The following is a 115,343-nucleotide window of genomic DNA, read 5'->3' as shown; positions in this document are numbered from 1 at the left end:
GAATGAATGCTTCGACAAGAGGATGGACCAAATACCGCGAGCGGCGAAGAAGTTCATTTACAAAGAAAGAGGTGCCCGACAACTGAAACAGTTGTCGGACACCTCTTTTTTGAGGGAATGATTATTTTTTATTTACACGTTTCGCAATGATCGGCAAGATCAAGCCAATCAAAAGAAAGGCGATTGGCGTAATGATATTTAAGGCCAATTGGAAGAACCAAGCTTGCGGATCTGCCGCATAATCAAGCTTAGGAACCATCCCTAAAATGCAGGCAAAGGCGGTGAACAAGAAGCACCATAAGCCGATCCCAAAGCCAACCTTGGTGTTTTTCACGAATTTATAATCGGAAGTAAAGCGATTGGCATGTTTGTTGACTAGCATAAAGGCTAAGAAGACCCATAAGTAACGCAATGGCATGACGACTGAATTCAAGTTCAACAACCAACGATACAGTTCGGTCATATTGCCGATTCCTAGTGCTGGAATGATGATCAAAATGCTGACTAGGATACCAGTCATAATATACCCATTCACTGGTGTTCCTTTTTTGTTTAGTTTTGCTAAGCCATTTGGTACAAATTCTGAATCAGCATCAGACAATAATATTTTCAATGGGGCATCAATTGAAAAGGCCAACGCAGAAATTTGCGCCAACGCATTGGCGATGGAATAAAGAATGACAAAGAAATTGCCGATTCCGTAGAAGTTTCCTAGTCGTTGAAAGGCTTCATAAGCGCCGTTGACCATCAAATCTTCTGGAATATGGTTGGCATCAAAAAGCATCCCCATAGCAATCGAGCCGAGCAAGGCACATAATGCCACCATACCGGCTAAAAAAATCATGCCTTTTGGAAATTCTTTGGCAGGATTTTTTGTGTTATTTACGTAAGGCGAGATTTTTTCACAGCCACCTACCGCAAATACCAGCATCGAGATCGTGGTTAAATAAGTAAAGTCAAATTTAGGGATATAGGTTGAAACAGATGACATGTTTGGTGTAGCAATTTCAGCACCAGTCATTGCTGGAGCAGTCACTGCTAAAAGGATAAAAAGAATCGACATCACGAACATGGCTGTTCCGGCGATGTTCCCAATCATTTTTAAGGTCGTCAATCCTTTAGAGGCAATCCATAAAAAGAATAGAAAAATAGCTAAACAAATCAACGAGACTTCCATGGAACCCATCGTCGATACAAATGTACCATTTCCTTTAAATAACCAACTCAATGATACTAAGATTCCTTGGGGTTTTTGTGCCAAATAAGGCACGTGAACGACCCAATAAGTCCAAGCAGCAAAGAAAGCCAACCGCTTTGTTGAAGTTTCTTTGATCCATGAGGAGACCCCACCACTGGACTCTTTGAAGGTCGATCCTAACTGACCAACACTTAATGCATAGGGTACAAAATAAAGAGCCATAATTAATAGCCACGAAACAACAACAGTCAATCCTTGTTGAGCGTAGTTGTTTACAACATTTCCCAGTCCCCAAACAGAGACGAACGCCATCAGCGCAATATTATACCAGCGTAATTGTTTCTCATTCATCGCTTTCTCCTTCTTAAAAAATAATTTTCTGACTGGTTAAAATAGAGCGTTTTTTGAAATTTAGTGAGAAAAAAAGTTTCTTTCCATAAGCGCTTGATCACTATCAAGTTTCTTATGCACTTTTTCACAAATGTCAAAGGTCAAATTGAATAAAAAATTTCACTTGCTTCTTTTTTATCCAGTCGTCGATTTTCCATAGTTAGGATAAACCTCTGAATTATTTTGGTCAAGAAAAATTAAATTGTTATTTAAAAAAAATAATAAATTTCTGATGATAGCAAAAGCAAACATCATCATTCATTAATAATCTGAAAGAAATCCAACTACATTCGGTCAAGGGCATGGATGAAAGAGGGAGTGTTTCATTTAAATGAATGGATGCATAAAGATGGAAGAAACCCTTTCGAAAGGCTTTTCACTGGTACTTTTGGGTAGATTTTTAAGTGAAGGAAGCAGGAGAGTAGTCGTAGTTTTTTTGTTTTTCTAAGAAAAATTTTACGCGAACATTCTTTCAAAGAAACACGAAAACAAAGATAGCCGAATGCTTCGTTCCATCGAAATCACTCGGTTTTTTTCGCCAATTTATAGGAGGTTGGTGTTATTCGCTCAAACACTGGCCATAAAAGCAGATAAAAGACGAAGTTTCCACTGGCATGGAAGACATCGAACAGTAGTCCTTGAAGGTAATAGGCAAGAAACGAAGGAAACTGATAAAGCCAAACCTCCATCAACGAAACGATCAAGCCATAAAGAAGTCCGCAAAGTAAGGCAAAAAAAGCTTGCAAGAAGCGGTTTTTCTTGATGATCGGTACTTTTCCAAGCTGATGAAAAAGAACGATGGTGACAGTAAGTGCAGCCAATTGACTGATCGTCCAGGGACCCATACCTAGATAGATATTTGTTCCGAGCAAACTTAGCAAGGCAATCATCAATGCATCGGTTAAGCAGTAAGAAAAAGCCACTAAAAATAAAAGGGCACTCATAGGCTGAACGTTAGGGATAAAGACAAAAACCAACCGTCCAACGATACACGCTGTAGTGAGCAGTGCTAAATGAGAAATTCTTTGAACGGAGAATACCTTGGATTGGGGAGGAAGCATGAAAATCGCCGTCTTTCTAATTGATAATCATTCTCATTATACATGAGAAATAATAAAATTCAAGATTGAAATACACATTATATAGTACGATAATGAAAAACGAGCACAATATGTTGTGTTTTAGAAGGCGAGGGAAAGAAATGGACTACAAAAAACAAACGATTGAGAAATTGAACGAGGATATCAAGTTGTTCCAAGAAGTTTCGGCGATCACACCAGAAATGACCCAAACATTTGAGGGAATCGCTCGTTTGATTATGCTGGATCGTTATTCATACAAGGATCAAACCCATCAAACATTGTGTAAGGATGATTTGGTGATTTTGACAACGAAAGCTGATCCTAAATATCCTGCGCGAGGAATCGGTGTTGTGAAAGCAATCGATGGGGAACTAGTCTCTATCGAAGTGGAAGAGGCCTATCGCTCAGCGTTAGAAGATATTGATGAACAAGCCAATGGACTTGTTAAAAGAAGAAAAAGTGACATTGAAAAACCGTTAGAACTCTTTTTTGAGCAAGTGGCGCATCGTGTAGCCAAAGGGATTTCTGCCAACGAGTCCCATGACCAGGAGCGCTTCTTCGAGGCGTTTTACCAACAAATCGTGGCGCAAAACCTAATTCCCGCAGGCAGAGTACTTTATGGAGCAGGAACAAATTCTCAAGTTACCTACTTCAATTGCTTTGTGATGCCTTTCATCCATGATTCCCGAAAAGGGATTGCTGTTCATCGACAAGAAGTTATGGAGATCATGAGTCGAGGTGGCGGGGTTGGAACCAATGGGTCGACCTTGCGACCAAAATCAAGTGTGGTCCACGGCGTCAGTGGTCGATCTTCTGGAGCAGTTTCTTGGTTGAACGATTTGGCGAACTTGACGAACCTTGTCGAACAAGGTGGTAGTCGCCGCGGAGCGCAGATGATTATGATGGCAGATTGGCATCCAGATATTTTTGCGTTTATTCTTTCTAAAATTCAAAATCCTGCTGTATTGCTTCACCTGAAAAAAACAGTCACGAATACAGCAATCAAACAACTAATCAATGAAAAACTGCAATTTGACCCTTTGACAAAAATGGAAGAAAGAATGTTCACTTATCTAGCGCAACTGCCTGAATCGTCAGATAAGGAACATAATGACATGATCCAAAAGGCCAAAGAAAAATTGCGAATAGGTGGCAGCTATGCGGTAAAAGAAAGTGATTTCTTAACTGGCGCGAATATTTCAGTCTGCTTGACAGAAGAATTCATGGAAGCAGTGAAGACAGATGGATGGTATGAGCTGCGCTTTCCAGATATTGACAATTATTCGGAAGCAGAGATGGCGCAATATGATGCAAAATGGGCGGAAGTTGGTGATGTGCGAGAATGGGGAGATGCTGGTCATAAAGTCAAAACCTATCAAAGGATCAAAGCTCGTGAGTTATGGGATTTGATTACTTTTTGTGCAACGTATTCTGCTGAACCTGGTATTTTCTTTATCGATAATGCCAACAAGATGACGAATGCTACAGCATACGGACAAAAAGTCGTGGCAACCAATCCGTGCGGTGAACAGCCCCTAACCCCTTATGCCGTCTGTAACTTGGCAGCCATCAATCTCGCAAACATGGCGGATCGTCAAAAAGGAACCGTCGATTTTGCCAAACTAAAAGAAACCGTGAAGACAGCGGTTCGTTTCCAAGACAATGTTATTGACGCAACGCCTTACTTTTTTGACAAAAATGAGCAGCAGGCGAAAGGGGAAAGACGTGTTGGGTTAGGGATTATGGGCTTGGCAGATTTGCTGATCTACTGTGGGAAAAAATACGGATCAGCAGCAGGAAATCAATTCGTTGATCAAATTTTCGAGGCAATGGCAGTCACGGCCTATGAGGCATCCATTGAATTGGCGAAAGAAAAAGGCAGCTTTCCCTTCCTGATTGGAAAAAATAACCAAGAGACGCAAGCGTTGCGGAAGAAATTTATCGATACAGGATACATGAAAAAAATGCCAGCGCACAGCCGCGAAGGCGTGCTGCGATTCGGTATTCGCAACTCTCATCTTTTGACCGTTGCGCCCACAGGATCGACAGGCACCATGACGGGAGTTTCAACTGGTTTAGAACCTTACTACTCCTTTTCTTATTTTCGAAGCGGTCGACTAGGTAAGTTTATTGAAATCAATGCAGAGATCGTTGACGAATACCTGATGGATCATCCTGAAAGCACCAAAGCGGAGTTGCCGGCATGGTTCATTTCCGCTATGGAGTTGACGCCCGAAGAGCATGTCGGTGTGCAATGCACCATACAACGCTGGGTGGATAGCTCCATTTCAAAAACGGTCAATGCACCAAAAGGATATACAGTAAGCCAAGTAGCCAAGGTTTATCGAGATCTTTATGAAGGAGGAGCCAAAGGAGGGACCGTCTATGTAGACGGCAGCCGAGATTCACAAGTACTTACCTTAGAAGCGGTTGAAAATGAGCTGACCGCACAAGTTGAACCGCTGTCTGTCGTTCAAGTAGATGAACCCGTCGCCTCTGGTGAAATCTGTCCCATCTGCCACGAGGGAACCATTGAGGAAATCGGCGGCTGCAGTACCTGCACAAACTGTAAAATCCAATTAAAATGCGGGCTCTAAGAAAAAACGAGATCGATAAAATAACTCTTATCCGCATACTGGATAGAAAAACGATTAGTATTTTGACTATTGGAGAGGAAGAAATAGATGAAAAAAGTATTTGTCGTATTCATGCTAGTGAGCACACTACTTGTCGCTACAGGATGCCAACAGGCAAGTGTAACGCCAGAAAGCACGCAGCAAAGTTCCTTGAAGCAAGAACAAGGAACAGCAACGATCGTCATCCAAAATCAAGAAGCTGTGACCTCAAAAGAAGTAACATTCCGAGAAAATGAGTCGCTGCTGGAAGTAATGAAAGAAAACTTTGCGATCAAAGAAAAAGATGGCTTTATCACCTCTATCGACGGCATCAGTCAAGATCAAAAAGCCAATCTATTTTGGGTCTATACCGTCAATGACGAAATGACCGATAAAGGGGCACAAGCGTTGTTTTTAAAGAACAATGACACTATCACATTTGATTTGAAAGCATTCTGATTTGTTTGATTCTAAGGATCTTTACTGGTACAAAAGAATTTGCCCATAAAGAGCTTTATCTATAAAGATAGACCCTTGCGTTGATTTTGGAGGCAGTTTTGCATTCAAGTTCTACTCAAGAGTCTATTCTTGTTTTTCTATCAGGGGTTGGGGTGGTCACTTAGTTTATTTTAAAATTGGAATAATAGAAGTAAAGATACCATTACATACATAAGTTTTAACGATGATGCTTCTTTCGTATTTTGGCTTGCGTTCCTATTTTTGTAGAAAATAATTTTTTATAGAAGAGTGGAAATGGACAAAAATTTGATTTATCCGTTAGCTTAAGTGGCTAACGCTTCTATTCTCTAATATATGGTTTTACTTACTATTTTTCTTGAGATTGTTTCCCAATCTGCTTGTTGTTCATAAAAACAATGTTATCATTGTATCATCAGATGTAGGTGGCAAACAGTGGTCTAAAACATGAGCGTTGATTACAAATAAGGTTTTTTCGTTCTCTTTGTTTATTGATCAGAAAAGGTAGGAGGAGAATAATGGTTGAGGTACTTTTGATGTGTGGCGTTAGTGGTGCAGGCAAAACCACTTACTCAAAACAAAAAGAGCAAGAAGGCTATGTAAGATTAGCAATAGATGAATTGATTTGGGAAGACTATGGCGTTTATGGTGTTGATTACCCTTCGGAGAAATATGCAAAAGTTTCTTCATTATCTTCAGTTAAATTGAAAGAGCTTACAGTAAAGGCTGTTCAAGAAGGAAAAAACGTAGTTGTCGATTCTAGTTTTTGGGCTAAAAGTCACCGAGACGCTTATAGAGAACTACTGGCAGCATATGATGTGACGATTAAAGTAATCTATCTAAAAGCTGATTATGATACTTTACGAAAACGATTAGCGATCAGAAATAAAGTCCAAACTGCAAATTCCGCTTTTCCTATTACAGAAGAAATCCTTCAACGGTTTTTTTCAGGATTCGAAGAACCGGTAAATGAAGATGAGGTAGTGATCGAGCAAAAGAATATATGAAGTAGCATCAAAACGTTTTTTACTCTTTTTCAATACAGTTAGTCTTATTACTGTGCAGGACACGAAGGACAGTCATGCTAGAAGCAAAATAGTGATTGGCAATTTCTTTTCTTGTTGCATTCTTCGATAGAAGAAAAAATTTAGCGGTGACCACCCCAAATGAAGAATAAGAGCAGCTATTACGAAATTTGTATCCAATTGCTGATGAGAGGAATTAGATCAGCCAAAATTGTAAAAGAGGGTAAGAAATAGGAGAACTATTTTAAAAAGACGATCGTCCCCTCAGAACCTTCAGAATGCAAATAGAATAAAATCAATTGATTGTATGGGTGAGTTATGAAAGTTCAGTATAAACTAATTTTTCTTTTTATATTATTTAATTTGATAGGGTTAGTTATAATTGGAGATCCTACAGATATTTTTTATATAGTGTTAAATTTTTCTCTTCCTGTGTTATTTATAGTTTTAAGATTGTTTTTTTCTGATGTGAAAAACAGGAAATTGTTTTGGCAAAAAAGGTCGCCATACTTTGGAGAGCAAAGAAGAAAAATAAATAAAAACATTTTAAATCTATTTTTTATAATAGGATTAGTATGGTTTATGTATTTAGTTTATCAATACCTGAATTAAAAAAACAAGGGACATGACATAGGTTAACTAGTTATGCTCCTTGTTTTATGGTGTTACGATAATTAGTGTTAGCGTAATATCCATGGATTTTTTGAAGAATATATGGAGATAATATAAGTAGGGGTTCGCGCCACGATTTACCTGTTCATTGGGTGTCAAACCCACTGACTAAAAGTTAGGTAATTTGAAGAAGTAAGATTTCTTATGCGAAAATTAAATTTATTTATGAGTATAGTAAGTGAAAATAGCGTTCAAATAGAGTGTAATATGAGTATGAAAAACTCTTTTGGAGGGGTGCGTTATGAAGAAGGAAAAAGAAAGAATTCAGATTGCGGTTGAAAAAGATCTAAAAATGGAAGCAGAAGATATTTTACATGATTTAGGAATGAATCCCACTACGGCAATTACTATTTTTTATAAACAAGTCATAGAAAAAGGGGGATTACCCTTTGAGGTAAAACTTTCTGAACAAACAAAGCAAGCTAGGCGAATTGCTAAGTTAGCGAAAAAATCTACTAATGTGACGAGGATAGATGATAATAAGGCTTTCGAGGCTTGGTTGGATGAAGATCAATAAAATAGTTTCAATTTACGTGTCTTAAGTTGGTAAGCAACAATGAAAAAGACGACCAGTTTTGATTATTGAGAATAGTGAAAATGAAGTTCTTTTTTATGCGATTACAAGCAAGTTTGAACACAAATCAGAGCGCATAAAAAAGCTTTATTTTCATATCAATGATTGGCAAGATTCAAATTTAAAAAAAGAGTCTTGGATTGACACAGGAACGTTATTCGTTCTTTCCAAAGAAAAAATAGATTTTAAATATAAAGATATAGCGGAACTATCTCAGAAAGATTTGAATCGTTTAGAAGAGTTTCTTAAGGATCGCTTTTAGAAGAATGAACAGCATTAAAAATACACTACCTTTTCATTTGGACTAGGTAGTGATTTTTTTGATTTCATATCTAATTTGTAGTGGTAATAGTGAGAAAAAAATTACTGTAAAGGTTTTTGAATTAGCGAAGCACTCACTGAATTTATACAGAAGCTATTACTTCCACAAATTATCTGACTCAGTTAATTTATGGAAAAACGAAGCATTTCACGTGCAAAGAGTTCAGTCATCTCGTAGAAAAAAACTTTTCGAAAAGCATAGCTCTTACATACATCATTTAATAAGAAACTTTTTGACAGCAAGGCATTTCTTCTTATTCACTTGGCAATAAATTAATTATAAACAAAAAAATGGAACAGCATAAATGTTTTCGAAATGCTTTCGCACCAACATTTACCTGTTCCGTGGGTTTGGCACCCAATGGGCCGTGAGGGGCTCGAACCCGCGACCCGCTGATTAAGAGTCAGCTGCTCTACCAACTGAGCTAACGGCCCGTACCAAAAGTACTTCATTATCTTAGCACTCCATTGTTGAAAAATCAATCATTCTTTTGAAAAAAATATGTGCTTTTTTCAGTTGAGAAACTGGCGTTATCTTAATAAAACACCATTTGTTTCCCAAATTCAAATGATAGGAAATTCTTAAAAGATTGATCAGATTGCTTTAAAAACTCAGAAAACCGTGATAAAATGTATCTAGTTATCAAAACTAGATGATTAGTTTGTGATAATCTAACCTTCTGTTCGTCAAAATGGAGGATGACATGGAAAAATTACAAGCAGACATGAAAAATTGGGGCAATTCATTGCTGAAATTCCATCTGCCGAGATGGGAAGAATTGCCAACACTGGAACTGTATATGGATCAGGTGATCACGTTGATCGATCAATATTTATCACCGGTGATCCAAACGGAAAAGCATCCGCTATTGACCTCTTCCATGGTCAATAATTATGTCAAAAAAGGGATGATTCCAGCACCAGAGAAGAAACGTTACAATCAAAAGCATCTCGCATTTTTGATTGCGATCACGATGCTCAAGCAAGTGCTGACGATTCCTGAAATAAAGACGGGGATCCTTTTTCAAGGGAAAGTTGTCGGCATCAGAAATGCCTACAATGTATTTTGTGAAGAACAAGAAAAAGCGATCCACCTTGTCGGCAAAGAAGCGATGGGAGAACCCGAACAAATGACGTCGGAACCGATCCCAATTGAATTAGTAGCCATGAAAGGTGCGACGCGTTCCTTTGCCAACAAACTATTGGCAGAAAAAACGATTGAATTAGAAGTCATTTATTTAGAAACACATAAAGGAGAAGCCCATGAATAAAGAGAAAATTGCCCTATTAGTTGATTCAGGTACCGATGTTCCCGCACAGATCATGGAGCAATACGGCATGTATATGCTGCCATTGCAAATAATCTACAAGGATCGGACCTATACCGATAAAGTTGATATTACTGCGGAAGAAATCTACGAGCGCTTGCCGCAAGAGATCCCTAGTACCTCGTTACCTGACGGTGCTGCGATCGGGGAAATCTTTGATCGGATCAAAGCCGATGGGTATGAGAAAGTCTTTGCCGTAACCATCTCCAGCGGATTGAGCGGAACGTTTAACGTCGTTCGCCTGTTAGGTGAACAACGGACGGATCTTGAGGTTTTCGTACTTGATACGAAAAATATCGGAATCGGTGCAGGGCTGCAAGCGATTCGTGCAGCAGAACTCTTAGAAAAAGGCGTGACTTGGGAAGAACTGCGGGCACAATTAACGAATGAAGTGCCGAAAAACAAAGTCTTTTTCAACGTAGCTACCTTAGAGTATTTACAAAAAGGCGGCCGGATCGGTCTGGTTGCATCTATCTTAGGCAATGCCTTGAAATTGAATCCAATTATCTCTTGTAATGAAGAAGGGATCTACTATACGGTCGCAAAATCTCGTGGACGGAAGAAAAGCTTGGACAAAACCGTTGACTTGATCAAGCAATTCATCGGTGATCATCGCCATGTGCGTTTAGCCGTGGCGCAAGGTGATGCACTGCAAGAAGCCAAAGAGATGAAAGCACGATTAGAAGCCGAATTTCCTAAGGTCAAAGAAATCTTATTTGGACAAATCTCTCCCGCATTAGTCGTCCACACGGGACCTGGGTTGCTAGGGATCGGTATCCAGCTTTTAGAAGAGTAAAAAAGAAAGGCCCCGTGCCTTTCTTTTTTGTGCTTTCCTTAAGAATAAGGCCGCGGTTTTTGGGAAAGATGAAAAGCCCGTTTAAATAATGTATAATAAGTAAGAAACCAAAAAAAATTGAGGTGACATTTTTGAAAAAGATCCTAGTCGTGGACGATGAGAAACCAATTTCTGATATCGTCAAATTTAATTTAACCAAAGAAGGATATGAAGTATATACCGCCTATGATGGAGAAGAGGCATTAGAAAAAGTAGCCGAGGTCGATCCTGATCTGATTTTGCTTGATTTGATGCTGCCAAAAATGGATGGGTTGGAAGTTGCACGGGAAGTGCGCAAAACCCATGACATGCCGATCATCATGGTCACAGCCAAAGATTCTGAAATCGATAAAGTACTAGGCCTCGAGCTTGGTGCGGACGATTATGTAACCAAACCATTTTCAAACCGGGAATTGGTGGCCCGTGTCAAAGCCAATCTGCGTCGCGGCTCGGCAGCTGCGAAGGAAGCAGACGATAACGCCAACAGCGAATTAACGATTGGTGATTTAACGATTCATCCTGATGCGTACATGGTCACTAAAAATGGTGCAGCCATCGAATTGACGCACCGAGAGTTTGAATTGATGCACTACTTGGCAAAACATCTTGGTCAAGTGATGACCCGGGAGCATTTATTGCAAACGGTTTGGGGCTATGACTACTTTGGTGATGTTCGGACCGTTGACGTGACGGTGCGTCGTTTACGTGAAAAAATCGAAGACAGCCCGAGCCATCCAAATTATTTGGTTACTCGTCGCGGAGTGGGCTATTACTTGCGGAACCCAGAACAGGAATAAGCTATGAAAAATAAAGTTCGCTTTTTTCAATCGGTGAACTTCAAAATCGCCCTGACTTTTATCTTGATCTTATTGATTGCGATCCAGATTATCGGGGCGTATTTTATTCGCGAATTGGAAAGAACAACGGTCGATGCCTTCAAACGCGACATGGAGGCACGTGCCAGCACGTTAGTGGTAACATTAGGCTCTGAATTGAGTCGAATGGATAATGATGACGGTTTAGATTGGGATTCCATGAATGCTTCCTTGAATCGAATCTTAACGAGTACCAACTCATCGGAAATTTTGGAGATGCGGGTGGTGGATGAGCAAGGGATCATTCGTGCAACCACCAATATCAATGATCGTGGCTCGGTGGGAGAAAAAAATGATTACCGTGATTACGATACGAACCGCAGTGAAGTCCTCTATGATGAATCCAGCGGCCAGCGGGTGTTCAATATCGTGCAGTCGATCCAATCACCGACAGGGGATACCGTTTTAGGAACCCTTTATTTACGGAGCAATCTTGAGTCAAAATACAATGAAGTCAGTACGACTGCTGTCATTTTTGTGACAGCCTCACTGATTGCGGCAGTGATTTCGATCATTGTGGCACTATTGGTCTCTCGTTCCATCACCCAACCGATCGGAGAGATGCGCGAACAAGCGATTCGCATCGCCAAAGGAGATTATAGCCGCAAGGTCGCGATTCATGGGAAAGATGAATTGGGACAACTGGCGGAGACCTTTAATCAACTAGGGGAACGAATCGAAGAGACTCAAGAGGCGATGGAATCCGAGCGAAACCGCTTGGACAGCGTCTTGTCTCACATGACCGACGGCGTTGTTGCCACCGACCGACGAGGCAAAGTCATTACCATCAATGAGATGGCGATGTCCTTGTTAAATGTCAGCAACGAAGAAGCGATCGGGCAGTCGATTTTGACGTTATTGGAAATCGATGAAGAATACACGTTACGAAAGCTTTTGGAAAATCCTGAAGACATGCTGTTGGAGCGTCCTAGCAATGATTTGACGGGAACAAATCTGATCTTGCGCATCGATTTCTCCATGATTCGTCGGGAGTCTGGCTTTATTTCTGGGTTAGTTGCGGTAATGCACGATGTCACGGAACAAGAAAAAAATGAGCAGGAACGGCGAGAATTCGTTTCCAACGTTTCTCATGAGTTACGGACACCATTAACGAGTATGCGCAGCTACATCGAAGCGCTGAGTGAGGGTGCTTGGAAAGACCCAGAAATTGCGCCGAACTTTTTGAAAGTGACGTTGGATGAGACGGATCGAATGATTCGCATGATCAATGATCTGTTGAGTCTGTCGCGGATGGATAGTGGCAATTCGCAACTGCAGTTGGAATATATCAACTTCAATGAAATGGTCAATTTCGTGTTGGATCGTTTTGACATGATGGTGACGAATGAAAGCAAAAAATACTTGATTCGTCGGGAGTTCACTAAACGAGAATTGTGGGTGGAAGTCGACACGGACAAAATGATCCAAGTGATCGACAACATCATGAATAATGCCATCAAATATTCGCCAGATGGTGGGATCATTACGGTGAAATTGATGGAGACCCATAACAACATCGTACTTAGCATCAATGACCAAGGACTAGGGATTCCGAAAAAAGATCTCACGAAGATCTTTGATCGTTTTTACCGAGTCGACAAAGCTCGTGCCCGTCAGCAAGGAGGTACTGGCTTAGGATTGGCGATCTCACGAGAAGTCATCAAAGCTCATGGCGGTGCGATTTGGGCGGAAAGTCGAGAAAATCGCGGGTCAACATTTTATATCATGTTGCCGTATGAACCGTATGAGGAGGATTGGTGGGTATGAGAATCTCAGAAAAAATCATTCGTGTAGGCTTGATCGTGATGATCGCCTTGAGTTTTTATTTCTCCTATATGATTTGGCTGAATCCGACTGGGTTTAACAATGCCAGCACGGAAACAGATACCGGCGTCAATCCTTCGGTTCAAACCTACAAACAAAAAAGCGATTTGTTTTTGCCCCTGTATTTGACTTGGAATGACGAGGACGCGATCAAAGAAACTAACTCTGAAGCAGTGATTCGTGAGATCCAAGAGGCGATCAATGAGGCAACGATCAGTGATTTGACGCTGCGAACCTATGGCGAGGAACAAGCTTTTTCAAAAGCCCAAGAAGTCAATCAAGGGGTGTCCTTAAACTACTATACAACGTTTTACTTGAAAGATTATGAGAAAACCTTTGAAAAAGAGCTGTCCTTAGAGGACGAAAGTGAAACAGAGGATTTTCCGTTTTCCCGCATCCAGTTTGACCTTGAAGAAAACACGATCCAATTTGTTGATTTTACCCATCAACGAGTGGTGCGAGGCAAAATCGACTGGGACAAAAGCCAAGTAAAACACTTACTAGCAGACAACCCTCGGGAATGGACGACAATGGTGGCAGATGAAGAACGATCCAGCAAGCAATATTATACGCAGGATTCGATCAAGCTGAAAAAATACAGCTACTATTCTTCGACCCAATCTCAGAGCTTATTTCGAGAAGCCTTTTTCAGCAATCCTAAAAACGTCAAGATCAATGATGAAAGTGTCGATACCTACTATTATGAAGGTGGGCAAAACATGACGGTCTTGCAAGATCAGCAGCAAGTCAAGTTTGAAACTACCACAGATAGTTCCGATGAAACGGATCTGGCGATGTTGAGTGCGGATTATATTATTCGTTTAGGCAACAATTTTGGGACGATCCGCTATTTTGATCAACAAGACAAGCACTTGGATTATCGGGTTTTCGTTGAAGGCTATCCCGTCTTTAGTACTGGTGGTCAAGGGGTGATCAGTGTGGCTTTTTCAGAAAGTGGTCAGACCGGCAGTCGGGAAATGACGATTTCTGCCAGTTTGAACGCGATTCAAGTGCCGATTCCTTCTGAAACCGAGATTGAATTACCCTCTAGTTTGTCGGTCAAAAATGATCTGATTGCGGCAGGGGCTGATCCTGAATTATTGCAACAGATCATCGTTGGCTATCAATGGGGGGAGATCAAAGATGCACCACTCGTTGATTTGACGCCTGCTTGGTATGTCAATTATGACTCGTCTTGGATCAGTTATGATGCATTAATGACAAAATTAGCAGAAACGGAGGAGAATTAATTGGATTTTAAACGAATCGAATGGATTTTTTTCCTCGCTTTTCTTGGTCTGAACGTCTTTTTATTCAATGTTTACAGTGAGGCTCGCAGCGAGCATCAGATGGTTTCACAATCAAACCAAACGATTCCTATCGAACAACGCCTCGAGTCTGAGGACATTCGGTATTCTGGCGAATTATCAGATGAGGTCTTGAGTGGCTATTATTTGAGCGGTGAACAGACGGATTTTGATGTGGAGCTACGAAATCCGCAACTCAATACGCAGTTCAAAAGAGGGTCGACGGTCAAAGGTCAGCAGTTGATCCATGTCTCAACCAATGGCTTTTACATCAGTGATGATTCCCAAACGGAAGAAACCGTCAATGGTTTTTTGCAACGAAAAGATCAAGTCCTGTTTGGGGATGAATATGACTATTTGGAAAACCTCTCTGTCTTGAACGCCAATCATCCGACCGTGGTGGCGGTTCAATCCTATGAAGGCATTCCTTTCAATGACAGCTCAAGTCGGATCGATATCACCTTAGAACAAACGGATGATCTACTGCAGATTGCCCGTTACACGCAAACACATATCTCCAATATTACGTCTCTAAGGGAAAAGATGACGGTCTATTCAGAAAAAGAAGCAGTAAATACGCTTTATTTAAACAACAAGCTGCCGAGTCACTCGAAAATTCTCTGGACGGAATTAGCCTATACGATGATTTTGAAGGTTAGGGAAAAAAATGTGTATATTCCTGCATGGTTTATTGCGTTCCAATTAGATGGCGATGACACCATCCAAATCGAAACGGTCAATGCCTTTAGCAATCGGATCATCACGAATAATGCCGTTCAAAAGGTAGAAAATCCATAAAAAAGCGGGTATAATGGAACTCGTTGAAACAACCAGAGAGGAAGTCACGTAAACCATGATGAAGGAAAATGCCTTTCAAGTAAGTATTCTAGCCAGCGGAAGCTCAGGAAATTCGCTCTATATCGAAAGCAATAAAAAGCGGATCTTAGTGGATGCCGGTTTGAGTGGCAAGAAAATCACTTCATTATTGGATGAAGTAGGGCGGAAACCAGAAGACTTGGACGCCATTCTTGTGACCCACGAACATCGAGATCATATCCACGGTGTCGGAGTACTGGCGCGAAAATACAAACTTGATGTCTATGCGAATACAAAAACATGGCAAGCGATGGATCCAATGATCGGTAACGTCGCTGTCGAACAAAAACATATCTTTGAAATGGGAAAAGTGCTGACCTTGGGTGACTTGGACATTGAAAGCTTTGGCGTCTCTCACGATGCTGCAGCGCCGCAATTTTATCGTTTCCATAAAGACGGCAAATCATTCGTGATGTTGACGGATACCGGTTATTGCAGCGATCATGTGCGAGGCATTATCAAGGGCGCCGATGCGTACCTTGTGGAAAGCAACCATGACCTAGAAATGCTGCGAATGGGGCCTTACCCATGGAGCCTCAAACAGCGAATTCTTGGAGACCGTGGTCACTTATCGAATGAAGATGGCGCTCTGGTCATGACGGATATCTTGACCGACAATACCAAACGGGTCTATCTTGGTCATTTAAGTAAAGAAAACAACTTGAAAGAGTTGGCGCACTTAACGATGGTCAACACCATGAAAGAACATGATCTAGGTGTTGGAGAAACATTTGAAGTCTATGATACCGATCCTGACAAAGCGACGGAGTTATTTGCAATCTAATCGATCAACAAAGGATAAAATTGTCGGGTGGAGGCAGCAGGTATGTTTGATGAAGAAAAAATCAAGCGTCTGAACGAGCTTGAAATGGCTGTTTATAAGTACATTGTCCAGCATTTTGAAGAGATCGATCAACTGACGATCCGCGAATTGTCAGCTGCATGCCATGTCTCGACCTCGACGATTTTACGATGTATCACGAAATTAGGCTATCGCGGGTATTCAGAGTTAAAGTATGCGATCTGTCAAAAAAAGGAACAAGATGCACGAGCGTTTGATCTTTTCTATGATGCAACGATCCAAGTCAATACATTCTTAAAAAAAGTCAATAATGAAGATTACCGTAAGTTTATCCAGCCAGCGGTAGAACTGATTCTTTCCGCACGCCATGTGGCGTTTTCAGGTATCGGCACAAGTGGCATTCTTGGCACCTATGGCAGCCGCTATTTTGCTAATTTAGGCATCAATGCCTATAGCATCGTCGATCCCTTTTTGCCAGTACCGCCTCGTGGGATGGAAAATACGTTAGCGATCATTTTATCAGTTTCGGGGGAAACCATTCAAATGATCAAGCAAACGGAGGACTTCAAACGGTATGGGGCAAAAGTACTCAGTATCACCAATGATGAAAAATCGACGATCGCCCAAATGGCAGATTACAATATTTCCTACTATATGCCCGTCGTCAGTGGGGGAAAAGAAGTCGATTTGAACCTGACGACGCAAGTCCCGGTGATTACACTGATCGAACTTTTAGCCCATCAAGTCTACAAGCAAATCTAAGTGATCGTAAAAAAACAGCTTCGGCTGTTTTTTTTGTTGGAACATGTTTCATAACGTAGAAAAGCTATAGGCAAGGGGAATATTATCCATTAAGATTTATTTGTAAGCGAATTCACTGTCCGGTGGATAGAATTTTATTTTAGGAGTGATGTGAGATGAACGAATGGATCAATGAGAAATTATTACCCCCAATATTAAAATTTGTCAATACGAAAGCAATCACTGCATTAAGAAACGGTATGCTCTATACGATGCCCTTTTCAATCGTAGGATCGATTTTCCTACTATTAGCAAACTTTCCCGTCCAGTCGATTGCGGATTGGGTAACGAATAGCGGCTTAGGTGAATACTTCAACCAAGCCTATGGCGCCTCTTTTGCAATTATGGCCTTTTTCGCCGTAATGGGCATCGCCTATTCATATGTAAAAGCAGAAGGTTACGAAGGACTCCCTGCAGGAATGATTGGTTTAGTTATTTTCTTATTAACTATGGAGTCAAGTGTGACGGATGCTGAAGCAAATGTAACCATCGCAAATGTCATTGATAAAACATGGACCGGTGGACAAGGCATGATCAGTGCCATCTTAGTGGGACTTTTTGTGGGCTGGGGCTATACTTGGTTCTTAAAACGCGACATCCGGATCAAACTGCCAGAACAAGTACCCACCAATGTCGCAAACTCATTTACAGCGTTGATTCCGGCCGCTGTTTTGACGACCATCGCATTAGGCATTTATGTTTTCTTTGATAAGGTCTTTCAGACAACCGTGGTCGAATGGATCTACACCGTGATTCAAAGTCCGATGCAAGGTGTGACGGATTCCCTTGGCGGTGCCTTGATGCTAGGCTTCTTAGTGCCATTCTTGTGGTTCTTCGGGGTTCATGGTTCGACGATCGTGGGCGGTATCATGGGGCCGATTTTACAAGCCAATTCATTAGCCAATACGGCTATTCTTGAATCTGGTAAAGCATTGACATTAGAAAATGGCGGACACATCGTGACCCAGCAGTTTTTGGATCAATTTATGACGGTAACCGGCGCAGGAATGACGATTGGGATCGTGCTATACATGGTGGCTTTTGCCCGTTCGGCGCAGTTCAAACAATTAGGACGTCTTTCCTTGATCCCGGCATTCTTTAATATCAATGAACCAATTATTTTTGCGACACCGATCGTCATGAACCCAATCATGGTATTACCATTTATTTTGACACCGATGGTTTCAGGCGTGATCACGTATTTTGCACTTTATACCGGTATCGTACCGCTATTTACTGCTGTGCAAGTTCCCTGGACGACCCCGCCGATCATTTCAGGTTTTCTAGTAGGTGGCATTCGGACCGCTATCTTACAATTTGTTGTTTTAGCAATCGGCTTCTTTATTTACTATCCTTTCATTCGTAAGGTCGATAGTTTGAACTATAAACAAGAAACAGAGATTGTTTAATACCAAGGAAGCAGGTTGAATAGAAATGAATAAACTAAGAAGCGATTTTTTATGGGGTGGCGCAGTCGCTGCTCACCAATTGGAAGGCGGCTATCGTGCGGGTGGAAAAGGCGTGAGTGTCGCTGATGTCATGACTGTCGGAGGCAACGGAATTCCTCGCCGAATCACGGAAGGTATCCAACCGGGCGAAAGCTATCCCAATCATGAAGCGATCGATTTTTATCATCGGTATCCTGAAGACATCAAGCTTTTTGCCGAATTAGGGTTGAAGTGCTTCCGAACATCGATTGCCTGGACCCGTATTTTTCCAAAGGGGGATGAGCGCGAGCCGAATGAGGAAGGCCTGGCCTTTTATGATCAATTATTCGATGAGTGTTTACGCTATGGCATTGAGCCAGTCATTACCCTGTCTCACTTTGAAATGCCTTATCATTTAGTTACCGAATACGGAGGTTGGCGTAACCGTAAATTGATCGATTTGTTTGTCCGCTTTGCAGAAGTTTGTTTTACGCGCTATCAAAAGAAAGTGAAGTATTGGATGACCTTCAATGAAATCAATAATCAAGCAAACTATAAAGAAGATTTTGCGCCATTTACCAATTCTGGTCTGTTCTTTACGGAAGGAGAAGACCGAGAAAAAGTCATGTACCAAGCAGCTCATTACGAGCTCGTTGCCAGTGCAAAAGCGGTGGCGCTAGGACATGCGATCAATCCTACGTTTCAAATCGGATCGATGATTGCGATGTGCCCAATCTATCCGTATTCTTGCGATCCCAAAGACATGATGGCAGCCACGGTGGCCATGCAACGGCGCTATTGGTTTTCAGATGTTCATGCCCGTGGGCACTATCCGAGTTATATGCGCAGCTATTTTGAAAGAAAACAATTTGATTTAGATATCACCCCTGAAGATGAAGCAGCTTTGGCGAAAGGTTGTGTTGACTACATTGGTTTTAGCTACTATATGTCTTTTGCGATCAAAGGCAAGGAGAATGATCCAACCTATGACTATGATGAGAGCCAAGATCTGGTGGACAATCCTTATGTCGATGCTTCTGAATGGGGCTGGCAGATTGATCCCGTAGGCCTGCGCTATGCCATGAACTGGTTTAACGAACGCTACGAATTGCCACTTTTCATTGTAGAAAATGGCTTTGGTGCGGTGGATACGGTGGAAGAGGATGGACAGATCCACGATGACTACCGTATTGACTACCTGAAAGCCCATATCGAAATGATGAAAGAAGCAGTAGCTTATGATGGCGTCGACTTATTAGGTTATACACCGTGGGGCATCATTGACTTGGTTTCTGCGGGGACAGGGGAAATGAAGAAACGCTATGGTGTGATCTATGTGGACAAAGACAATGAAGGAAATGGAACCCTTGCTCGTCAGAAGAAAGATTCATTTGCATGGTATCAGCAAGTGATTGCGTCCAATGGCACGAAGGTCTAAAGAAAAAAACGTTACGCAAAATTTCTGCGTAGCGTTTTTTCTTTAGGGCATTTGGATATAGCCGTAATGAAGCAATAACTGAATAATAATAACTAAAGTGTTCATTCCCACATGGGTGATCATGGAAGTCCAAATACTGCCGGTCAAAGCATAAAGCCCAGAAAAGAACAGTCCTAAGAAAATATAGACTAAGAGATGATTGTCATTGTGGGCAAAGGCAAAGGCTACGGCGCTGACCACTACACCAACCCAAACATTGCTGTATTTCCCAATGATGCCAACTAAGGCTCTGCGGAAGACAAATTCCTCCATAATTGGCCCACCGACCATTGCTGCGAGAGCAAAGAGTGGGTTTTGCACCACGATGGCAATAATGTTTTCGGTATTTTGTGAAGCGCTGACTTCTCCGAAAAAGGATTCGACAAAGATGGCTAGATTTTGCAACAAAATCGCTGCGACAATGCCGGTTAGCCCGTAAATAAGAATCGCTGAGACTTTGGTTTTTTTGTGTTCAAACGATAGCGGTTCTGTTTGTTTGAAATACAAGAAAAACATGATCGCTGCACCAGCTAAGTAACCGATCGTTGTTGCTGCTACTTGATGTCCGCTAGGGACGAAGGCGATCGGTAGAAAAAAGACGATGCCGTAAGTAAGAATCGTGGACAAAGAATATTTTGATAAAGACATAGTTGTTTCCTCACACTCCTTTGCTTCATTATAGACTAGGTTGCTTCTAGAAACAAAAAATCCTACTATATTTATCAATCAATTAGAAATGCAAAAAAAATTTAGCAAAAGGCTTGCAAAAATTTGGGAAAATGAGTAATATTGAAACTGTAAGTTAGCACTCGATACAAGAGAGTGCTAATGCTAAATTCTATAACATTCATTGGAGGGATTTATCGTGTTAAGACCATTAGGTGATCGTGTGATTATCGAAGTCGCAAAAGAAGAAGAAAAAACTGTAGGCGGAATCGTGCTTGCATCAGCAGCAAAAGAAAAACCACAAACGGGTACCGTTATTGCAGTCGGCGAAGGACGCACGCTCGAAAACGGTGAAAAAGCTCCTGTTGCTGTCAACGTTGGCGAACAAGTAATGTTCGAAAAATACGCTGGCACAGAAGTGAAATATGAAGGAACAGAATATTTGATCGTTGCTGCAAAAGATATCATTGCAGTAGTAGAATAAGAAAAATAAAAAATACTTGAGGTGATGAAATCATGGCAAAAGAAATCAAATTTGCAGAAGACGCACGCGCAGCAATGCTTCGTGGGGTAGATAAATTAGCAGATACAGTAAAAGTAACCTTAGGCCCTAAAGGTCGTAACGTGGTTTTAGAAAAATCTTACGGTTCACCATTGATCACAAATGACGGTGTAACGATCGCTAAAGAAATCGAATTAGAAGATCATTTTGAAAACATGGGCGCAAAACTTGTTTCTGAAGTCGCTTCAAAAACAAACGATATCGCTGGTGACGGAACAACGACTGCTACGTTATTGACACAAGCAATCGTTCGTGAAGGATTGAAAAATGTCACCGCTGGTGCGAACCCATTAGGTATTCGTCGTGGGATCGAAATGGCAACAAAAGTGGCTGTAGAAGAGCTACACAACATTTCATCAATCGTTGATTCAAAAGAAGCAATCGCACAAGTTGGTGCTGTTTCTTCTGGTAGTGAAAAAGTTGGTCAATACATCGCTGATGCAATGGAAAAAGTCGGCAATGACGGTGTTATCACTATTGAAGAATCAAAAGGGATCGAAACAGAATTAGATGTTGTGGAAGGAATGCAATTTGATCGTGGTTACTTATCACAATACATGGTAACTGACAACGATAAAATGGAAGCAGCGTTAGAAAATCCATACATCTTGATCACTGACAAAAAAATCTCTAACATCCAAGATATCTTGCCATTGTTAGAACAAATCTTACAACAATCAAAACCATTATTGATCATCGCTGATGACGTTGATGGCGAAGCATTACCAACACTTGTATTGAACAAAATCCGTGGAACATTCAATGTTGTTGCAGTGAAAGCACCAGGATTTGGTGACCGTCGTAAAGCAATGCTAGAAGACATTGCGATCTTAACTGGTGGTACAGTGATCACTGAAGACTTAGGTCTTGAGCTGAAAGATGCAACCATCGATAACTTAGGTCAAGCAAGCAAAGTGGTTGTGGATAAAGACAACACAACAATCGTTGAAGGTGCTGGTGAAAAAGAAGCAATTGACGCACGCGTTCAATTGATTAAAAACCAAATCGCTGATACAACTTCTGACTTTGACCGTGAAAAACTACAAGAACGCTTAGCAAAACTTGCTGGTGGGGTTGCTGTGATCAAAGTTGGGGCACCAACTGAAACTGAATTGAAAGAATTGAAATTACGTATTGAAGATGCATTGAATGCAACACGTGCCGCTGTTGAAGAAGGCATGGTCTCAGGTGGGGGAACTGCCTTAGTCAATGTCATCAACAAAGTTGCAGAAATCGAAACAGATGGCGATGCAGCAACAGGTGTCAAAATCGTTTTACGTGCCTTAGAAGAACCAGTTCGTCAAATTGCTGAAAATGCAGGCTACGAAGGTTCAGTCATCATCGACAAATTGAAAAACGCTGACTTAGGCGTTGGTTTCAATGCAGCAACTGGCGAATGGGTAAACATGCTAGAAGCTGGGATCGTTGACCCAACAAAAGTGACGCGTTCTGCATTACAAAACGCAGCTTCTGTTGCCGCATTATTGTTAACGACTGAAGCAGTCGTTGCCGACAAACCAGAACCAGCAGCGCCAGCAGCTCCTGCAATGGACCCATCAATGGGTATGGGCGGCATGATGTAAGCAAGCCTTGAGAACTCCTCTTTTGAGGGGTTCTTTTTTTGTGCAATCAAAAAATACTTCAACACAGAAAAAGACAAAAAACCTTTCTTCTTAGTATTCTAAGCACCAAAGAATTGGTTCATTGCTTGAATAAAAGGAGAAAGGATTGGTAGATATAAGCTATCTATTTGTCTTGTAAAGGCAGCGAGTTTTGTAAGGAACGTCAATTACAACCGTTCCCAAAGTCCCTGCGCAAACCCAGAAATAAATTCGTAGAGAACCGGCAGTATCACCGAAACACATAAGACGACAAAGACCATTTTCTGAGCATCTGTTAATTGTTTGAGGAAATGGTTTTTTGTGAATAATAAATACGCGATACAGATAACGGCAAGCAGCTGCAAGAGATCAAATAAAATGGACAAGAAAATCACCTTTTCTGATTAGATTGAATGGACGATAGAATGATGGATTCTCTCAACATAGAGCAAAGAGTTGAATGATATGGTTCTGAGAAAACGTGAAGATCAACGTTTATAAAGAAACGGTATTTCGACGCCAAAGAATGCGAAGATCCCGCTTAAAAGAAAGTAAGTCAATAAGCCTAGATAAAAAAGGACTTTCCAATTCAATTTCTTTTTCATTCGATCCACTCCTTTTGTGTATCATAGCATAAAAAAACGATAATATAAATAAATAATCTAAAGATGCAAATTTGCATTTTTTAGCAAGTGTAAGCTCTCTCAAGCTACATTTTCGCTATCTTGAAAAACCTGAGCTAAAATAGAAAGAGGAACAAAATCATGGCTCACTTTGATTTTTAAATGAACAACGAGTCGAAAGAAGGAGACATTTCTTTGAAAAAACCATGGATAAAACGCAAAAAGAAGCAAAACGAAAATGAATTATTAACGGAACAGTCCGTTCAAGTCGAGCAAAGTCAAACGAGAGAAGAGCTGCAAGAAGAAGCGGAGTTTACTTCTTTTTTTGCGGATGTCATGAAGCGAATGCCGAAAAAATCGGCTGCCTTTGTGATGAAAGGCTATGACGGATCAAAAGCCCAGGCGGAAAAAGTGTTAGCGAAAAGTAAGGATCAATTTGATCAGGTGTTTGAGGAGTTTTTGGTGGGAGTAGATGATGAAACGCGAAAAAAAGCCCACCGCACGATCCATGCGGCTTCTTTGACGGCGGCGATCATCGGCTGTTCACCGATTCCCTTTTCAGACGCAGTGTTACTTGTACCGGTTCAAATGACGATGATGGCACGTTTGTATCTTATTTTTGGGCGAACATGGCGTGAAGGGTTAGCGAAAAGTATTTCGAAAGAGCTAGTCGTTGTGAGTTTTGGTCGCAGTGCCGTTGGCAATATCTTGAAATTTGTCCCAGCAGTCGGCACCGTTGCTGGAGCTGCGATCAATGCCAGTGTGGCTAGTGGTATCACCGAAGCATTAGGCTGGGTGACGGTCAAGATGCTGAATGATGGGGAAGATGTGTTTGAGCAAGTGATGTCCTTTAAAGGCCAATTTCACACGCTGTTCAATGCGTTGAAAGTTGGCAAGAAATCCAAGTGAGACAAACAGAAGAAGAACGAAGCAGGTCCAGAGGACTTGCTTTTGTTGCTTCTTTTTCTTCACAGCTGGTCATTCTTTTTCTGGCTTTCATCTGCCTTGTTTGTCTTCTATCTGATCTATTATGGTGCAACTAGGAATTACGAACGGATCTATCATATGTTTACGATGGCCTTTCTCTTCGTTTGTTTCGAGATGATTGCGGGGGTGATGCAGCTATTTACCAGCCTCCTGGCGGATGATAACCGCAGCAAGCTGAAGTATTTCCGTTTTGCCCCTTTTTACATGCTGTTTTACTGGATGATCAATGCCATAACGATCGTCACTACCTTTATTCCAGCCGTCAAAACCATCCTTGGCTACGGCAGCGGCGTTTGGGTCAGCCCTGAGCGAACGGCGAAAAAAACCGAAGAATCTTAATGAATTCACCTTCCCTGGACAATAAAAACAAGTCTGAGTTTTCTTCAGACTTGTTTTTTTGCCTTTAAGGTTCAGAAAGATAGTAAATCTCACGATTTTGGTATGGATAACGAGTTTGCGAAAATTCGAAGGGCCGTCCGTCGGAGAGACGAGCAACTTGTTCTAATTCTAAGATCGGATCATTGGGATCGACTTCTAAATATTTGATATCATAGGAATCCGCTTTGTCGGCACGGATTTTACGTATGGCGGGACCTATTTTGAGATGTAAGGAATCAGTGATATATCGATAGATCGAGTGTTCAAGGATCGCCATATCAATATCGGGAATGGTTTTGATGGGCATGATCGTGTACTCCAATTCAAAGGGTTCGTTATCAACATAGCGCAGTCGTACGATATCATAAACAGGTTCGTTTTCTCGCAAAGACAAGTAATCCATTTCGTTGGCTTCTGGAAACCGTACATTGAAACTAATGATTTTACTTTGCACTTTATGCCGCCCGCCATATCGGTTGACTAGACCGATATACTCATTGATCTGTCCTTGGTAGGTCGCTGAATTGACATAGGTGCCATGACCTCTTTTGGTGGAAATCAGGCCTTCTTGCTTCAGTTGATTTAGCGCTTTTTGGATCGTCATTCGCGAGGTTTGAAATCGTTTGGCTAACGCCGTTTGTTCCGGTAGTTTTGATAAAGCTGGAAAAACACCTTCATAAATATTCGTCCGCAACTGATCAACGATCTCTTTGTATTTTGTCATAGTCATCACTCCTTATGTAAAGAAATTCATGGACTTGAGTTTTGTTTGAAGGGGATAAAAACAAACTCTATCACCAAAGAATCAACTGCAATTCACATGTACAGAAAAAACTTTACATGTGTTTTCGAAAAATTTACATGCCGATTTCACCTAATTATAATAGGTTTTGTAAGCGAATACAAATAATGGAGGAATCAATATGACAACTTTTTACTGGGGGAACAGTGTCAGCAGTATGCAAACAGAAGGTGGTTGGAATGAAGGTGGTAAAAGCTTATCCGTTTATGATATACGGGAAGCTTCGGAACAGGCTAGCGATTGGCATGTAGCAAATGATAACTATCATGCGTATACAGAAGACTTTGATTATATGCAAGATTTGGGGATGAACATGTATCGTTTCCAAATTTCTTGGTCAAGGGTCGTTCACGATGGAGATGGTGCCTTTAATGAAGAAGGGATCGCCTATTACGATCGTTTTATTGATGATCTGTTAGCTCGAGGAATCGAGCCCATGATTTGTTTGTATCATTTTGATATGCCCCTGCATCTGGCGAAAACCTATAACGGGTTCATCAGCAAAGAAGTGAAGGACGCATTCATTCGCTTTGGAAAAGAAATGGTGGATCGTTTTGCGGATAAAGTCCATTATTGGTTAACCTTTAACGAACAAAATCTTTTCCACCAAGACCATGGTTTTAAGATCAGCGGCTATTTAGAAGGGGAAGAAACGACAGAAGAATTGTATCAGATTTTCCACAATGTCATGGTTTGCCATGCAGAACTCTGTAATTATCTTCATGAAACAACAAATGCGAAGATCGGCGGCATGCTGGCGTATTCTGAGGCGTATCCAGCGACTTGTCGTCCACAAGACATCAAAGCAGCAAGAGAGTTTGATGAATTTGCGAACTTTACTTTATTAGATTGCTATGCGCACGGCAAGTATTCGGCAGCACAAGACCGATACGTGAAAAATCATCAACTCAATATGAATATTTTACCTGGGGAATTAGAAGCGATCGCAGCGCAGAAAAATGATTACATTGCCTTTAGCTATTATGCTTCTTCTACCTTGAATGCTGAAAAAATTCCTGAAGGAACGCCGCCGAATCGGTACATGACTTTTGGAAAACAAGACAATCCGTATATCGAAACGACGGAATGGAATTGGCAAATTGATCCGCTCGGCTTCCGTGATGTCTTAAATAAAGTCTATCAGCGGTACCGCTTGCCAGTGTTTCCGATTGAAAACGGGATTGGTGTCAGAGAGCATTGGGATGGCAAAGAACCGATTCAAGATGATTACCGTATTGCCTATCATCAAGAGCATATTCGAGCGATGTTTGAAGCGATGGTGGAAGATGGAGTGGTCTGTCTTGGGTATCTTGGTTGGGGGCTGATCGACATTTTGAGCTCGCAAGGTGATATGGAGAAACGATACGGACTCGTGTATGTCAATCGTGGCAACCATGAGTTGCGAGATATGAAACGTGTACCGAAAAAATCGTATGAATGGTTCAAAGAAGTGATCAAAACGAATGGTAGTACGATCTATACAAACCCATATACAGAATAGGAGGAACAAAAATGGCAGCAGAAAAGCGCACGTTTTTAGATAAATTTACAGAGTTTTCGGTCCGTCTCGGCAATCAGGTTCATCTCAAAAGTCTTCGTGATGCGTTTGCGACCTTAATGCCTGCCTTTATTATCGCAGGGATCGCTGTGTTGTTTAATAATGTCTTCTTTCCATGGTTTTTAGAAGGGGCTGCCTTGGCGCGAATGCAAGTGTTTGGCAATTCCATCACCAATGGAACATTGAATATCGCCGGTCTGCTGATCGCCCCGATGATCGCTTATTTTCTTTGCCGCAACAAAAACAATCCGAGCGCCATCAATGCAACCTTTGTGGCAACGACTTGCTTAGTGGTCATGTTGGCGATGGTTCATGCCGTGATGCCAGAAGGCGCTCAAGCAGAAGTGACCATCAGTGGTGTGATGCTATTTGACGATGTCGGGACCAAAGGGATGTTTTCTGGAATCATTTGTGGGTTAGTTGCCACGGAATTATTTATTCGACTGTCAGAAAACAAGCACTTAAAAATCAATTTAGGGGATCAAGTTCCTCCTGCCGTCAGCAAATCCTTCAGCACGTTGATCCCTGCTATTTTGGTGATTTCCTTCTTTGCCGTAGTTGCGACCGTGCTAGCAGCCTTTGATACCGACCTGATTCAAATCATTTCAACAGTGATCCAAGAACCACTGCGTTTGTTGAACACATCGATTTTTGGGTTCTTGATCATCTATTCAACGGGCAATTTTCTGTTTACTTTAGGCATTCACCAAACCGTCATCAATGGCGCCTTGTTAGATCCATTGCTGTTAGTCAATATGAATGAAAACATGCAAGCCGTGCAAGAAGGCGCTACGCCACCCAATATCTTAAATTCAGCATTCGTGACGGTTTTCGCACAACTAGGCGGGACTGGATTTACGATCAGCTTGATCATTGCAGTGCTCTTATTCGTCCGCAATTACCAACCTTTTCGGGATGTCGTCAATCTATCCCTAGCTCCGGGTATTTTTAATATCAACGAGCCAATCATCTTTGGTTTACCGATCGTCTTCAATTTACCCATGATCATTCCCTTCGTTGCAAGTCCAATTGTTGCGACGTTGATTGGCTACTTTGCTACCGCAGTAGGATTCATTGAGCCGCTTTCTGTGATGGTTCCTTGGACGACACCACCAATTCTTAGTGCATTGTTGGCATCAAAAGGGGATTTTAAAGTTGTTTTGGTTCAAGTGATCATCATCGTCGTTTGTGTAGCAATCTATTTTCCATTTTTAAAAATCGCTCAACGGGTTGCAATCAAATCTGCTGAATTGGAGCGGGCAGAATAAACAAAACAGGATGAATCCTATACTAGAGTGACCTACAAAAGTTAGAACAAAATTCTAACGTTTTGAGGGTCACTATTTTTTGAGGTGATTTTTTTACTAAGTTTCTATTTTGAACTTTAATTAAATGGTATACTATCCCAAAAGGAGCGACTATGAAACTTTCAGAAATGCAAAAAGCGATTTATCAAAACAAAATCGATCACCAATTCAATGTCACAAATATTGAAAAAGAGTTTTTGGCTTTATATGGTGAAGTAGGGGAAGCCTTTGACGCGTATCGGAAGCAACAAGAGGTAGGAGAAGAATTGGCGGATGTGGCGATTTATCTTCTTGGGTTAGCGGAAATCCTTTCCATCGATCTTGAAGCAGAGATTCATAAAAAAATGGCCGTCAACCAAAAGCGTCGTTATTCGAGTTATGGCAATGGCTATGCCAAACGAATCGATAATTGATACACGCACAAAAACTAGTGGATTCCTCGAGTATAGGCCCTTACCGAAATAGAAATGGAAGCAGGAGATAGGATGGAAAAGAATGTAAGCATGCGTGAATTAACCACGGCGGATTTAGCAGAAGTCGTGGACCACTATATTGCCGTATTTTCAGCAGAACCATGGAATGACCAATTGACAGTGCCGCAAATCACCGACTATGTATCATCAATGATGGCAATGAATACTTTTATTGGTTATCGACTAACAGACCGAGCATCGAATGAATTGATTGGTCTTTCATTAGGCTTTATCAAGCCCTGGTATCAAGGAAAAGAGTATGTGATCGATACTTTTTTAATTACTGGCACGCACCAAGGAAAAGGCCTTGGTTCCACTTTTTTAGAAAGGATCAAAGAGGATCTGCTCAAGAAAGAGATTCCAACGATCCTGTTAGATACCGAAGAAAGTATGCCAGCAGCGGATTTTTACAAAAAGAATGGCTTTAAACCGCTACCAGATAATGTGAGCTATTATTTATCTCTAGAATAATAATAGCTTGTCAATAAATAAAAAAGTCTGCGAAAAAATCGCAGGCTTTATAGTTATGCACAGTTTCAACAGGTTTATCCACAATATGTTGTAGGAACATGTTTTCGCCTACTAAATATTGGGTGTGTGGTTTTTAGAAAAGGATTTCAAAGAGATTCTTATGGACCAATGAGCGTAAAAGTGAAAAAAGTACTGAACCGCTTATAGAATATAGCAAAATTTATCTAGATGAGAGGCTCTGTTGGTACCGATCAGCTAATTTCTATCATCTTCGCGATAGGTCTTGCGATACTGTAGCGGCGTTAAACCAAATTTACGCTGAAATCTTTTGCTAAAGTAGCTCAAGTGATTGAAGCCAACGTGGTAGCAGATGGTTGAGATCGGCTCATCCGTTTCGATCAATAGGTTTTTGGCTTGAGACAATCGATAATCAATCAGATAGTTGATTGGGGTCAATGTCGTGTATTGCCGAAAAAGGGCGGTACAAGTACGTGTATTGATGGCAGCAGCTTTAGCGATCGCAGGAACCGTTAATGGTTCTTGATAATGCTCATGGACAAATGCCAGCATTAAGTAGATAGTTTCTTTCTTTGGTGAAGCAGGTCTTGCAGCCATTAGCTGTGAAAGGGCAGCTAAAAACAATTCATAGAGAGTAAATCGTTGTTCAATAAGCAGAGGCAGACGCACGGTTTGAACAAATGCTTGATGTTGGGCGGTTAAGGTTAAGCGCCGATAGCTGCGGGTGCGATCGTGGACTAATTGTTCGATCGCTTCTTTAAAAACAGGGTCAGCAATAAAGCCTGAAGAAAAATCAAAGCAGCAATATCGGACGTTTTCTGAAGCTAAAACAGCACCATGGAGTACACGGCTATTAATAATGATCGCCTCATTCTTGCTTAGCAAAATTTGCTCGTCGTCTATCGTATACACGAAGCTACCTTCTTCGACCCATACAATTTGCAGCTCGTCGTGCCAATGCAGAGGCAATTTGTCGCCACGCTTTTGTTGCAAGCAACGTTGATAAATTGCGAAGGAGCGATTTGTAGATGTATGTTTGGTCGTTTCTTCGTTTTCTTCTGTGCGTTCAAAGTACATACCGCACCACCTTTTTACAGAATAGTGTTAAAAACAATCAGGATATTGACAAAAGTTCACTATCTGATTCGGTATAATACTAACAAAGTAAAGTGAAAGACAAAAGGAGTTTTTATGAAAAAAACAGTTGGGATTGTTTATGCTTGTTCAGCAGCAGCTTTGTGGGCAGTTTCTGGCATCGCTGGACAAATTTTATTTGCGAAATATAGTATTTCAGCAAATTGGCTCGTTTCAACACGATTGGTTCTTTCAGGGTGTTTGTTGCTAAGTATTGGGTTAAAGGATCGCGCCCGATTGATTTCCCCATTTCGTGAGAAAAAGGACTTCATTCAGCTGCTCTTGTTTTCTTTCTTAGGTATGTTTCTCGTTCAATTTACTTACTTTAAAACGATTGAGCAAAGCAATGCTTCATTTGCAACAATTATTCAATATACAGGACCTTTCTTTGTTTTACTCTATGCTGCGATAGCCAAAAGGCAGATCCCCTCTTTAAAGACATTTTTCTGGTTATTGGTAACCTTACTTGGCGTGACGGCTGTGGCATCAAAAGGACAGATTGAGCAATTAGCGACTTCCCAATCTGCGCTAGGCTGGGGGATAGCATCAGCGATATCACTAGCTTTTTATTCTATCCAGCCGCGTAAACTTTTGCAAAAATATGGGAGTTTACCAATTGTCGGCTGGGGGATGTTGATTGGTGGAGGCTTGGCGAATGTGGTTCATCCAATGTGGCAGATCGATAGTCAACTGAACGTTCAAGTGATTCTTTATTTGTTGGTGGTCATTTTATTTGGAACAGCACTAGCGTATTTGATTTTTTTAACAAGTTTACGCTATTTATCCTCAACACTTGCAACAGTTTTAACAGCAGTTGAGCCACTGCTGGCTGCTTTCTTATCGATCATTGTTTTTCATGATCACTTCACAGTGGTGGAGCTAGTAGGATTTATGGCAGTCATAGGGAGCATCATATGTTTACAAAAAAAATTGTGAAAAAAGACGAGATTCGCCAAAATCGGCGACGTCTCGTCTTTTTAATAAATCAACAGAAAAAGAAAACGCAGGAGTCTACGCTTTCTTTTTCTGTTCTTCTTTTTTCTTGTCTGTGGTCTGTACGGAATCTAGGGCTTTTTTGAAAATCTCTTCTTTTTTCGTTTTATAGTTATGTTGTCGTTCAGCATAAACTTTTTCTTTCGTCTTTGTTTTCATACTCGGTCACCTCTTCCTTTTTTTTAAGTATAGCATAATTTCACAAACTTATGCAAACGCTTGGTTTTATCCTTGGTATTATAATCTTTTTAATAAAATACATTGTGAAAATGTTTCTTTCGACAGAGATGAGTGACTTTTCTATCTAAAATTCGTATCCGATTGGAAGCGATTAGCTAGAAGATCGTGATCGTAACGTTAACACAAAGAAAAGAATTGTTCTTTTTGAAAAAACTTTTTACAGAGTTCCTCGTGTAAAAAAAGTGATTAATGGTTTGTATTGATAGCAATTTTCGAAGAATGGGATAAGAAAAGAAATGCTATTCAAATAACAGACCTGTTTTTCAAAAAGTGGGTTTATCTGCAAAAAAATTCCTGTTTTTATTCGCGAATTAAAATAACGTTGAATGAAATAGCGTTTTTCTGTAGTTTATAGAAATCTTTGTAAATAGAGTACCATTGAGCAACACCAAAGAGAAAGTGATCAAAAAGAATAACGCAGGAAAATAAATGACACGTTTTATTAAACGTAAATTAAAAAAATACAAAACGAAAACAATATCAAAAAATATTAATTTTTGTTAAAATGGGGTACAGGGGGTGTTTTATTGGAATCTCGGAAAATCAAACGTAAGCGTTTAGTGAAACAAAAACGGTCCCTTTTCGTACAAAAAGGATTGGGTATCACAGCAGCGTTAGCATCGACTTCAGGTGTCTTTACGTCTCTTGCTCATGCGACCGAAACGACAAACGCTTCGTCATCAACCATCACAACTGCTACTCTTGCCAGATCGTCAGCTGAAACGGCGATCAATCGACAATTTAAAACAACAGCTTCACTGAATGTTCGTTCAAATGCTTCAACAAGTGCCTCTATCGTAAGTGGCGTAGGAGCAAATACAACAATCACTGCGGTGGCTCAAAAGAACGGTACCTCAGTGAATGGCAATACAACATGGTATAAGCTATCAACAGGCGGCTGGATCTCAGGTGCTTATGTGAAAAGCACCTCAGGCTCTTCTTCTGCCAATACTGGCTCGTCCAATTCGTCGTCGTCTTCATCGGAAAAAGCAATTTCGAAATCAGTGAAAACGACCACTGCATTGAACGTCCGTTCAAATGCAACGACTAGTTCTAGTGTCGTACGTGGACTAAGCAGCAATGCGACGGTGAAAGTTGTTGCACAAAAGAGTGGAACGTCGGTGAATGGCACGACCACTTGGTACAAATTGTCCACAGGCGGTTGGATCACGGCAGCCTATGTCAAAGATGTTTCCAGCAGTTCGACAGGAAATAGTTCTTCTGGCGGCAACACAAGTGTTTCTGCAGAAACGGCTATCAACAAGAACGTGAAAACAACAGCGGCATTGAATGTCCGTTCGAGTGCCTCAACAAGTGGTAGTGTCGTTGGCAGCCTAAGCAACAGCACGACGGTGAAGGTCGTTGCCCAGAAAAATGGCACATCCGTTGGCGGCACCAATGTTTGGTACAAAGTATCGACTGGTGGCTGGATCACAGCGGCATATGTACGTGACGTCACGTCTAGTTCTGGAAATACAAGTAATAACAATAATTCAAACACAGGTTCAAGCAACACTGGTTCATCAAACGGCTCAAGCAATGCGAGTGAGCAAGCCATCAATAAAACGTTCCAAACAACCACTGGTATGAATGTCCGCTCAAATGCATCGACTTCTGCAAGTGTAGTCAGCAGTTTGGGCAGCAATGCGACCTTCAAAGCAGTCGCTCAAAAACAAGGTACGTCAGTCAATGGCAACGCCACTTGGTATAAGTTATCAACGGGTGGCTGGGTATCTGCAGCGTATGTGAAGGAAGTCAGTGCAACGACTCCTGGCAACAATAACAACGCAGGCAATTCCAATGTTCCGATGAGCGTGAACGGAGCAGCGATCGTTTCAGAAGCTAGAAAACATATTGGCACTCCTTATCAATGGGGAGGCAAAGGACCAGATGTCTTCGACTGTTCTGGGTTTACACGTTATGTCTTCTTAAAAGTGACGGGCAAAAACATCGGTGATTGGACAGTCCCACAAGAAAGCGCAGGGACGATCATTCCTGTCTCGCAAGCACAAGCTGGCGACTTGCTGTTCTGGGGTCAAAAAGGGAATACCTACCACGTAGCGATCGCTACCAGTAATACAAGCTATATCCATGCGCCAAGCACGGGTTATACAGTCACCGAAGCACAATCAGGCTTTTCGACTGCTAGCTTCGCTCTACGAGTGAAATAAATGTTTCATTGAATAGGCAAAGGGTTTGTCCTTTGTTAGAAACGCCCCTAAGAAAGCTGCCATCAGTTTTCTTAGGGGCGCTTTTTGGGTTGGGCGCAGATCTTTTTAAAAGGTGGGGCTTTGCCCTGTTTTTTTGACAAAAAGGCCGATTTGTCAAAATCACTTGTTTTTACTAGTACAAATTTTTGTCAAAAAAAATAGTTACTGATACCATAAAAACGTACCAATATTAGGAGGGATCTACATGAGATATACGAACGGAAATTACGAAGCTTTTGCAAGAAGCAGAAAACCGAAAGATGTCGAAAAGAAAGAAGCCTATATTGTTGGTGGGGGATTAGCAGGACTTGCTGCGGCAGTCTTCTTGATCCGTGACGGCCATATGGCGGGTGAGAAAATCCACGTCCTTGAAGAACTTTCTTTATCAGGCGGTTCATTAGACGGAAAATTCATTCCCCATGATGGATTTGTGACCCGCGGCGGTCGAGAAATGGAAAATCATTTTGAGTGTCTGTGGGATCTATTTCGCTCGATTCCATCTTTGGAGGTGGAAGATGCTTCGGTGCTAGATGAGTTTTACTGGTTGGACCACGATGATCCAAATTCGTCTAACTGTCGGATCATCCACAATCGCGGCCAACGAGCAGCAGATGATGGAGAATTTACCTTGTCTGCGACAGCACAAAAAGAATTAACCCAATTATTTATGACTTCAGAAGATCAATTGATCGGGAAAAAAATCGAAGATGTTTTTGGCGAAGAATTCTTTGAATCTAATTTTTGGCTATACTGGTGTACGATGTTCGCCTTTGAAAAATGGCATTCGGCGATTGAAATGCGCCGCTATGTGTTGCGTTTTGTGCACCATATCGATGGCTTGCCTGATTTTACTGCGTTAAAATTTACCCGTTACAACCAATATGAGTCATTGGTCAAACCACTACTTGCTTATTTGGAAGAACAAGGAGTTGACTTCCAATATGAATGCACCGTCAGCAATATCGATGTTCGGATCGTGGGCGAGGACAAAGTTGCTCAAAAACTTGTGCTAGAAAAAGCGGGGGTAATCGAAGAAATTCCTTTATCAGAAGATGACTTGGTCTTTGTTACCAACGGATCGATCACTGAAAGTTCCACGCAAGGGGACCATTATACTCCAGCGCCTATCTCAAAAGCACCTGGTGGCAGCTGGCGTTTATGGAAAAACTTGGCGGCGCAATCGCCTGAGTTTGGTCATCCAGAAGTCTTTTATGAAAACTTACCTGAAGAAAGCTGGTTTGTTTCGGCAACCGTGACTTGGCAGAATTTTGATGTGGAACCTTATTTAGAAAAATTGACCCATCGCAAGTTACGAACAGGCAGAATCGTCACTGGCGGGATCATCACCATCAAAGATTCCAATTGGATGATGAGCTTTGCGACCCATCGCCAACCGCACTTTAAAGAACAAAAAGACCAACAAACGATCACATGGGTGTATGGCTTGTTGTCAAATACACCAGGAAACTACATCAAAAAACCAATTGAACAATGTTCTGGACAAGAAATCGTGCAAGAACTGCTTTACCATTTAGGCGTGCCGGAAGCAGAAATCCAACGCATTTCAAAAGAATCAAGTGTGGCAGTTCCAGTCTACATGCCGTTTATCACTTCTTACTTCATGCTGCGTGAACCAGGAGATCGGCCATTGGTTATTCCAAATGGCTCCAAAAACTTAGCTTTTATCGGTAATTTCGCAGAGACTGAACGAGACACTGTATTTACAACAGAATATTCCGTTCGGACCGCCATGGAGGCTGTTTATCAGCTATTAGATGTGGAACGCGGGGTACCAGAAGTGTTTGCTTCCGCTTATGATCTACGTACTTTGGCCAAAGCTGTCTATTATCTGACCGATAAGAAAAAAATCACGGAAATGGAGCTGCCGTTTATCGAACGGAAACTCTTGGAAGGCTTCGTTAAGAAAACCGAACATACTTACATTGGCGATCTGTTGAAAGAAAACCATTTGATTTAAATAAAGTGCAACGACAACGAGGCGAAAGAAACTGCTCGTTGTCGTTGCGTCTTTTATTTACTTTTCCAACGCTGTTTGAACGATCCTTATTCCTCAGATAAAATCCGTACTTGGATCTCTGTCAAATAAGCTTGCTCGTTGCTAAGGGTCGTTTCGTGGATCGATCGTTCATAGAAGTAGTCATCGATTTGCCATTGGTGCGTCGCAATCAGCTGCTTGAGTTTTTGATAGAACTGCTTCAATCCTTCGTCATCCCCCTGATAAATGGCGGTTAAGTAGCAACCTGCCGGTTTCACGAAGGAAGCTCGTTGTGGTTCTTCTTGCCGCACATAAACGTAGTCGATGTCTTGCGTATCGTCTTTGTTCGTCCGAATCATAAAACCATACTCGTTATTCGAGAAAAGATAAGGCTGTGCCATCAAAAGGTCGTAGGCTTGAGTGATCATCTCTGGGATGGAGCTACCGTTTAATCTAGGACTAAGGGAGAAATATTCCTCTGGCTGTTCCTTCAAGGTGAAGGGGGAATTTTTTTCTGCAGCCAGGCGCAAATCCGCCGCTTTTCGTTCGATGATTTTTTTGATGTTGGTCAACTGCTGAATTTTTTCATCAATGGTTTGCCGCTTGGCTTCCAATAAGTTTCTCATGGTCTCGGCATCCCCCTGCAACGCTGTTTGGATCTCTTTTAAGGGCATCGATAATTCTTTCAATGACAGGATCAATCCGAGATCCAAAAGTTGATCAAGGGAATAATACCGATACCCGTTCTCGTCTTTGCTGTTTGGTTGAAATAGCCCAATCTCGTCATAATAGTGGAGTGTCCGAGGATTGATCCGCGCTAAGCGTGCCATTTCCGATACTTTTAATTTGGTTTTCATGGCGTTCCTCCTTGACTTTACAGTTACTGTAAACTTTATACTAAGGATAGTCAACTACTGGGAGGAAGATAGAATGAATAAACAAGTAACATATCGACCATTTAAACGAGAAGATCTGTCTGCGCTTGTGCAAGTAATTATTGATAGCTGGAACTACGACAAGCAATTTGACAAGATGACCGCCAAGCACTTTGCTCATGTCTTTTTGTGTTATGAACTTGCCCGTGCGACCTATTCACGTGTGGCTCTTTTAAATGGTGAAGCTGTCGGTATCTTATTAGCAGACAGTAAAAGAGGGAAGAAGCTTCATCCAATGCACTATTGGGGGAAAACGATTTGGCATGCTGGCTGCTTACTGCTTACGAAAGAAGGGAGAAATACGCTGTTGCATTATGCCAAAGAGGTGGCTGAGTTAAATCAAGCGATGTTGAAAGATTTACAAACTCCTTTTCAGACCGAAGTTGGTTTGTTTGCCGTTAGTCCCAAAACACAAGGATTGGGTGTAGGCAAGCAGCTCTTTACTTCCTTTTTAGCGATGGTCCAGCAGGAAAAAACGGCTCCGTTTTTCCTTTATACCGATACCACCTGTAATTACGGTTTTTATGAGCATATGGGCTTGAAGCGGGCAGCTGCCGTGAAACGCTGGATCAAAAAACCGATTAAGAAGGAAATCGAGTTTTATATCTATACTTCCTAAGAGTGCAGCGATGCACTCTTTTTTCATTGGCTAGTATGGTAAACTGGAAGCAAAGAAGGTCAAGGAAGCTGTTTTCGTTTTATGGAAACGGCGCTTATTTTGGTCGAAAGCGATGGCTCGATCCGCTTTCGTAAAAAGGATGGGGAATGGGAAAGGATGGTTTATTTGGAAAAAAAGCAGATAGGGTTTATTTTAAGTGATATTGATGGGACGATCTTGGATCATAAGCATCAAATCGATCTGGATTTGATTGAAGAAATCAAACGATTGAAGCAGCAAGCGGTTCCTTTTGTTTTGGCTTCCGCTCGCTCCCCGAAAGGAATGCTACCGATAGCTCAAGAGTTAGGGATAGAAGACTGGCCCTTGGCTTGTTACAACGGTGCCCTGATTGGACGATACGATCAACAGGGCACACTGGTACCGATTTTCAGTCATGAGGTCAAAAAAGCAGAAGCAAAAACTTTGGTCGCGCGCATCAAAGCTGATTTTCCTGGTGTTTCCATCAATGCCTACTCTGGTGATCAGTGGTATTGCGAAAGAGTGGACCAATGGGCACGAGCAGAAGCGGCAATCACCAAAGAGACTCCTGTGGAAACTTCATTAGAACAACTGTTGGCACAAGAAGCTTTTGAGGTTCATAAGTTTCTTTTGATCGGCACAACGGCAGAAATCCAAGCGCTTCATGCTGCCTGCCAGAACGCTGGATTTTTAGAAAGCGCCTTTTACTTATCCAAAGAGAATTATTTGGAAGTCACTCATCAAGCTGTGGGAAAAGGTAAGGCGCTAAATGAATTGGCGGCCTATTTTCAAGTGCCGCTGGCGCAAACCTTAGCGATCGGCGATAATTTTAACGACCTGCCAATGATTGCTTCAGCTGGTATTGGTGTTGCGATGGAGAATGCGCCCGAATTGGTCAAAGCAAAAGCTGATTTTGTGACGACTAGCAATACAGACCATGGGGTTGCTGATGCGTTGCGGCGATTTGTCACAGAATAGATAAAAAAACTAGGTTTTTTGAACAAATTGATTGACTTTCATTTCTACTCTCCTTAAACTTTTAGCTATACCTAAAAAGGTAAGTGTTTGTTGGAAAGAAGGAGAAAAATGAATAAGAAGATCGAGAAGACATTGACCAAATTTGCCGAGCCGTTGGGGCTCTCAGTTGATACTTCCACCGGGGTGATTTATGGAACGTATCATAGTTATAAACTTTTTTTAGTTCAAGAGAATAACAATAGTTATTCGCTAGTGGCCCATTTTTCACTTAGCAAAGATGGCGAACTTCCCAACCAAGAAGAAGTCAAAGAAGTTTTAAGTGAGTCAAAAGAGATCATCGACTGTGTGATCCAAGGATATCAAGTTGCCTATACATTACGCGGAGCGATGACTGCAGGGAAAACCGTGGACAAGTTACGTACTGCGTTGGACCAGTTGATGAATTTTTTGAAGACCAAAGGTTTCCAAAATGCTTGTACCTTCTGCGGCGCGGTCACTGAGCCGGTTTCGCTGTATGCGATTGGCGGCGCTCCCGTCATTGCCTGTGAAGCTTGCTTTAAGAAACAACAAGAAGCAGTCCTTGCGCAAGAACGGGAAAAAGGGCAGAAAAAAGAAAATTGGTTAGCTGGAACCGTGGGTGCGTTTCTTGGCTCACTGATTGGTGCTGGCGCAATTATTTTATTAGGACAACTGGGGTATGTTGCTGCATTGTCTGGGATCGCGATGGCGATCTGTGCCATCAAAGGGTATGAATTACTAGGTGGAAAACTCAGCACAAAAGGTATTATTAGTAGTATTATCGTCATGATCATCATGGTCTATGTCGGGAATCGTATTGACTGGTCGATCAGTGTAGCGAATTATTACACGGACGTTGATGTCTTCTATGCTTTCCGTATTTTACCTGATTTGATTCGTGAAGGGTATTTGGAAGCGAGTCAATATTACGGGAACTTAGGTCTGGTCTATCTCTTTACGGCGATTGGGGCGGTGCCAACTATTATCGCTGCGGTACGAGAGGGTAAAGTGACGCGTCAAAGCTACAAAATGGAGTAATCCACTTTTCTATCCAAAGATAAAAAAACACAATGCGAGATCTCTTTCGCTTTGTGTTTTTTGTTTTTGTGTCATAAATAATAACATGTAGTGTTAATGTTTATTAAAATCTTATTTACATTCAGAGTTTTGTAATAATTCTGAAAATTTTGGATTTTCATAAGGGGTAGGTAAGATGAAGAAAAAATGGGGATATGGTGTCGTCGCTGTTTGTGGAATCGTATTAGCAGGTTGCTCAACAGGAGGGACATCAAGTACAGGTGAAAGTTCAAGTGGTAGTGGGACAGCAGCTGCCGAACAAATTTTTAATGTTGTGGTTCAACAAGAAATGCCGAGTGCCGATCTATCCTTAGCCACCGATACGATCAGTTTCAGTGCTTTAAATAATGTGTATGAAGGGTTGTACCGCTTAGATGCTGATAGTAAGCCCGAACCAGCAGGTGCCGCCGAATTAGCGGAAGTCAGTGAAGATGGTCTGACCTATAAATTGAAACTACGAGAAGATGCCAAATGGTCAAATGGAGAACCAGTAACAGCAGCGGATTATGTCTTTGGCTGGCAACGCACCGTAAGTGCGGAAACAGGTTCTGAATATGCGTACTTATTTGCGCCCGTAACCAATGCCGAAGCGATAACAGCAGGTGAAAAAGATGCCTCAGAATTGGGGATCAAAGCAGTCGGTGACTATGAATTAGAAATCACGCTGACGACTCCTACACCATACTTCCAATACTTATTAGCATTCCCATCCTTCTTCCCACAAAGCCAAGCAGTCGTAGAAGACAATGGCGATCAATATGCTTCAACAAGCGACAATGCTGTTTACAATGGACCCTTTGTGTTAGCTGGCTTTGATGGTCCAGGAACCGATACAGAATGGTCATATGAAAAGAACGACCAATATTGGGATAAAGAGACGGTGAAACTTGATACGATCAATGTCAGTGTCGTAAAAGAATCATCGACCTCCTTGAATCTATTCCAGGATGGGCAAGCGGACGACGTCATCTTAACAGGAGAATTGGCACAGCAAATGGCCAATGATGAAGCATTTGTGTCAGAACCATTAGCCCGTACTTCCTATATTGAGTTGAATCAGCGAGAAGAAGATTCGCCATTCCGCAATGAGGATCTACGTAAAGCAATCTCTTATGCCATAGATCGTGATGCATTAGTGACATCGATTTTAGGTGATGGTTCATTGGCTTCCACAGGATTGATACCAAAAGGAATGACCTTTAACCCAACTGATAATACTGATTTTGTCGATGAAGCGGAAAGTGTCATTGAATACGATCAAGAAAAAGCCAAAGAACATTGGGAAAAAGCCAAAGAGGCTTTGGGAATCGATTCCTTGAGCTTTGAAATTTTGGCTTCTGATACAGATTCAACCAAAAAGGCCATTGAGTATATTCAAAGTGCGATTCAAGACACGCTGGATGGGGTGAAAGTTAGCCTAAGTCCTGTTCCTTTCTCCGTTCGTTTAGATCGTTCAAACTCAGGTGACTTTGATGTCGTCATGGGTGGTTGGGGAGCTGACTATGCTGATGCTAGTAGCTTTACTGATTTGTTTGTTACCGACAATTCCTACAACCGCGGTCGTTGGACAAGTGAGGAGTACGATGCAGCAGTGAAATCGTCTGCCACGACAAACGCTGGCAATCCAGATGCTCGCTGGCAAGATTTGTTAGATGCAGAGAAAATCATTATGGATCAACAAGGGGTCATCCCTGTGTACCAAAACGTTGAAGCTCATTTACGTGCACCAAAAGTAAAAGGGGTCGTATCACACGGTGCTGGTGCGCAATATGACTACAAGTGGGCAGTTATTGAAGAATAAGCGCCTAAAGAAGAAACTGGTTTTGCGTAAGCAAGCCAGTTTTTTTCTTGGGCTTTGTTCTTACTTACACAATGTTAGTAATGAGAGCGGATGCAATTGTTTATAAAAAAACAAAAAAAGTTGGCAAGGGATCAACGATCGACTTGCCAACCTCGTTTTTTGTTCATCTATTTCACAGAAATCCAGTGAAAGATTATTCGCTAACTGTTACGTCACCTGTTACAGAAGCGCCATCTTCGTCAAGTGTTGCTGAATCTTGGAATTCTTTTGAAGTGAATGTTACGTTACCTTCAACTTTTGCACCGTTCAATACAAAGCCGTTAGCATTCACTTCAACGTCACCTTTGATTACACCGTGAACGATGTTGAAGTTTTCTGAGTTAACGATCAATTTAGGAACAGTTACTGTGTATTCAGCTGTTACGTTGCGGTCTTCATCTTGTGAGTACAATGCAAATTTACGGTAGATATCAGCAGAGTCGTCACCTTTGTCGTGGAATTCGCCATCAACGGTTACATCGTTATCAAATGTCATGTCAGCAGTTACAGCAACGATCCAGTTACCATCTGCGCTCAATGCTTTTTCGATCACTGAAGTTTGGTCACTGATAGAAGCAGTTGAAACAACGTCATCTGATGATTCAGTTGATGCAGCAGTTGAAGCTGCTGTTGATGATGATGAGCTTGCAGCTGTATCGTTATCTGAACTACATGCAGCTAAAAGAGTGCCTCCCATAAGCAATGATGCAGCGATTAAAGTGATTTTAGTTTTTTTCATGTTTCCTTCTCCTTTGTATTCCCATAGTTTTCTTAAAAACAAAATGATTATACCATACCGAAGTGAAGTTTGTGAAACAAAAAACATAAATGAGGAGAAATTTAATAAATAGCAGTCTAGGATTAAAAAATTTTCAAAGAAACTAAGAATAAATGAATGAGACATCTCATTCACAAAGAACCCTCCATTATGGAAGAAATGCACTTCTTCTATAATGGAGGGTCATTATTACATGCGCTTTCGATCCGTCAACTGCTTGAACTTCGATACGATCAAATCCATGATGAACTGATACATAAAGGCATGTGTTTGGAAATGGGTTTGATGAGGGAAGATGATTGCTTCTTGGACAAAAGGAAGTTCCGAGATCTGTGGGTTGGCGGTGATCACGATGACTTTGGCTTTGGTTCGATCAAAGAAATCTTTTCGAGGCGTTCCATTTCGAATTTGCTGTTTCGTTAGGTAGTCACCGGAATTGGTAAAAATAATAAAAAGCGATTCTTCATCGGCAGATTTGATGATTTCTTCCTGTACGAGATCGTCTTGGAAGGTCCGAATGAACTTGCCGTTGTATGCTAGTTTGATCTGGAAATCAATAGCAGCCGATTCTGAGAATAAAATTCCAAAAGCAAAGACATTTTTATGCGAAACAATTGCTTGTGCGACCCGTTCGATGGCTGGCAGATCAAGATGATGCCGCAGATAATCGATGTCTTGTATCACTGCGTCAAAATAGGAGTCTACGCCTTCTTGCTCCAAAGCAGACAAAATATTCGAGCGATAATTTAGCGGATTGTTGAAGCGGTTCTCGATGAAAGCTGCGTTGTCTTTTAAATCACCATAGTCATCAAAGCCTAAGGTACGGGCGAATTTTGAAACGGTTGACTTTGACACATGGCAAAGAGCGGCGAATTCACCAATACTTAGAGTTTGGATCTGATCATAATGGTTGATCATGGTCAAACCGATATAGTAGTTGGTGGAATCAGTGGGTGCATTATTTAAAAGATTCAATAAACGAATGATTAAAAGGCCCATTTTCTTTCCTTTCTTGTAAGCAGTTTCCAAATTGCGAACTTTCGCAGGTGAGAGAGAAAAAACTGCTATAGTAACGCCATAAAGCGCTTTATAAATCAAACACGGGAGTGAGTCATTTGGCAAAAGATTATTCAAAACTTGCTAGTGAAATTATAGCACAGGTCGGTGGGGAACAAAATATCGTTAGCCTGTATCATTGCATCACTAGATTGCGTTTTAAGTTGAAAGATGTCGAGTTGGCACGAAAAAATAAGGATAAGATTCAGCAGCTTGATGGGGTATTGTCTGTCATTGAAGGAAATGGCCAGTTTCAAGTCGTGATCGGTAATCATGTGGCAGATGTTTTTCAAACGATCATGAGCAAGTATACGATCCAAAACGCTTTGGAAAGTGATGGAGATGCCGAAGAATCGACAGAAAAACAAGGCAATGTATTAATCAGATTCTTCAATGTATTGTCTGCGATCTTTAATCCAATCATTGTTGCGCTTGCAGGGGCAGGGATGTTGAAAGCTTTACTAGTTGTTTTTACAACCTATCATTTGATGGACGCAGAAGGAAGCACCTATAAAATATTAGCTGCTGCTGGCAATAGTGTCTTTTATTTCTTGCCTTTATTTTTAGCGATCAGTGCAGCGCGGATTTTCAAAGTCAATATGTTTATTGCTTTAGCAATCGTTGGGGCGTTGCTGGAGCCGAATTTTACAGCAATGGTGACGGAAAACGGTGTGACGGTTGATTTCTTTGGCATCCCAGCTGTGCTGATGGGGTATTCGGGTACCGTGATTCCAGCGATTGTTTCGATTTATATCTACTCGCACTTGGAACGCCTACTCAAACGGATCATTCCTAAGAGTATCGAGATTTTTGCTCTATCACTAGTAGCTCTTTTGATCATGGTGCCTTTGACTGTTTTGATCATTGGACCGGTCGGTGTAATGCTTGGGGACGGTTTAGGCAATGCCATGAACTTTATCAGCGATAAGAGTGGGCTTTTGGCTGGCTTGTTGATCGGTGGCGGTTGGACATTCTTAGTAATGATCGGGATCCATTGGGGAGTTGTACCGATCATGGTCAATAACCTAGCGGTATATGGCTATGATACGCTGCGCCCGATGATCGCAGCAGCAACATTTGCGAGTGCTGGGGTTGCATTAGGTGTATTTTTACGCTCTCGCAGAAAAGAAACCAAAGGCCTGGCGCTATCTTCCTTGCTTCCAGCATTGCTTGGAGGAATTACAGAGCCCATCGTCTATGGACTTTCGGTAAAATTTAAAAAGCCGTTGATTGCTCAAACCATCGTTGGTGCCATTGCTGGTGCGTTTATGGGCATGATGCAAACCAAGGCCATCGTCTATGTTTTTCCAGCATTGACGACATTGCCAGCTTTCTTTGGGGACACCTTTGTGTACTATTTGATCGGCATTGCCTTTGCGTTCTTCGGTACTGCTATTTTGACCTATGTATTAGGATTTGAAGAAACGCTAGAACCTGTTTTAGAAGAAGGTGCAGGGCTGCAAGTGATGACACCAGTTGCTGGTGAAGCGATCACGCTTGATGATGTCAAAGATGACGTATTTTCTTCTCGAGCAATGGGGGATGGATTAGCCGTTTATCCATCAGCCGGCGATATTTATGCGCCACTTACTGGTACGGTTGTGACAGTGTTTCCAACTGGACATGCTTTTGGGATCCAATCAGCTGCTGGGACGGAAGTGTTGGTTCATATCGGCTTAGACACGGTTGATTTAGCAAAAGGCGTGTTTGAGATTTCGGTGAAACAAGGGGATCAAGTCGTGAAGGGGCAAAAAATTGGCACCTTTGACTTAGCAAAAATTATTGAAAAAGGATATGATCCGACAACCATGTTGGTCTTTACCAGTGTGATCAAAGAAGATGCATTGACAGTTGTGGATCAAGCGAAAAAAGACGTTACCGCATTGGTAGCAAATGATTTATTAAAAGGAGCGATTTCATGAGTGTATTTCCAAAAAATTTCCTATGGGGCGGCGCAATCGCCGCAAATCAAGCCGAAGGAGCTTATTTGGAAGGAGGAAAAGGATTAAGCGTAGCAGATATTTTACCAGTTGGTGAAAAACGTATTGAGCAAGTTTCACTGCAGCTTGAGGAGGACAACTTTTATCCGAGCCATGAAGCCATCGACTTTTATCATCGGTACCCAGAAGACATTGAACTGTTTGCGGAAATGGGCTTGAAGTGTCTGCGTACCTCAATTGGTTGGAGTCGCATTTTTCCGAATGGGGATGAAACGGAACCCAATGAAGCAGGTTTACAATTTTATGATGATTTATTTGATGCCTTGAATGAAAAAGGAATCCAACCAGTTGTTACGTTAGCTCACTTTGAGACACCACTGCATTTGGTAACGAAATATGGTGGTTGGCAAAATCGTGCACTGATCGATTTTTTTGATCGGTATACAAAAGTGGTTTTCACACGCTACAAAGGGAAAGTAAAATATTGGATGACTTTCAATGAAATCAACCATACCCATACGATCCCGTTACTCGCAGCAGGTATCGATGTGTTTTCTTTCGAGACTGAAGAAGAAAAATTACAGGCACTTTATCAAGCGAGTCATAATATGTTTGTTGCAAGTGCCAAAGCAGTTCTGAATGGGAAGGCAGTAGATGAAAACAATCAGATTGGCTGTATGCTGTCACTGAGTCCGATTTACCCTGCAACGTGCAACCCGCAAGATGTTTTTGAATCGTATCAACTGCGCCGTCGTTCCTTGTTCTATAGTGATGTGCAATTGCGAGGAGCGTATCCGGAATACTTCGACCGCATCGTGAAGGATAATCATCTGTTGCTGGACATTACAGAAGAAGATCTAGCGATCATTAAAGCGGGGACCTGCGATTATTTAGGCTTTAGTTTTTACCGCAGCTCATTGCATGAAGCAGGCATGAAAATTTTAGGCAATACTGGCGGATTACTAGGGAAAAAGAATCCTTACCTAAAAGAAACTGCTTGGGGATGGCCGATCGATCCGCTGGCATTACGCTATGTTTGCAGCGAATTGACTGATCGCTATCAAAAACCATTATTTATCGTTGAAAATGGAATTGGTTTAAAGGATGTTGTCAATGAAGATGGATCGATCGTCGATGAAGAACGGATGGCCTATTTGAAAGACCATGTAGAAGCAATGGCGGAATCGATCAAAGATGGCGCAACGATTCTAGGCTATACATGGTGGGGACCGATCGATATCGTTTCTGCGGGGACAGGAGAGATGGAAAAACGATACGGCTTTATCTATGTCGATAAGCAAAATGATGGTAGCGGAGATCTTTCCCGCAAGAAAAAAGCTAGTTTTGCGTATTATCAGCAAGTGATCGCCACGAATGGGGAAGCGTTGGCGTACGAATCATTTTTGAAAGGCGGCAAGTAAAATGAAAAGTTATTTTCCAAAAGATTTCCTCTGGGGAGGAGCAACAGCTGCCAACCAAGTTGAAGGAGGTTCTGGAATCGATGGAAAAGGCTTGTCGGTTTCTGATGTCTATCTATTCGATTCCTCAATGCCGAAAGAACGATGGACGGACCAATGGCATATGATGACTCATCAGCAAGTTGCAGAAGCACAGGAACCAAACAGCACGAAATACTATCCGAAAAGACAGGGAATCGATTTTTATCATCACTTTAAAGAAGATATTCGTTTATTTGCTGAGATGGGCTTCAAAGCCTATCGGATGTCAATTGCCTGGACACGGATCTTTCCAAAGGGGGATGAGGTAGAGCCAAACGAAGCTGGATTGGCATTTTACGACGTAGTCTTTGATGAGTGTTTGAAGTATGGGATCGAACCAGTGGTATCACTATCCCATTATGAGATGCCTTTGTATTTAGTGACTGAGTATGGAGGATGGCCAAACCGGCAAGTGATCGACTTTTATGTCCGTTTTGCCAAGACGGTGATTGAGCGATACCAAAAGAAAGTCAAATACTGGGTGACTTTTAATGAAATCAATTGTGTCAAACACCATCCATATGTTAGTGTCGGGATCATTGAAGAAGGTCATCCTAATATTGAACAAGACAAGTACCAAGGGGCGCACCATCAATTTGTCGCCAGCGCAATCGTGACTGACTATTGCCATCGATTGATTCCGGATGCCAAGGTCGGCTGTATGATCAGCTATCAATTATTAACGCCGTACAGCTGTGATCCAGACGATGTTCAAAAAACAGTCGAAAGTCAACGAACCTCACTCTTTTTCAGTGATGTGCAGGCAAGAGGCTATTATCCAGCATATGCCAACCGCATGTTTGAAGAAAAAGGAGTGGAATTGGTGATCGAACCAGGAGATTTAGAAGTCATCCGGGAAAACCCTGTGGATTTTGTTTCCTTTAGTTACTATATGTCCAGTGCAGTCAGCGCGCATCCAGAACGCTTGGAAAGTGCTGTCGGGAATTTGATTACTGGTGGGATCAAAAACCCCTATTTGCCAAGCAGTAAATGGGGCTGGCAGATCGATCCCAAAGGGTTGCGAACCGCATTGAATCAACTCTATGACCGCTACCAAAAACCTTTGTTTATTGCCGAAAACGGTTTGGGAGCAGAGGATGTCGTAAACGAAGATGGTAAGATCGATGATTTTTATCGAATCGACTATCTGCGTCAGCATATTGAACAAATCAATGAAGCCTTGCATGATGGCATCGAGGTCTTTGGCTATACGGCATGGGGGTGCATCGATATCATCAGTGCTTCGACCTCACAAATGTCGAAACGCTATGGTTTTATCTATGTCGACCAAGACGATGAAGGCAATGGCACTAAGAAACGCATCAAGAAAGCGTCATTTGATTGGTACAAAAAAGTAATTGCTTCAAACGGCGCAACTCTTTGATTTTTGATTCTTCCAGATAAAGCAATTGCTAGGCTTAATCATAAGGTTTCTTAACAATTTCGCTTTTTATCAAGAAAAAAGCCCAACTTTATTTGCTATTTTATTTTAACCGTGCTATGATGAAAAGGTAAAGTTCTGATATGTTAATACTTGTTTATCTTTTCTATTGATACACACTTCAATTACACATCATTTTCTATTACAAACAAATAAACACAGTCGATGTGTAATATGGAGGTATACGTTTATGAATAACGGTACAGTAAAATGGTTTAATGCAGATAAAGGTTTTGGATTTATTACAGGTGAAGACGGCAATGATGTATTTGCTCACTTCTCAGCTATCCAAGGCGACGGCTTCAAAACTTTAGAAGAAGGTCAAGCAGTGACTTTCGACGTTGAAGAAGGCCAACGTGGCTTACAAGCAACAAACATCGTTAAAGGTTAATTGACGTTAACAAGCGAGAATCCATTGGGTTCTCGCTTTTTTTTTGTTTTATTTTATATAAATATTGAAATGGATCGGGTTTTGATTACCTGCTACAAGAGAATAGTTGCAGGTTTTGAGTACCTGACATGGTAAATAGTACATCTTTGATTTCACTATTCAACTAGCCCTAAGCGTTGCGTTAATCTTACCCATGATTTCTCATTCGATGATAAGCGTATAAAAAGAAAGAGGGGCTGTATACCGTATTCGATAAATAAATGCCGTTCAAAGTAAATGAAAAAGTGAGTGAACAGGTTTAGTAACATCGCTATCAATAAAAGCAATGATCGCTCGTGATTCAAATGGCATGTCTCATTTGAATGGAATAAAGAAACAGGTACAATGGAAAATGCCACGATTCAATATATGGTCCCCCGTACTTATACAAGAGTAATTGATGTGAAAGATCGATCATTCTTATTCGTTTCATCGATATTGTCTTGAATCAATTGTAAAAGTAGAATATATTGATACAAATTAGCTGCTTTTTTATTGCAGATGGGAACAAAGATGATTACCTATCGAGGGGGGGATTTATATGAAGCCAAAAGAAATACTTTGCCAATGGGTTGATGCGTTTAATCAGGCAGATGTAGAAAGTATTTCAGAATTATATGATGACAATGCAATCAATCATCAGGTTGCCAATGAGCCAGTTATTGGGAAAGAAGCGATAAAGCAGATGTTTGAGCAAGATTTTTCTAACGCAAAAATGGTTTGTATCGTGGAGAATATTTTCGAAGATGGACAATGGGCAATTTTAGAGTGGCGTGACCCTTTAGGTTTGAGAGGCTGCGGTTTTTTTCAAATAATAAATGATAAAATTTTATTTCAAAGAGGCTACTGGGATAAATTATCTTTTTTAAAACAGCACGACTTACCTATTGAATAAAAGGAATTCCTTTATACGAATGGTTAGCAGATATGCATGACAGGAAGGTTAATCGCTTCACGTAAAATTCTTAAAGGGCAACACTGTATGAAAACAAAGCTTTTTGTTTAAGTAATGTTTAAGAATAAGTACGTTTTCTTCCATTTGCACTCTGTCTCATGGTATAGTTATTGATAAGCGACAAATATTTTTGTACCACACGTTACTTGTTTTGAAGAAATTTATTCAAACCTGGCGTAACTTCAGAGTTACAAGGATACAATAGAGGTTAGGGATTGTATCGTTTAAATGAGAAATAAATAATAGTAGTAATAGTATGCTGCACTTTCAAAGAATAAATATTGACTCGTCAGATAGCCTTCTCGTTTACCCAAACGAGAGGGCTATCGTTCATTAGAAAAGAAAAAGTGTCTTTTTCCTAAAAGAAAGGAAGAAGACACTTTTTGGCTTTATTCTGCTGTGAGGGGGATCGTCAGCTTGCGATCATCGGTTTGATCGTCCAGCATTGAATCGACATATTGCTTCAAAAAGTAAGAATAGGTCGCTAACCACTGATACTCCTCGGAATCTTTGATGGCAGCTATTTTCTCGGCTGAGTAAGTATCATTGCCAGTAAAAAGGGCAGTGTTCAGCTTCGTGACAAACGTGCAAAGTTGTGTGATCTGGGCATCTGACAGTTCAGACACGGCGGACAATTGGTCGCGAACCAGTTGGTCGGTATCATTTTCAAAAACACTCTTCTGGTAGTTTTGATAGTCCAGCAACTGTTCATCAGTTTGCTTCGTTTCAGCCGCCCAAGCATCGAGATCAATTTGACGAGCTTCATAGTCGATTTCCTTTTCAGAAAGAGAAAGGACGCCGTAGCCTAATTCTGCTGTTGAATAAGACCCAGTGACTGCTTCATAAAGCGAACCATTCCCTTCGTTAATGTCTTGAATGTGGATATGACCAGAGAAAACGGCTGGCACGTTGAAACGGTCCAACAAAGCGACAGTTTCGGAGGCATTATCGAGAACATAACCGTCTTGTAACAATTTATTATGACCAAACAAGTTATGGTGTAAAAAGACCAGTGGTACTTGCTCTGCTTCTTTTGTCAGGGTTAATTGCTCCTCCAACCAAGTTAGAGTAGCTGGTTTCAACTCACCATTCGTTGTAGGATCATCCCAATTAACCTCAGAATCGTAGATACATGAATCTAGTAAAAAGAGGCGATACTTGTCATTTAACTGAATGCTGTAGCTAAGGGAAGACTTGTCGATACTGTTGGCTTTTTCGTAACCTTCAGCAAAAATCGTTTGAAAATCCTCAGGACTGATTTGATCGGCATAGTATTCCTTTTCACCTTGAAATGCTCGCGCCCAACCATTGTAAATCTCGTGGTTACCAGGTAATGCGAAAACCATAATGTCAGCTTCTTGCAATGGTGCAAGCAATCTTGCCAACTCTTGAGCACTTGCTTTCTCGCCATTGAGCGTCATATCACCAGTCAAAATAATTCCCGTGGGTTTCTCTTTTAAGGCTTGAGCGGTGAAGGCCTCGATTGATTGTTCTTGATACGTCATCTCTTTGCCAGCAGCTCCTTTTGTGAAGGTCTGAAAGGCTTCGCCATTATCATGGAGCGTGGAGGAAAGAAAATGAATATCACTTAAGAGCCAAAACTCACTGTTGCTTGCCTGTTGCAATGGAGTATCGGCTTCATGCACCTTACGAAATTGAAAGAATAACAGGAAACAGGTGACTAAAAGTGTAAGAAGTGCCAATGGCCAAAACCATTTTTTGTGTGTACGAATCGCGATTCCCTCCTCGCTTGTTTTATTTATTATAGAAAGGAATAGGGATCTTGTCACATAAATGGTCTTTTTTTGAATGATTTCTTGTTTTCATAGTTTTTCTTATCAAAAAAAGTGTGATCGAGCTTTAAACCTTGATGAATTAGTCTTTTTTTGAATAAAGATAACATGAATTGATTTTATTTCAGATGATGAAAATGAAAAGAAAATCCGATTATTTATTCAGAAACATTGATTTAAAGGTCTTTAATTGTCCTGTTATTTATCGCTGAGATAAAGGGAGTGTTAGATTGAAACATTTTTGTAACATTTCCTTTATCTGTGTGTCATATCATTATGGTAGAATTCATTTGTCGTTAAATCGAACATTAAACTTTCTTAGACAAAATTAAGTTTTTATAAAGGCAGTTCATCTGTCAAATCAACCAGCTAGTCGGAGGAAAAACGAGTGAAGAATAGTTTGTTATCAGCATTAATGGTGTGTTCACTAACATTAACCGCAGTTGCAGCACCTGCATTAGCATTTGCAGATTCCATTGATGATCAAATCGAGCAGCAAGACCAAAAAATCAATTCTCTTAAAGGTCAGCAAGCTGACGCCCAATCACAGATCGATTCTCTAGAAGCAGAAATTGAAACAGTGAGTGCAAAAGTTGCTTCATTAGAAGCAAAACAAGTTGAGTTAGGTCAAGAAGCTGAGAAATTGCAAGACAAAATCGCAACATTGAAATTGCGTATTGCCAAACGTGAAGAAGCAATCCAAAAGCAAGCCCGTGATGTACAAGTTAACGGTCAAAGCACCAATTTCATTGATGCTGTTTTAGAAGCAGACTCTTTAACGGATGTTATCGGTCGCGTCCAAGCGATGACAACGATCGTCAATGCAAACAATGATTTAGTTGAACAACAAAAACAAGACAAACAAGATGTTGAAGACAAAGTCAAAGAAAACGAAAGCAAGATCCAAGAAGTTGCTGCAAACCAAGCAGAACTTAGCCAACAAAAAGATGCCATTGCAGCAAAACAAGCTGATTTAAATGTCTTGAAAGCAAACTTAGCAGCTGAACAAGCAACTGCTGAAAAAGACAAAGATGCATTGAACAAGAAAAAACAAGAAGCAGAAGCTGAAAAAGCCCGTGTCTTGAAAGAACAACAAGAAGCTGCTGCTGCTCAAAAAGCAGAAGAAGAAAGACAAGCCGCTGCTTTGAAAGAAGCGCAAGAAGCTGCTGCTCAATCAACGGAGAGCACAACAGAGAATACAACTGCTTCTACTGAAACAGCAACAAGTAGTTCTTCTAGCAACACAAGCTCAAGCAGCAATACCAGCAGTTCTAATAGCTCAAGTTCATCGAACGCAGGCTCTTCAAACACTGGTTCAAGCAATTCAAGTTCAAATAACTCAGGTTCAAACTCTTCATCAAACAATAATTCTACCGGAAGTACTTCTACTGGTGGCGGAAAAGATCATTCAAGCTCAGGTAACATGTATGCTTGGGGTCAATGTACTTGGTACGTGAAAAGCCGTGCTCCTTGGGTAGGTACTTACTGGGGGAATGGTGCACAGTGGGGTGCGTCAGCTGCAGCTGATGGATACACTGTCAATGGTACACCAGCAGCCGGTGCCGTTGTAGTCTTTGCCGCTGGTCAATCAGTTGGTGGCGTTTGGACTGCTGATCCAACTTATGGTCACGTAGCCTATGTTGAATCATACAACCCATCAAACAATACGATCACGATCTCTCAAGGCGGAATGGGCTTTGACAGTCCTGGTGGACCAAACACTGCAACATTGAGCGCATCTGGATATACTTACATCCATCGCTAATCAAATCAAAAGCAAAGCATCAACGCAATCGCGTTGATGCTTTTTTATTTGATCGATAGCATTTTCAGTTCTTGATCAGTTAGGTGAGAGAATTACCCAGAGAGGCAAGACAGGGTTCTCTCAAATCTTATCAAGATTCTATAGAAGATAGGAGGTTTCTCGTTCTACTATCAAATAGTGAGAAACGTCGAAAAGGTTCCTTTTGAAGTTACCACCAGTTCTTCCATTGCCCGAGAAATCGCCGTATAGAGAATCCGTCGATCTTGATCGGTATGATAATTTTCTGCTGAAACATCATATAAAAAAACCTGCTTAAATTCCAATCCTTTGGCAAGATAAATCGGTAAAATCGTTCCATGAAATGACACGGCTTGTTTATCGAAGAACTGTTTGAGCTCCTCACTAGATCGACTATCTTTGGTGATGATCGTTACTGGTTGCTTAAGTTCCTTTACTATGTCTACTAAGGCAACATCAGGCAGATTGGCATAAAACTGTGGCAACTTTCCTTCTGGTCGAACGGCAGAGATGTTTAAATTGGTTTCTTTTGGTAGCATTTGGGCAAATAACCGCGTGATTGCACCGCTAGACCGATAACTCGTAGTCAGCTGATACGTTTCGAGGGATTTCGCCTGTTGTTGAAACAACGTTTGGATTTCTGATACGGTGATGGCACTTGTAAAGATCGCCTGTTGCTGATCCCCCACGAGGGTAAAAGCGGTCATAGGAAAAAGACATAATAGAAACTGAATTTGTGCCGGCGTATAATCTTGGACTTCATCAATAAACAGATAGCGTAACGCAGGGACAGGTTGTTTTTCGGCAAGTAAATGACGAATCAGCAATAGACAAACAGTATAATCCAAACTATCTGTTGTTTGCGTCAAAGTGATCTGCCCATGAGTAAAATAGTCGGCACTGTCTGCTAACAATCGTTTCGTATCAAACCAAGTAAGGTCGTTGATTTGTTTCGTAACTTTTGCATATTTTTTCTTCAGGAGGCGAATGGCTGCTTTCTGAATTGTTTTTTCTGAATCATCTTTTAAAACTGTCCCTAAAAGGGATCGTTGCTCGTCTTCAGTCAAAGAACGAACTTGGTCGTGAACATTCGCTGCTAAGGCATTTTTTTGCAATCGATCCTCCCAAGCATAAGCCAATTTCTTTTTGACTGCTTGGATGCGATCGCGCAAGGGTGCCTGTTTCGGTGTCTCTTGGAAGAAAGTCTCGATCGTTTCTTCAGAAAAAAGGACGACGTTTTTTCTTTTGATTGGTTTAAACTGAAGCACAAGTTCTTCTGGCAGCTGTTTGCTCAAGGATTGAAGAAAGCGACTAAAGTCAGCACTGCGCAAAAGGTCGATTGCTTCACTGGGTGTTTGCTGGATGCGGTCAAAATACGCCTCTTCCGATTCTAAGTCAACGCTAGGAAATGCTTGGCAAAACTGGCGCATGGTCAACGTCAATGGATTTTTTTCACCGAGGGAAGGCAGCACTTGCGAAATATAATCAATAAACCGAGAGTTCGGGGAGAGGATCAAGACATTCTCTGCGGTCATCTCTTCACGAAAATGGTACAGCAAAAAGGCGATTCGCTGCATGACAGCAGACGTTTTTCCGCTTCCAGCAACACCGTTGATCAGTAGGTTTTTATGCGCTAAGTCACGGATGATGACGTTTTGTTCGTGTTGGATCGAAGCAGTGATATCTTGCATTTTTTGGCTATTATTGGCTTCAAGGGCTGCCAGTAACACTTCATCTTGAATCGCGACTGAGGTATCAAAGGCTTGCTTCAATTGATCTTTTTCGATAATAAATTGTCGGCGATGTTCAAGAGCAGCAGAAATCGTCTGATTGTTCACTTGATAAGAGACCGGGCCCAAGCGTTTGGCATAGAACAATTCGGCAATAGGGGAGCGCCAATCATAGATCAGCCCTTCCTTATTTTCATTAACAAAACCATTGATCCCAATGTAAAAATCTTCTATCATTTCCTCATCTTCAAATTGTAGGGAGATTTTACCAAAGTAGGGACTATCCAGTAGACGGTCGATGGCAGCTAATTCACGTTCAGCAGATTGAAGAGTGGCGTTCATTTGGTCGATCTCACGATTCTTACTTTCGATGGCAGCAAAAGTATCTAAACGGTCAGCAAAATTATCAAAGTTTAAGCGAATCTCTTCGCCGATGCTTTGCATCGCAAGGCGATCTTTTTTTCTGCCTTCAGTCAATAAACTGTTCAGCATTGTCTTTCGTGTCAGCAATTGCTGGTACGTGTCTGCGAGATGCTTCTTTTCAGCCTTTAGGTCGTTCATTTAGACTCACATCCATTCTCCAAAGTATCTCAATTATACGGGCATCCACCAAAAATACTAGTCTATTTTTTTGACTCTGGATGCGGTATAATAATAGTGGGAAGAGGCAGCTGATTGTTCCAATGTCATGGGAGCAAGCAGAATGCGTCTATTTTTTTGTTTTAAAAATGGGAAAAAGGGTCATTGCTTGTGTTTTTGAAGGGGCTGTTTATACTGAATATAGAGAAAAATACAAAGCGAAAAATCGTTGAGGGAGTGTCAGCATGTCAAAATTATTGTCACCAGTGAAGCTAGCGAATTTAGCATTGGCCAACCGCGTCGTTATGTCGCCGATGTGTATGTATGAAGTAAAAAAAGAAGACGGTGTTGCGGAGCCTTTTCATTTTGTTCACTACGGGGCACGAGCATTAAGCAAAGTCGGCTTGATCATTATTGAAGCGACTGCCGTTGAACCAGACGGACGAATCACAAACAATGATCTAGGGTTATGGAATGAAGAGCAGCAAACAGAGCTGACGAAATTGGTGGAACTGCTGCATGGGTTCGATGCGCAAGTAGGCATCCAACTAAGCCATGCAGGACGAAAAGCAGTTGATGCCAGCAATCCTTTGGCACCAAGTGCCGTTGCCTTTAACGAGCGCTACCCGTTACCGTCAGAAATGACCCTGTCGGAAATCAAACGGGTGCAAGATAGTTTTGTTCAGGCTGCCCAACGAGCAGCCAAAGCGGGTGTCAAGATGATCGAACTTCATGGGGCTCATGGCTACTTGATGGATCAATTTCTTTCGCCTCTCGTCAATCAACGCACCGACCTGTATGGTGGTTCCTTAGAGAATCGGTATCGCTTTGTAAAAGAAACGGTACAAGCAGTTCGAGCAGTCTTTTCTGGGTCCTTGTGGATGCGCTTGTCACTGACAGACTATGAAGAACCAGGACGCCAAAATTCGTTGGAAGATTGGCAGCAAGTAGCCCAATGGCTTCAAGCGGATGGCATTGATTGTCTTGACTGTTCCACAGGTGGAGTGGTGGATAAAAAGCCTAATATTCCGATCTATGATGGCTACCAAGTGCCCTTTGCTGCAGCTATCAAGCAAGTGGTCGATATTCCCGTAGCAGCAGTCGGTTTATTGGATAATCCTGATCTTTGCGAATATCTTTTGCAAACCAATCAAGTGGATTTGGTTTTACAAGGCCGCGCATTGATCAGAAATGTCAACTGGTTGGCAGATGCAGCGGCTAAACTTCACGATAAGTCCTTTCAAGCGTACAATGATTCCTATCAACGTGGGGTGAAACGTTGATATATTTGATAAAAAAATCTCCTAGAAGAAAATTCTTCTTAGGAGATTTTTTTATTCTGCTAGAATATTTTTCAAACGAGTGATGAAAGAGCAATAAGCAAAAGCCAGAAACAAGTGTCTTACTTGTTTCTGGCTTTTTTACATAGAAAAAGCATTATCCTGAGGAATCTTTCTGCTTCATGCTACACTAAAAAAGAAACGGAGGGAAATCAAGATGTTGACAACAGATCGGTTCTTTCACGGCCACGACAAGCAGACCGCTTTTTTTGAAGGCTGGTACCATAAGCACCAAATCGGTGAAGAAGTCTATGCTTTTATTCCAGGTCTTTCGATTCAAGAAGACGGTACCAAAGAAGTGTTCATTCAAGTGATCAATCACGAAGGGGCGCATTACTTTTCCTTTCCAGAAACTGATTTTCAGGTTTCAGAAGAGGAGCGAAAAGTAACGATTGGTGACAATATCTTTAGTGAAGCAGGCATCCAAGTCTCTTTAAAAAATAACGAACTTCAAGTACAAGGAGCAGTAAAGTATAACGACCACAAACCGATTCAGAGGACACGTTATGCGCCGAGTATCATGGGGCCTTTTTCGTATCTGTCATTTATGGAGTGCTACCACGGGGTCTTGAGCATGAGTCATACCTTAGAAGGTACGCTGTACTGGAACGAAGAACCAATCGATTTTACGAACGGGATCGGTTATTTGGAAAAAGATTGGGGAACCTCCTTTCCAGCAGCTTATATTTGGGTTCAGTGCAACAGCTTTGATGCGCCAGATGTTCGGTTCTTTTTCTCCGCAGCCGACATTCCCTTTGCGGGTTTTGCTTTTTTGGGAACGATTTGTGTTCTGCAAGTCGGCAGCCAAGAATATCGTTTTGCTACTTATCATGGCGCAAAGATTCATGATGTCAAACGCACGGAAGACCGTTTAGTGATCCATCTCAAACAAAAACAATGGTCCTTAACGATCGAAGTTTTGACGAAAGAAGGGCATTCTTTGAGGGCACCTTCTATTGGGCAAATGAATCGGATCATTCGCGAAAGTGCCAGTACGGAAATCACCTTGATCCTTTTAGAAAATGGGCAGGAGATCTTAAGGCAGACAGGGATGTCGGCTGGTTTTGAAGAAGTTGCGAATTTGCGAGGATTTCACTATTAAAAAAAGCAGAAAAATTCGTTTCTTTTGATATACTAGTAGATAGTTACTACGAAAACACGTATATTTGGAGGGAAATGGATGAAAAAAATAACGAATGAGACACTGTTTGAACTGAAAACGATTGCGCAGCCTGCAGTGGGACAAAATCAGGTTTTTTACTTGGAAACGGTAGTCAACCCAGAGACCAACACGTATGATTCAGCGATTTATAGTATTGACGCAAAGACCAAACAACGGCGTGAGTGGGGAACAGAAGCGACGACCCACAACAGCCTAAAGGTCTCGCCAGATGAGCAATGGCTCAGTTTTGTGACGACCGATCCAAAGAAAGGTGAAAGTACGTTATGGACGATGCCAGTGTCCGGCGGCAAGCCCCAAGCACTTGTCACTGAAAAAGGTCTGGGGGACTATTTTTGGAAGCAAGACGCAACGGCGGTCTATTATAAGCTGGCACAAGAAGAGACAGTCTCAGAGGATCAAGCTGACAAAGAAAAGACGGACAAGCAAAAGGAATTTCCACAAGTAAAAGCTACTACGAAAGTCAATTACTTGGCGGATGGCGTCGGCTTTTTAAAAGAAAAAAAACATTCGATCATCAAAAAAACGATCGCGACACAAGAAACGGAACTGATTTTTGAGCATAAGTATCCCTTTGTGTTCTCTGGCTTAGCGGATGATCAGAAGACGTTGTTCCTCACCTTTGACAAAGAGGAAGAAGACGAGTGGGACTATGGATCGAAGGTTTGTCTCCTAAATAGCCAGACGAAAAAGACAGAAAGTTTAGAAAACATTCTGCCAGAAGGGACGTATACTTTTGCTGCAGCGCGCAATGATCAGCTATTACTATTAGGCAATGATCTCTCTTACGGATTTGTGACCTTGGATGATTTGTTTTTGATCGATTTAAAAACGAAAGCAGTCAAAAATCTTTCCAAGGAGTTAGATGTTGCTTTTGGCAATGCGATCATCAGTGATTTTCAACAAAAAAATCGCGGCGTAGCGATCACCTGGTTGACGGATGACACATTCCTTGTACCCGTAACGGAGCATGGCAAGCTACAATTGTACCGCGCCTCGATCCAAGGAGAATGGACCAAACTCATTGATGAAAAAATGGATATCCTTGATGCGGCGATCTATTCAGAAGCCAAACTTGCTGTTGCTTATGCGACGCCAACGATCCCTAGTCGTTTAGGCTTGATTGACTTAACAAGTGGCGAAGTAACCGATCTATACGATCCCAACCAAGCAGTTATGTCACAGCTAGCGATCAGTAAACCCGAAGCATTTTGGTACGAAGGTGCAGATGGTTGGCAAATTCAAGGCTGGTATTTACCCCCGACCGAAACACAAGAAAGTCATCCAGCAATTTTGTACATCCATGGCGGTCCGCAAGTCTGCTACGGCGAAACATTTTTCCATGAGATGCAAGTCCATGCCGCTAACGGCTATGGGGTCATCTTGTTGAACCCTCGTGGCGGGCAAGGGTACGGTCAGACGTTTGTCAAATCGATTTTAGGTGATTATGGTAATAAAGATTATCAAGACCTATTGTTGGGGGTTGATGCCGTGGTGGCAAACCATCCAGAAATTGATACGAACACGATCCATGTAGCTGGCGGCAGCTATGGTGGCTTTATGACCAACTGGATCGTTGGCCATACCGATCGTTTTTGTGCAGCAGTTACGCAACGCTCGATCTCAAATTGGATTAGCTTTTATGGGACGAGCGACATTGGACCTGCCTTTGTCAAATTCCAATTGTTGCGGGAACTTGATGCGATCGAAGGACTTTGGAAGATGTCGCCTTTGGCCTATGCCAGCCAAGTCAAGACACCTACACTAGTCCTCCATGGGGAAAATGATTTGCGATGTCCGCAAGAACAAGGACAGCAGTTTTACATGGCGCTGCAGCGTCAAGGCGTCGATACGAAGCTGATGCTGTTTCCTCAGTCCTCTCATGGCTTATCACGCAATGGCTTGCCAAACCTGCGGATAGAACGCTTGCAGGCGATCAGTGAATGGCTTGCATCACATGAGAACAAATCAGTAAATTAACCGAATGAAATCACCTGATAAAGGAATCACTGGTTGGGCTTCTTGAAAAGCCCAACCAGTGATTCCTTTATCAGGTGATTTTTTTGCGCGATCAAAAGCTGCAGGTTCCTGTTATCTTGCCGCCAATAACAGCGACGATTGAAACCAAATTCATATGACGTTTTCTTCACTTGTTAAATAACAAAAAGAAGAAATAGTTTTGCTTGCTTCCTGTGTTTTAGTGTGATATGATACAAAACGTAATCGTTACACTTTAACCTTTTTTGGTGTGACGCAAGAGAAAGGAGCTGGTTATTATGAGAAACAATATTATTTTGGCATGTGTGGAGACAGGGGAAAGACTTTATTTGACCAATAAGAACCAGCGCAATACGCCGGAACGTTTAGAATTAAAAAAATATTCACCAAAGTTGCGGCGCAGAGCGATTTTTCGTGAAATCAAGAAATAGGAAGGAAAATAACTGAATGGCAAAAAAATCAAAAATTGCAAAATACAATAAACAAGTACAACTCATCGAACAATACCGAGCAGTACGCCAAGAACTAAAAGCGCAAGGAGATACCCAAGCATTGGCCAAACTACCGAAGGATTCGAATCCGACTCGTTTGAAAAAACGGGATATGATCGATGGTCGTCCTCGCGGCTACATGAATAAATTCGGCATGTCACGGATCAATTTCCGTAAGCATGCACACCTCGGAGAAATTCCCGGCGTTACAAAAGCAAGCTGGTAACAGAAAGGAGTCAACATGGAAAAAACGGACTTGTCTAGTGCGTATCGACGTTTAAAGAGCCCGAACATCAAAACAAGGAAACGCGCATTAAAAATCATTCATGAATTTAAACGAAACAAACGAAAAAATGCATTGCAGCTGCGTGCATAATGAAAAAGTGAAAGAAAGTTGGAAATGACATGGCAGTACCTGCAAGAAAAACATCAAAAGCAAAAAAGAATAAGCGTCGGACCCACTATGGTGTCAAATCCCCAGCGATTTCGTTTGATGGGACAACAGGAACCTTCAAGCGCAGCCACCATGTATCTTTAGCAGAATATAAAGCGCAACACCCTATCGAAAAGAATTAACGCCGTCTTATGACGCCGTCCAGAAAGCAGGGGGAAAATGGAGATCATCTATCCGTCATTGATTGAAGAAGCCTACCATCACAGTAAAAAATTTCATCCTGAGATCACCAAAGAGGCCATCTATCGCCATTTTTACGAAGCCGGCTTGATCAAAGAAAACGGCGATCCGACGGAAAAAGCCTTGTCAGAAGGGGTCGTTAAAGATTATACTGAGGACTGGGATCTTACCTTTGAAGCGTTTTTAGCGATCTATCCGGTTTTTCGGTCCTTTGATCCAAAGCATTTCAAAAAAATCAATTATTTTTGGGAAATGGATTTGGCTTTGCAAGAAAAAATTCTTGACCAATGGGAGCAAGAAACCTTCACAGAGGAAGAGATCATTGATCTAACTGCTTTTTTTGAAGAGCGATTACCTTCCGAAAAAGAACAGTGAAAGGCGTATATGTGATGAAAAAGACGATCCAGCCATTTTTAAAACTTTTAAAGCCCTATGATTATCTACTGTTTGTTCTGTTAGTTGTCGGCTCTTTTTTACCACTCTTTCTATTTGAAGCGCAAGCCCAAAGTGATACTGGGGATCGTTATGCGATCGTGCGAATCAATGGGGAAGAGGTTGACCGTTTTAACTTAGAAGAAATCGATGCGATGGAAAAAACGTATTATCCAGCAGAAGGTCAGTACAATATCGTCGAGATCAAAGATGGTGCGATCCGAGTGCGTGAAGACAATAGTCCTGACCAAATTGCTGTCAAAACCAGCTGGATCTATCGCAATGGGCAGACGAGCATTTGCCTGCCTCATAAGCTGGTGATCGAGATCAAGCAAGCCGGTGCTTCTGACTATTTGATTTATTAATCGAACTTCGTGGTAGTTGGAAACTATACTATTTTGTGTTGGTGGGAAATCGTTGGATTTTCTACTGACACTTTTTTATTGAAAATAGAAAATAAGTGCGTCTAACTGGAGACAATCTGTTGAACAAATCCTTTAAACCTAGAAAAACAGTTCAGCATTACGAAGCATTGGTTGTGTCTAAATCGCTTGTCCAATAAAGAGGAACGAAAACCCTAAAAATCCTTTTTTATGAAGGGCTATAAGTTGAAGATTTTTTTTATTTGCGATAGGCTATTAGTAAAGCATTCGGGAGATGAAAACACATGAAATTTAAATTGAATCTAAAAGAAAAAGTAACGGAAGTTGCAGAGCATGTCTATGATGTGGTGAAAAAGGAAGATTATGCGATTCGTGTGGCTCCAAAAGGAATCAAAGTAACGAAACAGCGCAAGACGAAAGACACGATCAAATGGCGTTCAAAGAATCACTAATTGAGGAATAAAAAAGAAACTGCATATTCGCAGCTTCTTTTTTTTATTCCTCAATCTCAATCCCCAAGACAGTCAGGTGGCCGTTTGCCACCAGTTTGATGACAAGTTTTGCTAGATGGTCGGGTGTCATCGTTGTTTCTGCCGTTAGCCACCAATGCAAGGTACCAACAAATATCGAGGTCATATAGTCAATGATGAAGTCTAAGGGCACTTCAATGTCTCCTTCGGTGATTCTTAACGTTGAAAAGATCTCTTGGTAACGTTCAGTCAAAATCAGGCCCAACTTTTTACGGATGATCTCAATGGCAGAGGCATCCATGATCGTCAAATAAAAGGAACGATTGTTTTGAATGTGTAAAAAAAGTTCGGTCATGGCCGCTTCGATTTTGCGGATTTTGATGCGATTGCCTTGAACAAAATCTTCAAAATCAAGAATCGCGGTAAATGATTCGACAGCCAAGTCAAATATCTTTTCATACAAGTCTTGTTTGTCTTTGTAATGGGCATAAAAGGTTGCACGGTTGATCATGGCTTCATCGGCGATATTTTGGACAGTCACTTGCTCGAAGCCTTTTTCTTCCACTAAGCGGATAAAAGCTTCAATAATGTACTTATTGGTTCGTTTGACACGTAAATCCAATTTTTTCATATTGTGAATTTCCTTTCAAAATAAACAACAAAAAACGGGTAATTGTTGTTTATCCCACACCTTCCTTAGAATTGTTTGTTGAATTATCAATTAAAAGAATTACAATGAACATAAGTATTATAACAAACGGCTTGTTAGATAATCAACAAAGTGTTGTTTAGATGGAGGCAACAAATGAAAAAATATAAGGCGGGCATCGATGTCGGTTCAACAACGGTCAAGATGGTTTTGTTAGATGAAGGCAATCAAACGTGTTTTTCAAGGTATGAACGACACTATGCAGATATCCAGAAGGCAGCGGAAAAAATCATTAGAGAAGCGCAAGAAGTGATCGAAGATCAGCCGCTGGCGCTGGCGATTACCGGATCGGGTGGGATGGGTCTGGCGGAAGTTTTGCGGATCCCTTTTGTCCAAGAGGTCATCGCTTGTACCAAAACAGTTGAGACAGTGATTCCCGAAACCGATGTGGCCATCGAGTTAGGCGGCGAAGATGCGAAGATCACCTTTTTTGAAGGGGCATTGGAGCAGCGAATGAACGGCAGTTGTGCCGGTGGAACGGGTGCGTTTATTGATCAGATGGCGGTTTTATTGAAAACGGATGCCAATGGGGTCAATGAACTAGCCAAAGATTATCAAACCCTTTATCCGATCGCCTCACGCTGTGGCGTCTTTGCCAAAACCGATGTGCAGCCGCTGATCAATGAAGGAGCAGCAAAAGCGGACATTGCTGCGAGTATTTTTCAAGCGGTGGTCAATCAAACGATTGCTGGCTTAGCTGCTGGTCGTAAAATCAAAGGCAAGGTAGCCTTCTTAGGCGGTCCACTGACGTTTATGTCGGAATTGCGTCAACGATTTATCGATACGTTGAACCTGCAAGAATCAGATATCATTTTTCCCGAGAATCCAGAACTGTTTGTGGCGATGGGGGCTGCACTGTATGCAGAAGAAGAGCAACAGCTTTCTGTACTATTCGACCGCTTAGCCAATGAAGAAGACGGCACACTTGCGCCAACAGATACGCTAGATCCTTTATTCAAAGACGAAGCAGAACTGGCTGCTTTTCGTGCCCGCCATGCTCAAGCGGTGGCCACAGAAAAAGCGTTGTCTGAGCATACAGGCGCTACATATCTAGGCATCGATGCAGGATCAACCACAACGAAAGTGGTTTTGATCAATGATGCAGGGGAATTATTGTTTTCTTTTTATGGCAATAATGAAGGCGAACCGTTAGCGACAACGATGGCGGTTTTACAAGAGCTTTATCGTCAGATGCCTTCTGACGTTTACATCGCAAAGTCAACGATCACAGGTTACGGCGAGCATTTGATCAAACATGCACTGAAAGTCGATATCGGTGAAGTTGAAACGATGGCCCATTACAAAGCTGCCGAACATTTCCAGCCGGGGGTTGATTTTATCCTAGATATTGGTGGGCAAGACATGAAGGCGATGACGGTCAAAGATGGCGCGTTATCTTCGATTCAATTGAATGAAGCCTGTTCCTCAGGATGCGGCTCGTTCATTGAGACCTTTGCCAAATCTATGAATCAGGATGTCAAAGAATTTGCGTTGGCAGCGACAAAAGCCCAAGCACCGGTTGACCTTGGTTCGCGTTGTACCGTCTTTATGAACTCAAAAGTGAAACAGGTCCAAAAAGAAGGGGCTTCTGTTGGCGACATTTCAGCCGGCTTGTCTTACTCGGTCATAAAAAATGCTATCTATAAAGTGATCAAGGTTCGGCGACCTGAAGACCTCGGCGAGAAAATCGTCTGCCAAGGAGGGACTTTCTATAACGAAGCGGTTCTGCGCGCTTTTGAGTTGATCAGCGGCCGTGAAGTCGTTCGACCATCGATCGCCGGTTTGATGGGGGCATATGGTGCTGCTTTGATCGCTTTAGAAGAAGCAGCCCTTGACGATGTTAGTACGTTGTTGTCTCCGGCAGAAATGGTCGATTTCCAAGCAGAAAAAGAATTTACGAATTGCGGTCTATGCGAAAACAATTGCTTGTTGACGGTGACCCTCTTTTCTGACGGTCGAAAATTTATTACCGGAAATCGCTGTGAACGTGGTGCGCGAATCAAAATCAAGAAAGAAGACCGCAAAATCAATCTTGTGGATGAAAAATATCGCCGCTTGTTTAAGTACCGTTCCTTACGTAAAAAAGATGCCGTCCATGGCGAAATCGGTCTACCAAGAGTATTGAATCTTTATGAAAATTATCCGCTTTGGCATACCTTTTTCACCAAGTTAGGGTTTCGAGTAACCTTGTCGCCACGTTCCAACAAAGAACTATATGAGCAAGGGATCGAAACGATTCCTAGTGATACGGTTTGTTACCCAGCCAAACTAGCCCATGGACACATCCAAGCACTGATTGATCAAAACGTACCGTTGATATTTTATCCAGGGGTCATTTTTGAGCGATTAGAGAACACTGCCGCTGAGAATCATTTTAACTGTCCGATTGTGCAAAGCTATCCAGAAGTGATTCGTAACAACGTCGATGCGATTCGTGAAGGGGCGGTTGACTACCGCTGTCCGTTTTTGAATTTGGCGGATGAAGCCTCAATGGTCAAAACTTTAACGAGTACTTTTCAAGATTTTGGTTTTGTAGAAGAAGAAATTGCCCAAGCCCTACGCAGCGGTTTCGAGGAGCTGGACCAGTTCAAGGCAGATATTGCGCAACGGGGAGAAGAAACGCTACGTATGCTGATGACGACCAATCATAAAGGGATCGTTTTATCTGGAAGACCGTATCATTTGGACCCTGAAATCAACCATGGGATTGCAGAAGTCATTACCCAAGAAGGCTTCCATGTATTGACTGAGGACAGTATTGCTCATTTAGCAAATGTCGGCGATCTGCGGGTTGTGGATCAATGGGTCTATCATTCGCGATTGTATGCGGCAGCTCGAGTGGTCGCGAAAAACAAACAATTAGAACTGGTTCAATTAAACTCATTCGGTTGCGGGATCGACGCAGTCACTACTGATCAAGTCGAAGAGATTATGGCGCAGTATGGGAAGTTATATACGGTGTTGAAAATCGATGAGGGAGCGAACCTTGGGGCAATCCGGATTCGGTTGCGTTCCTTGAAAGCAGCAGTCAACGAACGGGACAAACAGCACTTTGTTCCTAAAAAGCAATACGAGGAACCGGCAAAGATTATTTTTACCAAAGAGATGCGCAAGCAGCACACGCTCTTATTGCCGATGTTGAGTCCCATCCATCAAAGCGGGTTAGTCGATTTGGCTTTGCAAGCTTCTGGGTATCAAGTGGTCTGTCTACCTAGTGAAGATCGTGAGGCGGTCAATGTCGGTTTACGCTTTGTCAATAATGATGCGTGTTATCCGGCGATCATTTCCATTGGACAGCTAGTGGAAGCATTGCAAAGCGGAAAATATGATGTTGAAAATACCAGTGTTTTGATGACCCAGACGGGCGGCGGGTGTCGTGCAACGAACTATATTCCTTTGTTACGTAAAGCACTGAACGATGCAGGATTCCCACAAGTGCCGGTGGTATCTATTTCGATGGGCAACACCGGGGTTGAATCAAATCCGGGCTTTCGCTTTACCTTACCGATGATGAAGCGTTTGGCGGTGGCATTTTTATACGGAGATCTCTTTGAACGGGTCGTTTATCGCACCCGTCCATATGAGCAAGAAGCAGGGGCTGTCGATCGGCTCCATCAAGAATGGCTGGAAAAAATTGCCAAAAACGTTCGTAATGGCTCCTTCAGTCTGTTTAATCGCAATATGAAAAAAATCATTCAAGCCTTTGATCAAGTGCCCCTAACAGATATCAAGAAGCCGCGTGTCGGAGTCGTGGGAGAGATTTTAATGAAATATTCACCGACAGCTAATAACGATGTCGTTCGCCTGTTAGAAGCAGAAGGAGCGGAAGCGGTCGTACCGGATATTGTCGGCTTCATGAATTATTCCCTTTACAATCAGATTTGGCGCTACGAGCATTTGGGGATGGCGAAGAAAAGTAAAATGATCGCTGATTTTGCGATCATGGCGATTGAAAGGCTCCAAAAACCGATGGATAAAGCACTGCGGGCGTCAACGCGTTTTGATGGTATCCATTCGATCCATCAGCTTGCCAAGCAAGCGAGCGAGATTGTTTCCATCGGCAATCATACGGGAGAAGGCTGGTTCTTGACCGGTGAGATGATTGATCTGTTGGAAAATGATGTCAACAATATCATTTGTCTGCAACCATTTGGCTGCCTGCCTAACCATGTAGTAGGAAAAGGTGTTATGAAAGAATTACGTCGTCAATACCCACAGGCGAACATTGCAGCGATTGATTACGATCCAGGTGTCTCGATCGTCAATCAATTGAATCGTATCCGCTTGCTGATGGCCACTGCTAATAAAGCGCTGGCTGAATAAATTCCCAAGTCAGCGACCGAACCAATTTAAAAGCAAAGAAACTGCTCTTGTTTGGACAATTTGTGATAACTTCTTTTTCTGCCTATAAAATGGGGAAAGAATTCGCACAAATTGAGAAAAACAGAGCAGTTTTTGCTTTTTTTATTAGCTATTTAGGTATATACCAGTTATAATAGGAGGGGAACGGAGGAATGTGTAGTGGTGGAAAAATTACCTGTTTATATCCAGATTCATGATCAAATTAAAGCCAATATTGAAAACAATACATACAAAATCGGGGATCGTCTGCCTTCAGAACGGGAGTTGTCGAAACAATTCGGCGTGAGTCGCATGACGTTGCGACAAGCGATCCAAACCTTAGCAGATGAGGGGATTCTTGAGCGTAAAATCGGTTCCGGCACTTATGTGGCTCGCCAAAAAGTACAGGAAAAAATGACGGGCACGACGAGTTTTACCGAAATTATGAATTCTCTTGGTCGTAAGCCTTCTAGCAAAGCAGTCGCTTATTTCTTAACTGCACCTAGCTCCAGTGAAATGGAAAAGCTGCAATTAGAAGGTCACGAAACGATTTTACGGATGGAGCGGATTCGGTATGCGGATGATGTGCCGATCTGTTTTGAAGTCGCGAGTATCCCTGAAAAGTTTATTCATGACTTTAGCAAGGAGGAGATTATCTCTTCCCTCTATAAAGTGTTGGAAGAAAAAGGACAGCGGAAAATTGGCGGCGCTTCGCAAACGATCTCAGCCATGGTCGCTTCCGAGCAAATTGCTGATTACTTACAAATCAAACGCGGCGATGCGATTTTACGTATGCGGCAAATCACTTCATTTGAAGATGGTCAACCATTTGAATACGTGCGCACCCAATATGTTGGTAATCGTTTTGAATTTTATATGGAAAAATAACCTGTCTATTCCAATTGGCAACAAAAAGACCAAAAAAGCCGAAAGGACCTTACGAGCGTATCTGCTGTTGCTTAGCGTTGCTGGGTGTATGACCGTTTCGGCTTTTCAAATATTGGGGCTTCCTGCATTGGTTGTAGCAAACTTGGCAGCGTCCTCCTTGAGGAAAAGAGCACACACTGGAAGGTCTTTAGTAAGCTGGCTTACTCTGTTGACTGCTCGATCAAGCGTTCTACATATTCGGTAGTCCCTCTGGTCAATTGCACTTGACCTTGTAGCAAATCGATCAGAGCGGCTTCTTGGTCGGCAAGTACTGCTTCAGGAATCATTAAGGTGACAACGATTTTCTCCGTATAAGCAATATCTTTTATATAGATATTCTGCAGTTCTAAGTAGTTTTGGAGCTTGCCTAAAAGGGGATACTCGATGGTCAAGGCAAGTTCTTGATGCAAAATACCCTCGACGATTCCTACCTCTTTGATTCCAGCAGAGGCCGAACTTGAATAAGCGCGAATCAATCCACCAGCACCCAGTTTCGTTCCACCGAAGTAGCGGGTAACAACGGCGATCACATTGATCAGTTCGTTTTTCTTTAACACTTCTAAAATCGGTACCCCAGCGGTGCCGCTAGGTTCACCATCATCACTGCTGCGTTGGATCTCATGGTTTTCACCCAATACATAGGCGCTGCAATGATGATTTGCCTTCCAATGCTCTTTCTTGAGAGCTTGAATAAACGCTTTGGCTTCGTCTTCTGATTGAATTCTTTTTAATGAACAGAGGAAACGCGATTTTTTGATTTCTATTTCTGTTTCTCCGTCTTGTCGAATCGTTCGATAAGTCACGCGTACGATCGCCTCCTTTATGTTTCTAGTATAGGCAATCGGAAGGAAAGTTACAAATAGAAGAAAGAAACAGGTACGAACATAGACCCTAAAAAGAGGAGGCATTTGCTTTGGGTAGACGCAAAAAGTACGATACGATCACTCACTATTTAAAGAACAACGGCGGTTCGCAAATCACCTTAACGTTTACGCAGTTTGATGAATTTCTTTTCCCCGCATCCGGTTTGCCCAAAAGTGCCCGTACCAGTAGCGATTGGTGGGCGAATGATTACCGCCATCCAGAAAATGGGGCGTATGCGTGGCTGAATGCCGGCTACGAGGTAGTCCTCGTCAATTTAAAAAAAGAGTATGTCGTTTTTAATCGTTTAGTAAAATCAAACTGGTTGCTGGATAGAAAGCGTTGACAAATTTCAAACTTGTTCTATACTAGAGATAGGAAATGTTATCTTATTCTTAAAATTCAAGGAGTGTTCGATATGGCGAAAAAAACAATTATGTTAGTTTGTTCTGCAGGAATGAGTACAAGCTTATTAGTAACAAAAATGCAAAAAGCAGCTGAAGCAAAAGGATTAGAAGCAGATATTTTTGCAGTTTCCGCATCAGAAGCAGATCAACATTTAGAAAGCAAAGACGTAAATGTTTTATTATTAGGACCACAAGTTCGTTTCATGAAAGGCGATTTTGAGAAACGTCTAGCGCCAAAAGGAATTCCATTAGAAGTAATCAACATGGCAGATTACGGCATGATGAACGGCGAAAAAGTCTTAGATCAAGCCTTGACATTGATCGGTGAATAAGCAAGACCTGCTGTTAAATGAACGATAGATTCTGTAACCGGTTCAAGTACTTTTTGAAAAGTACTTGAACCGGTTTTTTTGCGTACTTAAAACTGAGGTGTATGTTATGACTAATCAAAAAGGAAGACAATTTTTTGTTTTAGATGAAACAATGAGTGTAGGAAAACCCTTTGATTCTCGACCGGCAATGTTCGAGCAGGGGAAGAGAATCGTTTGTCAGCGTTGCGGATCTTCCCACCACAAGCCGTCGGTGCAATTACCGATAGGCTGCTATTACTGTCCAACTTGTATTCGCTATGGTCGGATCACATCAGATGGCCAACTTGTAATTCAACAAACGGATCTTCCAGCCTTTGATCACAAGATCGTCTGGCCAGGAGTGTTGACTTCGTTTCAGCAAAAAATTTCTCAGCAACTAGTAGCAAATTGTCGACAAAAGAAATCGTCTCTTGTTTGGTCAGTCACGGGTTCAGGGAAGACCGAGATGATCTTTGAAACGATCCGCCACGTACGGCAAGAAGGTGGTCGTGTGGCGATCGTCTCGCCACGGATCGATGTCTGCCGTGAACTGTTCCCCCGGATTCAACAAGCGTTCCCACAAGAGGAAAGCCTGCTCCTTTATGGGGAATCAGAAGAACCTTATCGTTATACAACGATCCTTATTGCCACCACTCATCAGCTACTGCATTTTTATCGCAGCTTTCAACTGATCGTGGTAGATGAGGTAGATGCATTTCCCTACGAGGGCGATACGCAGCTGCGTTACGGATTATACAATGCCTTGGCAGAAAACGGGTGTCTGATCTATTTAAGTGCGACGCCTTCAGAACGGCTGCTGCAAGAAATTCGTGGAAAATTCGCTGTGTTGAAAATGCCGTTGCGGTTTCATCAGCGTCCGCTGATCGTTCCCAAACCTATTCATTATAGCCGCTGGGCGCAGGCTTATCGCAAAAAACGTTGGCTGCGACCATTGCTACAGCACTTGCAGCGGTTGGTTAAAAAAAACTTTGTCTTGGTATTTTGTCCAAGTATTCAGCTGATGAAGGAAATGGAAGGGGCTGTCCGCAGGCAAGAAGCATCATGGCTCATCACTAGTGTTTCTTCACAAGATGAAAAACGGAGGGAAAAAGTCCAATCGGCACGCAGCCAAGTGTACAAGGTGTTGTTTACAACGATGATTTTAGAACGAGGCGTAACGTTTGAAAATGTCTCAGTGGTGGTATTGGGAGCCAATCATCCAGTCTTTACAAAATCGGCGTTAGTGCAAATCGCTGGCCGTGTCGATCGCAAAGGTGCGTTTACAGAAGGGGAAGTCATTTTTTTCTACGACCAAATGACAGAAGCGATTCGTCAAGCAATTAAAGAAATCAATGAGATGAACCAATTAGCAAGGAGCTGGTTGACCGATGGAGTGTAGTTGGTGCCAAATATTTTTTCCAAGAGAGGTAACGATCATTGAGCTATTGGCTCCTTGGCGCATCCCCGAAAAAGAATTATGTCCACAATGCGCTCAGCGATTTACCGTGATCGATTGGCAAAGCTGCTGCCCAACATGTGGCAAAAAGGATACCATTTCCTGCAGTGACTGTCTCTTTTGGGCGAAAACCTGTCCCATGATCCATTTGCAGCATCGGGCACTGTTCGCTTACGATCAAGGGATGAAGGCGTGGATTCACGAATACAAATTAATGGGAAACTATCAGTTGCGAGAGACCTTTGCTGCGGCCATCAGACAAAAGATCAACAACTTTGAATACGATTGTTTGATACCCATCCCGCTATCGGCAGAACGTTACCAGCAGCGAGGGTTTAATCAAGTGACCGCTGTGCTGGATGCAGCCGGAGTCAAGTCGCAAGAATGGCTGGATAAAGTGGTTGATACCGCACCACAAGCTCAACGTTCTCGCAAGCAACGATTAGAGGAGACCCAACCTTTTGCGGTGAAGCCGGATGTAGCATGTGAAATCAAAGGGAAAAAATTATTGTTGATCGATGATGTTTACACTACCGGTAGAACGTTATATCACGCAGCTGAAGCATTGCAGACCTTTGCCCCCCAGTCGATTCGATCCTTTTCCTTTGCCCGTTGAATCGTTATTTTGAAAACGCTTAAAGAAAATTGTTCGATTTACTAGGCAAATGACCAAGAGTTCGATATAATAGAGTTAAGAAGAAGAAAAGAGTGGTCCTTTTCCTTCTTTACTGGTAGACGAAAGGGGTAATTTTTATGTTTAGATATAATGTGCGCGGCGAAAATATCGAGGTAACAGAAGCGATCCGTGATTACGTCGAGAAAAAAGTAGGTAAATTAGAACGTTATTTTAATGATGTGCCGGAAGCAACAGCACATGTTAATTTGAAAGTATATACTGAAAAAACAGCAAAAGTAGAAGTAACGATTCCTTTACCATTCTTAGTTCTGCGTGCGGAAGAAACCTCACCTGATCTATATGCTAGTATCGATTTGGTTGTTGACAAATTGGAACGCCAAATCCGCAAATTTAAAACAAAAATCAACCGCAAATCTCGTGAGACAGCGTTGGTTCCGCCAACAGATGGTGATTTGTTCACAACTGAAGCAAATGATGAAGAAAACAATGGTTCTGAATTAGACATCGTACGTACAAAACGTTTGTCTTTAAAACCAATGGACAGTGAAGAAGCTGTTTTACAAATGAACATGCTTGGACACAACTTCTTTATCTTTGAAGATGCGGAAACGAATGGAACGAGCATTGTGTACCGTCGAAAAGATGGCAAATACGGGTTGATCGAAACAGATTAACAAGTGTTGAGTCTTTTTCTCGACACCCCAAAAAGTCTTTTTTGACAGAGTAGCTGAGAAGCTACTCTGTTTTTTTATATTGTCTATAAAGGGAGAAATTCTTTTTTATATCTAAATCCTTTCAAGTTATCTTTTAAGTTAATGTGTTATACTATAGATGAAATAATACAAGGAGAGTGAATCATGACTACGCTAGCAGATGTTGCTAAAAAAGCAAATGTTTCCGCAATGACCGTTTCTCGAGTGATCAATCATCCGGACAAAGTAACTGAAGAGTTAAAGCAATTAGTTCATCAAGCGATGCTTGAATTGGATTATCAGCCGAACATTGCTGCCAAATCATTAGTTTCCAAGCGTTCCCATATCATCAAAGTGTATATCTTAGAGGAGATGGATACGACAGAACCTTACTATATGAACTTATTGGTTGGGATCGCTCGTTCTATCGGTAAAGCACACTATTCTTTGCAGCTGGTTACGACTGACGGGGTGGATCGTGGCCCAGCAGATGGCAGTATCATTACGGGCTTTCGGCAGGCTGACATGGACTGGATAAGAAATTTAAGGAAGCCTGTGGTGTTATTTGGTGAAAATGAAGCTGGGTTCAGTTTTGTCGACAGTGACAACTACCAGGGAATCGTTTCTGCATGCAAACATGCTATCGAGGCCGGCTATCAACAATTGGTCTATATTGGTTTAGAGTTGGAAGAAGCGTTTACGAAAAGCCGAGAAAAAGGATACATAGATACAGTCACAAAAGTGGGACAAGCACCAAAAATCTATCGTTTCGACAATCGCTCTTCCGCCGCCCGCAAGTTTATCCAAACGCAGAATGAGCATTTAGTGAAAAACACTTGTTTTATCTGTGCTACGGATCGTTTAGCCTTAGGCATTAATCAAGGCTTGCAGTCGATCGGAGTGGAGGTGCCAGCTGATTTTGGGATCATCGGCTATGATGGCGTATTCCTTGATCAGGTAAGTTCGCCAAAATTGACAACGATGAAGCAAGCCATCGTGGAAATGGGGGAAGCTTGCGGCGAATTATTGATCCAAAAAATCGAACATAATGATACAAGCCAGCGACAACAGCGCTTTTTACCTCAACTGGTGGCTCGTGAATCCACAAGGTGAAAATTAAGCAAATGGTTGCGCAATTTCTTTTTGATTCCTCGATATCTTAATTTAAAGGCTTTTTCTATTTTTGTTATCGCTAACATTTAGAAAAGGTTTGCCATTTTAAGAAACCGGTTGCATAATGGAGTTACAAATTGCAGGAGGTAAAGAGGATGAAAGTGAATTGGAAAAAGGCAGCTTTAGGATTAGTTTCAGGAAGCGCATTGTTAGCGCTTGCGGCATGTGGAGGCAACAGCGGTAGTACCGATGGTAGCAATGCAGATGCAGGTTCAGGTAGCGATGAAAAAACGATCACAGTCTCTGTAGGCGCAGACTATATTGATTATATCAATGAAGTGAAATCTGACTTTGAATCTGAAAATGATGTGACCATCAACGTTGTAGAAATGGACATGTTCGATCAAATGGATGCGCTTCAATTAGACGGACCAGCTGGCAAAGGACCCGACGTTACGATGTCTCCTTATGACCGCGTGGGTCAAGTAGGATCACAAGGGCATTTGGCAGAAATGACTTTGCCAGATGATGGCCGATACAGCGATACAGACAAGCAACAAGTGACGATCGATGATAAAATCTATGGCGCACCAGCAATGATTGAAGCGGTTGTCATGTTTTATAACAAAGATTTGATCGATGAAGCGCCAGCAACATTTTCTGATTTAGAAGAACTAGCAAAAGATGATCGTTTTGCAGAAGGCGATGACAATGTTGGCTTCTTAGCTCGCTGGACAGACTTTTATTATACGTATGGTCTATTAGCTGGTTATGGTGGTTATGTCTTTGGGGATGAAGGAACAGATCCATCTGATTTAGGGATCAACAATGAAGGTTCTGTTGAAGCGATCTCCTATGCAACAGATTGGTTCCAAAATGTTTGGCCACAAGGAATGCTGGACGTATCAGCCAACGAAAACTTGATGTTGGATTACTTCAACCAAGGCAAAACAGCAGCTATCATCTACGGACCATGGGGCGTGAACGGCTTTGAAGAAGCAGGGATCAACTATGGCGTAGCGAAAATTCCAACATTGAGCAATGGCAGTGATTATGAAACATTTGGCGGAGGAAAAGCGTGGGTTGTTTCCAACTACTCACAAAACAAAGACGTTTCTCAACAATTTGTCGAGTATTTGACCAACGAAGCCAATCAAGAGAAATTGTATGACATGCGTCATGATATTCCAGCAAACATTATGGCTCAAGAAACAGTCGCTGCTTCTGATGATCCAGTAGCAAAAGCAGTAATCGAGCAATACAGTGTTTCACAACCAATGCCAAATATCCCTGAAATGTCTGAGGTTTGGGTAGGGGCTGAAAACATGCTATTTGATGCAGGTTCAGGTAATATGACTCCTCAAGAAGCAGCGGATAATGCTGCCAAAACAATCGAAGAAGCGATTGAGCAGAAATATTAATAAATAGCCGATTACGGTCTGTCATTCATGTCGACGATTCTATAGAGGATGTTTGTCAAAAGGATTCCTTGCAACGTAGCACGCAAGAAATTGCTTGATGAGATTGATTTCTATGAATCGTCGGCCGCTTGGCAGACTTTCGATTTTAAGGAGGATACATATGAGGACGAATTCAAAAGCCATGCAGACAGCGCTTCTTTCAATCATCCCTGGGGTGGGACAATTCAAAAATGGTCAGAAATTTAAAGCGGGACTCTTTTTTGCGGTCTTTCTAATTTTTCTTGGCGAAATGCTTTTGTTCGGTGGACAAGCATTATATAATTTTGTCACACTGGGATCCGTACCGATGGAACACAATTCTTTGTTCTTGTTGATCGAAGGAACGCTACAGGTCATCGTTACCGTTATTTTCATTATCTTTTGGGTTTTAAATATCAAAGATGCCTATCAAGTTCGTCAAAGTATTGAAAAAGGGTTCCCGGTGGCAGTTACGAGAAAAGAGTTTTTCAATAAATTGTACGAGGATGGTTTCGCTTATCTATTGACGATCCCAGCCTATCTGGTGATGATCGTAGCAATTATTTTCCCGGTAATGGTGACACTCTTCATGGCGTTTACCAACTATGATTTTCGACACATTCCGCCAGCAAACTTAATCGACTGGATCGGTTTTTCGAATTTCACGAATATCTTCACCTTAAGTTCTTACCGCGACACTTTTGTAAAAGTGTTTAGTTGGACGGTGATTTGGACCGTTTTAGCAACTACTCTGCAAATTACCTTAGGAATACTGACAGCAGTTGTTGCCAACCAAAAATTTGTGAAGTTTCGTCGGGTCTTCGGGGTGATTTTCTTGCTTCCTTGGGCGGTACCGGCGTTTATCACGATCATGAGTTTTTCGAATATGTTCAATGATACCGCAGGAGCGATCAATACACAGGTGATCCCGCTATTGAACAATTTGCCTTTTGTTGATATTGGCAATATTGCTTGGAAAACCGACCCGTTTTGGACAAAGACCGCGATTATTTTGATTCAAGGGTGGTTAGGTTTTCCATATATTTATGTCATGGTCTCAGGGATTTTACAATCCATTTCTGAAGATTTATACGAAGCAGCCAAAATGGATGGGGCAAATGCGATTCAGCGTTTTCGCAATATTACGTTGCCGGCGATCTTTTTGGTGGCAGCACCAACCTTCGTTACGCAATACACAGGGAACTTTAATAACTTCTCCATGATCTATCTCTTTAACGAAGGTGGTCCAGGAAGTTTAGGTGGAAATGCCGGTTCGACAGATATTTTGATTTCATGGATCTACAAATTGACGACGGGTGGCTCGCCACAATATTCGATCGCATCTGCATTGACCTTGATCATTTCCTTTGTGGTGATCTCCATTTCATTACTGGTGTTTAAAAAGACGAATGCATTTAATATGGAGGACTGAGGATGAAAAAGAAAAAGTTTTCTTTCAGCAAATTATTTACCTACTTGTTTATGATCGCTTTATCGATAATTATCATCTATCCCTTGTTGATTACCGCAACCTCAGCCTTTAAGGCAGGGAACATGATCGCTTTTCGCTTAGATTTTGATGCGGATTGGACATTGAACAACTTTCGACGTTTATTCAATGAAACCCCCTATTTGACATGGTATAAAAACACCTTGATCGTGGCCGTTTCCACGATGGTGATCCAAGTAATGATCGTAACGCTGGCAGGGTATACTTACAGTCGTTATCGCTTTGCCGGTCGTAAGAGCAGTTTGATGGTGTTCTTGATCGTTCAGATGGTGCCAACGATGTCGGCGTTGACCGCTTTTTATGTCATGGGCTTATTAGCAAACGGTCTAGATAGTTTTTGGTTTTTGACACTGATCTATATCGGTGGTGGGATTCCCATGAATACTTGGCTGATGAAAGGGTACTTTGATACGGTACCGATTGACTTGGATGAATCAGCAAAACTTGATGGTGCAGGGCATTTTCGCATCTTTTGGCAAATCGTTTTGCCCCTCGTAAAACCAATGGTCGCTGTGCAAGCATTATGGGCCTTTATGGGGCCATTCGGCGAATTCTTGCTAGCGCGGTTCTTGCTTCGCTCACAAGAGCGTTTGACTGTCGCAGTCGGTCTGCAGACTTTTATCAACGATGCCCGTAACCAACGGGTAGCACTTTTTGCGGCTGGGGCGATTTTGATCGCCGTACCGATCGCTGCACTATTTTTCTTCTTACAAAAATACTTTGTTTCAGGTTTGACCTCGGGCGGAACAAAAGGATAGGAATGATAGGATGTCTGAACAACGATTTCCCTTAACATACTTTGGGGCCATTTTTTTTCCAACAAAAGTCTATGCATGGCGTAAAAAATTAGATTGCTGGCAGCAAGTGTTTGTCTATATTTTCTTGATGTCCTTGCTGATGGTCCCGCTGACCTTGATGATCAGCAAGCAAACGGATCAAGCCTTTGCAGCATTTTTCCCCCATGCAAAAACACTCATGACTGCTGAAACAGCAGCCAAATACAGTGAACTGCAGCTGGAAGATGGCAACCTTTTAACGGATGAGTCACAAGTCTTTTCGCAAACAGAAACGGGTATTATAGGCGTTGGGCTTTCAGAAGCGGACCTTGAGGAAGCCAAATATGCCATCAATTTCCGAGAAACAGACTGGACTATCAAAGAAGAAATCGATGGACAAACCTATCACTATGAAATGCGTTACACGGCGGAAATGATGCCTGATCAAGTGCATGATGCGACTTCGTTTCAGAAAGTGATCGAAGACGGCTTCTATCGCAACAACGAGACGGCGATTTTCTTCAGTCAGACGATCACAGTGGCATTTTTATTGGTGGCAATGAATAGTATCCTCGTCATAGGCGCAGCGTTTTTCCTCTGGTTGACGAAAAAATCACGACTATCGACAATCGGCAACTTCAAAGAAAGCACGAACGTGATTTTAAATGCATTGGGGGTAGGCTCTCTGGTGGCAATGTTGGCAGGATTTATTGGCGCTGATATCATCTTGATGATCGGGATTCAGTCTTTAGGCATGCTGCTGATGCTTTTCTTAGCTTTCTTAAAAACCCGTTTTAAAACGGCCTAATTTGCAAACATTCGCAACAAGTCATTTGGACGTGCGCTGGACTTTTGGCGCCGATCAATGGCTTGTTGCGTATTTTTTCCCTTCGTTTCTTTAAAATCTGTGAAAAAAGGTTAAGAATCCGTTTATCACGCAAGATTGATGCGATAGTTCTATCGAAAAATATTTCATTTATGGTGAACTAGTGCTAAAATAGTTAGGAGAGTTTCCAGCTAGGATAATGTAGAAGTAAAAGGAGAATTATTAAGGTATGGCCAATTTTTTTAGAAAATTAATCGAAAACGACAAAAAAGAATTAAAACGTCTTGACCATATTGCGAATCAAGTTGAATCACATGCGGATGAAATGGCCGCTTTATCTGATGAACAATTACGCGGGAAAACCGATGAATTTCGTCGTCGTTTCCAAGAGGGAGAGACTTTGGATAAACTATTGCCTGAAGCCTTTGCAGTGGTACGAGAAGCTGCAAAACGCGTTTTGGGTCTGTATCCTTACCACGTCCAATTAATGGGTGGGATCGTCTTACATGATGGGAATATCCCAGAGATGCGTACCGGTGAAGGGAAAACCTTGACGGCGACATTACCTGTTTATTTGAATGCCTTGAGTGGTCAAGGTGTCCACGTCGTAACCGTCAATGAATACTTGGCAACTCGTGACTCGACTGAGATGGGAGAGCTGTACAACTTTTTAGGCTTGACGGTCGGATTGAACATCAACTCAAAATCAGCAGAAGAAAAACGTGCGGCATATGCTTGTGACATCACTTATAGTACAAACAATGAATTAGGGTTTGACTATTTGCGGGACAACATGGTGGTTTACCGTCATCAAATGGTACAACGTCCATTAAACTATGCCATCGTCGATGAGGTCGATTCGATCTTGATCGATGAAGCGAGAACGCCATTGATCATTTCAGGACAAGCAGAAAAATCGACCGCGCTATACAATCGGGTCGACAACTTTGTCAAACGCTTGACAGAAGAAGAAGACTACAAAATCGATATTCAATCAAAAACGATCGGTTTGACAGAGCGTGGGATCGAAAAAGCGGAAGAGACTTTCGGCTTAGAAAACTTGTATGATATTGAAAACACGGCATTGACCCATCACTTGGACCAAGCGCTACGAGCGAATTACATTATGATTCGCGACATTGATTACGTGGTGCAAGATGGCAAAGTAATGATCGTTGACCAATTTACAGGTCGGATCATGGATGGTCGCCGCTATTCTGATGGGCTCCATCAAGCGATCGAAGCAAAAGAAAGTGTCGAGATCGAAGATGAAACCAAAACGATGGCGACGATCACATTCCAGAACTACTTCCGGATGTACAAAAAACTGTCTGGGATGACCGGTACAGCGAAAACAGAAGAAGAAGAGTTTCGAGAAATCTATAACATGCAAGTCATTCAGATTCCTACAAATAAACCAATTTTACGGGATGATCGTGCGGACTTGCTTTATCCAACGCTTACCAGCAAATTCCAAGCAGTCGTTCAAGACATCAAAGAGCGTCACCGCAAAGGTCAACCCGTGCTTGTAGGGACGGTCGCTGTTGAGACGTCTGAATTATTGTCATCAATGCTTGATCGTGAGAAAGTTCCTCATGAAGTATTGAATGCCAAGAATCACTTTAAAGAAGCAGAAATCATTTTGAATGCGGGACAAAAAGGCGCTGTAACGATCGCGACCAATATGGCTGGTCGGGGAACGGACATCAAGTTAGGTCTTGGTGTTGCTGAACTAGGCGGCTTGGCAGTTATCGGTACTGAGCGTCATGAATCACGACGGATCGATAATCAGTTGCGGGGACGTGCGGGACGTCAAGGAGATCCAGGGATGTCGCAATTTTACTTATCGCTAGAAGATGATCTAATGAAGCGTTTTGGTTCGGAACGAATCAAAGTGTTCTTGGATCGGATGAAAATCGATGAAGGCGATGCCGTGATCCAAAGCAAGATGCTTTCAAAACAAGTAGAATCTGCCCAAAGACGAGTGGAAGGGAATAACTACGATACCCGGAAAAACGTCTTGCAATACGATGACGTAATGCGAGAACAGCGGGAAGTTATTTACGGCCAACGTCAAGAAGTGATCATGGAGGAAACGGATCTTTCACCACAATTAATGAATATGGTGAAACGTTCCATCAGCCGGGTCGTTGATAGTCATACGCAATTAGAAGAAAGCAATTGGAATTATGAAGGAATCGTTGATTTTGCGGCCAATGCACTTGTTCATGAAGATACCATCAGTATTGAAGACATCAAGGGCAAATCAGCTCAAGAAATCAAAGATTATCTAAACCAACGGGCAGAAGAAGTCTTTGAACAAAAGAAAACACAACTTAATAGTCCAGAACAATTACTGGAATTTGAAAAAGTAGTGATTTTACGAGTCGTTGATACGAAGTGGACCGACCACATCGATGCTATGGATCAGTTGCGTCAATCGGTTGGGTTACGGGCTTATGGACAAAACAATCCATTAGTTGAGTACCAAACAGAAGGATTCAATATGTTTGAAAACATGGTTGGAGCCATCGAGTATGAAGTAACGCGTCTGTTTATGAAGGCAGAGATTCGTCAAAACGTTCAACGGGAACAAGTAGCCCAAGGAGAAGCGCAAGGGGTAGAAGAAGCACCGGCTGCCCAAGCGCCAAGTTTCAAAAACGTGGGTCGCAATGATCCTTGTCCATGCGGAAGCGGGAAAAAATTCAAGAATTGCCACGGGAAAAATATGTAACAAGTTTTGAAAAAGGTGAGAGTAGGCTGGCAGACGTTTTTGTCCAGTCTACTTTCGTTTGTAAGAAAAAAAGAAAGAAGGAATTTTAATGGAAATCGCAGATATTCGGAATCAATTGACCCAGATGAATGAAAAAATAATCAGTTTTAGGGGGTCTCTTTGACTTAGATCAGTTAGAAGAGGACATTGCGGAAGCGGAGCACCAAATGGCAGATCCCACCTTTTGGGATGACTCGGAAAAAGCCCAACAAGTCATTAACGCCAACAATGCCAACAAAGAGACCTACGATCAGTTCAATCAGCTAGCAGAAGAATTGGAAGAGCTCGAAGTGATGCTAGAAATGATTCAAGAAGAAGCTGATCCGGAAATGGAAGCAGAACTTGAAGCACGAATCGGTAAGTTAAATGAGAAAATGGCTTCTTATGAATTGTCGATGTTGTTAGATGAACCCTATGATCGGAACAATGCGATCATCGAGCTCCATCCGGGCGCAGGCGGTACCGAGTCGCAAGACTGGGGCAGCATGCTGTTACGGATGTATACTCGTTTTTGCGAACAACATGGATATCAGGTGGAAACCTTGGACTATCAAGCCGGTGATGAAGCGGGGATCAAAAGTGTCACATTACTTGTGAAAGGGCACAACGCCTATGGCTATTTGAAGTCGGAAAAAGGCGTGCATCGCTTGGTCCGTATTTCACCTTTTGATTCTGCTAAGAGACGGCATACGTCATTTTGTTCGGTGGATGTGATGCCGGAATTAGATGGGGCGATCGATGTGGAGATCAACTCAGATGATTTGAAGATCGATACGTACCGCGCAAGCGGCGCTGGTGGACAGCACATCAACAAAACCGAATCTGCTGTGCGGATCACCCATATCCCGACAGGTACGGTAGTTGCTAGCCAAGCCCAGCGCTCACAATTGAAAAACCGCGAGCAAGCGATGGGGATGTTGAAAGCCAAGCTGTATCAATTAGAAGTGGAAAAGAAAGAACAAGAAGCAGCAGCTTTGCGAGGCGAACAGTTAGAAATTGGATGGGGCTCGCAAATCCGTTCCTATGTCTTCCATCCCTATTCGATGGTCAAAGATCACCGGACAAATTTCGAAACTGGGAATGTACAGGCAGTCATGGATGGCGATTTGGGTGGCTTTATCGATGCGTATTTGAAGCTAAAACTGAATCAAAAATAACCTGGTGTGACTTAAACAGATTGAAACATAATTGTAATCTGTTGCAAGCAAGGTGAAATATATTCATGCTATAATAAGCCAGAATGAAAATTTGAGATGGAGAGATAGCTGTATGATAGAAATGAAAGATATAATGAAAAAGTACTCTAATGGTACGACTGCTATCCGCAACCTTTCGATTTCAATTGATCAAGGGGAGTTTGTCTATGTCGTTGGACCATCCGGTGCCGGAAAATCAACCTTTATCAAATTGATGTATCGAGAAGAAAGAGCAACAAAAGGCGTTTTGAATGTCGCAGGATATGATTTGGTCGGCATGAAAAACCGTGAGATCCCTTTGATGCGCCGAGAAATCGGCGTGGTCTTCCAAGACTACAAACTTTTACCGCGGAAAACGGTCTTTGAAAATGTTGCTTATGCAATGCAAGTTATCGGACGCAAACCCCGTGATATCAAAAAACGGGTGATGGAAGTTCTGGATTTAGTCGGACTAAAACATAAAGTACGGGTATTTCCGAGTGAGCTTTCCGGTGGGGAACAACAACGTGTGTCAATCGCTCGTGCCATCGTAAATACGCCGAAAGTATTGATTGCGGATGAACCAACGGGGAATCTAGATCCTGAAAACTCGTGGGAAATCATGAAATTGCTTGATCGGATCAATGCCCAAGGAACAACGGTCGTTATGGCGACCCATAATAGTACGATCGTAAATACGATTCGTCATCGCGTGATCGCGATTGAGAATGGCCGCATTATTCGCGACCAAGCGGAAGGAGAATATGGTTACGATGATTAGAACATTTTTCCGTCATCTCCTGGAGAGTATCAAAAGTTTAAAGCGTAACGGCTGGATGACCATCGCGTCGTTGAGTGCGGTAACGATCACACTGACATTAGTCGGTATTTTTCTAGGTGTAATCTTAAATGCAACAAAATTAGCCGAAGACATTCGTGAGAATGTGGATGTTTCGGTTTTCGTTGATATTGGTACGGAACAAGAAGATATGGATGCTTTAGAACAATCCTTAAACGATCTACCTAACGTTTCGGAAGTGAAATTTTCTAGTCGAGACGAAGAATTGCAGAAGATCCAAGATGCCATGGGAGATTCATGGAACTTGTTCGAAGGCGACAGCAATCCGCTCTATAACGTGTTTGTCGTCAGTGCAACAGATCCAGAGTATACGACAGAGATCGCTGAACAAGCGGGCGAATTGCCAAATGTTTTCAAAGCCGATTACGGCGGAGATTCTTCTGACCGAATCTTTGAATTGTCTGCGGCTGTGCGGACTTGGGGCTTAGCGGCGGCAGTCTTACTGATTTTTGTAGCAATGTTTTTGATCTCCAATACGATTCGGATCACGATTTTGTCTCGTCAAAGAGAAATTCAAATCATGCGTCTGGTAGGGGCGAAAAACGGCTACATTCGTTGGCCATTCTTTCTTGAAGGCGGCTGGATCGGACTCTTAGGATCAATCGTCCCAATTGCGTTGATGTACTTCGGGTATCATCAAGTTTATGCAATGGTCAATCCATCCTTGCTACGTTCAAATTACAGTCTAATTGCACCAAATCTGTTCTTGATTCAAGTATGTGGTGTGATGGCGTTGATTGGGATCGTGATCGGTTCACTTGGTTCCGTCTTATCGATGCGCCGATTCTTAAAATTCTAAACCGATGTTTTCTTAAGTCGATCGTCAGATCGGCTTTTTTTGTTTCCTCACAGTGTTTCTTTACTTTAGGTACTATTTTTTGATATGCTTTAGTAGCGGGAAATCGGGGAAGAGGTGAAAAAATGGTTGTAATGGACAATCTAGTAACCATTTTATTTATAGTCAATATTTTGTTATCAATTATTATCATTTTCAGAGAAAGGCGGCAGACTGCTCAAACATGGGCCTGGCTTTTGGTCTTGATGTTTATTCCTATTGTTGGTTTTGTTCTTTACTTTTTCTTCGGAAGAGGGATCTCCAAGGAAAAGATCTTTGATATGCGCTCGCAAGCAAAGATTGGTCTAAATGTTGAACTAGAAGAGCAAAAACAAGCACTTTCGCGTCATTTGTTTCCGCATCCGCCGACTGCTCAAGTAGAAGTCCAGCAGTTAGTCTATCTGTTGACGGTCTTTGGTCAATCTCTCTATACGACAGCCAATAGCATGACGCTTTATACCGATGGACGGCAGAAATTTGATGCTTTGATTGCTGATATCGAACAGGCAAAAAATCATATTCATATGGAATATTATATTTATCGCAGCGATGCATTAGGGAATGAAGTCAAAGAAGCATTGGTACGAGCGGCAAAGCGAGGTGTGAAAGTAAGAGTCTTATTAGATGCTTGGGGCAGTACCCAAGTATCCTTGAAGTTTTTTGATGAGTTGCGTCTACATAGCGGGCAAATTGCCTTTTTCTTTCCTTTGTTCGTTCCTTATGTCAATCCGCGAATCAATTATCGGAATCATCGCAAAATCGTGGTGATTGATGGTGAGATTGGTTATACAGGTGGATTTAATGTGGGAGACGAGTATCTAGGACAAGTGGAAAAATTCGGTTATTGGCGAGATAATCACTTGCGAATTGCCGGCTCAGCAGTCTATTCGCTGCAAAATCGGTTTCTAATGGACTGGAACTCACAACATGCCTTGGAGATCAAATATGATCCGGCATTGTTTCCTGAGATCAAACAAACGGGGACAGTCGCTGCCCAAGTCATCACTAGTGGTCCTGATACGGAACATGAAGAAATCAAAATGACATATTTGAAAATGATCAATTTAGCTAAAAAAGAGATCCTAATCCAAACGCCGTACTATATTCCGGATGAAGCCATTCATAATGCCTTAAAGTTAGCCCTGCTATCTGGGGTGAAAGTTCATATACAAATTCCGAACAAACCTGATCATCCTTTAGTTTATTGGGCGACCTATTCATTTGCGGCTGAATTGCTCCGCTTTGGCGCAATCATCGAGACTTATGAAAAAGGGTTTATGCATGCAAAAACGATGATCATTGACAGTGGACTTGTATCGATTGGTTCGGCAAATATTGATGTCCGATCTTTTCGCCTAGATTTTGAAGTTAATACAATCATCTATGATGCGCAGCTAGCGACCAAAACGAAAGAAGCGTTTCTAGCAGATTCGATCGATTCGAAGCCGCTAACGATCGAAGCATATCAACAAAGAAAGTTGACGATCAAAATCAAAGAAGGTTTGGCACGTCTTGTGTCACCGTTACTATAAAAAAAGTGCCCTTTTCCAAAAGATGGAAGCCATCATTTTGGAAAAGGGCACTTTTTAATAGGATTAACCCATAATACTTGTGTATGCTGCTAAGAAAATCGAGCCGACAGTGAGAATAAGCATGGTCCAGATCACGACTTGTGTGATTTTTGCAAAGGTACTTTTTGGTTTTTTCTCGTTCATTCTAATCCACCTTTTAGAGTTATTCTAGTGACAGTTTACCCTCAATTTCTCAAGAACTCAAGTTGATCCAAGGAGAAATTAAGAAAATTTCAATTTCACCATAAAAAAATTCGTTAGAATGGCAAGATAGGCTTGTTGAAGCTACGCCCTTCTGCTTTAATAGGTAAAGAAATACATTCTTTAAAACTTTCAAAAGTTAGTTGCTGAAATAAGAGCCTCCTTAAAAAATTTCATGGCTGTCTTATTCCGGCTTAGATTTTTAAAAGAACTGAAACATGGATGTAAAGAAAATAAAGTATAGTGACACTAGTTGTTAGAAAGGATTTTGCTGTATGTCTGGATTTAATCCAATCGTTTTGTTTTGGTACATTTTTCCTGTGCTCGTTTATTTTGCTTGTCGTTTTCTCGTTTCTGCACTTTCGTTGAATGATCGTTTCCATGTGAAGGCACCGGATTTAGCGGTACCATTTTTAATGGTGGGGATTCACCAATTATCAAAATATACTTTTGATCAAGCGATCACATTGTACTATTTGATCTCCATTTTTCTATTAGGCATTCTACTGGCCGTCTTTCAGGCGTACTACTATGAAGAAATCCAATATAGTCGCTATTTTAAGATGTATTGGCGCAGTATTTTCCTCTTTACGATCATCTTTCATATCGTTTTGATCATTTTAAATATTGTAAGTTACTTATAGTGGTTTGACCATTGATAAACGTCCATTTTTTCTCTTAGAGTTTTTTTAAAAACTCTAAGAAGTCTTTTTCTCCCTTTTTGTTCATTTGGTAAAGAAAAGTCAAACAACTTCCCTTTCAAATTTCATATAATTTGTGGTAGAAAGTGGGGGATTGTGGTAGACTGTGAATATCAGGTGGAGATCGGGGGTTATTTATCGATGTTTATGGGAGAATTTCAACATTCGATAGATGCAAAAGGCCGACTAATCGTCCCTTCAAAACTACGAGAAAAACTCGGAGAAAAATTTGTGGTGACACGTGGATTAGATGGCTGTTTATTTGGCTACCCCTTATCTGAATGGGAAAAACTTGAAGAAAAACTAAACGAAATGCCTTTAGCGAAAAAGGATGCTCGGACATTTGTCCGCTTCTTTTATTCTGCTGCAACAGAGTGCGAGATCGATAAACAAGGTCGGATCAATATCCCTGTTACATTGAGAAATCATGCAGACCTTACTAAAAGCTGCGTGATCATCGGGGTTTCAAACCGGATTGAGATTTGGGATGAAACGCGTTGGCAAGCATTCTCTGAAGAAGCAGAAGAAAACTTTGATGAAATTGCTGAAACAATGATCGACTTTGGCTTATAGGCTTGATAGGAAGAGGAAAAAACACATGGCAGATTTTCAACACTACACCGTTATGCTACAGGAGACCGTTGATGGGTTAAAGATTCGTCCAGAAGGCGTCTATGTCGATTGTACATTAGGTGGAGCCGGTCATAGTGAATATCTATTGTCACAACTATCTGAAGAGGGACATCTCTTTGCCTTTGATCAAGACCAAACCGCCATCGACCATGCCAAAGAACGTTTAGCACCATATGTTGCTAAAGGGATGGTCACGTTTATTAAAAGTAATTTTCGCTATTTAAAGGAAGCATTGCATCAACACGGTGTGAGCCGAGTCGATGGGATTTTGTACGATTTAGGTGTTTCCTCACCCCAATTAGATGAAGCCGAACGTGGCTTCAGCTACCACCAAGATGCACCGCTAGATATGCGGATGGATCAAACTGCAGCATTGACTGCCTATGAAGTGGTCAATCAATTCGACTACCATCAATTAGTCAAAATCTTCTTCCGCTATGGAGAAGAAAAATTCTCAAAACAAATCGCTCGTGAAATCGAGCGGGTGAGACAAGATCATCCCATCGAAACAACGGGGGAATTGGTCGATATCATCAAAGCAGCCATTCCAGCTCCAGCAAGAAGAAAGGGCGGTCACCCAGCAAAACGGGTTTTCCAAGCCATTCGAATTGCAGTCAATGATGAGCTAGGTGTAATTGAAGAATCTCTTGAACAAGCAATTCATCTTTTATCAGTTAACGGACGTGTCAGTGTGATCACGTTCCACTCTTTAGAAGATCGAATCGTGAAATCGATGTTCAAGGAATACAGTACACCGAAGGACATGCCGCCAGGTCTGCCGATGATACCAGAAGAATTTCAACCAACACTAAAACTTATAACAAGAAAACCACTGCTTCCTACTGAGGAAGAAGTAGCTGAAAATAATCGTTCTCGTAGTGCGAAACTACGAATCGCGGAAAAAATCAAGGAAAGCGAAGGGTAACAACTATGGCAGAACTAAAAGTTCATGACTATGAATTCAGAGAACCACTTGAATCACAACCTTTGGATCACTCTGAACCGACAACTGAAAAACTGCCTACTGATCCCCAGCGTCCTGAGGTCATCCGTGTACCAGCATCTCCGGCTCGTCGGTTAAAAAGTATTTCTACTCTAGAAAAACTGATTGCTGCCTTTGTGATCATCGCTGTATTGACGTTGGCGATCTTGACCATCAATATTCGGACCAATATCAGCCAAGTCGAACATGATATTTCTCTTATCCAATCGGATATCAGTGAAAAAACGACACAAGCAGAACAGTTGGAACAAGAGAAAAATGAGCTTTCTAAAACCGAACGGATCCAAAAGATTGCTGAGGATAATGGATTGTCGATCGATGATGGCAATTTAAGGAAAGTGGACTAAATGAAGTTAACAGATAAATTCAAGCAATACTTAAAAAAGAACAATCAAACTACAACGAACAATCGCAAAAAAGTAGGTATTATTCTGTTTGCTACGAGTATTGGATTGTTCTTTTTGTTTGTCACGCGTTTGAGCTATATCGTCATTGTCGGAGATGTTGCGGGGACTTCATTAGCAGAAAAAACCAAAAATCTCTATGAGGGCAGTGAAGTCATCAAGGCGAAACGAGGAACGATCTATGACCGCAATGGAATCCCGATTGCTGAGGACGTGACCTCATACTCTATTTACGCTGTTTTAAATCAAAATTACAAAGATGGTAAGAAGAATCTCTTTGCAGAAAAAGCAAACTTCAATAAGTTGGCCAAAATCTTGTCAGATGTCTTGTCCATTGATCAAGAGACAGCAGTCAATACGTTAGAGGATGGTCTTGAGCAACAATTGTGGCGAGTGTCTTTTGGGAGTAAGGGAAATAATATTACATTAGAACAAAAAAATGCGATTGAAGATGCGATGGAACAAGAAGATATTGCTGGCTTCCATTTTGATAGCCATCCAGCTCGCCTTTATCCGAATGGGGTCTTTTCTTCTCACTTTATCGGCTATGCGGTTGCCAATGACGACGATACTGGTCTAGTCGGTAAAACCGGGTTAGAAGCTGCCTACAATGATGTGTTATCGGGAACTGATGGCGAGATTGTTTATCAAAAAGATAACAATCAAAACCCGCTACCAGGAACAGTTGCCGAAACCGTCGCAGCGGTGGATGGAAAAGACGTCTATACAACCATCGATAGTCGGATCCAAAGCTATTTGGAAACGCTGATGGACAGTGTCTTTAAAGAAAACAAACCAGAAAACTTAACAGCCAATTTAATGGATGCCAAAACCGGCGAAATCATAGCGATGGCGCAACGACCAACCTACAATCCAGAAAATTTGGATTCAATCAATGATTGGCAAAATCTATTGGTTGAAGACAACTATGAGCCAGGATCCACCATGAAAATCTTAACGACGGCAGCTGCCATCGATCAAGGTATCTTCAATGAGAACGAAACTTTTACCCCAAGCCCTGATGGATTGAAACTTTATGATGCCACCATCAATGACTGGGACTTTGGTCAAAAAGGAACCTTGACGATGCGCCAAGCTCTTTCGTGGTCTAGTAATATTGGAATGGTGACCTTGGAACAGCGAATGGCTGACCGCTGGCAACAATACTTAAAAGAATTTGGCTTTGGTCGTAGCACCTATTCAGGATTGCCTAACGAAAATACGGGAATCACCCCAGAAGATAATCCTGTCAGCCAGGCGATGACTTCTTTTGGTCAAGCGATTGGTGTGACGAATTTCCAAATGATGCAGGCTTTTACATCGGTCGCCAATAATGGAACGATGCTGAAACCACAATTTATTAGTAAAATCGTTGATGGTAATACTGGAGAAGAAACGGTCACGCAACCTGAAGAGGTGGGGCACCCCATCACAGAAGAAGCGGCAACGAAGGTTCGCGAATATATGCGTGATGTTGTCGAAAGTGAAAATTACGGAAGTGCCTATGGCGTTTATGAATTACCTGGCTACAACATTTCTGCGAAAACCGGGACGGCCCAAGTAGCTGATCCAACAACCGGCAAGTATTTGTCTGGAGGCACCAATTATCTGTATTCTGTCGTTTTGATGTTTCCTTCAGAAGAACCAGAATATATTTTGTATTTGACCATTAAACTACCAGAGAAGCATGAAAGTACCGTGTTAGGTGAGATTGCCAATCCATTGATGAAACGGGTCATGGATCTGAAAAACTCTGCATTAGAAGAAAGCACAACATCTGGTAGCGAAACGACTGTGGGGGATTATCGCAATCTCGATACAGAATCTGCTGCAACCGACGTTCAAAAAGCTGGGTTGATTCCAATAGTCATCGGGGATGGTGAAAAAGTCATTGCCCAATCGGTTGACAGTGGAACTTCGATCATGCCAGGAGAACGAGTACTGCTCGTTACCGATAGCGATAAGTACTATATGCCGGATACAACTTCCTGGTCAAAAGCAGATTTGATTAAATTTGGCAGTCTACTAAATGTAGATGTCAGTTTTGAAGGAGACGGCTATTGTACCAAACAAAGCGTTGAGCCTTACACCGAATTATCGGGGCAATCGATCAAGTTTACACTAAGTGAAAACGAATAAATAGGAGAGAACAATATGGAATGGACAGAGATGATATTACCTTTGGCAAGTGGCTTTGCGATCGTAACAGCCACAATGCCTTTGTTTATCGGCTATTTTCAAATGAAGAAATACGGACAGGAAATACGTGGTGACGGTCCCAAATGGCACAATGTAAAGGCCGGAACACCAACGATGGGTGGGTTTGTATTTTTGATTTCTGCAATGATCACTGCCATCTGGGTAGGAGCATGGCAAAATCAATTGACTGCTTCATTGTTCATTCTTTTGTTCATTACCTTGGTTTATGGTGCATTAGGATTTCTTGATGACTTCATCAAGATTTTCCGCAAAAGAAATATGGGCTTAAACTCGCTGCAAAAGCTGATTGGACAGATTTTAGGCGGACTCGTCTTTTACTTTGTTTTCCGATCTGAAGGCAATGCGGATGTACTGAATTTCTTTGGGATCGATGTATCGCTATCGATTTTTTATGGCTTGTTCGTCATTTTTTGGCTTGTGGGTTTTTCAAATGCAGTCAACTTGACGGATGGGATCGATGGACTAGTCGCAGGACTGGGCACGATTTCTTTTTCAACATACGCACTGATTGCTTGGCGACAAGATCAAATCGATGTTTTGATCGTTTGTCTTGCGATCATTGGCGGATTGATCGGCTTCTTTCCCTACAATCGCAAACCGGCAAAAATTTTCATGGGGGATGTCGGCTCACTGGCTTTAGGCGGTCTGCTGGCAGCTATCTCGATTCTTTTACACCAAGAATGGACCCTCTTGCTTGTCGGATTGGTCTATGTTTGTGAAACAGCAAGCGTGATGCTGCAAGTTGCCTCATTCAAATTAACGGGCAAACGAATCTTCAAGATGTCACCCATTCACCATCATTTTGAAATGAGTGGATGGTCTGAGTGGAAGATCGACACTGTATTTTGGTGTATCGCGTTAGGTTGCTCGTTGCTCACAATAGCCCTTGTATGGTAGGAGATGAAGAAAATGAAAAAAATTACAACATATCAAAATAAAAAAGTTCTTGTGCTAGGATTAGCGCGTAGTGGATTCAGTGCGGCCAAATTGTTACATGATTTGGGCGCACTTGTGACCGTTAATGACGGAAAGCCATTTGCTGAAAATCCAGAAGCACAAGATCTTTTGGCTTTAGGGGTCAAAGTGATCACTGGCAGCCACCCGATTGAATTATTGGATGAAGGATTTTCGCTAGTTGTTAAAAATCCAGGGATCCCTTATTCACAACCTCTTGTCCAAAAAGCTTTAGAGAAAAAAATTCCTGTGATCACGGAAGTGGAACTGGCGTATCAAATCTCTGAAGCGCCGATTATCGGTATTACTGGTACGAATGGAAAAACCACTACAACGACCATGATCGCCAATGTCTTGAATGCTGGAATGGAAAAAGGACAGGCATTGCTTTCTGGAAATATCGGGTTTCCTGCAAGTTCCGTTGCTCAAACAGCTAAGCCTGAAGATCGCTTGGTAATGGAGCTTTCAAGTTTCCAATTGATGGGAATCGATACCTTGCGGCCGAAAATCGCTGTCATCACGAATATTTATGAAGCCCATATCGATTACCATGGTAGTCGCCCGGAATATGTCTTAGCAAAATGGCGCTTGCAACAACGAATGACCGCTGACGATTATTTAGTGATTAACTGGAACCAACCAGAACTAGAAGCACTATCAACCAAGTCAAAAGCGCAAATCATTCCTTTCTCCACTAAGAAAAAAGTAGCGGGAGCATATATGCTTGATGGGATGCTCTACTATAAAGAAGAAGCAATTATGGCAGCGGAGGAACTCGGTGTACCTGGGGCACATAATATTGAAAATGCTTTAGCGGCGATCGCTGTTGGGAAACTTTGCGATATGTCGAACGAAGCAATCAAACAAGCGTTACAGACCTTCACTGGGGTGCCTCATCGGACCCAGTATGTCACCACCATCAATCAGGTGAAATTTTTCAATGATTCCAAAGCAACCAACATCTTAGCAACAGAAATGGCCTTAGGTGGTTTTGACAATGAAAAATTGGTCTTACTGGCAGGCGGATTGGATCGTGGCAACAGCTTTGATGAGTTGGTTCCAGCACTAAATGGGCTCAAAGCTATCGTTGTGTTTGGAGAAACAAAAGAAAAATTAGCCGCTGCTGCTCAAGCAGCTGGTGTAAAAACGATTGAAATGACAGAGAATGTTGAAACAGCCGTCCCATTAGCCTTTTCTTTAAGTGCTGCTGGAGATACGATTCTATTGTCACCGGCGAATGCAAGTTGGGATCAATACCCTGATTTTGAAGTTCGCGGCGACAAATTTATGGCGGCAGTAGCAGAACTTAAATAGAAATGAGTGAAGGATATGAAAATACTTGTGACTGGCGGCGGTACTGGCGGACACATCTATCCAGCGTTGTCTTTTGTGGATTACGTGAAGGAGATTGACCCGACAGCCGAATTTTTATACATTGGTGCAACAAGGGGCTTAGAGAATAAAATCGTCCCTCCAACAGGTATTCCTTTTAAAACACTAGAGATTCAAGGCTTTAAGCGTAAGCTATCTTTGGATAACGTAAAAACGATCCAGCTTTTTATGAAAAGCTACTACGCAGCAAAGAAAATCATCAAAGAGTTCCAACCGGATGTAGTGATCGGCACCGGCGGCTATGTTTCCGGCGCCGTGGTCTTTGCTGCCTCGAAGTTGAAAATACCTACCATTATTCATGAACAAAATAGTGTACCTGGAATCACCAATAAATTTCTAACCAAATATGTGGATAAAATCGCCATTGCTTTTCACGATGCTTCTCAATACTTTCCAGCGAAGAAAACGGTGTTGGTGGGCAATCCTCGTGGTCAAGAAGTACGGAATAGTCAAAAGTCGACGATTTTGTCTTCTTACGATTTAAATCCGGCGAAAAAAACAGTCTTGGTTTTTGGTGGGAGTCAAGGAGCTCTGAAAATCAATCAGGCGATCATTGATGCGCTGCCGCTGTTTGCTCAAAAAGAGTATCAGTTACTTTATGCATCTGGCGAAAGGTATTACAAAGAGATCGAAGAAAAAATTGGGATGTCAAAAGATGCATTTCCTAATATCAGTATTCGTCCCTATATCGATCAAATGGCAGAAGTGATGGCAAATAGTGATTTGTTGATTGGTCGAGCGGGTGCCACATCGATCGCCGAATTTACGGCATTAGGGATTCCAGCGATTCTGATTCCAAGTCCTTATGTGACTAATGACCACCAAACGAAGAACGCCCAAAGTTTAGCCAATGCAGGAGCAGTCAAAATGATTGCCGATCATGAATTAAACAGCCAAAACCTCGTGGAAGCAGTAGATAGTATCATGCAAGATGAAGCCCTTCGTAGTAAGATGGCCAAAGCCTCAAAAGAACAAGGGATCAGCGATGCCTCGGAACGATTATTTCGACTTGTGCAAGAGGTAATCAAATAGTACAATGTGTGGGATAGAAAGGAGCGATTATCATTAGTAAAGACAAAACACCTCATGATGATCAAACCCCCTCGTCAACGGAAGAGTTGACCCCTTGGCAAAAAGAAAATCTAAAATATTTGCAAGAAAAAGGCAATCAGCCAGCTTGGTCGTCACCCACTTCTGAAGAAACAGAAGACATGTCCCAAGCACATGAAGATGAGTTGACAGAAGAAGCACTTTTTGAAGCAGAACAAGCGATAGAAGAAACAGACGATGAGAAAGAAGGAGTGACTGAGCCAGAAAAAAAAGCTCGCTCTTTCGCTGATCGGCTGCCTAATTTAAAGGCGTACCGCAATCAGGTATTGATTCGCCGCTTAGCGCTGATTATCGGTCTACTGATGATTCCTTTGTTGATTGTTTTGTATTTTGTTTCGCCGCTTAGTCGTTTGGCTAATGTGGTGGTCAAAGGCAATCAAGAAGTATCCGCAGAAGCGATTCTCGAAAATTCTGACCTAGCCGTCAATGAAGAGATGTGGCCGCAATTTTTTGAACGGAATCAGAGTGTGGCAGCAATCAAAAAAGAATTGCCGCGCATAAAAAATGCTTCCATTTCTCTATCTGGTATTAATCGTTTCGATATCACTGTTACTGAATTTCAAGAAGTGGCTTTATTAGCCAAAGACGGCGGCTATGCACCAGTTTTAGAAAATGGCGCTGTTTTGGAAGACATCAGTGAGCAGCCAGAGGAAGGATTGCCGGTTTTAGAAAATTTTTCGGCTGAAGACAAAATCAAAGCGACACTCAGTGCCTATCAAGAATTAAGTTCAGAAATTCGCGATGGCATTTCTCAAATCAAATACACCCCCCGTGACAGCAATGATGAGCTGTTGACTCTCTTTATGAATGATGGCAATCAAGTGATCGTCAACATCTCAAATATGGTGAGTCAAATGCAGTATTATCCGCAAATTGCCAAAGATTTGACCGAGGACAGTATTGTGGATATGGAAGTCGGGATCTTTACGTATCCTATTTCAAATACACAAGAAGACGATGCAGACGAAAATCAAACAGCTGATAGTGATTCTTAGGAAAAATTCAAGAGTTTTTTTCATTAACTTGTTTCTAAAAAGCGCCATTATATGGTAGAATTGGTAACAGTGAACAAATTATTCGAATGAACTCTAAAAACGGACTGTGATGGTTCGCTATATATCCAATTTAAGTAGGAGGGAACCCCATCCATGGCAAAAACGGGAATGTATGTTGGCCTTGATATCGGTACGACATCTGTAAAAGTTGTAGTAGCCGAATACGTTGACAGCCAAATGAATATCATTGGTGTAGGAAATGCAAAATCAGAAGGAATCAACCGTGGGATTATTGTAGATATCGATAAAACGGTACAAGCCATTCAAAGAGCAGTAAGACAAGCAGAAGAAAAAGCAGGAATTCAAATTCGCAGTGTAAGTGTTGGTGTACCAGCCAATCTTCTTGAAGTGGAAAATTGTCAAGGGATGATCGCGGTCAATAGTGAATCAAAAGAGATCACCGACGAGGACGTCCGCAATGTTGCTTCCGCAGCACTTGTACGTTCAACCCCTCCTGAAAGACAGATCATTGCTATTTTACCGCAAGAATTTACTGTGGATGGGTTTGAAGGGATCAAAGATCCTCGTGGCATGATCGGTGTTCGCTTAGAAATGTTTGGTGTGGTTTATACAGGACCAAAAACCATCATTCACAACATTCGAAAGTGTGTGGAAAAATCCGGACTGATCGTCAATGAAGTGGTCATTACGCCATTAGCATTAACAGAATCGATTTTATCTGATGGTGAAAAAGATTTTGGCACGATCGTTATCGATATCGGTGGCGGCCAAACAACGACAGCTGCGATGCACGACAAACAATTGAAATTTACTCATGTGAACCAAGAGGGCGGCGAATTTGTCACCAAAGACATTTCAACGGTTTTAAATACCTCTTTCAACAATGCAGAAGCATTGAAGATCAATTATGGGGATGCGTATCCTGAACGAACTTCAGCTAGCGAAGAGTTTCCGGTCGATGTGATTGGAAAATCAGAACCTGTGAAGATTGATGAACGCTATTTGTCAGAAATCATTGAAGCCCGTATGGAACAAATTTTCACTAAATCAAAAGAAGTCTTAGACGAAATTGATGGACTTGATTTACCAGGTGGCGTGATTTTAACTGGTGGCGCTGCAAGCCTGCCAGGTGTCGTAGATCTTGCTCAAGAAGTATTCGAAACAAACGTTAAGCTTTACGTTCCTAATCATATGGGACTTAGAAATCCTGTATTCACCAATGTAATCAGTATCGTTGACTATTCAGCAAACTTAAGCGAAGTCTATCAGCTTGCCAAAAGTGCGATCACCGGTGAAAAAACAGTCGCGCAACAGCCCGTTGCTATTCAACAACAAGAAGTACATTACGAACAATATGAAGCTCCAGAAGAAACTTATGAAGAAGTAGAAGAAGAGAAAAAAGGTGAGTCGATCACAAACCGAGTAAAAGATTTCTTCTCAAATATCTTTGAATAATCTAAAACGATTCTCAGGAGGAAGATAAACTATGGAATTTTCAATTGATAATAACATCAATGACGGCGCTGTGATCAAAGTCATCGGAGTCGGCGGCGGTGGCGGCAACGCAGTCAACCGTATGATCGAAGAAAATGTCAAAGGCGTAGAATTTATTGCGGCCAACACTGACGTTCAAGCATTAAAAAATTCAAAAGCAGAAACAGTGATTCAATTAGGCCCTAAATATACCCGTGGTCTTGGCGCTGGTTCTCAACCAGAAGTTGGTCAAAAAGCAGCAGAAGAAAGTGAAGATTCTATTCGTGAATCATTAGAAGGCGCGGACATGATTTTCATTACCGCTGGTATGGGTGGCGGAACCGGGACCGGTGCTGCACCGATCGTGGCTAAAATCGCCAAAGAAATCGGCGCATTGACAGTCGGTGTCGTTACTCGCCCATTTACTTTTGAAGGACCAAAACGCGGTCGTTTTGCGGCTGAAGGAATTGCTAAATTAAAAGAGAATGTCGATACACTATTGATCATCTCGAACAATCGCTTGTTAGAAGTTGTCGACAAGAAAACACCAATGCTTGAAGCATTCCGTGAAGCAGACAATGTCTTGCGTCAAGGGGTTCAAGGGATCTCAGACTTGATCACTGCTCCAGGCTACGTTAACTTGGACTTCGCTGATGTGAAAACAGTGATGGAAAATCAAGGCACCGCTTTAATGGGAATCGGTGTTGCTAGCGGCGAAGAACGTGTAATCGAAGCAACGAAAAAAGCAATCTCTTCACCATTACTAGAAACTTCGATCGATGGTGCCGAACAAGTACTATTGAACATCACCGGCGGATTGGATATGACTTTATTTGAAGCACAAGATGCTTCTGATATCGTCGCTCATGCAGCAACAGGTGATGTAAATATTATCTTAGGTACCTCAATCAACGAAGACCTAGGGGATGAAATCCGTGTGACTGTCATTGCAACTGGCATTGACCCTTCTAAAAAAGAACGTGGGTCTCGTTCTGGCAGACAAAGCCAAAGCCAAATTCATTCTATCCCACAAAAACCAACATTAGATATGGACCAAGCACGTCCTGCGCAAGCAGAGGAAAGCAATGGTTTCGGTGATTGGGATATCCGTAAAGAACAAAATGTACGACCTAAAGTAGAAGAAAACACATTTGAAAATGTAGAAAAGAAAGAATTCGACACCTTCAGCCGTGATGAAGTACGCTCGAATGATGACGACGAATTAAGCACACCACCATTTTTCCGTCGTAAACGCTAGGGGGCAGAGCACATGATTTCTGAGAACTTGCACAAGATCCAGCAAGAGATACAGGACTCCTGTGCTCTTGTTTCTAGAAACGCCAGTGAGGTCTGTTTGACAGCTGTAACAAAATCCGTCGATACAGAAACGACAAGAGAACTTCTAGAAAATGGGGTGCGGAATTGTGCTGAAAATCGAGTAGAAAAACTACTTGAAAAAAAAGCAGCATTAACGGATTTTCCAGATGTCCGTTGGCATTTTATTGGCAATTTGCAGCGTAGAAAGGTAAAATCAATTATAAACGAGATTGATTTTTTCCATGCGTTAGATTCAATCAAACTGGCACAAGAAATTCAAAAACGAGCAGAGCATCCGATCAACTGCTTTGTGGAAGTAAATGTTTCGCAGGAAGCAACGAAACAAGGGATTTTCGTAGAAGAGGTGATGGCTTTTATTGAAGCACTCGCTTCGTTCGATAAAATTCGTGTTGTTGGATTGATGACGATGGCCCCGCTCACTGCTTCCAAAGACGAGCAGCATCAGATTTTTAAAGAATTAAAAAGGATTCAACAACAAATCGCTGACCTGCATCTTACACATGCCCCTTGCTTAGAAACGAGTATGGGAATGAGTAATGACTTTCCCATTGCGATCCAAGAAGGCGCAACATTTATTCGTGTAGGAACAGCATTATTTCAATAAAAAAGGAGGTTGACCGATGTCGCTCAAAGAGAAACTGACCAATTTTTTTGGATTGACTGACGAAGAAGATTATTACGAAGAAACATATGCCACTGAAGAACCGGCACGAACAGCATCTAAACCGGCTGTGAACCAAGGAGGAGCTTTTACAGCCTCCAGAACATCCGCGAATACGTATGCATCTGGCCAAGCGGCAACCCGTACAACAAGTCAACCACAAAATCAAGCTTATCAATACAGACAGCAACCTCAAACTGCTGCTTATCAACAATCCTCAGCTGCGGCTGAACGAGTAAGATCGGTACCTAAGACGGAAGAAAAAGTCGTTCCGATGGCACAACAAAGAACCAATACGAGAGTCAAAGATACAAAAGCAAGAGAAACTTCCTCGCAAGTGGCAGGAAAAATAACGATCGTAGAACCACGTGTTTACTCTGAAGCAATGGGGATTGCGAAGCAAGTCATCAATGGTGATGCTGTACTTGTTAATTTTCATTTAATTGAAGAGTACCAAGCTCGTCGAATAGTTGATTTTTTAACAGGAACAGTGTACGCTGAAGATGGTGATATCAAGCGCGTTGGCGATGAAATTTTTCTTTGCACGCCTAAGGGTATGGAAATTGAAGGCACTGCCCAAACATTAGCAGATACCAATTTTTTTGATATCTAAAGTGAGGAGGAACGCCAATTTTATTCTTGAGATTCGTTAAATTACTGAGTGATGCTGTTTATCTGTATACTATTTTATTAGTGATGTATGCACTTTTGTCTTGGTTTCCAGGAGGGTATCAATCCGCTTTTGGCCGTTTCTTGGCAAAAGTGTGTGAACCGTATTTGAGTTTATTTGATCGATTGAAATTAAGTTTTGCTGGTATCGATTTTACGATTGCATTTGCAATTATTGTCTTACAGCTAGCATCACAAGCATTGATATTGATCCTACAATCAATTTTATTTTAACGTAAGGGGTGGTTATCGGTGAACGCAAATGTCTATCAACATTTTCGAAACGATGAACGCCCTTTTATTGATTCCGCTCAAGGATGGATCGAACAAGTGCAAATGCAGTATGCGCCATACTTGACTGATTTCTTAGATCCAAGACAAGCGTATATCTTAGAAAGCTTGATTCGTCAATCAACGGATTTAAGCTTCCGTTTTTTTGGCGGATACGAAGCTGCTGAAAGACGACGCTGTTTAATTTATCCTGATTACTATGAGCCCACCACCGATGAGTTTGACATGACTTTATTTACGATTCAATACCCGAAAAAATTTACGGTTTTGAGTCATGGAAAAGTTTTGGGCACGTTAATGGGGACTGGAGTCAAGAGGGAATACTTTGGAGACATTCTTTCCGATGGTGAAATATGGCAAGTATTCGTTGCTACTGAAGTCAGTCATTTTATTCAACTACAAGTGGATAAAATCGGCAACGTATCGGTACGTTTGGAAGAAACGAAATATACCGATTTGATCGTGCCTAAAGATGGCTGGACCGAGGAAAGAGAAACGGTTAGTTCATTGCGTCTTGATACAGTGATCTCCGCCGTGTACAACATCTCTCGTCAGCGTTCGAAACAGTTGATCGAATCAGGAAAAGTAAAAGTAAACTGGACAGAAGCATTACGACCAGATTTTGTTCTGGATTTACTGGATATCGTTTCAGTAAGAGGATTTGGTCGGATTCAAATACAGGGGTTAGAAGGAACCACGAAAAAAGAAAAAGTTAGATTGTTATTAGGTGTATTACGTAAATAAATCAAAGAGGTGTATAGAATATGGCATTAACTCCATTAGACATTCAAAATAAAAACTTTTCAGTAAAAATGAGAGGCTACAATCAAGACGAAGTCGATGACTTCTTGGATATGATTGTTCGTGATTATGAAGAAGCTGTTCAACGCAATCGTGAGTTAGAGAAATCATTGAAACATGCAGAAGAAAAACTCGAATACTTCAATGAATTGAAAGACGCCTTGAACCAATCCATCATCGTGGCTCAAGATACGGCGGATAAAGTAAAAACAAGCGCAAGCAAAGAATCAGAAGTAATCGTTACTTCTGCCCAAAACCGTGCGGATGAGATGGTTGCTACTGCAGAAAAACATGCCCATGCCTTGATGACCTCAGCAGAAGAAAAAGCCAAAGAGATTTTGACAGATGCAACAAATAATGCACGTCAATTGGCGACAGAAACAAATGACTTGAAGAAGAAAACCAGAGTCTTCCATAACAACTTATTAGTTATGTTGCAAACGCAATTAGAACAAGTGAAGAGCCCTGAATGGGAAGAAATTTTGGCGCCATTTTCAAGCTATGTACAAGATTCCCACCAAGTGATCAGAGAAGTTTTGTCAAAAGAACTTGACAGTGAAAATGGTTCTGGAGTAAACTCAGAAGCAGTGGAAACATTTGATGTGGACATTGTTGAATCAGATGAAAAAATCGTTGATGTAAGTGAAAGCCCTGAAGTGAAAACGTTAGATGATGCGAGAAACTTATTAGACGAGTTGAACAAAACAGATAACAACTAAGACACAGAACAGAAAAATTTCTTATATTTTTCAAGCGAGTTTGGGAGAGTGGAAGCCAAATAAAACCCTGTAAGAAATCAGATCATCTGTGAGTTGCGTTCTTGAAAGAGCTGACTTTTCAAAGACTCGAGTAGAGAACGACGCCTGATCCCGTTACCGGTCATCAAAGAATTGTCAAATGACAATTAAATTTGGGTGGTACCACGAACACGTTCGTCCCTTGCCAGGGACGGACGTGTTTTTTGCTGTGAATCACTTCGACTGGTCCGCAAAGCGGAACAGAGCAGATGATGAACAGTACTAGGCGACCATAGGGAGCGTAGTAACCAAATTAGGAATCACGCTGATCAACTGTTAACAATCAGTGAATCCTGAATGCTTTGAATTTATGGCAACCAATCCATTTGACAGGTTCAATAGAAGCAATCGGTTGAGCGAGTCGATGGATTTTGAAACTATACCAAAACGTTGAGAGACGAAAAGGAGCGAAACAAGAATGAAAATGAAAGAAACACTGCATCTTGGAAAAACCGCTTTTCCAATGCGAGGCAACTTGCCAAACCGCGAAGTGGATTGGCAAAAAGAATGGGAAGAAAATCAATTGTATCAACGTCGTCAAGAATTAAATGAAGGCAAGCCAACCTTTGTCTTACACGATGGCCCTCCCTACGCAAATGGAAACATCCATATCGGACACTCATTGAACAAAATCAGTAAAGACATCATCGTACGTTCCAAATCGATGTCAGGTTTCCGTTCCCCTTATGTACCTGGTTGGGATACTCATGGTTTACCGATCGAACAAGTACTGACCAATAAAGGGATCAAGCGCAAAGAAATGAGCTTGGCAGAATATCGCAAAAAATGTGAAGAATATGCTTTGACACAAGTGGATACGCAAAGAGCTGATTTCAAACGTTTAGGCGTTTCTGGTGACTGGGATCATCCATATATCACATTGACACCAGACTATGAAGCAGCAGAAATCCGCGTGTTCGGAAAAATGGCAGAAAAAGGCTACATCTACAAAGGATTGAAACCAATTTACTGGTCACCATCTAGTGAATCATCATTAGCAGAAGCTGAGATCGAATACAAAGATGTGAAATCACCATCGATCTATGTGGCTTTCCCAGTCGCAGATGGCAAAGATTTGCTTGATTCAGATACAGCTTTTGTTATCTGGACGACGACGCCATGGACCTTACCAGCGAATCTAGGAATCTCTGTGAATCCAACCTTTGCCTATGTTCAAATCTTGGCCGATGGCCGCAAATTCGTCGTGGCAAAAGATTTATTAGAAACCGTGACGAATGAGATCGGTTGGGAATCTGTCGAAGTTTTACAAGAATTGGCTGGCGATCAATTGGAAAAAATGACGGCACAACATCCTTTTTATGATCGTACGTCTCTAGTAATGTTAGGGGACCATGTGACATTGGATGCCGGTACTGGTTTGGTCCACACTGCACCAGGACACGGGGAAGATGACTACATCGTCAGCAAAAAATATGGTCTAGATGTCTTATCACCAGTCGATAGCCGTGGGGTCTTCACAGAAGAAGCACCAGGATTTGAAGGGGTCTTTTATGACAAAGCCAATCCAATGATCACTGAGCTTTTAGAAGAAAAAGGAGCCCTACTAAAACTAAACTTCTTTACTCACAGCTATCCACATGATTGGCGGACGAAAAAACCAGTCATCTATCGGGCAACACCACAATGGTTTGCGTCTATTGATAAGTTCCGTCAAAATATTTTGGATGAGATCGAAAAAGTAGATTGGATCATTCCATGGGGCAAAACCCGTTTATACAATATGATTCGCGACCGCGGCGACTGGGTGATCTCTCGTCAACGTGCGTGGGGCGTTCCGTTGCCAATCTTCTATGCAGAAAACGGTGAAGCTATCATTACGCCTGAAACGATTGAGCATGTGGCAAACTTATTTGCTGAACATGGTTCAACGATTTGGTTTGAAAAAGAAGCAGAAGAATTACTGCCAGCTGGCTTCACGCATCCGGGCTCACCTAACGGCAAATTCTCGAAAGAGACTGACATCATGGATGTTTGGTTTGATTCAGGTTCTTCTCACGAAGCGGTGTTACGTCAACGTCCAGAGTTGACATTCCCAGCTGACATGTACTTGGAAGGTTCTGACCAATATCGTGGGTGGTTCAACTCAAGTATCACGACTAGTGTTGCGATCAATGAAGTCGCACCATATAAAGCCGTCTTGTCTCAAGGCTTCACCTTAGATGGCGAAGGTCGCAAGATGAGTAAATCTCTTGGTAATACCATTGCACCAGAAAAAGTGATCAATCAAATGGGTGCGGATATTTTGCGCCTTTGGGTCAGCAGTGTTGACTACGAAGCGGATGTCCGAGTGTCTATGGATATCTTGAATCAAGTGTCAGAAGTCTATCGAAAAATTCGCAATACCATGCGTTTCTTATTGGCTAATACGAATGATTTTGATCCAGCAAAAGACAGCGTACCATTTGAAAACTTGCGTTCTGTTGATAAATACATGATGGTTCGCTTGAATCAAACGATCAAAACGATTCGGGAAGATGGCTATGAAAAATATAACTTCTTGCATATTTACCGGACAGTCATCAACTTCTTGACAGTCGATATGTCATCCTTCTATTTGGATTTTGCAAAAGATGTCGTTTATATCGAAGCTGAAAATGATTTCCAACGTCGCGCCATGCAAACCGTCTTCTATCAAACAGCGGTTGCGTTGACGAAATTACTGACGCCGATCATTCCCCATACGGCAGAAGAAATCTGGTCACATTTGAAAGAAGAAGAGGAATATGTTCAATTAGCGGAGTTCCCTGGCTATGATACATTTGCTAACCAAGAAGAGCTGCTTGATTTATGGCGTGCTTTCCTTGATTTCCGTGACAATGTCTTAAAAGCATTGGAAGAAGCGCGTAATGCAAAACTGATTGGGAAATCGTTTGAAGCAAAAGTGACTGTCTATCCAACCGAACCGGTTGCGGCACTACTAAAAGCTATCGATTCAGATATTGCACAACTGCTGATCATTTCACCAGACTTCTTAACGATCAAAGAAGCAGGGGAAGCAGCACCAGAAGCGGCCTATCAATTCGAAGACGTGGCGATCTTAGTGGAAAAAGCCGAAGGTGAAGTCTGCGAACGTTGCCGCCAAGTCCGTGTAGATGTTGGTGTAGAAGAGCAACTGCCAACACTTTGCGGCCATTGTGCAGCCATCGTCAAAGAAAACTATCCCGAAGCAGTTGCAGAAGGCTTTGAAAAATAAAAGAACGAAAAAAGATGACCCCATTGCGGGTCATTTTTTTTGAAATTAGTCAAGCTTGTTCCTTGAAAATGGGACATAAACAGCTGTTTGTGACATCCAAATGAGAAAATCTAGCTTAATTGATAACGATTCTCATTTGTTTGCAATAATTTTCCGACAGTTTATTGTATAATAAAAAAACCTTATTAGACGAAGATTCCTGCCTGTGATTTACTAGTCACTATTTGTTCAATGGATTTAAGTAACCCTTGAAGGAAGAAATCAACGAGCACGGATCAAGTAAAAAAAACTTGCCAGATAGAAAAACAGATTGTAAACTGTTAAAAATCGGAATATTCAGAATATTGAAAGAAAGTGTGATTCCATGAGTGATTTAGAGATGATGAGGAAAACGAACCAAATGATGTACGATGCCGCTTTTGAAAGAGATGCTTGTGGGATGGGCTTTATTGCACAAAAAGATGGTCGCTATTCTCGAGAACTTGTGCAAAATGCCTTAACGATGTTAGAACGGATGAACCATCGAGGGGGAACTGGGGCAGAACCTGACACAGGAGACGGAGCTGGGATTTTGATGGCGATGCCTGATCCATTTTTTCAACAACGAGCAAAAGAGGCCGAAATCCCATTGCCTGAAAAAGGCGCCTATGCTGTTGGGATGTTTTTTTTACCGAAAGAAAAGCTCCGAGCAGCACAGGTCCAAGAAGAAGTAGCTAAAGACATTCAACAAATGGGTTTTACGGTTTTATGGCAACGAGATGTGCCTTATGATTATTATCAATGTGGGCCAGGAGCGCAAAAAGTCATGCCCTCATTTGTGCAAGTCTTTATTGAAAAACCTGTCGATGTAGCTGCAGGCCGTCCCTTTGAAGATCAGCTTTATCGGTTACGGCGAAAACTGGAAAAAACGTATCATACCGATGAGCTGTCTATCTGCAGCTTATCTAGTAAGACAGTTGTTTATAAAGGGATGCTGCATGCCTATCAAGTTGGCTTGTTTTTCAAAGATCTTCAAAGCCCAGAAATGACTTCCAGTATTGCCTTGACCCATTCTCGTTTTTCAACGAATACCTTTCCAAGCTGGAGTCGGGCGCAACCTTTTCGTTTCTTAGCTCATAATGGGGAAATCAACACCTTACGTGGGGCAGAAAATTGGATGCATGGACATCAGATCGAAGTCTATGATGATGAAAATTCTGATTCGGCGAAGTTGGAAAATTGTATGGAGTATTTGTACCGTCAAGGGCGAGATATTCCTCAAGCACTGTTGATGATGGTGCCAGAAGCTTGGTCTAAAGAAGCTGGCTTGACGCCAGAACTGACAGCTTTTAACGAGTACAACGCGAGCTTTATGGCTCCTTGGGATGGACCGGCAGCTTTGTGTTTTACCGATGGGGATCTGGTAGGAGCTGCACTCGATCGAAATGGGTTGCGGCCATCTCGCTACTCGATCACGAAAGCCGGGTTTGTAGTCGTGGCCTCTGAGTCAGGGGTTGTCGATTTGCCAGCGTCAGAAGTGATTGAAAAAGGGGTGCTTGGACCAGCAAATATGTTTTTGGTGGATACCCAAAAAGGGATGATCTTACGAAATCAAGAAATCAAAGCGCATTATGCGAACGCCCATCCTTACCAAGAGTGGTTAGCGGATCACTTATTAACACCAGAGCTGCTTCCTGACGCAGAAAGACAGGAGGAAACGGCAGATGATGCGATCCAGACCCTTTGGAAACGAAATGGCTACACGGATGAGATCATTCGCACGTTGATTTTACCAATGGCTCAAACGGGAGAAGAACCAGTGATCTCTATGGGGTTTGATTCACCCTTAGCCATCTTAAGCGAACGTCCCCAATCTTTGTTTACGTACTTTAAACAACAATTTGCTCAAGTGACCAATCCGCCAATCGATGCGATTCGTGAAAAATTGGTAATTGGTACCGAACTGTTTTTAGGTCGAGATGGTGATGTTTCAAAGGACATTCGAATCAATTGCAATAAGCTGAAGATTGCTAGTCCTGTGTTAAAAACGAGTGAATATGAAAAAATCAAACAGTTAGATCAAAATGGTCAAAAAGCAGTTTTACAGTCGATTCTCTATGATTATGTACCAGAAAATGGAGCAGCATTGCAGCAAGCGTTAGAAGCGCTTTTTAAAGAAACGGAACAAAAAATTGATTCTGGGGCAACGATCGTCATTTTAAGTGATCGGGAAGTCATTCAGCCGCAAGAAGGAAAAGTGGCGATTCCGATCCTTTTGGCAGTATCAGGCCTGCACAATTACTTGGTGCGAAAAGGCAAACGTTCCTTGGCATCGATCGTTGCGGATACTGCGGAAGTCTGTGAGGTCCACCATTATGCCATGTTAGTCGGCTACGGAGCAAGTGGGGTCCACCCTTATGGGGCTTACCAGACATTGGCGCATTTTGAGCTTTCAGAAAAGATTGAAAGTTACCGCAAAGCTTGTGAGAAAGGTATTGTCAAAATTATGTCACGGATGGGGATTTCAACGATTGCCGGTTACCATGGGGCGCAATTGTTTGAAGCTGTTGGTATCTCTGAGAAAGTTATCTCCGAATACTTTACCGGCACGGTTACTCGTATCGGTGGACTTTCATTAGCACAAATCGAGCAAGAATACTTAACGCGTTATGAAGCGGCGTATGGCGAGAAACGCGTGGATTATCTTGATTCGGGTGGTAGTTTCCAATACAAAGCTGACGGGGAACATCATCTGTTCAATCCAAAAACAATCTATGGATTTCAAAAAGCTGTTCGTACCGGCAGCTATGCGCTTTATAAAGAATATGCGGCGGAGATGAACCAAGACGCGTTAGAGAATCCAACGACCCTCCGTTCTATGTGGACTTTTGCGAACACAAGACGCAGTATTCCATTAGCTGAGGTGGAGCCAGTTGAAACGATCGTCAAACGATTTAAAGTCGGTGCGATGTCTTACGGCTCTCTAAGTGAAGAGGCACATCGCTGTATTGCTGAAGGAATGAATGCGATCGGGGCAAAATCCAACAGTGGAGAAGGTGGAGAAAACCGAAATCGTTTCAAACCAGTGAATGGCATTAATTATAATAGTCGCATCAAACAAGTAGCTTCTGGCCGTTTTGGTGTCAACGCCGAATATTTAATGAGTGCGGACGAACTCCAGATCAAAATGGCGCAAGGGGCGAAACCTGGTGAAGGGGGGCAATTGCCAGGCAACAAAGTCTTCCCGTGGGTCGCTGAGATTCGTGGCTCAACACCTGGGGTCCGATTGATTTCGCCGCCACCACATCACGACATTTATTCGATTGAAGACTTAGCCCAGCTGATCTATGACTTAAAGGCAATCAATCCCTATGCACGGATCAATGTCAAATTGGTTTCTAGTACGGGCGTGGGTACGATCGCTACCGGTGTCGTCAAAGCCGGCGCAGACGTAGTCGTGATCTCAGGCTATGACGGTGGGACCGGTGCTTCTCCGAGAAATTCGATTCGTGATGCTGGCTTGCCTTGGGAGATGGGGCTTGCAGAAGCCCATCAAACATTAGCTATGAATCATTTGCGGCAGCGAATGACCTTAGAGACAGATGGAAAATTAATGACGGGTCGAGACATCGCCATTGCTGCTCTTTTAGGAGCAGAAGAATATAGCTTTGCCTCTTTAGCGCTAGTTGCGATTGGTTGTGTTATGATGCGGGTTTGCAGTATCAATACATGTCCTGTCGGCATTGCTACGCAAAATCCAGCGTTGCGCAAATTTTTCGCAGGGAAACCTGAGCACATCATCAATACGATGTACTTTTTAGCAGAAGATTTACGGGAAACAATGGCCGAGCTAGGGTTTCGCACGATTGATGAGATGGTAGGACACGCGGAAGTGTTGACACCACGCTTCGTTGCCAAAGGCAAAGCAAAGTCGTTAGACTTTTCTAGAATGATTGGGACGACGATCCCAATCGAACGGAAAGTGACGGACCCATTCCTTGAGAAACGACAGTGGCCAGAATTAGACGCTTTTGCCCAAGCAGCTATCGACAATAATCAAGAAATCGTTATGAATCATACGATCAATAATGTTCAACGTTCAGTCGGCGCTCGTTTAGGGGGCTGGATCGCAGAACGCTTTGGCAATTACGAAGTAACGCCAGGTTTGTTGCAGTTTACGTACCGCGGCATTGCTGGACAAAGTTTTGGGGCGTTTGCCACCCAAGGCATCCAGTTGAAACTGATTGGCGAGGCCAACGATTATGTAGCCAAAGGACTGAGTGGTGCCCGTTTGATCATTGTGCCGCCTGAAGATGCCGCTTATGACGCAGAGCATTCACCGATTGTCGGTAACGTTGCTTGTTTTGGGGCGAATCGGGGTGAAGGCTATTTCCGCGGCATTGCTGGCGAACGCTTTTGCGTCCGTAATAGTGGAGCCAAAGTCGTTGTAGAAGGTGTTGGGGACCATGGCTGTGAGTACATGACTGGCGGCGTCGTGGTGATTTTAGGAAAAACCGGCCGCAACTTCGGTGCCGGAATGTCCGGTGGCGTGGCATACGTCTATGACCCTGATCAAACTTTTGCAGAAAAATGCAATCGGGAAATGGTTGATTTGTACCGGATTGGCGAAAGTGGCGATGACCATCAGCTGAAGGAGATGATCCAGCAGCATTTTGCCTATACAGATTCATTGAAGGCGGCTGAGATCCTAGAAGATTGGGAAAATCATCAGCAACATTTCATCAAAGTCTATCCGACAGAGTACCATCAGATGATCCAAGCAACGGAGACTTTGGCTGAGCAAGGATTTATCGGGGAGGAACTTGTGACGAAAGCTTTCGAAGCCGTCGTCGGTCCACAATTGACTATTCCAGGAAAGGAGCGCGACTAATATGGCAGATCCATTTGGTTTTTTAAAGTACCCAAGAGTAGAAAATCCTACCCGACCGGTTTCAGAACGTATCCAAGACTGGCAAGAATTACAGACGCCATTGCCTGAAAATGAGCGTCAAGAGCAAGCGGCGCGCTGTATGAATTGTGGCATTCCTTTTTGTCATACTGGTTCTTTTTACGGCGGGCAACGGGCGGTTTCAGGTTGTCCCAATGACAACCTGATTCCTGAATGGAATGATCTGGTTTATCAAGGGCGTTTCCAAGCCGCCTTTGAGCGTTTAGCCAAAACCAATCCACTACCAGAAATGACAGGGCGTGTCTGTCCTGCTCCATGTGAAAAAGGCTGTACCGAGGCACTGAATGGCTCAGGTGTCACGATCCATGACAATGAACGTTTTATTATCGATACTGCTTTTGAAAACGATTGGGTCAAAGCTTCCGGGTTGCCTCAAGAAGCGACTGGTTTCAAGGTGGCCATCGTTGGTAGTGGACCGGCTGGTTTATCCGCTGCTTGGCGCTTGAATCAACTAGGACATCAAGTGACGGTCTATGAACGCAGCGATCGCTTTGGCGGTTTGCTAATGTATGGTATCCCAAACATGAAATTAGACAAAGATGTCGTGCAGCGACGGATTGACTTGATGGCAGAGCTAGGGGTGACCTTTGTCGCTAATACGGAGATCGGTCGTGACTTGTCAGCAGAGGAATTGGCTGCTCAGTATGATCGGGTCATTTTGGCGACAGGTGCTAGCGTTCCTCGTGACTTGAAAATTCCTGGTCGTGAATTGACTGGGGTCCAATTCGCAGTCGATTATTTGACGGAAGCAACCAAAGATGTATTAAAGCATGGCAAAGCGGCAACCAGTAAAAAACTTGCTGGCAAGCACGTCGTCGTGATTGGCGGCGGCGACACTGGAAATGATTGTATTGGCTCAGCGATTCGGCAAGGAGCCGCTTCTGTGCGCCAATTGGAGATCACGCCCCAACTGCCATTGACACGTACCGACAGCAATCCTTGGCCTGAATACCCAATGACAGCCCGCACAGGCTATGGGCAAGAAGAAGCGGCTGAAGTGCTGCAAACACAAGTGACGTATCATGGGGTGTCCACAACGGCCTTTATCGGCGCCGAACGTGGCCAGTTGATTGCTATTGAAACGGTCTCTGTGGATCAACAGTTTCAGCCGATCCCTGGTACAGAGCAAGTGATCAAGGCGGATTTAGTCTTGTTGGCAATGGGCTTTATTGGCGCAGAGACCCAACTCTTTGATGCCTTTGGTGTGCGAGAAGTTTATGATGATTATACGACAAATAATGAACGGGTCTTAGTGGCAGGCGATGCTAAAAGAGGACCAAGCTTAGTGATCTGGGGGATTCGTGAAGGACGCCTAGCGGCAGAAAAAGTCGACCAAGCGTTACGATCATTGGTGTATCAATAAGCAATCAATAAAAAACAACCTGAGCAGCTCGTCCTCCTTCTAAATCAGAAGGGGAGCAGTGAAATGCTCAGGTTGTTTGCATGTTAGGAAGTTGGCTCAGAAGTTTGGAGTTCTGGCAACGGTTTTGTTTTTTCTAATGATGCCTTTGGTAGGCGAATCGAAAAGACGATGGTTTCGTCACGGCTTTCCGCCCAGATTTTTCCACCTAATGCTTCAACGATTTCTTTGGCGATCGGCAGCCCCAGACCGGTTCCACCAGTCGCAGTCGCTCGTGAAGCGTCCATCCGATAAAAAGGCTCAAAAATCAAGCCAATTTTTTCAGCAGGGATCGTTTTCCCATGATTGGTCAATCGAATCAAGATATCATCAGAGGCACTGATGGCTAAATGCAAGGGGGAATCGGTATAACTATAGTTGATGGCATTGCGAATCAAGTTATCAAAAACGCGTTCCATTTTCTCCGTATCAACGGTCGCAAAGACTTTTTTCTGTAGCTGCAGTTGCCAATGAAGATTCTTTTCTTCTAACAGCGGTAAAAATTCGAACGTCAACTGTTCCAGCATTAAGCTAAGATCCGTGGTTTCGGTCTGTAAGGCGATCGTTGTAAGATTAAAACGGGTGATTTCGAAAAACTCGCTGATCAATAATTCTAGCCGCTGGGCTTTTTGCAAGGCGATCTTGGTATAGCGTGCCCGTAGTTCGGTAGAAAGCTGCGGTTCCTCTTCTAACAGCGTCAAGTAGCCGATCACACTGGTCAAAGGTGTGCGTAAATCATGTGCGAGATAGACGATCAAATCATTTTTCCGCTGCTCTGCTTCTTTGGCTGCTCGTTGATCTTGGAGATTTTTTTCTCGTAACTGGTTCATTTCTTCTTGCACATCGTTCAGATTGCTGGAGAGAATGATTCGCTTCATGGGTTCGGCAATCAATTGATTCGTGGCTTGGATCGTTTCATTCAAATAGCTGATGGCTTTACTCATATAATAAATCGTTGTACTTGCCCAGATCAGCAAGGCACCGATAGCTAGACAGACGAGCCAATAATCAGCAAAAAGCCGTAATATTTGATAAATGGGTTCATAGCCGTACCAAACCCTCAATCCTGCTACAAAGCGAACAGTTAAAGGGATCAGAATCAAGAGGAGCATTAAAACACCTGTGGTGATAAAGTATTGAGTCAAAAGTTTCCGAATCAATGGACTTCTATTTTTCAATGATATAGCCGACCCCCCATACAGTTTTGATTAATTTCGGTTTGCGTGGTTGTTCGTTTAGCTTTTCCCGCAGACGGGCAATATGTGCCATCACTGTGTTATTGTTGTCTAAATATTTTTCTTTCCAGACTGCTTCAAAAAGGGTTTCTGAGGCAACGACCGATCCTTGGTGTTCAAATAAGTAAAGCAAGATTTTAAATTCGATGGGGGTCAAAAAAACCTCTTTGCCATAAAGAAAACATTGGTGGCTGTTGATTTTCAACAGTAAGCCTTCCTTTTCGTATTCTTCAATCTTCTGCGGAACAGCTGACTGATTGTATCGTTGGTATCGCCGTAGTTGCGTTTTGACCCGAGCAACAACTTCTAATGGATTGAAAGGTTTGGTCACATAATCATCTGCACCTAGACTTAGACCGGTAATTTTATCCAAATCTTCCCCTTTGGCAGTGAGCATCAGTACTGGAAAAAAGTGGGTTTTGCGAATGGTCTGTAACAGCTGAAAGCCGTCGATATCCGGCAGCATCACATCTAAAACTGCCACATCGACTGTTTCTTTTTCGAGATAAGCCAAAGCACTCGTTCCATCATAAAAAGGTTCCACTTGGAAGCCTTCATTTCTTAGAAACGTCGTGACTAACTCGGCGATTTCTTTTTCATCATCAACAACGATTATTTTTTCTGCCATCCTTGATTCACTCCAACTATCTACGATCATTTTTTCATTTACATTACCATTTACTCTACCCACATCATACCGTAATCCGTAAGCGAATGCATTCGTTTTCTACTTTGAACTAGAGGTGATGCGGGAACCTAGGCGGCTGATCAATTCATTGGTAATGGTTTGTGCTTGATCAGCTGTAGTCGTCCAATCGCTGATTACTTCGAGCGAACTTTCGACCGCCAGTTCTGGATAGTCCGTTAAATCGATCAAGAGCATGTCCATACAAACCAACCCAATCTGCGGGAGTAAAACCCCTTGATAAGACAATTGGAATCCTTGATTTGATAGGGCACGGGGGACCCCGTCGCAGTAGCCGATACTAACGATCCCGATCGTGGCTGGTCGATCAAAAACAGTGCCTAGTCCATAGCCGATCGCTTCTCCGGCTGCGACTGTTTTTTTGTCTACCAGTAGAGCCTTGAGAGTCAAAATCGGTTGTACATTTATCTTCTGTTTTGTTGGTTCATTCGGGACACTTAGTGAACCAGTTAAAAGAATACCTGGGCGCACATAATCATACTGTTTCTCTGGATAATTCAATATTCCGTAACTGCTTTGCAGATGTGTCAGTCCATAGGCAATATTTCTAGCGGATAAGCCAGCCAATAGATCATCAAAACAAGTGATTTGGGCTTGTGTCCGTAAGATACTTGCCGTATCTAGCTGATCTGAAGAGCCAAGATGGGAAAAAATGCCTGTGATCTTGAGGCATGGCAAGGCGTAAAGCCTTCTAACTGTTTCAAGGTCAGGGGCAACGCCTAGGCGATGCATGCCGGTATCTACCGCTAAATGGCATTCGATTGGAAGGCCTGATCGGGCTAACGCTTGTCCATGCGCTTCACTGACGATAGTTTGAATTAAGGAATATCGGTTCAGCTCTTTGACACGTTGGGCAGAAGTGTACCCTAAAATCAGTAAGCGACTTTTAATGCCAGCTCGCCGTAATTCGATGGCTTCTTCTATGGTGGCAACAGCAAAAAAATCGACGCCTACTCTTTCCAAGGTACGAGCGACCAATTGCGCATCGCAACCATAGGCATCTGCTTTAACGACCGCCATCACTTTTGTTGTGGCTGGAATCACTCGTTTGATTTCCTGCAAGTTGTGCAACAGGGCGGGGGCTGAGAATTCTTTGGCTGCCCGCTGCAAGTGGGGCGGCGTTTTTTTCGGAAACGGCAATAGCTTTTGCAAAGTAAAGAGACCATAAACCACACCAATGGTCAATCCTAAGACCACGAAGTAATTGATTAGATTGTTTTGAAGCAAGGGCAGTTTCTGACTAAGAAAATGGGTTACTGCAATGGTATAAGGATGGAGCAAATAGAGCCAAAGGGACAGACGACCCGCTTGTTTCCAGATCATGGGTGCTTGCCATTGCTGAATGATCGGAAATAAAAACAAGAGAACGAAGGGCAAAAAGATATACATGCTGTCATGTTTCGGCGTGGTAAAGTGATGCAAGAGATAACTTTCCAAAAGCAAGCAAATCAGACTAATCATTAGATAACTATAGCGATGGGGCGAAGCAGATTTTTGGGCAAATCTTCTGGCTAGTACCCCTAAGAGCAAAAACAAGGGAGCAAAGAAAATACCGTTGCGAGTTCCAGCCAATAGTTGGAAAATCAGTGAATAGAATGACGCGAGGGGTGTTTGGGCAGCCAGTCCAGACCAACTGTCCCCACCTAAACCAATCACGTATAAACCGATAGCCATGAAAAAGACTTGTTTAAAAGAAAAGCGCACCAAGAGTCCCATCACTAAAAGACTGCCGGTAATGATCGCAGGAAAATACCATAGATGATAAAGGATGCCATTGACTAGCAAAGTTTGAATAAAAGTGCCTAGGGGCATGTTCAATCCTAACATGCCGCTGTACCAAGCAAGCGGCAAAAAGAGCAGTGTGGCTATGAGATAGACTTGCAGCTGCTTTTTAATAAAATGCCAGACACGCTGTCTGGCAGGATAGCTGTTTTGGGTGGCCAAGTCGCTGAACACGTAATATCCGCTGATCATAAAAAAGAAGGGGACGGCGATTCTGAAAAGAGTCAATGTGATCAGGATATCACCATCGGGCCACAATCGATGAAGGGGTAGACAGTGGATCGCCACCACCATCATCGCTAATAGCACTCGAAACTGCTCGATTCCCTGATTCTTCTTCATGCGAACTGCCTCGTGGTCTGTTCAAGATACTGATGGTATTCTTCCAAGGTCCACTGTTGATTGGCCATGATTTGACTATGAGGCAAACCGACATAACGAAAATGCCATGGTTCGTAACCAATCCCTGTAATTTCTTGTTTGTCTGCGGGGTAGCGTAAAATAAATCCGTAGTTCATCATTTCCTGGGTAAATAAATCAGCGGCTGCGCTGTCACGAAACCGTGGACAGATCAAATCATCTTGGCTACCCTTTAATCCAACATCGATCGCTAAGCCTAACTGATGCTCGCTACAGCCGGGCAACGCCACAAATTGTTTCGTATAGGATAATCCATTTTCTTTTAAGGAATATTCCCATAAATGCCGTTGCTGCTTTTCGGTTCGATAGCCATCTAATAAGCAGATCTCGTCTTCAAGTTTTAAGGCTTTGACGAGGCGTTCCCATTGTTTGGCTGCTTCTGGCTGCAAGTAAACC

The 115,343-nt window shown here is 42.2% G+C and carries 99 protein-coding genes, 1 tRNA gene, 4 pseudogenes and 1 other annotated feature (2 of these 105 only partly in view); of the genes and pseudogenes, 84 read left to right on the top strand and 20 right to left on the bottom strand.

Going from position 1 to position 115,343, the window contains the following annotated elements; all coding sequences use genetic code 11:
* On the top strand, nucleotides 1-6 hold the end of the coding sequence (locus A5870_RS12700) for a TetR family transcriptional regulator (protein WP_086293189.1). Its footprint begins 633 nt before the window's first position; only the last 6 of its 639 coding nucleotides appear in the window; the start codon falls outside the window, past its left edge; its stop codon occupies nucleotides 4-6.
* 115 nt (nucleotides 7-121) lie between these two features.
* Here the strand turns inward: A5870_RS12700 and A5870_RS12695 are convergent, their stop codons facing one another.
* Together A5870_RS12695 and A5870_RS12690 are read right to left on the bottom strand one after the other, a co-directional pair.
* Nucleotides 122-1,549 carry an APC family permease gene (locus tag A5870_RS12695; protein ID WP_005225272.1) on the bottom strand — a complete coding sequence of 476 codons (1,428 nt, stop codon included), beginning with the start codon at nucleotides 1,547-1,549 and terminating at the stop codon, nucleotides 122-124.
* Nucleotides 1,550-2,109: 560 nt separating this feature from the next.
* Entirely contained in the window at nucleotides 2,110-2,649 is a 540-nt protein-coding gene (locus A5870_RS12690) for a hypothetical protein (protein ID WP_086293186.1), read from the bottom strand.
* Nucleotides 2,650-2,789: 140 nt separating this feature from the next.
* Here A5870_RS12690 and A5870_RS12685 point away from each other — a divergent pair, with 140 nt between their 5' ends.
* From A5870_RS12685 to A5870_RS12660, 5 genes and pseudogenes are all read left to right on the top strand, one after another.
* On the top strand, nucleotides 2,790-5,267 hold the full coding sequence (locus tag A5870_RS12685; RefSeq protein WP_086293184.1) for a vitamin B12-dependent ribonucleotide reductase: 2,478 nt from the start codon (nucleotides 2,790-2,792) through the stop codon (nucleotides 5,265-5,267).
* Nucleotides 5,268-5,354: 87 nt separating this feature from the next.
* Nucleotides 5,355-5,744 (top strand): DUF4430 domain-containing protein, encoded by a 390-nt coding sequence (locus A5870_RS12680; RefSeq protein ID WP_016610514.1) that lies wholly within the window; start codon nucleotides 5,355-5,357, stop codon nucleotides 5,742-5,744.
* A gap of 536 nt (nucleotides 5,745-6,280) precedes the next feature.
* Nucleotides 6,281-6,769: an AAA family ATPase gene (locus A5870_RS12675; protein ID WP_034868317.1), complete on the top strand. Its 489-nt coding sequence runs from the start codon at nucleotides 6,281-6,283 to the stop codon at nucleotides 6,767-6,769.
* Between the two features lie 931 nt (nucleotides 6,770-7,700).
* Nucleotides 7,701-7,976 (top strand): type II toxin-antitoxin system RelB/DinJ family antitoxin, encoded by a 276-nt coding sequence (locus tag A5870_RS12665; protein ID WP_086293180.1) that lies wholly within the window; start codon nucleotides 7,701-7,703, stop codon nucleotides 7,974-7,976.
* A 55-nt stretch (nucleotides 7,977-8,031) separates the two neighbouring features.
* A pseudogene (locus tag A5870_RS12660) lies at nucleotides 8,032-8,295 on the top strand (type II toxin-antitoxin system PemK/MazF family toxin); the annotation flags it as partial.
* Between the two features lie 421 nt (nucleotides 8,296-8,716).
* Here the strand turns inward: A5870_RS12660 and A5870_RS12655 are convergent.
* Nucleotides 8,717-8,789: transfer RNA gene (locus tag A5870_RS12655), tRNA-Lys, on the bottom strand.
* Between the two features lie 269 nt (nucleotides 8,790-9,058).
* Between A5870_RS12655 and A5870_RS12650 the strand changes: the two genes are divergently transcribed.
* From A5870_RS12650 to A5870_RS12605, 10 genes are all read left to right on the top strand, one after another.
* Nucleotides 9,059-9,625 (top strand): DUF1836 domain-containing protein, encoded by a 567-nt coding sequence (locus A5870_RS12650; RefSeq protein ID WP_010747605.1) that lies wholly within the window; start codon nucleotides 9,059-9,061, stop codon nucleotides 9,623-9,625.
* A complete protein-coding gene (locus A5870_RS12645) occupies nucleotides 9,618-10,478 on the top strand; it encodes a DegV family protein (protein ID WP_005225280.1) in 861 nt (286 codons plus the stop codon). The genes A5870_RS12650 and A5870_RS12645 overlap by 8 nt, the downstream gene beginning before the upstream one ends.
* A 131-nt stretch (nucleotides 10,479-10,609) precedes the next feature.
* Nucleotides 10,610-11,314, top strand: coding sequence for a response regulator YycF (gene yycF, locus A5870_RS12640; protein WP_010747607.1), 705 nt, complete (start codon nucleotides 10,610-10,612; stop codon nucleotides 11,312-11,314).
* 3 nt (nucleotides 11,315-11,317) lie between these two features.
* The gene (gene walK, locus A5870_RS12635; protein WP_086293178.1) at nucleotides 11,318-13,159 is read left to right on the top strand and encodes a cell wall metabolism sensor histidine kinase WalK; all 1,842 of its coding nucleotides are present in this window, start codon (nucleotides 11,318-11,320) and stop codon (nucleotides 13,157-13,159) included.
* Nucleotides 13,156-14,466 (top strand): YycH family regulatory protein, encoded by a 1,311-nt coding sequence (locus A5870_RS12630; RefSeq protein WP_086293176.1) that lies wholly within the window; start codon nucleotides 13,156-13,158, stop codon nucleotides 14,464-14,466. Before walK ends, A5870_RS12630 begins: the two co-directional genes overlap by 4 nt.
* The gene (locus tag A5870_RS12625; protein WP_086293174.1) at nucleotides 14,467-15,321 is read left to right on the top strand and encodes a two-component system regulatory protein YycI; all 855 of its coding nucleotides are present in this window, start codon (nucleotides 14,467-14,469) and stop codon (nucleotides 15,319-15,321) included.
* 55 nt (nucleotides 15,322-15,376) lie between these two features.
* Nucleotides 15,377-16,183 (top strand): MBL fold metallo-hydrolase, encoded by an 807-nt coding sequence (locus tag A5870_RS12620; RefSeq protein ID WP_005231151.1) that lies wholly within the window; start codon nucleotides 15,377-15,379, stop codon nucleotides 16,181-16,183.
* Nucleotides 16,184-16,225: 42 nt separating this feature from the next.
* Entirely contained in the window at nucleotides 16,226-16,963 is a 738-nt protein-coding gene (locus tag A5870_RS12615; protein WP_010747610.1) for a MurR/RpiR family transcriptional regulator, read from the top strand.
* A gap of 155 nt (nucleotides 16,964-17,118) precedes the next feature.
* Nucleotides 17,119-18,411 (top strand): PTS sugar transporter subunit IIC, encoded by a 1,293-nt coding sequence (locus tag A5870_RS12610; RefSeq protein WP_086293172.1) that lies wholly within the window; start codon nucleotides 17,119-17,121, stop codon nucleotides 18,409-18,411.
* 25 nt (nucleotides 18,412-18,436) lie between these two features.
* Nucleotides 18,437-19,867, top strand: a complete 1,431-nt coding sequence (locus tag A5870_RS12605; RefSeq protein ID WP_086293170.1) for a 6-phospho-beta-glucosidase — start codon at nucleotides 18,437-18,439, stop codon at nucleotides 19,865-19,867.
* Between the two features lie 42 nt (nucleotides 19,868-19,909).
* Here the strand turns inward: A5870_RS12605 and A5870_RS12600 are convergent, their stop codons facing one another.
* The gene (locus tag A5870_RS12600; RefSeq protein WP_086293167.1) at nucleotides 19,910-20,554 is read right to left on the bottom strand and encodes a CPBP family intramembrane glutamic endopeptidase; all 645 of its coding nucleotides are present in this window, start codon (nucleotides 20,552-20,554) and stop codon (nucleotides 19,910-19,912) included.
* Between the two features lie 217 nt (nucleotides 20,555-20,771).
* On the opposite strand from A5870_RS12600, the gene groES reads away from it, so the two are divergent.
* The gene (gene groES / locus A5870_RS12595; protein WP_005225291.1) at nucleotides 20,772-21,056 is read left to right on the top strand and encodes a co-chaperone GroES; all 285 of its coding nucleotides are present in this window, start codon (nucleotides 20,772-20,774) and stop codon (nucleotides 21,054-21,056) included.
* A gap of 32 nt (nucleotides 21,057-21,088) precedes the next feature.
* On the top strand, nucleotides 21,089-22,717 hold the full coding sequence (groL, locus tag A5870_RS12590; RefSeq protein WP_005237384.1) for a chaperonin GroEL: 1,629 nt from the start codon (nucleotides 21,089-21,091) through the stop codon (nucleotides 22,715-22,717).
* A gap of 206 nt (nucleotides 22,718-22,923) precedes the next feature.
* On the opposite strand, the gene A5870_RS12585 is transcribed toward groL, so the two are convergent.
* The gene (locus A5870_RS12585; RefSeq protein WP_254907651.1) at nucleotides 22,924-23,130 is read right to left on the bottom strand and encodes a hypothetical protein; all 207 of its coding nucleotides are present in this window, start codon (nucleotides 23,128-23,130) and stop codon (nucleotides 22,924-22,926) included.
* 390 nt (nucleotides 23,131-23,520) lie between these two features.
* Here A5870_RS12585 and A5870_RS12580 point away from each other — a divergent pair, with 390 nt between their 5' ends.
* Nucleotides 23,521-24,267, top strand: a complete 747-nt coding sequence (locus A5870_RS12580) for a YcjF family protein (RefSeq protein ID WP_086293162.1) — start codon at nucleotides 23,521-23,523, stop codon at nucleotides 24,265-24,267.
* Between the two features lie 66 nt (nucleotides 24,268-24,333).
* Nucleotides 24,334-24,684: pseudogene (locus A5870_RS12575) on the top strand (glycosyl transferase); the annotation flags it as partial.
* A gap of 64 nt (nucleotides 24,685-24,748) precedes the next feature.
* Here A5870_RS12575 and A5870_RS12570 read toward each other — a convergent pair.
* Nucleotides 24,749-25,447: a GntR family transcriptional regulator gene (locus A5870_RS12570; protein ID WP_034868333.1), complete on the bottom strand. Its 699-nt coding sequence runs from the start codon at nucleotides 25,445-25,447 to the stop codon at nucleotides 24,749-24,751.
* A 199-nt stretch (nucleotides 25,448-25,646) separates the two neighbouring features.
* On the opposite strand from A5870_RS12570, the gene A5870_RS12565 reads away from it, so the two are divergent.
* The 4 genes from A5870_RS12565 (at nucleotide 25,647) to A5870_RS12550 (ending at nucleotide 29,334) form a co-directional block, all read left to right on the top strand.
* Nucleotides 25,647-27,026, top strand: coding sequence for a glycoside hydrolase family 1 protein (locus A5870_RS12565; RefSeq protein ID WP_086293160.1), 1,380 nt, complete (start codon nucleotides 25,647-25,649; stop codon nucleotides 27,024-27,026).
* An 11-nt stretch (nucleotides 27,027-27,037) separates the two neighbouring features.
* On the top strand, nucleotides 27,038-28,351 hold the full coding sequence (locus A5870_RS12560; RefSeq protein ID WP_086293158.1) for a PTS sugar transporter subunit IIC: 1,314 nt from the start codon (nucleotides 27,038-27,040) through the stop codon (nucleotides 28,349-28,351).
* A gap of 152 nt (nucleotides 28,352-28,503) precedes the next feature.
* Nucleotides 28,504-28,803, top strand: a complete 300-nt coding sequence (locus tag A5870_RS12555; RefSeq protein ID WP_086293156.1) for a MazG-like family protein — start codon at nucleotides 28,504-28,506, stop codon at nucleotides 28,801-28,803.
* Nucleotides 28,804-28,875: 72 nt separating this feature from the next.
* On the top strand, nucleotides 28,876-29,334 hold the full coding sequence (locus tag A5870_RS12550) for a GNAT family N-acetyltransferase (protein ID WP_005225310.1): 459 nt from the start codon (nucleotides 28,876-28,878) through the stop codon (nucleotides 29,332-29,334).
* A gap of 255 nt (nucleotides 29,335-29,589) precedes the next feature.
* On the opposite strand, the gene A5870_RS12545 is transcribed toward A5870_RS12550, so the two are convergent.
* On the bottom strand, nucleotides 29,590-30,429 hold the full coding sequence (locus A5870_RS12545; RefSeq protein WP_086293154.1) for an AraC family transcriptional regulator: 840 nt from the start codon (nucleotides 30,427-30,429) through the stop codon (nucleotides 29,590-29,592).
* A 114-nt stretch (nucleotides 30,430-30,543) separates the two neighbouring features.
* On the opposite strand from A5870_RS12545, the gene A5870_RS12540 reads away from it, so the two are divergent.
* Nucleotides 30,544-31,422: a DMT family transporter gene (locus tag A5870_RS12540; protein WP_086293152.1), complete on the top strand. Its 879-nt coding sequence runs from the start codon at nucleotides 30,544-30,546 to the stop codon at nucleotides 31,420-31,422.
* A 75-nt stretch (nucleotides 31,423-31,497) separates the two neighbouring features.
* Here the strand turns inward: A5870_RS12540 and A5870_RS17395 are convergent, their stop codons facing one another.
* Nucleotides 31,498-31,638: a hypothetical protein gene (locus tag A5870_RS17395; protein ID WP_170920126.1), complete on the bottom strand. Its 141-nt coding sequence runs from the start codon at nucleotides 31,636-31,638 to the stop codon at nucleotides 31,498-31,500.
* 608 nt (nucleotides 31,639-32,246) lie between these two features.
* On the opposite strand from A5870_RS17395, the gene A5870_RS12535 reads away from it, so the two are divergent.
* Both A5870_RS12535 and A5870_RS12530 read left to right on the top strand, forming a co-directional pair.
* Entirely contained in the window at nucleotides 32,247-33,890 is a 1,644-nt protein-coding gene (locus A5870_RS12535; protein ID WP_086293150.1) for a C40 family peptidase, read from the top strand.
* Between the two features lie 244 nt (nucleotides 33,891-34,134).
* Nucleotides 34,135-35,907 (top strand): oleate hydratase, encoded by a 1,773-nt coding sequence (locus A5870_RS12530; RefSeq protein WP_086293148.1) that lies wholly within the window; start codon nucleotides 34,135-34,137, stop codon nucleotides 35,905-35,907.
* A gap of 86 nt (nucleotides 35,908-35,993) precedes the next feature.
* On the opposite strand, the gene A5870_RS12525 is transcribed toward A5870_RS12530, so the two are convergent.
* Nucleotides 35,994-36,782, bottom strand: coding sequence for a MerR family transcriptional regulator (locus tag A5870_RS12525; RefSeq protein ID WP_086293147.1), 789 nt, complete (start codon nucleotides 36,780-36,782; stop codon nucleotides 35,994-35,996).
* Between the two features lie 73 nt (nucleotides 36,783-36,855).
* On the opposite strand from A5870_RS12525, the gene A5870_RS12520 reads away from it, so the two are divergent.
* The 4 genes from A5870_RS12520 to A5870_RS12505 all read left to right on the top strand — a co-directional run bounded on the left by A5870_RS12520 (nucleotide 36,856) and on the right by A5870_RS12505 (nucleotide 41,371).
* A complete protein-coding gene (locus A5870_RS12520) occupies nucleotides 36,856-37,479 on the top strand; it encodes a GNAT family N-acetyltransferase (RefSeq protein WP_086293145.1) in 624 nt (207 codons plus the stop codon).
* A gap of 156 nt (nucleotides 37,480-37,635) precedes the next feature.
* Nucleotides 37,636-38,475 (top strand): Cof-type HAD-IIB family hydrolase, encoded by an 840-nt coding sequence (locus A5870_RS12515; protein ID WP_170924111.1) that lies wholly within the window; start codon nucleotides 37,636-37,638, stop codon nucleotides 38,473-38,475.
* Nucleotides 38,476-38,583: 108 nt separating this feature from the next.
* Nucleotides 38,584-39,531: a hypothetical protein gene (locus tag A5870_RS12510; RefSeq protein WP_086293141.1), complete on the top strand. Its 948-nt coding sequence runs from the start codon at nucleotides 38,584-38,586 to the stop codon at nucleotides 39,529-39,531.
* A 175-nt stretch (nucleotides 39,532-39,706) separates the two neighbouring features.
* Nucleotides 39,707-41,371 (top strand): peptide ABC transporter substrate-binding protein, encoded by a 1,665-nt coding sequence (locus A5870_RS12505; RefSeq protein ID WP_081118380.1) that lies wholly within the window; start codon nucleotides 39,707-39,709, stop codon nucleotides 41,369-41,371.
* Nucleotides 41,372-41,564: 193 nt separating this feature from the next.
* Here A5870_RS12505 and A5870_RS12500 read toward each other — a convergent pair whose 3' ends face one another.
* Together A5870_RS12500 and A5870_RS12495 are read right to left on the bottom strand one after the other, a co-directional pair.
* On the bottom strand, nucleotides 41,565-42,149 hold the full coding sequence (locus tag A5870_RS12500; RefSeq protein WP_086293139.1) for a polymer-forming cytoskeletal protein: 585 nt from the start codon (nucleotides 42,147-42,149) through the stop codon (nucleotides 41,565-41,567).
* A gap of 228 nt (nucleotides 42,150-42,377) precedes the next feature.
* The gene (locus tag A5870_RS12495) at nucleotides 42,378-43,187 is read right to left on the bottom strand and encodes a MurR/RpiR family transcriptional regulator (RefSeq protein ID WP_086293137.1); all 810 of its coding nucleotides are present in this window, start codon (nucleotides 43,185-43,187) and stop codon (nucleotides 42,378-42,380) included.
* 107 nt (nucleotides 43,188-43,294) lie between these two features.
* On the opposite strand from A5870_RS12495, the gene A5870_RS12490 reads away from it, so the two are divergent.
* From A5870_RS12490 to A5870_RS12470, 5 genes are all read left to right on the top strand, one after another.
* Complete coding sequence (locus A5870_RS12490) at nucleotides 43,295-45,166, top strand: beta-glucoside-specific PTS transporter subunit IIABC (protein WP_086293135.1); 1,872 nt, start codon at nucleotides 43,295-43,297, stop codon at nucleotides 45,164-45,166.
* Nucleotides 45,163-46,605 carry a glycoside hydrolase family 1 protein gene (locus A5870_RS12485; RefSeq protein ID WP_086293133.1) on the top strand — a complete coding sequence of 481 codons (1,443 nt, stop codon included), beginning with the start codon at nucleotides 45,163-45,165 and terminating at the stop codon, nucleotides 46,603-46,605. The genes A5870_RS12490 and A5870_RS12485 overlap by 4 nt, the downstream gene beginning before the upstream one ends.
* 1 nt (nucleotide 46,606) lies before the next feature.
* Nucleotides 46,607-48,067: a glycoside hydrolase family 1 protein gene (locus A5870_RS12480; RefSeq protein WP_086293131.1), complete on the top strand. Its 1,461-nt coding sequence runs from the start codon at nucleotides 46,607-46,609 to the stop codon at nucleotides 48,065-48,067.
* Between the two features lie 247 nt (nucleotides 48,068-48,314).
* Nucleotides 48,315-48,515, top strand: coding sequence for a cold-shock protein (locus A5870_RS12475; RefSeq protein WP_005225331.1), 201 nt, complete (start codon nucleotides 48,315-48,317; stop codon nucleotides 48,513-48,515).
* A 580-nt stretch (nucleotides 48,516-49,095) separates the two neighbouring features.
* The gene (locus A5870_RS12470) at nucleotides 49,096-49,449 is read left to right on the top strand and encodes a nuclear transport factor 2 family protein (RefSeq protein WP_086293129.1); all 354 of its coding nucleotides are present in this window, start codon (nucleotides 49,096-49,098) and stop codon (nucleotides 49,447-49,449) included.
* A gap of 449 nt (nucleotides 49,450-49,898) precedes the next feature.
* On the opposite strand, the gene A5870_RS12465 is transcribed toward A5870_RS12470, so the two are convergent.
* On the bottom strand, nucleotides 49,899-51,299 hold the full coding sequence (locus A5870_RS12465; protein ID WP_086293127.1) for a metallophosphoesterase: 1,401 nt from the start codon (nucleotides 51,297-51,299) through the stop codon (nucleotides 49,899-49,901).
* Between the two features lie 391 nt (nucleotides 51,300-51,690).
* Between A5870_RS12465 and A5870_RS12460 the strand changes: the two genes are divergently transcribed.
* Nucleotides 51,691-53,067, top strand: a complete 1,377-nt coding sequence (locus A5870_RS12460; protein WP_252086069.1) for a CHAP domain-containing protein — start codon at nucleotides 51,691-51,693, stop codon at nucleotides 53,065-53,067.
* Between the two features lie 170 nt (nucleotides 53,068-53,237).
* Here A5870_RS12460 and A5870_RS12455 read toward each other — a convergent pair whose 3' ends face one another.
* On the bottom strand, nucleotides 53,238-55,376 hold the full coding sequence (locus A5870_RS12455; protein ID WP_086293126.1) for a HelD family protein: 2,139 nt from the start codon (nucleotides 55,374-55,376) through the stop codon (nucleotides 53,238-53,240).
* 263 nt (nucleotides 55,377-55,639) lie between these two features.
* On the opposite strand from A5870_RS12455, the gene A5870_RS12450 reads away from it, so the two are divergent.
* The 10 genes from A5870_RS12450 to A5870_RS17390 all read left to right on the top strand — a co-directional run bounded on the left by A5870_RS12450 (nucleotide 55,640) and on the right by A5870_RS17390 (nucleotide 62,304).
* A complete protein-coding gene (locus tag A5870_RS12450) occupies nucleotides 55,640-56,677 on the top strand; it encodes an NADH:flavin oxidoreductase/NADH oxidase (protein WP_086293124.1) in 1,038 nt (345 codons plus the stop codon).
* Nucleotides 56,678-56,891: 214 nt separating this feature from the next.
* Complete coding sequence (locus tag A5870_RS12445) at nucleotides 56,892-57,836, top strand: tocopherol cyclase family protein (protein WP_086293122.1); 945 nt, start codon at nucleotides 56,892-56,894, stop codon at nucleotides 57,834-57,836.
* Between the two features lie 78 nt (nucleotides 57,837-57,914).
* Nucleotides 57,915-59,894, top strand: a complete 1,980-nt coding sequence (locus A5870_RS12440) for a S9 family peptidase (protein WP_086293120.1) — start codon at nucleotides 57,915-57,917, stop codon at nucleotides 59,892-59,894.
* A gap of 296 nt (nucleotides 59,895-60,190) precedes the next feature.
* Nucleotides 60,191-60,343, top strand: coding sequence for a 50S ribosomal protein L33 (rpmG, locus tag A5870_RS12435; protein ID WP_005225339.1), 153 nt, complete (start codon nucleotides 60,191-60,193; stop codon nucleotides 60,341-60,343).
* 16 nt (nucleotides 60,344-60,359) lie between these two features.
* On the top strand, nucleotides 60,360-60,629 hold the full coding sequence (gene rpsN / locus A5870_RS12430) for a 30S ribosomal protein S14 (protein ID WP_005225340.1): 270 nt from the start codon (nucleotides 60,360-60,362) through the stop codon (nucleotides 60,627-60,629).
* A gap of 15 nt (nucleotides 60,630-60,644) precedes the next feature.
* Entirely contained in the window at nucleotides 60,645-60,779 is a 135-nt protein-coding gene (locus A5870_RS12425; RefSeq protein ID WP_005237325.1) for a putative metal homeostasis protein, read from the top strand.
* 29 nt (nucleotides 60,780-60,808) lie between these two features.
* Nucleotides 60,809-60,979 carry a 50S ribosomal protein L32 gene (rpmF, locus tag A5870_RS12420; RefSeq protein ID WP_086293118.1) on the top strand — a complete coding sequence of 57 codons (171 nt, stop codon included), beginning with the start codon at nucleotides 60,809-60,811 and terminating at the stop codon, nucleotides 60,977-60,979.
* 37 nt (nucleotides 60,980-61,016) lie between these two features.
* Nucleotides 61,017-61,412 (top strand): hypothetical protein, encoded by a 396-nt coding sequence (locus A5870_RS12415; protein WP_086293116.1) that lies wholly within the window; start codon nucleotides 61,017-61,019, stop codon nucleotides 61,410-61,412.
* Between the two features lie 14 nt (nucleotides 61,413-61,426).
* Nucleotides 61,427-61,834, top strand: a complete 408-nt coding sequence (locus A5870_RS12410; RefSeq protein WP_005237322.1) for a NusG domain II-containing protein — start codon at nucleotides 61,427-61,429, stop codon at nucleotides 61,832-61,834.
* Nucleotides 61,835-62,136: 302 nt separating this feature from the next.
* On the top strand, nucleotides 62,137-62,304 hold the full coding sequence (locus tag A5870_RS17390) for a hypothetical protein (protein WP_005237320.1): 168 nt from the start codon (nucleotides 62,137-62,139) through the stop codon (nucleotides 62,302-62,304).
* Between the two features lie 43 nt (nucleotides 62,305-62,347).
* Here A5870_RS17390 and A5870_RS12405 read toward each other — a convergent pair whose 3' ends face one another.
* Nucleotides 62,348-62,953 (bottom strand): TetR/AcrR family transcriptional regulator, encoded by a 606-nt coding sequence (locus A5870_RS12405; protein ID WP_005237309.1) that lies wholly within the window; start codon nucleotides 62,951-62,953, stop codon nucleotides 62,348-62,350.
* Between the two features lie 174 nt (nucleotides 62,954-63,127).
* On the opposite strand from A5870_RS12405, the gene A5870_RS12400 reads away from it, so the two are divergent.
* Nucleotides 63,128-67,354: a 2-hydroxyacyl-CoA dehydratase gene (locus A5870_RS12400; RefSeq protein WP_086293115.1), complete on the top strand. Its 4,227-nt coding sequence runs from the start codon at nucleotides 63,128-63,130 to the stop codon at nucleotides 67,352-67,354.
* Nucleotides 67,355-67,552: 198 nt separating this feature from the next.
* Nucleotides 67,553-68,260 carry a GntR family transcriptional regulator gene (locus A5870_RS12395; protein ID WP_005228765.1) on the top strand — a complete coding sequence of 236 codons (708 nt, stop codon included), beginning with the start codon at nucleotides 67,553-67,555 and terminating at the stop codon, nucleotides 68,258-68,260.
* A 200-nt stretch (nucleotides 68,261-68,460) separates the two neighbouring features.
* Here A5870_RS12395 and A5870_RS12390 read toward each other — a convergent pair whose 3' ends face one another.
* Nucleotides 68,461-69,102, bottom strand: a complete 642-nt coding sequence (locus A5870_RS12390; protein ID WP_016613813.1) for a YigZ family protein — start codon at nucleotides 69,100-69,102, stop codon at nucleotides 68,461-68,463.
* Nucleotides 69,103-69,212: 110 nt separating this feature from the next.
* On the opposite strand from A5870_RS12390, the gene A5870_RS12385 reads away from it, so the two are divergent.
* The 16 genes and pseudogenes from A5870_RS12385 to cls all read left to right on the top strand — a co-directional run bounded on the left by A5870_RS12385 (nucleotide 69,213) and on the right by cls (nucleotide 85,540).
* Nucleotides 69,213-69,506, top strand: coding sequence for a DUF7662 domain-containing protein (locus A5870_RS12385; RefSeq protein WP_005237305.1), 294 nt, complete (start codon nucleotides 69,213-69,215; stop codon nucleotides 69,504-69,506).
* Between the two features lie 72 nt (nucleotides 69,507-69,578).
* Nucleotides 69,579-69,899 (top strand): PTS sugar transporter subunit IIB, encoded by a 321-nt coding sequence (locus A5870_RS12380; protein WP_005228768.1) that lies wholly within the window; start codon nucleotides 69,579-69,581, stop codon nucleotides 69,897-69,899.
* Nucleotides 69,900-70,005: 106 nt separating this feature from the next.
* On the top strand, nucleotides 70,006-71,316 hold the full coding sequence (locus A5870_RS12375; protein ID WP_086293114.1) for a DEAD/DEAH box helicase: 1,311 nt from the start codon (nucleotides 70,006-70,008) through the stop codon (nucleotides 71,314-71,316).
* The gene (locus A5870_RS12370) at nucleotides 71,306-71,989 is read left to right on the top strand and encodes a ComF family protein (protein ID WP_086293112.1); all 684 of its coding nucleotides are present in this window, start codon (nucleotides 71,306-71,308) and stop codon (nucleotides 71,987-71,989) included. Before A5870_RS12375 ends, A5870_RS12370 begins: the two co-directional genes overlap by 11 nt.
* Nucleotides 71,990-72,126: 137 nt before the next feature.
* Entirely contained in the window at nucleotides 72,127-72,684 is a 558-nt protein-coding gene (gene hpf, locus A5870_RS12365) for a ribosome hibernation-promoting factor, HPF/YfiA family (protein WP_005237301.1), read from the top strand.
* A 183-nt stretch (nucleotides 72,685-72,867) separates the two neighbouring features.
* Nucleotides 72,868-73,815 carry a LacI family DNA-binding transcriptional regulator gene (locus A5870_RS12360; protein WP_086293110.1) on the top strand — a complete coding sequence of 316 codons (948 nt, stop codon included), beginning with the start codon at nucleotides 72,868-72,870 and terminating at the stop codon, nucleotides 73,813-73,815.
* A 155-nt stretch (nucleotides 73,816-73,970) separates the two neighbouring features.
* Nucleotides 73,971-75,236, top strand: coding sequence for an extracellular solute-binding protein (locus A5870_RS12355; protein WP_086293107.1), 1,266 nt, complete (start codon nucleotides 73,971-73,973; stop codon nucleotides 75,234-75,236).
* Nucleotides 75,237-75,396: 160 nt separating this feature from the next.
* Nucleotides 75,397-76,686, top strand: coding sequence for a carbohydrate ABC transporter permease (locus A5870_RS12345; protein ID WP_077453540.1), 1,290 nt, complete (start codon nucleotides 75,397-75,399; stop codon nucleotides 76,684-76,686).
* A gap of 2 nt (nucleotides 76,687-76,688) precedes the next feature.
* Nucleotides 76,689-77,522, top strand: coding sequence for a sugar ABC transporter permease (locus tag A5870_RS12340; protein ID WP_077453539.1), 834 nt, complete (start codon nucleotides 76,689-76,691; stop codon nucleotides 77,520-77,522).
* A 10-nt stretch (nucleotides 77,523-77,532) separates the two neighbouring features.
* The gene (locus A5870_RS12335; protein ID WP_086293105.1) at nucleotides 77,533-78,348 is read left to right on the top strand and encodes a DUF1189 family protein; all 816 of its coding nucleotides are present in this window, start codon (nucleotides 77,533-77,535) and stop codon (nucleotides 78,346-78,348) included.
* 247 nt (nucleotides 78,349-78,595) lie between these two features.
* A pseudogene (gene secA, locus A5870_RS12330) lies at nucleotides 78,596-80,980 on the top strand (preprotein translocase subunit SecA); the annotation flags it as partial.
* 45 nt (nucleotides 80,981-81,025) lie between these two features.
* A pseudogene (locus A5870_RS17860) lies at nucleotides 81,026-81,100 on the top strand (SEC-C metal-binding domain-containing protein); the annotation flags it as partial.
* An 88-nt stretch (nucleotides 81,101-81,188) separates the two neighbouring features.
* Nucleotides 81,189-82,296, top strand: a protein-coding gene (gene prfB, locus A5870_RS12325) for a peptide chain release factor 2 (RefSeq protein ID WP_139843163.1) whose coding sequence is annotated in 2 segments (ribosomal slippage) — nucleotides 81,189-81,260 and nucleotides 81,262-82,296 — 1,107 coding nt in all. Because the reading frame shifts where the segments join, the coding sequence is not laid out codon by codon here.
* A gap of 112 nt (nucleotides 82,297-82,408) precedes the next feature.
* Nucleotides 82,409-83,095 (top strand): cell division ATP-binding protein FtsE, encoded by a 687-nt coding sequence (gene ftsE, locus A5870_RS12320; protein ID WP_005237293.1) that lies wholly within the window; start codon nucleotides 82,409-82,411, stop codon nucleotides 83,093-83,095.
* The gene (ftsX, locus tag A5870_RS12315) at nucleotides 83,088-83,972 is read left to right on the top strand and encodes a permease-like cell division protein FtsX (protein WP_077453536.1); all 885 of its coding nucleotides are present in this window, start codon (nucleotides 83,088-83,090) and stop codon (nucleotides 83,970-83,972) included. Before ftsE ends, ftsX begins: the two co-directional genes overlap by 8 nt.
* 122 nt (nucleotides 83,973-84,094) lie before the next feature.
* Nucleotides 84,095-85,540: a cardiolipin synthase gene (gene cls, locus A5870_RS12310; RefSeq protein ID WP_086293102.1), complete on the top strand. Its 1,446-nt coding sequence runs from the start codon at nucleotides 84,095-84,097 to the stop codon at nucleotides 85,538-85,540.
* 63 nt (nucleotides 85,541-85,603) lie between these two features.
* Here the strand turns inward: cls and A5870_RS12305 are convergent, their stop codons facing one another.
* Nucleotides 85,604-85,723, bottom strand: coding sequence for a DUF4044 domain-containing protein (locus A5870_RS12305; protein ID WP_005237290.1), 120 nt, complete (start codon nucleotides 85,721-85,723; stop codon nucleotides 85,604-85,606).
* Between the two features lie 332 nt (nucleotides 85,724-86,055).
* On the opposite strand from A5870_RS12305, the gene A5870_RS12300 reads away from it, so the two are divergent.
* From A5870_RS12300 to A5870_RS12210, 19 genes are all read left to right on the top strand, one after another.
* Entirely contained in the window at nucleotides 86,056-86,424 is a 369-nt protein-coding gene (locus tag A5870_RS12300; RefSeq protein ID WP_086293099.1) for a DUF3397 domain-containing protein, read from the top strand.
* A gap of 198 nt (nucleotides 86,425-86,622) precedes the next feature.
* Nucleotides 86,623-87,054, top strand: coding sequence for a division/cell wall cluster transcriptional repressor MraZ (gene mraZ / locus A5870_RS12295; RefSeq protein WP_005228792.1), 432 nt, complete (start codon nucleotides 86,623-86,625; stop codon nucleotides 87,052-87,054).
* A 25-nt stretch (nucleotides 87,055-87,079) separates the two neighbouring features.
* Nucleotides 87,080-88,039: a 16S rRNA (cytosine(1402)-N(4))-methyltransferase RsmH gene (gene rsmH, locus A5870_RS12290; RefSeq protein ID WP_077453533.1), complete on the top strand. Its 960-nt coding sequence runs from the start codon at nucleotides 87,080-87,082 to the stop codon at nucleotides 88,037-88,039.
* Between the two features lie 5 nt (nucleotides 88,040-88,044).
* Nucleotides 88,045-88,464 (top strand): cell division protein FtsL, encoded by a 420-nt coding sequence (gene ftsL / locus A5870_RS12285; protein WP_077453532.1) that lies wholly within the window; start codon nucleotides 88,045-88,047, stop codon nucleotides 88,462-88,464.
* The gene (locus A5870_RS12280) at nucleotides 88,465-90,660 is read left to right on the top strand and encodes a penicillin-binding transpeptidase domain-containing protein (RefSeq protein WP_086293097.1); all 2,196 of its coding nucleotides are present in this window, start codon (nucleotides 88,465-88,467) and stop codon (nucleotides 90,658-90,660) included.
* A gap of 15 nt (nucleotides 90,661-90,675) precedes the next feature.
* Nucleotides 90,676-91,638: a phospho-N-acetylmuramoyl-pentapeptide-transferase gene (gene mraY / locus A5870_RS12275; RefSeq protein WP_005237283.1), complete on the top strand. Its 963-nt coding sequence runs from the start codon at nucleotides 90,676-90,678 to the stop codon at nucleotides 91,636-91,638.
* 12 nt (nucleotides 91,639-91,650) lie between these two features.
* Nucleotides 91,651-93,009 carry a UDP-N-acetylmuramoyl-L-alanine--D-glutamate ligase gene (gene murD / locus A5870_RS12270; RefSeq protein ID WP_077453530.1) on the top strand — a complete coding sequence of 453 codons (1,359 nt, stop codon included), beginning with the start codon at nucleotides 91,651-91,653 and terminating at the stop codon, nucleotides 93,007-93,009.
* Nucleotides 93,010-93,024: 15 nt separating this feature from the next.
* On the top strand, nucleotides 93,025-94,119 hold the full coding sequence (gene murG, locus A5870_RS12265) for an undecaprenyldiphospho-muramoylpentapeptide beta-N-acetylglucosaminyltransferase (RefSeq protein ID WP_077453529.1): 1,095 nt from the start codon (nucleotides 93,025-93,027) through the stop codon (nucleotides 94,117-94,119).
* An 86-nt stretch (nucleotides 94,120-94,205) separates the two neighbouring features.
* On the top strand, nucleotides 94,206-95,192 hold the full coding sequence (locus A5870_RS12260) for a cell division protein FtsQ/DivIB (RefSeq protein ID WP_077453528.1): 987 nt from the start codon (nucleotides 94,206-94,208) through the stop codon (nucleotides 95,190-95,192).
* A gap of 153 nt (nucleotides 95,193-95,345) precedes the next feature.
* Nucleotides 95,346-96,668, top strand: coding sequence for a cell division protein FtsA (gene ftsA, locus A5870_RS12255; RefSeq protein WP_081118410.1), 1,323 nt, complete (start codon nucleotides 95,346-95,348; stop codon nucleotides 96,666-96,668).
* 31 nt (nucleotides 96,669-96,699) lie between these two features.
* Nucleotides 96,700-97,944 carry a cell division protein FtsZ gene (gene ftsZ, locus A5870_RS12250; protein ID WP_077453526.1) on the top strand — a complete coding sequence of 415 codons (1,245 nt, stop codon included), beginning with the start codon at nucleotides 96,700-96,702 and terminating at the stop codon, nucleotides 97,942-97,944.
* A gap of 12 nt (nucleotides 97,945-97,956) precedes the next feature.
* A complete protein-coding gene (locus A5870_RS12245; protein ID WP_077453525.1) occupies nucleotides 97,957-98,628 on the top strand; it encodes a YggS family pyridoxal phosphate-dependent enzyme in 672 nt (223 codons plus the stop codon).
* A 16-nt stretch (nucleotides 98,629-98,644) separates the two neighbouring features.
* Nucleotides 98,645-99,298, top strand: coding sequence for a cell division protein SepF (locus A5870_RS12240; RefSeq protein ID WP_086293095.1), 654 nt, complete (start codon nucleotides 98,645-98,647; stop codon nucleotides 99,296-99,298).
* A gap of 26 nt (nucleotides 99,299-99,324) precedes the next feature.
* On the top strand, nucleotides 99,325-99,588 hold the full coding sequence (locus A5870_RS12235; RefSeq protein ID WP_086293093.1) for a YggT family protein: 264 nt from the start codon (nucleotides 99,325-99,327) through the stop codon (nucleotides 99,586-99,588).
* Nucleotides 99,589-99,606: 18 nt separating this feature from the next.
* A complete protein-coding gene (locus A5870_RS12230; RefSeq protein WP_016613826.1) occupies nucleotides 99,607-100,389 on the top strand; it encodes a YlmH family RNA-binding protein in 783 nt (260 codons plus the stop codon).
* A 20-nt stretch (nucleotides 100,390-100,409) separates the two neighbouring features.
* Nucleotides 100,410-101,165 carry a DivIVA domain-containing protein gene (locus tag A5870_RS12225; protein ID WP_077453523.1) on the top strand — a complete coding sequence of 252 codons (756 nt, stop codon included), beginning with the start codon at nucleotides 100,410-100,412 and terminating at the stop codon, nucleotides 101,163-101,165.
* Nucleotides 101,161-101,389, top strand: a binding site (T-box leader). (Overlaps the previous gene by 5 nt.)
* Nucleotides 101,390-101,661: 272 nt before the next feature.
* The gene (gene ileS / locus A5870_RS12220) at nucleotides 101,662-104,457 is read left to right on the top strand and encodes an isoleucine--tRNA ligase (RefSeq protein ID WP_081118411.1); all 2,796 of its coding nucleotides are present in this window, start codon (nucleotides 101,662-101,664) and stop codon (nucleotides 104,455-104,457) included.
* A gap of 364 nt (nucleotides 104,458-104,821) precedes the next feature.
* Entirely contained in the window at nucleotides 104,822-109,327 is a 4,506-nt protein-coding gene (gene gltB / locus A5870_RS12215) for a glutamate synthase large subunit (RefSeq protein ID WP_086293090.1), read from the top strand.
* 1 nt (nucleotide 109,328) lies between these two features.
* Nucleotides 109,329-110,768: a glutamate synthase subunit beta gene (locus A5870_RS12210; RefSeq protein WP_081118413.1), complete on the top strand. Its 1,440-nt coding sequence runs from the start codon at nucleotides 109,329-109,331 to the stop codon at nucleotides 110,766-110,768.
* An 83-nt stretch (nucleotides 110,769-110,851) separates the two neighbouring features.
* Here A5870_RS12210 and vanS read toward each other — a convergent pair whose 3' ends face one another.
* The 4 genes from vanS to vanXY form a co-directional block, all read right to left on the bottom strand.
* Complete coding sequence (vanS, locus tag A5870_RS12205; protein ID WP_303393902.1) at nucleotides 110,852-111,982, bottom strand: vancomycin resistance histidine kinase VanS; 1,131 nt, start codon at nucleotides 111,980-111,982, stop codon at nucleotides 110,852-110,854.
* Nucleotides 111,972-112,667 (bottom strand): vancomycin resistance response regulator transcription factor VanR-C, encoded by a 696-nt coding sequence (vanR-C, locus tag A5870_RS12200; protein ID WP_034872470.1) that lies wholly within the window; start codon nucleotides 112,665-112,667, stop codon nucleotides 111,972-111,974. The genes vanS and vanR-C overlap by 11 nt, the downstream gene beginning before the upstream one ends.
* Nucleotides 112,668-112,766: 99 nt before the next feature.
* Entirely contained in the window at nucleotides 112,767-114,869 is a 2,103-nt protein-coding gene (gene vanT / locus A5870_RS12195) for a membrane-bound serine racemase VanT (RefSeq protein ID WP_086293088.1), read from the bottom strand.
* On the bottom strand, nucleotides 114,866-115,343 hold the 3' portion of the coding sequence (vanXY, locus tag A5870_RS12190; RefSeq protein WP_086293086.1) for a D,D-carboxypeptidase/D,D-dipeptidase VanXY. Its footprint extends 95 nt past the window's final position; 478 of the gene's 573 nt are visible here — the last part of the coding sequence; its start codon lies beyond the right edge, outside the window; it ends in the stop codon at nucleotides 114,866-114,868. Before vanXY ends, vanT begins: the two co-directional genes overlap by 4 nt.

The organism is Enterococcus sp. 2G9_DIV0600 (assembly GCF_002140615.1).
GTDB lineage: Bacteria > Bacillota > Bacilli > Lactobacillales > Enterococcaceae > Enterococcus_D > Enterococcus_D innesii.
Note: the sequence above shows the minus strand (reverse complement) of the source record. Positions and strands in the feature narration are given on the sequence as shown.

Bases quoted from the DNA above. Each gene is read 5' to 3' on its own strand.
- A5870_RS12695 (WP_005225272.1), bottom strand. From the start codon at position 1,549: ATGAATGAGAAACAATTACGCTGGTATAATATTGCGCTGATGGCGTTC.
- A5870_RS12690 (WP_086293186.1), bottom strand. From the start codon at position 2,649: ATGCTTCCTCCCCAATCCAAGGTATTCTCCGTTCAAAGAATTTCTCAT.
- A5870_RS12685 (WP_086293184.1), top strand. From the start codon at position 2,790: ATGGACTACAAAAAACAAACGATTGAGAAATTGAACGAGGATATCAAG.
- A5870_RS12680 (WP_016610514.1), top strand. From the start codon at position 5,355: ATGAAAAAAGTATTTGTCGTATTCATGCTAGTGAGCACACTACTTGTC.
- A5870_RS12675 (WP_034868317.1), top strand. From the start codon at position 6,281: ATGGTTGAGGTACTTTTGATGTGTGGCGTTAGTGGTGCAGGCAAAACC.
- A5870_RS12665 (WP_086293180.1), top strand. From the start codon at position 7,701: ATGAAGAAGGAAAAAGAAAGAATTCAGATTGCGGTTGAAAAAGATCTA.
- A5870_RS12650 (WP_010747605.1), top strand. From the start codon at position 9,059: ATGGAAAAATTACAAGCAGACATGAAAAATTGGGGCAATTCATTGCTG.
- A5870_RS12645 (WP_005225280.1), top strand. From the start codon at position 9,618: ATGAATAAAGAGAAAATTGCCCTATTAGTTGATTCAGGTACCGATGTT.
- walK (WP_086293178.1), top strand. From the start codon at position 11,318: ATGAAAAATAAAGTTCGCTTTTTTCAATCGGTGAACTTCAAAATCGCC.
- A5870_RS12630 (WP_086293176.1), top strand. From the start codon at position 13,156: ATGAGAATCTCAGAAAAAATCATTCGTGTAGGCTTGATCGTGATGATC.
- A5870_RS12620 (WP_005231151.1), top strand. From the start codon at position 15,377: ATGATGAAGGAAAATGCCTTTCAAGTAAGTATTCTAGCCAGCGGAAGC.
- A5870_RS12615 (WP_010747610.1), top strand. From the start codon at position 16,226: ATGTTTGATGAAGAAAAAATCAAGCGTCTGAACGAGCTTGAAATGGCT.
- A5870_RS12610 (WP_086293172.1), top strand. From the start codon at position 17,119: ATGAACGAATGGATCAATGAGAAATTATTACCCCCAATATTAAAATTT.
- A5870_RS12605 (WP_086293170.1), top strand. From the start codon at position 18,437: ATGAATAAACTAAGAAGCGATTTTTTATGGGGTGGCGCAGTCGCTGCT.
- A5870_RS12600 (WP_086293167.1), bottom strand. From the start codon at position 20,554: ATGTCTTTATCAAAATATTCTTTGTCCACGATTCTTACTTACGGCATC.
- groL (WP_005237384.1), top strand. From the start codon at position 21,089: ATGGCAAAAGAAATCAAATTTGCAGAAGACGCACGCGCAGCAATGCTT.
- A5870_RS12580 (WP_086293162.1), top strand. From the start codon at position 23,521: ATGAACAACGAGTCGAAAGAAGGAGACATTTCTTTGAAAAAACCATGG.
- A5870_RS12570 (WP_034868333.1), bottom strand. From the start codon at position 25,447: ATGACAAAATACAAAGAGATCGTTGATCAGTTGCGGACGAATATTTAT.
- A5870_RS12565 (WP_086293160.1), top strand. From the start codon at position 25,647: ATGACAACTTTTTACTGGGGGAACAGTGTCAGCAGTATGCAAACAGAA.
- A5870_RS12560 (WP_086293158.1), top strand. From the start codon at position 27,038: ATGGCAGCAGAAAAGCGCACGTTTTTAGATAAATTTACAGAGTTTTCG.
- A5870_RS12555 (WP_086293156.1), top strand. From the start codon at position 28,504: ATGAAACTTTCAGAAATGCAAAAAGCGATTTATCAAAACAAAATCGAT.
- A5870_RS12550 (WP_005225310.1), top strand. From the start codon at position 28,876: ATGGAAAAGAATGTAAGCATGCGTGAATTAACCACGGCGGATTTAGCA.
- A5870_RS12545 (WP_086293154.1), bottom strand. From the start codon at position 30,429: ATGTACTTTGAACGCACAGAAGAAAACGAAGAAACGACCAAACATACA.
- A5870_RS12540 (WP_086293152.1), top strand. From the start codon at position 30,544: ATGAAAAAAACAGTTGGGATTGTTTATGCTTGTTCAGCAGCAGCTTTG.
- A5870_RS17395 (WP_170920126.1), bottom strand. From the start codon at position 31,638: ATGAAAACAAAGACGAAAGAAAAAGTTTATGCTGAACGACAACATAAC.
- A5870_RS12530 (WP_086293148.1), top strand. From the start codon at position 34,135: ATGAGATATACGAACGGAAATTACGAAGCTTTTGCAAGAAGCAGAAAA.
- A5870_RS12525 (WP_086293147.1), bottom strand. From the start codon at position 36,782: ATGAAAACCAAATTAAAAGTATCGGAAATGGCACGCTTAGCGCGGATC.
- A5870_RS12520 (WP_086293145.1), top strand. From the start codon at position 36,856: ATGAATAAACAAGTAACATATCGACCATTTAAACGAGAAGATCTGTCT.
- A5870_RS12515 (WP_170924111.1), top strand. From the start codon at position 37,636: ATGGTTTATTTGGAAAAAAAGCAGATAGGGTTTATTTTAAGTGATATT.
- A5870_RS12510 (WP_086293141.1), top strand. From the start codon at position 38,584: ATGAATAAGAAGATCGAGAAGACATTGACCAAATTTGCCGAGCCGTTG.
- A5870_RS12505 (WP_081118380.1), top strand. From the start codon at position 39,707: ATGAAGAAAAAATGGGGATATGGTGTCGTCGCTGTTTGTGGAATCGTA.
- A5870_RS12500 (WP_086293139.1), bottom strand. From the start codon at position 42,149: ATGAAAAAAACTAAAATCACTTTAATCGCTGCATCATTGCTTATGGGA.
- A5870_RS12495 (WP_086293137.1), bottom strand. From the start codon at position 43,187: ATGGGCCTTTTAATCATTCGTTTATTGAATCTTTTAAATAATGCACCC.
- A5870_RS12485 (WP_086293133.1), top strand. From the start codon at position 45,163: ATGAGTGTATTTCCAAAAAATTTCCTATGGGGCGGCGCAATCGCCGCA.
- A5870_RS12480 (WP_086293131.1), top strand. From the start codon at position 46,607: ATGAAAAGTTATTTTCCAAAAGATTTCCTCTGGGGAGGAGCAACAGCT.
- A5870_RS12475 (WP_005225331.1), top strand. From the start codon at position 48,315: ATGAATAACGGTACAGTAAAATGGTTTAATGCAGATAAAGGTTTTGGA.
- A5870_RS12470 (WP_086293129.1), top strand. From the start codon at position 49,096: ATGAAGCCAAAAGAAATACTTTGCCAATGGGTTGATGCGTTTAATCAG.
- A5870_RS12455 (WP_086293126.1), bottom strand. From the start codon at position 55,376: ATGAACGACCTAAAGGCTGAAAAGAAGCATCTCGCAGACACGTACCAG.
- A5870_RS12450 (WP_086293124.1), top strand. From the start codon at position 55,640: ATGTCAAAATTATTGTCACCAGTGAAGCTAGCGAATTTAGCATTGGCC.
- A5870_RS12445 (WP_086293122.1), top strand. From the start codon at position 56,892: ATGTTGACAACAGATCGGTTCTTTCACGGCCACGACAAGCAGACCGCT.
- A5870_RS12440 (WP_086293120.1), top strand. From the start codon at position 57,915: ATGAAAAAAATAACGAATGAGACACTGTTTGAACTGAAAACGATTGCG.
- rpmG (WP_005225339.1), top strand. From the start codon at position 60,191: ATGAGAAACAATATTATTTTGGCATGTGTGGAGACAGGGGAAAGACTT.
- rpsN (WP_005225340.1), top strand. From the start codon at position 60,360: ATGGCAAAAAAATCAAAAATTGCAAAATACAATAAACAAGTACAACTC.
- A5870_RS12425 (WP_005237325.1), top strand. From the start codon at position 60,645: ATGGAAAAAACGGACTTGTCTAGTGCGTATCGACGTTTAAAGAGCCCG.
- rpmF (WP_086293118.1), top strand. From the start codon at position 60,809: ATGGCAGTACCTGCAAGAAAAACATCAAAAGCAAAAAAGAATAAGCGT.
- A5870_RS12415 (WP_086293116.1), top strand. From the start codon at position 61,017: ATGGAGATCATCTATCCGTCATTGATTGAAGAAGCCTACCATCACAGT.
- A5870_RS12410 (WP_005237322.1), top strand. From the start codon at position 61,427: ATGAAAAAGACGATCCAGCCATTTTTAAAACTTTTAAAGCCCTATGAT.
- A5870_RS17390 (WP_005237320.1), top strand. From the start codon at position 62,137: ATGAAATTTAAATTGAATCTAAAAGAAAAAGTAACGGAAGTTGCAGAG.
- A5870_RS12405 (WP_005237309.1), bottom strand. From the start codon at position 62,953: ATGAAAAAATTGGATTTACGTGTCAAACGAACCAATAAGTACATTATT.
- A5870_RS12400 (WP_086293115.1), top strand. From the start codon at position 63,128: ATGAAAAAATATAAGGCGGGCATCGATGTCGGTTCAACAACGGTCAAG.
- A5870_RS12380 (WP_005228768.1), top strand. From the start codon at position 69,579: ATGGCGAAAAAAACAATTATGTTAGTTTGTTCTGCAGGAATGAGTACA.
- A5870_RS12375 (WP_086293114.1), top strand. From the start codon at position 70,006: ATGACTAATCAAAAAGGAAGACAATTTTTTGTTTTAGATGAAACAATG.
- A5870_RS12370 (WP_086293112.1), top strand. From the start codon at position 71,306: ATGGAGTGTAGTTGGTGCCAAATATTTTTTCCAAGAGAGGTAACGATC.
- hpf (WP_005237301.1), top strand. From the start codon at position 72,127: ATGTTTAGATATAATGTGCGCGGCGAAAATATCGAGGTAACAGAAGCG.
- A5870_RS12360 (WP_086293110.1), top strand. From the start codon at position 72,868: ATGACTACGCTAGCAGATGTTGCTAAAAAAGCAAATGTTTCCGCAATG.
- A5870_RS12355 (WP_086293107.1), top strand. From the start codon at position 73,971: ATGAAAGTGAATTGGAAAAAGGCAGCTTTAGGATTAGTTTCAGGAAGC.
- A5870_RS12345 (WP_077453540.1), top strand. From the start codon at position 75,397: ATGAGGACGAATTCAAAAGCCATGCAGACAGCGCTTCTTTCAATCATC.
- A5870_RS12340 (WP_077453539.1), top strand. From the start codon at position 76,689: ATGAAAAAGAAAAAGTTTTCTTTCAGCAAATTATTTACCTACTTGTTT.
- A5870_RS12335 (WP_086293105.1), top strand. From the start codon at position 77,533: ATGTCTGAACAACGATTTCCCTTAACATACTTTGGGGCCATTTTTTTT.
- ftsE (WP_005237293.1), top strand. From the start codon at position 82,409: ATGATAGAAATGAAAGATATAATGAAAAAGTACTCTAATGGTACGACT.
- ftsX (WP_077453536.1), top strand. From the start codon at position 83,088: ATGATTAGAACATTTTTCCGTCATCTCCTGGAGAGTATCAAAAGTTTA.
- cls (WP_086293102.1), top strand. From the start codon at position 84,095: ATGGTTGTAATGGACAATCTAGTAACCATTTTATTTATAGTCAATATT.
- A5870_RS12305 (WP_005237290.1), bottom strand. From the start codon at position 85,723: ATGAACGAGAAAAAACCAAAAAGTACCTTTGCAAAAATCACACAAGTC.
- A5870_RS12300 (WP_086293099.1), top strand. From the start codon at position 86,056: ATGTCTGGATTTAATCCAATCGTTTTGTTTTGGTACATTTTTCCTGTG.
- mraZ (WP_005228792.1), top strand. From the start codon at position 86,623: ATGTTTATGGGAGAATTTCAACATTCGATAGATGCAAAAGGCCGACTA.
- rsmH (WP_077453533.1), top strand. From the start codon at position 87,080: ATGGCAGATTTTCAACACTACACCGTTATGCTACAGGAGACCGTTGAT.
- ftsL (WP_077453532.1), top strand. From the start codon at position 88,045: ATGGCAGAACTAAAAGTTCATGACTATGAATTCAGAGAACCACTTGAA.
- A5870_RS12280 (WP_086293097.1), top strand. From the start codon at position 88,465: ATGAAGTTAACAGATAAATTCAAGCAATACTTAAAAAAGAACAATCAA.
- mraY (WP_005237283.1), top strand. From the start codon at position 90,676: ATGGAATGGACAGAGATGATATTACCTTTGGCAAGTGGCTTTGCGATC.
- murD (WP_077453530.1), top strand. From the start codon at position 91,651: ATGAAAAAAATTACAACATATCAAAATAAAAAAGTTCTTGTGCTAGGA.
- murG (WP_077453529.1), top strand. From the start codon at position 93,025: ATGAAAATACTTGTGACTGGCGGCGGTACTGGCGGACACATCTATCCA.
- ftsA (WP_081118410.1), top strand. From the start codon at position 95,346: ATGGCAAAAACGGGAATGTATGTTGGCCTTGATATCGGTACGACATCT.
- ftsZ (WP_077453526.1), top strand. From the start codon at position 96,700: ATGGAATTTTCAATTGATAATAACATCAATGACGGCGCTGTGATCAAA.
- A5870_RS12245 (WP_077453525.1), top strand. From the start codon at position 97,957: ATGATTTCTGAGAACTTGCACAAGATCCAGCAAGAGATACAGGACTCC.
- A5870_RS12240 (WP_086293095.1), top strand. From the start codon at position 98,645: ATGTCGCTCAAAGAGAAACTGACCAATTTTTTTGGATTGACTGACGAA.
- A5870_RS12225 (WP_077453523.1), top strand. From the start codon at position 100,410: ATGGCATTAACTCCATTAGACATTCAAAATAAAAACTTTTCAGTAAAA.
- ileS (WP_081118411.1), top strand. From the start codon at position 101,662: ATGAAAATGAAAGAAACACTGCATCTTGGAAAAACCGCTTTTCCAATG.
- gltB (WP_086293090.1), top strand. From the start codon at position 104,822: ATGAGTGATTTAGAGATGATGAGGAAAACGAACCAAATGATGTACGAT.
- A5870_RS12210 (WP_081118413.1), top strand. From the start codon at position 109,329: ATGGCAGATCCATTTGGTTTTTTAAAGTACCCAAGAGTAGAAAATCCT.
- vanR-C (WP_034872470.1), bottom strand. From the start codon at position 112,667: ATGGCAGAAAAAATAATCGTTGTTGATGATGAAAAAGAAATCGCCGAG.
- vanT (WP_086293088.1), bottom strand. From the start codon at position 114,869: ATGAAGAAGAATCAGGGAATCGAGCAGTTTCGAGTGCTATTAGCGATG.